Origin of the sequence: Mesotoga sp. UBA5825, from assembly GCF_002432955.1 — a bacterium.
Classification (GTDB): Bacteria; Thermotogota; Thermotogae; order Petrotogales; family Kosmotogaceae; genus Mesotoga.
Map to the genome: position 1 here is coordinate 1 of NZ_DJHG01000069.1, position 115,343 is coordinate 115,343.

The 115,343-nt window shown below is 45.6% G+C and carries 119 protein-coding genes, 2 tRNA genes, 2 pseudogenes and 1 other annotated feature (1 of these 124 running past the window's edge); of the genes and pseudogenes, 13 read left to right on the forward strand and 110 right to left on the reverse strand.

What is annotated here, in order from left to right; all coding sequences use genetic code 11:
* Nucleotides 1-236 precede the first annotated feature (236 nt).
* Entirely contained in the window at nucleotides 237-2,390 is a 2,154-nt protein-coding gene (locus B3N33_RS06275) for a ribonucleoside triphosphate reductase (RefSeq protein ID WP_214078178.1), read from the forward strand.
* Nucleotides 2,308-2,970, forward strand: coding sequence for an anaerobic ribonucleoside-triphosphate reductase activating protein (locus B3N33_RS06280; protein ID WP_292592570.1), 663 nt, complete (start codon nucleotides 2,308-2,310; stop codon nucleotides 2,968-2,970). Before B3N33_RS06275 ends, B3N33_RS06280 begins: the two co-directional genes overlap by 83 nt.
* 109 nt (nucleotides 2,971-3,079) lie before the next feature.
* Here B3N33_RS06280 and B3N33_RS06285 read toward each other — a convergent pair whose 3' ends face one another.
* The 5 genes from B3N33_RS06285 to B3N33_RS06305 form a co-directional block, all read right to left on the reverse strand.
* Nucleotides 3,080-4,267, reverse strand: a complete 1,188-nt coding sequence (locus tag B3N33_RS06285; protein ID WP_292592571.1) for a POTRA domain-containing protein — start codon at nucleotides 4,265-4,267, stop codon at nucleotides 3,080-3,082.
* Nucleotides 4,268-4,276: 9 nt separating this feature from the next.
* Nucleotides 4,277-5,521, reverse strand: coding sequence for an ABC transporter substrate-binding protein (locus B3N33_RS06290; protein ID WP_292592573.1), 1,245 nt, complete (start codon nucleotides 5,519-5,521; stop codon nucleotides 4,277-4,279).
* A 16-nt stretch (nucleotides 5,522-5,537) separates the two neighbouring features.
* Nucleotides 5,538-6,359 carry a carbohydrate ABC transporter permease gene (locus B3N33_RS06295; RefSeq protein WP_292592574.1) on the reverse strand — a complete coding sequence of 274 codons (822 nt, stop codon included), beginning with the start codon at nucleotides 6,357-6,359 and terminating at the stop codon, nucleotides 5,538-5,540.
* Nucleotides 6,352-7,284, reverse strand: coding sequence for a carbohydrate ABC transporter permease (locus B3N33_RS06300; RefSeq protein WP_292592576.1), 933 nt, complete (start codon nucleotides 7,282-7,284; stop codon nucleotides 6,352-6,354). Before B3N33_RS06300 ends, B3N33_RS06295 begins: the two co-directional genes overlap by 8 nt.
* Nucleotides 7,285-7,385: 101 nt before the next feature.
* Complete coding sequence (locus B3N33_RS06305; RefSeq protein WP_292589281.1) at nucleotides 7,386-7,982, reverse strand: class I SAM-dependent methyltransferase; 597 nt, start codon at nucleotides 7,980-7,982, stop codon at nucleotides 7,386-7,388.
* A 125-nt stretch (nucleotides 7,983-8,107) separates the two neighbouring features.
* On the opposite strand from B3N33_RS06305, the gene B3N33_RS06310 reads away from it, so the two are divergent.
* The 6 genes from B3N33_RS06310 (at nucleotide 8,108) to B3N33_RS06335 (ending at nucleotide 11,333) form a co-directional block, all read left to right on the forward strand.
* A complete protein-coding gene (locus tag B3N33_RS06310; protein ID WP_214078172.1) occupies nucleotides 8,108-8,419 on the forward strand; it encodes a DUF5320 domain-containing protein in 312 nt (103 codons plus the stop codon).
* 4 nt (nucleotides 8,420-8,423) lie between these two features.
* Nucleotides 8,424-8,645 carry a DUF5320 domain-containing protein gene (locus tag B3N33_RS06315; protein WP_214061055.1) on the forward strand — a complete coding sequence of 74 codons (222 nt, stop codon included), beginning with the start codon at nucleotides 8,424-8,426 and terminating at the stop codon, nucleotides 8,643-8,645.
* A gap of 3 nt (nucleotides 8,646-8,648) precedes the next feature.
* The gene (locus B3N33_RS06320) at nucleotides 8,649-9,500 is read left to right on the forward strand and encodes an ATP-binding protein (protein WP_292592579.1); all 852 of its coding nucleotides are present in this window, start codon (nucleotides 8,649-8,651) and stop codon (nucleotides 9,498-9,500) included.
* A complete protein-coding gene (locus B3N33_RS06325) occupies nucleotides 9,500-10,378 on the forward strand; it encodes an ATP-binding protein (protein ID WP_292592581.1) in 879 nt (292 codons plus the stop codon). Before B3N33_RS06320 ends, B3N33_RS06325 begins: the two co-directional genes overlap by 1 nt.
* Nucleotides 10,378-10,698, forward strand: a complete 321-nt coding sequence (locus B3N33_RS06330; protein ID WP_214061058.1) for a NifB/NifX family molybdenum-iron cluster-binding protein — start codon at nucleotides 10,378-10,380, stop codon at nucleotides 10,696-10,698. The genes B3N33_RS06325 and B3N33_RS06330 overlap by 1 nt, the downstream gene beginning before the upstream one ends.
* Nucleotides 10,699-10,871: 173 nt before the next feature.
* Nucleotides 10,872-11,333: a helix-hairpin-helix domain-containing protein gene (locus tag B3N33_RS06335; RefSeq protein ID WP_292589271.1), complete on the forward strand. Its 462-nt coding sequence runs from the start codon at nucleotides 10,872-10,874 to the stop codon at nucleotides 11,331-11,333.
* On the opposite strand, the gene B3N33_RS06340 is transcribed toward B3N33_RS06335, so the two are convergent.
* The 34 genes from B3N33_RS06340 to dnaN all read right to left on the reverse strand — a co-directional run bounded on the left by B3N33_RS06340 (nucleotide 11,330) and on the right by dnaN (nucleotide 56,072).
* Complete coding sequence (locus tag B3N33_RS06340) at nucleotides 11,330-12,832, reverse strand: carboxypeptidase M32 (protein WP_292589269.1); 1,503 nt, start codon at nucleotides 12,830-12,832, stop codon at nucleotides 11,330-11,332. The two genes, B3N33_RS06335 and B3N33_RS06340, sit on opposite strands and share 4 nt — an antisense overlap.
* 84 nt (nucleotides 12,833-12,916) lie before the next feature.
* Nucleotides 12,917-13,801, reverse strand: coding sequence for an ABC transporter permease (locus B3N33_RS06345; RefSeq protein ID WP_099828967.1), 885 nt, complete (start codon nucleotides 13,799-13,801; stop codon nucleotides 12,917-12,919).
* Nucleotides 13,794-14,825 (reverse strand): ABC transporter permease, encoded by a 1,032-nt coding sequence (locus B3N33_RS06350; RefSeq protein ID WP_214060512.1) that lies wholly within the window; start codon nucleotides 14,823-14,825, stop codon nucleotides 13,794-13,796. The genes B3N33_RS06345 and B3N33_RS06350 overlap by 8 nt, the downstream gene beginning before the upstream one ends.
* Entirely contained in the window at nucleotides 14,822-16,336 is a 1,515-nt protein-coding gene (locus tag B3N33_RS06355) for an ABC transporter ATP-binding protein (protein WP_292592583.1), read from the reverse strand. The genes B3N33_RS06350 and B3N33_RS06355 overlap by 4 nt, the downstream gene beginning before the upstream one ends.
* Nucleotides 16,337-16,434: 98 nt before the next feature.
* Nucleotides 16,435-21,129 (reverse strand): DNA-directed RNA polymerase subunit beta', encoded by a 4,695-nt coding sequence (locus B3N33_RS06360; protein ID WP_292592584.1) that lies wholly within the window; start codon nucleotides 21,127-21,129, stop codon nucleotides 16,435-16,437.
* Nucleotides 21,130-21,169: 40 nt separating this feature from the next.
* Nucleotides 21,170-24,694 carry a DNA-directed RNA polymerase subunit beta gene (locus tag B3N33_RS06365; protein ID WP_214061043.1) on the reverse strand — a complete coding sequence of 1,175 codons (3,525 nt, stop codon included), beginning with the start codon at nucleotides 24,692-24,694 and terminating at the stop codon, nucleotides 21,170-21,172.
* Nucleotides 24,695-24,800: 106 nt separating this feature from the next.
* Nucleotides 24,801-25,187 (reverse strand): 50S ribosomal protein L7/L12, encoded by a 387-nt coding sequence (gene rplL / locus B3N33_RS06370; RefSeq protein ID WP_292589261.1) that lies wholly within the window; start codon nucleotides 25,185-25,187, stop codon nucleotides 24,801-24,803.
* A 21-nt stretch (nucleotides 25,188-25,208) separates the two neighbouring features.
* The gene (gene rplJ / locus B3N33_RS06375) at nucleotides 25,209-25,751 is read right to left on the reverse strand and encodes a 50S ribosomal protein L10 (protein ID WP_099828961.1); all 543 of its coding nucleotides are present in this window, start codon (nucleotides 25,749-25,751) and stop codon (nucleotides 25,209-25,211) included.
* A gap of 8 nt (nucleotides 25,752-25,759) precedes the next feature.
* Nucleotides 25,760-25,878, reverse strand: a sequence feature (ribosomal protein L10 leader region).
* 14 nt (nucleotides 25,879-25,892) lie between these two features.
* Entirely contained in the window at nucleotides 25,893-26,591 is a 699-nt protein-coding gene (gene rplA, locus B3N33_RS06380) for a 50S ribosomal protein L1 (RefSeq protein ID WP_214061044.1), read from the reverse strand.
* Nucleotides 26,592-26,603: 12 nt separating this feature from the next.
* On the reverse strand, nucleotides 26,604-27,029 hold the full coding sequence (rplK, locus tag B3N33_RS06385) for a 50S ribosomal protein L11 (RefSeq protein WP_099828959.1): 426 nt from the start codon (nucleotides 27,027-27,029) through the stop codon (nucleotides 26,604-26,606).
* Between the two features lie 55 nt (nucleotides 27,030-27,084).
* Nucleotides 27,085-28,152, reverse strand: coding sequence for a transcription termination/antitermination protein NusG (gene nusG / locus B3N33_RS06390; protein WP_099828958.1), 1,068 nt, complete (start codon nucleotides 28,150-28,152; stop codon nucleotides 27,085-27,087).
* Nucleotides 28,153-28,177: 25 nt separating this feature from the next.
* On the reverse strand, nucleotides 28,178-28,384 hold the full coding sequence (gene secE, locus B3N33_RS06395) for a preprotein translocase subunit SecE (RefSeq protein ID WP_099828957.1): 207 nt from the start codon (nucleotides 28,382-28,384) through the stop codon (nucleotides 28,178-28,180).
* Nucleotides 28,385-28,419: 35 nt separating this feature from the next.
* Nucleotides 28,420-28,587, reverse strand: a complete 168-nt coding sequence (rpmG, locus tag B3N33_RS06400) for a 50S ribosomal protein L33 (protein WP_099828956.1) — start codon at nucleotides 28,585-28,587, stop codon at nucleotides 28,420-28,422.
* Nucleotides 28,588-28,616: 29 nt separating this feature from the next.
* Nucleotides 28,617-28,703: transfer RNA gene (locus B3N33_RS06405), tRNA-Tyr, on the reverse strand.
* Between the two features lie 16 nt (nucleotides 28,704-28,719).
* Nucleotides 28,720-28,795: transfer RNA gene (locus B3N33_RS06410), tRNA-Thr, on the reverse strand.
* A gap of 95 nt (nucleotides 28,796-28,890) precedes the next feature.
* Entirely contained in the window at nucleotides 28,891-29,124 is a 234-nt protein-coding gene (locus tag B3N33_RS06415; RefSeq protein WP_099828955.1) for a DNA-directed RNA polymerase subunit omega, read from the reverse strand.
* Nucleotides 29,121-29,738 carry a guanylate kinase gene (gmk, locus tag B3N33_RS06420; protein WP_214060215.1) on the reverse strand — a complete coding sequence of 206 codons (618 nt, stop codon included), beginning with the start codon at nucleotides 29,736-29,738 and terminating at the stop codon, nucleotides 29,121-29,123. Before gmk ends, B3N33_RS06415 begins: the two co-directional genes overlap by 4 nt.
* The gene (locus tag B3N33_RS06425) at nucleotides 29,735-30,034 is read right to left on the reverse strand and encodes a DUF370 domain-containing protein (RefSeq protein ID WP_099828953.1); all 300 of its coding nucleotides are present in this window, start codon (nucleotides 30,032-30,034) and stop codon (nucleotides 29,735-29,737) included. Before B3N33_RS06425 ends, gmk begins: the two co-directional genes overlap by 4 nt.
* A gap of 12 nt (nucleotides 30,035-30,046) precedes the next feature.
* Complete coding sequence (locus B3N33_RS06430) at nucleotides 30,047-30,919, reverse strand: YicC/YloC family endoribonuclease (protein ID WP_292592587.1); 873 nt, start codon at nucleotides 30,917-30,919, stop codon at nucleotides 30,047-30,049.
* A gap of 56 nt (nucleotides 30,920-30,975) precedes the next feature.
* On the reverse strand, nucleotides 30,976-32,103 hold the full coding sequence (locus B3N33_RS06435) for a cysteine desulfurase family protein (RefSeq protein ID WP_292592589.1): 1,128 nt from the start codon (nucleotides 32,101-32,103) through the stop codon (nucleotides 30,976-30,978).
* Nucleotides 32,100-34,097 carry an NAD-dependent DNA ligase LigA gene (ligA, locus tag B3N33_RS06440; RefSeq protein WP_292592591.1) on the reverse strand — a complete coding sequence of 666 codons (1,998 nt, stop codon included), beginning with the start codon at nucleotides 34,095-34,097 and terminating at the stop codon, nucleotides 32,100-32,102. Before ligA ends, B3N33_RS06435 begins: the two co-directional genes overlap by 4 nt.
* Before the next feature lies 1 nt (nucleotide 34,098).
* Nucleotides 34,099-34,440: a holo-ACP synthase gene (gene acpS / locus B3N33_RS06445; protein WP_099828950.1), complete on the reverse strand. Its 342-nt coding sequence runs from the start codon at nucleotides 34,438-34,440 to the stop codon at nucleotides 34,099-34,101.
* A 6-nt stretch (nucleotides 34,441-34,446) separates the two neighbouring features.
* Nucleotides 34,447-36,756, reverse strand: a complete 2,310-nt coding sequence (locus tag B3N33_RS06450) for an endonuclease MutS2 (protein WP_292592593.1) — start codon at nucleotides 36,754-36,756, stop codon at nucleotides 34,447-34,449.
* Nucleotides 36,737-37,171, reverse strand: a complete 435-nt coding sequence (locus B3N33_RS06455; protein WP_214060210.1) for a SoxR reducing system RseC family protein — start codon at nucleotides 37,169-37,171, stop codon at nucleotides 36,737-36,739. The genes B3N33_RS06450 and B3N33_RS06455 overlap by 20 nt, the downstream gene beginning before the upstream one ends.
* A 14-nt stretch (nucleotides 37,172-37,185) precedes the next feature.
* Complete coding sequence (locus tag B3N33_RS06460) at nucleotides 37,186-37,689, reverse strand: hypothetical protein (protein ID WP_292592595.1); 504 nt, start codon at nucleotides 37,687-37,689, stop codon at nucleotides 37,186-37,188.
* Nucleotides 37,690-37,773: 84 nt separating this feature from the next.
* Nucleotides 37,774-38,601 carry an AmmeMemoRadiSam system protein B gene (gene amrB / locus B3N33_RS06465; protein WP_292592597.1) on the reverse strand — a complete coding sequence of 276 codons (828 nt, stop codon included), beginning with the start codon at nucleotides 38,599-38,601 and terminating at the stop codon, nucleotides 37,774-37,776.
* Nucleotides 38,598-50,279: a type II secretory pathway, component HofQ gene (locus tag B3N33_RS06470; protein WP_292592599.1), complete on the reverse strand. Its 11,682-nt coding sequence runs from the start codon at nucleotides 50,277-50,279 to the stop codon at nucleotides 38,598-38,600. The genes amrB and B3N33_RS06470 overlap by 4 nt, the downstream gene beginning before the upstream one ends.
* Before the next feature lie 28 nt (nucleotides 50,280-50,307).
* On the reverse strand, nucleotides 50,308-50,748 hold the full coding sequence (locus B3N33_RS06475) for an alpha/beta hydrolase (RefSeq protein ID WP_099828944.1): 441 nt from the start codon (nucleotides 50,746-50,748) through the stop codon (nucleotides 50,308-50,310).
* Nucleotides 50,749-50,762: 14 nt separating this feature from the next.
* Nucleotides 50,763-51,359, reverse strand: a complete 597-nt coding sequence (locus tag B3N33_RS06480; RefSeq protein WP_214060206.1) for a hypothetical protein — start codon at nucleotides 51,357-51,359, stop codon at nucleotides 50,763-50,765.
* A gap of 512 nt (nucleotides 51,360-51,871) precedes the next feature.
* Nucleotides 51,872-52,909, reverse strand: a complete 1,038-nt coding sequence (locus B3N33_RS06485) for a hypothetical protein (protein ID WP_292592601.1) — start codon at nucleotides 52,907-52,909, stop codon at nucleotides 51,872-51,874.
* A 15-nt stretch (nucleotides 52,910-52,924) separates the two neighbouring features.
* Nucleotides 52,925-53,305, reverse strand: coding sequence for a hypothetical protein (locus B3N33_RS06490; protein ID WP_292592603.1), 381 nt, complete (start codon nucleotides 53,303-53,305; stop codon nucleotides 52,925-52,927).
* Nucleotides 53,302-54,501, reverse strand: coding sequence for a type II secretion system F family protein (locus B3N33_RS06495; RefSeq protein ID WP_292592605.1), 1,200 nt, complete (start codon nucleotides 54,499-54,501; stop codon nucleotides 53,302-53,304). The genes B3N33_RS06490 and B3N33_RS06495 overlap by 4 nt, the downstream gene beginning before the upstream one ends.
* A 3-nt stretch (nucleotides 54,502-54,504) precedes the next feature.
* Nucleotides 54,505-54,972: a 2-C-methyl-D-erythritol 2,4-cyclodiphosphate synthase gene (locus tag B3N33_RS06500; protein WP_292592607.1), complete on the reverse strand. Its 468-nt coding sequence runs from the start codon at nucleotides 54,970-54,972 to the stop codon at nucleotides 54,505-54,507.
* Nucleotides 54,969-56,072 (reverse strand): DNA polymerase III subunit beta, encoded by a 1,104-nt coding sequence (gene dnaN / locus B3N33_RS06505; RefSeq protein WP_214060664.1) that lies wholly within the window; start codon nucleotides 56,070-56,072, stop codon nucleotides 54,969-54,971. The genes B3N33_RS06500 and dnaN overlap by 4 nt, the downstream gene beginning before the upstream one ends.
* A 106-nt stretch (nucleotides 56,073-56,178) precedes the next feature.
* On the opposite strand from dnaN, the gene B3N33_RS06510 reads away from it, so the two are divergent.
* Nucleotides 56,179-56,856, forward strand: a complete 678-nt coding sequence (locus B3N33_RS06510; RefSeq protein WP_292592609.1) for an endonuclease V — start codon at nucleotides 56,179-56,181, stop codon at nucleotides 56,854-56,856.
* Here B3N33_RS06510 and B3N33_RS06515 read toward each other — a convergent pair.
* The 56 genes and pseudogenes from B3N33_RS06515 to B3N33_RS06795 all read right to left on the reverse strand — a co-directional run bounded on the left by B3N33_RS06515 (nucleotide 56,841) and on the right by B3N33_RS06795 (nucleotide 98,126).
* Nucleotides 56,841-57,791, reverse strand: a complete 951-nt coding sequence (locus B3N33_RS06515; RefSeq protein ID WP_214060603.1) for an ROK family protein — start codon at nucleotides 57,789-57,791, stop codon at nucleotides 56,841-56,843. The two genes, B3N33_RS06510 and B3N33_RS06515, sit on opposite strands and share 16 nt — an antisense overlap.
* A 13-nt stretch (nucleotides 57,792-57,804) precedes the next feature.
* Entirely contained in the window at nucleotides 57,805-59,136 is a 1,332-nt protein-coding gene (gene rho / locus B3N33_RS06520) for a transcription termination factor Rho (RefSeq protein WP_349680368.1), read from the reverse strand.
* Nucleotides 59,137-59,616: 480 nt separating this feature from the next.
* On the reverse strand, nucleotides 59,617-60,273 hold the full coding sequence (gene fsa / locus B3N33_RS06525) for a fructose-6-phosphate aldolase (protein ID WP_214060604.1): 657 nt from the start codon (nucleotides 60,271-60,273) through the stop codon (nucleotides 59,617-59,619).
* A 38-nt stretch (nucleotides 60,274-60,311) separates the two neighbouring features.
* Complete coding sequence (rplQ, locus tag B3N33_RS06530; protein WP_099828932.1) at nucleotides 60,312-60,794, reverse strand: 50S ribosomal protein L17; 483 nt, start codon at nucleotides 60,792-60,794, stop codon at nucleotides 60,312-60,314.
* 21 nt (nucleotides 60,795-60,815) lie between these two features.
* Nucleotides 60,816-61,835 (reverse strand): DNA-directed RNA polymerase subunit alpha, encoded by a 1,020-nt coding sequence (locus B3N33_RS06535; RefSeq protein ID WP_292589221.1) that lies wholly within the window; start codon nucleotides 61,833-61,835, stop codon nucleotides 60,816-60,818.
* 54 nt (nucleotides 61,836-61,889) lie between these two features.
* Nucleotides 61,890-62,516, reverse strand: a complete 627-nt coding sequence (rpsD, locus tag B3N33_RS06540; protein WP_099828930.1) for a 30S ribosomal protein S4 — start codon at nucleotides 62,514-62,516, stop codon at nucleotides 61,890-61,892.
* A 16-nt stretch (nucleotides 62,517-62,532) separates the two neighbouring features.
* Nucleotides 62,533-62,919 carry a 30S ribosomal protein S11 gene (gene rpsK / locus B3N33_RS06545; RefSeq protein WP_099828929.1) on the reverse strand — a complete coding sequence of 129 codons (387 nt, stop codon included), beginning with the start codon at nucleotides 62,917-62,919 and terminating at the stop codon, nucleotides 62,533-62,535.
* Between the two features lie 18 nt (nucleotides 62,920-62,937).
* Nucleotides 62,938-63,306, reverse strand: coding sequence for a 30S ribosomal protein S13 (gene rpsM / locus B3N33_RS06550; protein WP_099828928.1), 369 nt, complete (start codon nucleotides 63,304-63,306; stop codon nucleotides 62,938-62,940).
* A 12-nt stretch (nucleotides 63,307-63,318) separates the two neighbouring features.
* On the reverse strand, nucleotides 63,319-63,435 hold the full coding sequence (rpmJ, locus tag B3N33_RS06555; RefSeq protein ID WP_099828927.1) for a 50S ribosomal protein L36: 117 nt from the start codon (nucleotides 63,433-63,435) through the stop codon (nucleotides 63,319-63,321).
* The gene (infA, locus tag B3N33_RS06560) at nucleotides 63,432-63,677 is read right to left on the reverse strand and encodes a translation initiation factor IF-1 (RefSeq protein ID WP_099828926.1); all 246 of its coding nucleotides are present in this window, start codon (nucleotides 63,675-63,677) and stop codon (nucleotides 63,432-63,434) included. Before infA ends, rpmJ begins: the two co-directional genes overlap by 4 nt.
* 12 nt (nucleotides 63,678-63,689) lie before the next feature.
* Nucleotides 63,690-64,442: a type I methionyl aminopeptidase gene (map, locus tag B3N33_RS06565; RefSeq protein WP_214060607.1), complete on the reverse strand. Its 753-nt coding sequence runs from the start codon at nucleotides 64,440-64,442 to the stop codon at nucleotides 63,690-63,692.
* Nucleotides 64,435-65,094 (reverse strand): adenylate kinase, encoded by a 660-nt coding sequence (locus B3N33_RS06570; protein WP_214060608.1) that lies wholly within the window; start codon nucleotides 65,092-65,094, stop codon nucleotides 64,435-64,437. The genes map and B3N33_RS06570 overlap by 8 nt, the downstream gene beginning before the upstream one ends.
* 2 nt (nucleotides 65,095-65,096) lie before the next feature.
* Complete coding sequence (secY, locus tag B3N33_RS06575) at nucleotides 65,097-66,398, reverse strand: preprotein translocase subunit SecY (RefSeq protein ID WP_292592613.1); 1,302 nt, start codon at nucleotides 66,396-66,398, stop codon at nucleotides 65,097-65,099.
* Nucleotides 66,399-66,400: 2 nt separating this feature from the next.
* The gene (rplO, locus tag B3N33_RS06580) at nucleotides 66,401-66,847 is read right to left on the reverse strand and encodes a 50S ribosomal protein L15 (protein WP_214060610.1); all 447 of its coding nucleotides are present in this window, start codon (nucleotides 66,845-66,847) and stop codon (nucleotides 66,401-66,403) included.
* A 13-nt stretch (nucleotides 66,848-66,860) separates the two neighbouring features.
* A complete protein-coding gene (rpmD, locus tag B3N33_RS06585; protein ID WP_099828921.1) occupies nucleotides 66,861-67,049 on the reverse strand; it encodes a 50S ribosomal protein L30 in 189 nt (62 codons plus the stop codon).
* Nucleotides 67,049-67,654 carry a 30S ribosomal protein S5 gene (gene rpsE, locus B3N33_RS06590; protein ID WP_099828920.1) on the reverse strand — a complete coding sequence of 202 codons (606 nt, stop codon included), beginning with the start codon at nucleotides 67,652-67,654 and terminating at the stop codon, nucleotides 67,049-67,051. The genes rpmD and rpsE overlap by 1 nt, the downstream gene beginning before the upstream one ends.
* Before the next feature lie 13 nt (nucleotides 67,655-67,667).
* Nucleotides 67,668-68,095, reverse strand: a pseudogene (gene rplR / locus B3N33_RS06595) (50S ribosomal protein L18).
* 17 nt (nucleotides 68,096-68,112) lie between these two features.
* On the reverse strand, nucleotides 68,113-68,667 hold the full coding sequence (rplF, locus tag B3N33_RS06600) for a 50S ribosomal protein L6 (RefSeq protein WP_214060612.1): 555 nt from the start codon (nucleotides 68,665-68,667) through the stop codon (nucleotides 68,113-68,115).
* A 13-nt stretch (nucleotides 68,668-68,680) separates the two neighbouring features.
* Nucleotides 68,681-69,085 (reverse strand): 30S ribosomal protein S8, encoded by a 405-nt coding sequence (rpsH, locus tag B3N33_RS06605; protein ID WP_214060613.1) that lies wholly within the window; start codon nucleotides 69,083-69,085, stop codon nucleotides 68,681-68,683.
* Between the two features lie 13 nt (nucleotides 69,086-69,098).
* Nucleotides 69,099-69,284 (reverse strand): type Z 30S ribosomal protein S14, encoded by a 186-nt coding sequence (locus tag B3N33_RS06610; protein ID WP_214078149.1) that lies wholly within the window; start codon nucleotides 69,282-69,284, stop codon nucleotides 69,099-69,101.
* A gap of 12 nt (nucleotides 69,285-69,296) precedes the next feature.
* Nucleotides 69,297-69,857 (reverse strand): 50S ribosomal protein L5, encoded by a 561-nt coding sequence (rplE, locus tag B3N33_RS06615; protein ID WP_099828916.1) that lies wholly within the window; start codon nucleotides 69,855-69,857, stop codon nucleotides 69,297-69,299.
* Between the two features lie 16 nt (nucleotides 69,858-69,873).
* Nucleotides 69,874-70,194, reverse strand: coding sequence for a 50S ribosomal protein L24 (gene rplX, locus B3N33_RS06620; RefSeq protein ID WP_099828915.1), 321 nt, complete (start codon nucleotides 70,192-70,194; stop codon nucleotides 69,874-69,876).
* A gap of 12 nt (nucleotides 70,195-70,206) precedes the next feature.
* Nucleotides 70,207-70,575, reverse strand: a complete 369-nt coding sequence (rplN, locus tag B3N33_RS06625; RefSeq protein WP_099828914.1) for a 50S ribosomal protein L14 — start codon at nucleotides 70,573-70,575, stop codon at nucleotides 70,207-70,209.
* Entirely contained in the window at nucleotides 70,572-70,877 is a 306-nt protein-coding gene (gene rpsQ / locus B3N33_RS06630) for a 30S ribosomal protein S17 (RefSeq protein ID WP_099772029.1), read from the reverse strand. Before rpsQ ends, rplN begins: the two co-directional genes overlap by 4 nt.
* 6 nt (nucleotides 70,878-70,883) lie before the next feature.
* The gene (rpmC, locus tag B3N33_RS06635) at nucleotides 70,884-71,084 is read right to left on the reverse strand and encodes a 50S ribosomal protein L29 (protein ID WP_099772028.1); all 201 of its coding nucleotides are present in this window, start codon (nucleotides 71,082-71,084) and stop codon (nucleotides 70,884-70,886) included.
* Nucleotides 71,084-71,509 carry a 50S ribosomal protein L16 gene (gene rplP / locus B3N33_RS06640; RefSeq protein ID WP_006492352.1) on the reverse strand — a complete coding sequence of 142 codons (426 nt, stop codon included), beginning with the start codon at nucleotides 71,507-71,509 and terminating at the stop codon, nucleotides 71,084-71,086. Before rplP ends, rpmC begins: the two co-directional genes overlap by 1 nt.
* 24 nt (nucleotides 71,510-71,533) lie before the next feature.
* Nucleotides 71,534-72,163 carry a 30S ribosomal protein S3 gene (rpsC, locus tag B3N33_RS06645; protein WP_099828912.1) on the reverse strand — a complete coding sequence of 210 codons (630 nt, stop codon included), beginning with the start codon at nucleotides 72,161-72,163 and terminating at the stop codon, nucleotides 71,534-71,536.
* 10 nt (nucleotides 72,164-72,173) lie between these two features.
* Nucleotides 72,174-72,608, reverse strand: a complete 435-nt coding sequence (gene rplV / locus B3N33_RS06650; RefSeq protein WP_292589200.1) for a 50S ribosomal protein L22 — start codon at nucleotides 72,606-72,608, stop codon at nucleotides 72,174-72,176.
* 14 nt (nucleotides 72,609-72,622) lie between these two features.
* The gene (rpsS, locus tag B3N33_RS06655) at nucleotides 72,623-72,907 is read right to left on the reverse strand and encodes a 30S ribosomal protein S19 (RefSeq protein ID WP_039882973.1); all 285 of its coding nucleotides are present in this window, start codon (nucleotides 72,905-72,907) and stop codon (nucleotides 72,623-72,625) included.
* 19 nt (nucleotides 72,908-72,926) lie between these two features.
* Nucleotides 72,927-73,754, reverse strand: a complete 828-nt coding sequence (gene rplB, locus B3N33_RS06660; protein WP_214060616.1) for a 50S ribosomal protein L2 — start codon at nucleotides 73,752-73,754, stop codon at nucleotides 72,927-72,929.
* Nucleotides 73,755-73,770: 16 nt separating this feature from the next.
* Nucleotides 73,771-74,070 (reverse strand): 50S ribosomal protein L23, encoded by a 300-nt coding sequence (gene rplW, locus B3N33_RS06665; RefSeq protein WP_214060617.1) that lies wholly within the window; start codon nucleotides 74,068-74,070, stop codon nucleotides 73,771-73,773.
* Nucleotides 74,070-74,750, reverse strand: coding sequence for a 50S ribosomal protein L4 (gene rplD, locus B3N33_RS06670; RefSeq protein ID WP_292592619.1), 681 nt, complete (start codon nucleotides 74,748-74,750; stop codon nucleotides 74,070-74,072). The genes rplW and rplD overlap by 1 nt, the downstream gene beginning before the upstream one ends.
* A gap of 32 nt (nucleotides 74,751-74,782) precedes the next feature.
* Nucleotides 74,783-75,415, reverse strand: coding sequence for a 50S ribosomal protein L3 (rplC, locus tag B3N33_RS06675; protein ID WP_099828908.1), 633 nt, complete (start codon nucleotides 75,413-75,415; stop codon nucleotides 74,783-74,785).
* Between the two features lie 22 nt (nucleotides 75,416-75,437).
* On the reverse strand, nucleotides 75,438-75,746 hold the full coding sequence (gene rpsJ, locus B3N33_RS06680; protein WP_006492343.1) for a 30S ribosomal protein S10: 309 nt from the start codon (nucleotides 75,744-75,746) through the stop codon (nucleotides 75,438-75,440).
* A 70-nt stretch (nucleotides 75,747-75,816) separates the two neighbouring features.
* Nucleotides 75,817-77,013, reverse strand: coding sequence for an elongation factor Tu (tuf, locus tag B3N33_RS06685; RefSeq protein ID WP_214078148.1), 1,197 nt, complete (start codon nucleotides 77,011-77,013; stop codon nucleotides 75,817-75,819).
* Nucleotides 77,014-77,046: 33 nt separating this feature from the next.
* On the reverse strand, nucleotides 77,047-79,119 hold the full coding sequence (fusA, locus tag B3N33_RS06690; protein ID WP_292592625.1) for an elongation factor G: 2,073 nt from the start codon (nucleotides 79,117-79,119) through the stop codon (nucleotides 77,047-77,049).
* A gap of 25 nt (nucleotides 79,120-79,144) precedes the next feature.
* A complete protein-coding gene (gene rpsG / locus B3N33_RS06695) occupies nucleotides 79,145-79,612 on the reverse strand; it encodes a 30S ribosomal protein S7 (protein WP_214061067.1) in 468 nt (155 codons plus the stop codon).
* A 14-nt stretch (nucleotides 79,613-79,626) separates the two neighbouring features.
* Nucleotides 79,627-80,001 carry a 30S ribosomal protein S12 gene (gene rpsL, locus B3N33_RS06700; protein WP_006492338.1) on the reverse strand — a complete coding sequence of 125 codons (375 nt, stop codon included), beginning with the start codon at nucleotides 79,999-80,001 and terminating at the stop codon, nucleotides 79,627-79,629.
* Between the two features lie 120 nt (nucleotides 80,002-80,121).
* Nucleotides 80,122-81,051, reverse strand: a complete 930-nt coding sequence (locus tag B3N33_RS06705) for a DNA polymerase III subunit delta (RefSeq protein WP_214078145.1) — start codon at nucleotides 81,049-81,051, stop codon at nucleotides 80,122-80,124.
* A complete protein-coding gene (locus B3N33_RS06710; protein WP_292587898.1) occupies nucleotides 81,023-82,840 on the reverse strand; it encodes a penicillin-binding transpeptidase domain-containing protein in 1,818 nt (605 codons plus the stop codon). The genes B3N33_RS06705 and B3N33_RS06710 overlap by 29 nt, the downstream gene beginning before the upstream one ends.
* Nucleotides 82,841-82,893: 53 nt before the next feature.
* Nucleotides 82,894-83,181 (reverse strand): hypothetical protein, encoded by a 288-nt coding sequence (locus tag B3N33_RS06715; RefSeq protein ID WP_214078144.1) that lies wholly within the window; start codon nucleotides 83,179-83,181, stop codon nucleotides 82,894-82,896.
* Between the two features lie 15 nt (nucleotides 83,182-83,196).
* The gene (gene rsmH, locus B3N33_RS06720) at nucleotides 83,197-84,096 is read right to left on the reverse strand and encodes a 16S rRNA (cytosine(1402)-N(4))-methyltransferase RsmH (RefSeq protein WP_292592630.1); all 900 of its coding nucleotides are present in this window, start codon (nucleotides 84,094-84,096) and stop codon (nucleotides 83,197-83,199) included.
* 66 nt (nucleotides 84,097-84,162) lie between these two features.
* Complete coding sequence (prfB, locus tag B3N33_RS06725; protein ID WP_214061070.1) at nucleotides 84,163-85,275, reverse strand: peptide chain release factor 2; 1,113 nt, start codon at nucleotides 85,273-85,275, stop codon at nucleotides 84,163-84,165.
* 14 nt (nucleotides 85,276-85,289) lie between these two features.
* Nucleotides 85,290-87,749, reverse strand: coding sequence for a preprotein translocase subunit SecA (gene secA / locus B3N33_RS06730; RefSeq protein WP_292592633.1), 2,460 nt, complete (start codon nucleotides 87,747-87,749; stop codon nucleotides 85,290-85,292).
* A gap of 9 nt (nucleotides 87,750-87,758) precedes the next feature.
* Nucleotides 87,759-89,210, reverse strand: coding sequence for a hypothetical protein (locus B3N33_RS06735; protein WP_292592635.1), 1,452 nt, complete (start codon nucleotides 89,208-89,210; stop codon nucleotides 87,759-87,761).
* A 42-nt stretch (nucleotides 89,211-89,252) separates the two neighbouring features.
* Nucleotides 89,253-89,627: pseudogene (locus B3N33_RS06740) on the reverse strand (SAM-dependent methyltransferase); the annotation flags it as partial.
* A 14-nt stretch (nucleotides 89,628-89,641) separates the two neighbouring features.
* Entirely contained in the window at nucleotides 89,642-90,064 is a 423-nt protein-coding gene (locus B3N33_RS06745) for an SAM-dependent methyltransferase (RefSeq protein ID WP_292592639.1), read from the reverse strand.
* Nucleotides 90,048-90,800, reverse strand: a complete 753-nt coding sequence (gene truA, locus B3N33_RS06750) for a tRNA pseudouridine(38-40) synthase TruA (RefSeq protein WP_292592641.1) — start codon at nucleotides 90,798-90,800, stop codon at nucleotides 90,048-90,050. The genes B3N33_RS06745 and truA overlap by 17 nt, the downstream gene beginning before the upstream one ends.
* A 610-nt stretch (nucleotides 90,801-91,410) precedes the next feature.
* Nucleotides 91,411-93,060, reverse strand: coding sequence for a phospho-sugar mutase (locus B3N33_RS06760; RefSeq protein ID WP_292592645.1), 1,650 nt, complete (start codon nucleotides 93,058-93,060; stop codon nucleotides 91,411-91,413).
* 1 nt (nucleotide 93,061) lies between these two features.
* The gene (locus tag B3N33_RS06765; RefSeq protein WP_214061290.1) at nucleotides 93,062-93,400 is read right to left on the reverse strand and encodes a YraN family protein; all 339 of its coding nucleotides are present in this window, start codon (nucleotides 93,398-93,400) and stop codon (nucleotides 93,062-93,064) included.
* The gene (gatC, locus tag B3N33_RS06770; protein ID WP_214061289.1) at nucleotides 93,397-93,696 is read right to left on the reverse strand and encodes an Asp-tRNA(Asn)/Glu-tRNA(Gln) amidotransferase subunit GatC; all 300 of its coding nucleotides are present in this window, start codon (nucleotides 93,694-93,696) and stop codon (nucleotides 93,397-93,399) included. Before gatC ends, B3N33_RS06765 begins: the two co-directional genes overlap by 4 nt.
* 1 nt (nucleotide 93,697) lies before the next feature.
* Entirely contained in the window at nucleotides 93,698-94,705 is a 1,008-nt protein-coding gene (gene galT, locus B3N33_RS06775) for a galactose-1-phosphate uridylyltransferase (protein ID WP_214061288.1), read from the reverse strand.
* Nucleotides 94,698-96,104 (reverse strand): glycogen synthase, encoded by a 1,407-nt coding sequence (locus B3N33_RS06780; protein WP_292592647.1) that lies wholly within the window; start codon nucleotides 96,102-96,104, stop codon nucleotides 94,698-94,700. Before B3N33_RS06780 ends, galT begins: the two co-directional genes overlap by 8 nt.
* A 4-nt stretch (nucleotides 96,105-96,108) precedes the next feature.
* The gene (locus tag B3N33_RS06785) at nucleotides 96,109-96,729 is read right to left on the reverse strand and encodes an MBL fold metallo-hydrolase (RefSeq protein WP_292592649.1); all 621 of its coding nucleotides are present in this window, start codon (nucleotides 96,727-96,729) and stop codon (nucleotides 96,109-96,111) included.
* A gap of 1 nt (nucleotide 96,730) precedes the next feature.
* Entirely contained in the window at nucleotides 96,731-97,519 is a 789-nt protein-coding gene (locus B3N33_RS06790; protein ID WP_292592651.1) for an undecaprenyl-diphosphate phosphatase, read from the reverse strand.
* Nucleotides 97,512-98,126 carry an ACT domain-containing protein gene (locus tag B3N33_RS06795; protein WP_214061285.1) on the reverse strand — a complete coding sequence of 205 codons (615 nt, stop codon included), beginning with the start codon at nucleotides 98,124-98,126 and terminating at the stop codon, nucleotides 97,512-97,514. The genes B3N33_RS06790 and B3N33_RS06795 overlap by 8 nt, the downstream gene beginning before the upstream one ends.
* 97 nt (nucleotides 98,127-98,223) lie before the next feature.
* Here B3N33_RS06795 and B3N33_RS06800 point away from each other — a divergent pair, with 97 nt between their 5' ends.
* Nucleotides 98,224-99,354: an HD domain-containing protein gene (locus B3N33_RS06800; protein ID WP_214061284.1), complete on the forward strand. Its 1,131-nt coding sequence runs from the start codon at nucleotides 98,224-98,226 to the stop codon at nucleotides 99,352-99,354.
* Here the strand turns inward: B3N33_RS06800 and aspC are convergent, their stop codons facing one another.
* The 10 genes from aspC to B3N33_RS06850 are packed head-to-tail and all read right to left on the reverse strand — an operon-like array spanning nucleotide 99,355 to nucleotide 108,294.
* Nucleotides 99,355-100,512: an aspartate aminotransferase gene (gene aspC / locus B3N33_RS06805; protein WP_292592653.1), complete on the reverse strand. Its 1,158-nt coding sequence runs from the start codon at nucleotides 100,510-100,512 to the stop codon at nucleotides 99,355-99,357.
* Between the two features lie 35 nt (nucleotides 100,513-100,547).
* A complete protein-coding gene (locus tag B3N33_RS06810) occupies nucleotides 100,548-101,189 on the reverse strand; it encodes a hypothetical protein (protein WP_214060466.1) in 642 nt (213 codons plus the stop codon).
* Nucleotides 101,190-101,209: 20 nt separating this feature from the next.
* The gene (locus B3N33_RS06815; protein ID WP_099828883.1) at nucleotides 101,210-101,422 is read right to left on the reverse strand and encodes a hypothetical protein; all 213 of its coding nucleotides are present in this window, start codon (nucleotides 101,420-101,422) and stop codon (nucleotides 101,210-101,212) included.
* Between the two features lie 4 nt (nucleotides 101,423-101,426).
* Nucleotides 101,427-102,122 (reverse strand): 2-phosphosulfolactate phosphatase, encoded by a 696-nt coding sequence (locus B3N33_RS06820; RefSeq protein WP_214060465.1) that lies wholly within the window; start codon nucleotides 102,120-102,122, stop codon nucleotides 101,427-101,429.
* Between the two features lie 5 nt (nucleotides 102,123-102,127).
* A complete protein-coding gene (locus B3N33_RS06825; RefSeq protein WP_292587933.1) occupies nucleotides 102,128-102,739 on the reverse strand; it encodes a histidine phosphatase family protein in 612 nt (203 codons plus the stop codon).
* A 15-nt stretch (nucleotides 102,740-102,754) separates the two neighbouring features.
* Nucleotides 102,755-105,454, reverse strand: a complete 2,700-nt coding sequence (locus tag B3N33_RS06830) for a DNA polymerase III subunit alpha (RefSeq protein ID WP_292592655.1) — start codon at nucleotides 105,452-105,454, stop codon at nucleotides 102,755-102,757.
* Complete coding sequence (locus tag B3N33_RS06835) at nucleotides 105,451-106,386, reverse strand: RluA family pseudouridine synthase (protein WP_292592657.1); 936 nt, start codon at nucleotides 106,384-106,386, stop codon at nucleotides 105,451-105,453. The genes B3N33_RS06830 and B3N33_RS06835 overlap by 4 nt, the downstream gene beginning before the upstream one ends.
* On the reverse strand, nucleotides 106,355-106,831 hold the full coding sequence (lspA, locus tag B3N33_RS06840; RefSeq protein ID WP_214059754.1) for a signal peptidase II: 477 nt from the start codon (nucleotides 106,829-106,831) through the stop codon (nucleotides 106,355-106,357). Before lspA ends, B3N33_RS06835 begins: the two co-directional genes overlap by 32 nt.
* Nucleotides 106,832-106,871: 40 nt before the next feature.
* Complete coding sequence (locus B3N33_RS06845; RefSeq protein ID WP_292592660.1) at nucleotides 106,872-107,630, reverse strand: YebC/PmpR family DNA-binding transcriptional regulator; 759 nt, start codon at nucleotides 107,628-107,630, stop codon at nucleotides 106,872-106,874.
* Nucleotides 107,614-108,294, reverse strand: a complete 681-nt coding sequence (locus tag B3N33_RS06850; RefSeq protein ID WP_214078131.1) for a TIGR03936 family radical SAM-associated protein — start codon at nucleotides 108,292-108,294, stop codon at nucleotides 107,614-107,616. Before B3N33_RS06850 ends, B3N33_RS06845 begins: the two co-directional genes overlap by 17 nt.
* A gap of 121 nt (nucleotides 108,295-108,415) precedes the next feature.
* Here B3N33_RS06850 and B3N33_RS06855 point away from each other — a divergent pair, with 121 nt between their 5' ends.
* The 3 genes from B3N33_RS06855 (at nucleotide 108,416) to lgt (ending at nucleotide 111,255) form a co-directional block, all read left to right on the forward strand.
* Nucleotides 108,416-108,889: a metallophosphoesterase gene (locus B3N33_RS06855; RefSeq protein ID WP_292592662.1), complete on the forward strand. Its 474-nt coding sequence runs from the start codon at nucleotides 108,416-108,418 to the stop codon at nucleotides 108,887-108,889.
* Nucleotides 108,890-108,991: 102 nt separating this feature from the next.
* Entirely contained in the window at nucleotides 108,992-110,293 is a 1,302-nt protein-coding gene (gene tig, locus B3N33_RS06860) for a trigger factor (protein ID WP_292592665.1), read from the forward strand.
* A gap of 74 nt (nucleotides 110,294-110,367) precedes the next feature.
* Complete coding sequence (gene lgt / locus B3N33_RS06865) at nucleotides 110,368-111,255, forward strand: prolipoprotein diacylglyceryl transferase (protein ID WP_292592667.1); 888 nt, start codon at nucleotides 110,368-110,370, stop codon at nucleotides 111,253-111,255.
* Here lgt and rdgB read toward each other — a convergent pair.
* The 5 genes in view from rdgB to B3N33_RS06890 are tightly spaced (at most 3 nt apart) and all read right to left on the reverse strand, a layout consistent with a single transcriptional unit that may run on beyond the window.
* Nucleotides 111,209-111,796 carry an RdgB/HAM1 family non-canonical purine NTP pyrophosphatase gene (rdgB, locus tag B3N33_RS06870; RefSeq protein WP_214078128.1) on the reverse strand — a complete coding sequence of 196 codons (588 nt, stop codon included), beginning with the start codon at nucleotides 111,794-111,796 and terminating at the stop codon, nucleotides 111,209-111,211. The genes lgt and rdgB overlap by 47 nt on opposite strands.
* Nucleotides 111,793-112,440: a ribulose-phosphate 3-epimerase gene (gene rpe, locus B3N33_RS06875; protein ID WP_214059748.1), complete on the reverse strand. Its 648-nt coding sequence runs from the start codon at nucleotides 112,438-112,440 to the stop codon at nucleotides 111,793-111,795. The genes rdgB and rpe overlap by 4 nt, the downstream gene beginning before the upstream one ends.
* Nucleotides 112,433-113,335, reverse strand: a complete 903-nt coding sequence (gene rsgA, locus B3N33_RS06880) for a ribosome small subunit-dependent GTPase A (protein WP_292592670.1) — start codon at nucleotides 113,333-113,335, stop codon at nucleotides 112,433-112,435. The genes rpe and rsgA overlap by 8 nt, the downstream gene beginning before the upstream one ends.
* Nucleotides 113,336-113,338: 3 nt before the next feature.
* A complete protein-coding gene (rlmN, locus tag B3N33_RS06885; RefSeq protein ID WP_214078127.1) occupies nucleotides 113,339-114,355 on the reverse strand; it encodes a 23S rRNA (adenine(2503)-C(2))-methyltransferase RlmN in 1,017 nt (338 codons plus the stop codon).
* Nucleotides 114,352-115,343, reverse strand: the 3' portion of a protein-coding gene (locus B3N33_RS06890) for a transcription antitermination factor NusB (RefSeq protein WP_292592673.1). It continues 13 nt past the right edge of the window; only the last 992 of its 1,005 coding nucleotides appear in the window; its start codon lies off the right edge, out of view — the gene reads right to left on this strand; it ends in the stop codon at nucleotides 114,352-114,354. Before B3N33_RS06890 ends, rlmN begins: the two co-directional genes overlap by 4 nt.

The following is a 115,343-nucleotide window of genomic DNA, read 5'->3' on the forward strand; positions in this document are numbered from 1 at the left end:
TCACAAGTAACGATTGCAATCTTTGAATATGCGATCGCCTTTTTCCGGTAATTCTGTGGACCACTGCTGGAAAGTCTTTCACGACAAATCGCAGATTTTTCTCACTGGAAGAACCGGTTTCTTAGTCCAAATGATGCTCTTTTCTTTTTTTGAATTATCCATATATTGTGGTAAAATCATTTTTGGACACAATTTATAGAGCCCTTCATCATTAGCAGATTCATGGAGGTATTGAGATGTTGAATGTAAGAAAAAGGAATGGAGCCATAGTCGAATTCGACCTGGAGAAGATAATCAACGCCATGAAGAAAGCATTTGAGGCGACTGAAACACATTTTAACGAGGATATTCTTGAGAGGGTTGCGCTAAGGGTAGTAGCCGATTTTCAGCCGAAGGCCACCGATAATCTGGTGGACATTGAGGATATCCAAGATTCCGTTGAAAGAACTTTGGAGAGTCTAGGATTCGCTGACGTCGCCAAAGCCTATATTCTATACAGAAGGCATCGAGAAAAGCTAAGAGAACTCGATTCTTCCATGCTCGATTTCTCTAAGACAGTCAACAGTTATCTTGACATGCTCGACTGGAGAGTTCACGAGAACTCCACAGTAACCTACTCTATCGGCGGTCTGATTCTGCACAACAGTGGAACTGTGACCGCCAATTACTGGCTGAGGGAGGTATACGATCCCCAAATTGGGAATGCCCACCGCGAGGGGGACATTCACATCCATGATCTATCGATGCTCTCGGGCTACTGCGCGGGTTGGAGCCTGAGACAGCTCATAGAAGAAGGACTTGGTGGTGTACGTGGAAAGGTATCCTCCTCACCTGCAAAGCATCTATCAACGCTCGTTAACCAGATGGTCAATTTCCTCGGAATACTTCAGAATGAATGGGCAGGCGCCCAGGCGTTCTCTTCATTCGACACCTATTTGGCCCCATTTGTAAAAGTAGATAACCTCTCTTTGAAGGAAGTAAAACAGAACATTCAGTCTTTCGTTTTCGGAGTAAACACACCTTCGCGATGGGGAACACAGGCCCCCTTCACGAATGTTACTCTTGACTGGGTGGTTCCATCTAAGCTAAAGAGCGAACCTGCTATTGTCGGCGGCAAAGCTATGGACTTCACATATGGTGATTGTCAGGAAGAGATGAAGATGATTAACCGAGCCTTTCTGGAAATTCTCGACGAGGGTGATGCCAACGGACGCGGTTTCCAGTATCCGATACCCACATATAATATTACAAAGGATTTCGATTGGGACAACGAAGACGCCCAGCTTCTATTTGAGATAACCAGCAAATACGGTACTCCATACTTCCAGAACTTCATAAACTCTGATCTGGACCCGGATGATGTCAGAAGTATGTGCTGCAGGCTTCAGCTCGATAAACGAGAACTGAAGAGAAGAGGGGGAGGGCTCTTCGGCTCGGATGAGTTCACTGGGTCTATCGGCGTCGTTACGATAAACTTGCCGAGAATTGCATACCTTAGTAAGAGCGAAGAAGAGTTCTTTGCACGTCTTTCTAAAATGATGGATTTGTCGAGCAGAAGCCTTGAAATAAAGAGATCGGTAGTGGAGAAACTGAACAGTGAAGGCCTTTATCCATACACAAAGAGATATCTGAAGAACTTCGATAACCATTTTTCTACGATTGGCTTGATAGGAATGAATGAAGCAAGTATGAATGCCCGATGGATCAGAAAGACTATAGCCGAAGAAGAGGGCTATCAGTTTGCATTGAGAGTGCTGGACTTCATGAGAAACAAGATGATCGGCTATCAGGAGACAACCGACCATCTCTACAACCTCGAGGCGACACCGGCCGAATCAACGGCTTACAGGCTCGCCAAGATGGACAAAGAGAAATTCCCTCAAATACTTACTGCGGGAAAGGACAACCCGTATTACACAAACTCCTCTCACTTACCGGTAGACTACACAAGAGATATCTTCGCAGCGCTTGATCTGCAGGAGGAACTCCAACAGAAATACACAGGCGGCACCGTATTCCATGCTTTCCTTGGGGAGAGAATCTCCGACTGGCAAACCACCCGGCAGCTGGTAAAGAAGATTGCAGAGAATTATAGAATTCCCTATTTTACTATATCGCCAACCTATTCTGTCTGTCAGAACCACGGATATATAAGAGGTGAACAGTTCACATGTCCCGAATGCGGAAAGCCAACCGAAGTGTATTCAAGGATTACAGGCTACTACAGACCAGTACAGAACTGGAACACTGGAAAACAGGAAGAATTTAAGACGAGAGAGACTTACAGAATTAGGGGAGAAAGAGTAGATGAATTTCGCAGGAATGGAGAGGGTCAGTCTAGTGGACTATCCGGGCAAAGTAGCCCTGACACTGTTTACCTCAAGCTGTAATTTCGACTGTGCTTATTGCCACAATCCTGAACTGAAGAAATCGGTAGAGGAGAAAGTTGGTGAATCAGAGGTCTTCAAGTACCTTGACAGAAGAGCGGCTCTCATTGATGCGGTTGTTATTACCGGGGGGGAGCCTACACTCAGGGCAGATGATCTAATTCCATTTGTCGAAAGACTGAAGGCCCAATTTCCGACTGTGTTGGTTAAGCTCGATACCAATGGCTGGAATTCAGACATTCTCAGGGAGTTCCTGAATGTCATCGACTATGTCGCAGTTGATCTCAAGTCTCTGAACTATGAGCCTTTTTCTACTGTAAATCTGAAGCAAATCCAGAAGAGTATTGAATTGGCAAAGACTTTCTCCACTCATGAGATAAGGATCACAATGTTTCCACCTTACGTTCCTGAAAAGGATTTCGAAGAGCTCGCGAGAATGTGCAGCGGGGCGTCGTTGGTTTCAGTTCAGCAGTATAGACCGGTATCCGGGTTTTGCGAATCGCCACCTTATCCGGATTCAGTGTTAAGCGAATTCGCCGACTCGCTCTCTGAATATGTGAAAAACGTTTCCGTTAGGAAGTAAGCTGAAGGACATGGGGTGCCAGAAGAACCGGCCTTTTTTCGTGGCCGGTTCTCTCGTTTTGTGCTTGCAAAGAAAAGCAAATGATCTTCTTGTGAAGCTAGCCAAGAAGTTACCTGAGTTCGAAGTAGAATTTGAAACCGTCTCCCCCGAAGAATACTTGAGGCTCCACTCCAACTCCCAGTGGTGTTCTCCACTCGAAACCTATTCCTATCGACAGACCGAGAGTGGCGTTGTCACCCGCGGCCGCCATCAAGTAGAGCTTGGGAATGAAGACGCTCATATCATCGGAAGGAGCAATTCCGAAGCTCTCAGTAAGAGGGACTCCTGCCTGAAGTATCTCCAGCGCATAGAATCTAGGATTAAATGCATTGGGGTTCCAGCCCTTGAGATCGGTGCTTCCTCCCAGGTAGAAACTCCTGGTGACCGGCGCAACTCCGAAATAAGTCACACCTGCTCTTGTCTCACTCTCGATATAAATTCTTCCAATGATCCTGTACCAGTAATTTACAGACGCCTTCTGCTGGAGATAGCATATTCCTTCCCCAAATCCAAAGGAAAGATTTGTCTGCCCGTAGAGATTACCTCTCTTCTCCTGATAATTGTCTTCATCCCCAAAGGCAAAGGCTCCTGTTAGTATTGATACAGAGTAGTCGTTTGAATCCGTAGCCTCAAATGTTGCACTTTCAAAGGTGTAAGAGAGTCCAGCAACGTAGTCTCCAAAGGGATATGTCGCACCCAGATCTACAGAACTAAGAGAAAGAATAGTATCTGCTTGCCACGGAACATCTTTAAACAGAGTCACTTCAATGAAGGGATTGATTCCTGTTCCAAAGACGCTAAGGGTGCTTGCGCCAAATCTCAATCCCCCCCAGAAGAACTCGGGTTGGGGAAGGAACCCGAGGATTTTCTTGTCGGTCAATCTGAGAAACCGAACCCCGCCATAGAGATTAACACCGGTACCGAGGAGATTTCTCTCCCCCAAACCCATCGACATGTACTTGCCGAAATAGGGATAGATTGTCGGGCTCTCCTGAACCGTAATCACCAGCTTATAGTCGCCATTTGAGTCTCTAAGCTGAAAATATACGTCTGTAAAGAGACCGCATTCTTCCAGATTTCTCTTTGCCCTGTAGACTCTCTCGATATCCAATTCTTCACCGATCTTGAGCCCGGAAATATTGATCACCACTTGTGGAAGTGTCTTATCAACACCTGTTACTTCAATTTCAACGATTTTGTTGGCAAAAACCGTCAGAGAAAAGAAAATGAATATTACCGACAGAAGTATTCGCTTCATCTCATCACCTCACTCAAGCAACGCGTTGACTTTCGTCACAGCACTATCGAAAGCCGATTTTGGCTCTGAAACCCCTTTTCTTACCTGCTCAACAGCGTCGTAAAGAATATTCCTGATCTCAATAATATTTGTGTGAACCGGCCTGGGTCTGGCAAACTCTATCGAGTCTATTGGAGCCTTCAACTGCGGGAAGCGCTGCCAGATAAGCTGTATCTCAAGAGAACTCATTGCAGACTTCAGAACCGGCATGTATCCCGTTCCCTCATACCAGAACAATGTGTTCTTCTCTGAAACCATCCATTTGATGAAGGTCCAGGCGGCCTGAAGCTTCTCTTCTGAGAGTCCGGCCATTATGGCAAGAGAACCTCCTCCAAGCGTTGTGGTTTTCTGCTTACCTTCAGGAAGAGGGGCTACTCCCAGACTCCAGGGTATGTTCTCGAGAGCGTACCGAATTCCTCCGCTCGTCATGGGGCCCATCGAGATTCTCCCCATTGTGAAGGACTGTATTCCTTCATCGATGGTCAAGTCCACCGGAGACAAACCCTCGACGAACCAACGCCTCCACGTTTCCAGAGCCTCGACTCCCTCAGGAGAGTTGATTACACACTCGGTCATATCTTCATCGAAAATCTCTCCTCCGTTCTGCCAGACAAGAGGTTCAAACTGATAGAACATGGTGTCTACACCCCATAAGAGACCATACTGAGAGGGTCTGGAATCCAGAGATTTTCTTATTGTGAGTCTTCTGGCGTATTCCTCGAGTTCCTCCCAGTTCTGAGGAGGTCTGTCTGGATCAAGTCCCGCTGCTCTGAAATGATCCTTGTTGTAAAAAAGCATAAGCGCACTGATGTTGAAAGGAAGCGCATATGGCTTTCCGTCACGAACTATTGTCTGCCAGAAGCTCTGGACAAAGTCATCGGGGTCAAGCGTAGGATCGCCGGCCAGAAGATCTGTGAGATCCTGGAGAGAATGGTCTTTTGAAAATATCTGGATGTGCTCGATGTTAACCTGTGCTACATCCGGCCCTTTTCCAGCCAGCAAAGCCGCCTTTAGTTTCGTAACGGTCTCATCGTACGAGCCCTGAAAGATTGCCCTTACAGTGATGTCCTTGTGTGCCTTGTTGAAATCAGATACGAGTTTGTCGATAATCGGCTTCTGATAATCGGACATCGAGTGCCAGAATGTGAGCGTGACAGCTCCCATTCCCGTTAGTGCAAAGATCATCAAGATAACTACCATGGTCACTCTTTTCATCTCTTCCTCCTTATCGCTATCCTTTTAGTCCCGTAAGGGTTATTCCCTTCACGAATTGCTTCTGAGCGATGAAATAGGCTATCATGATCGGAAGCGTAGCCACTACAGTTGCGGCCATAAACTCTCCCCACTGTATTCCCCCTTCAGACTTGAACATTGCTAGTCCCAACTGAACAGTTCTCATCTCAGGTTCGCTAATAATCAAGAGGGGCCAGAAGTAGTTGTTCCATGACCACATGAAAGAAAAGACTGCGATTGTTGCTATCGCGGGTTTTGTGAGAGGCAAAAAAACATTGAACAGAGTTCTTAAAGGACCGCAACCATCGATTATCGCAGCATCCTCTAGATCCCTTGGAATCGTGAGAAAGAACTGCCTCAGAAAAAAGATCGAGATCGCAGTGGCTGCGTGAGGAATAATGAGGCCTAGGTATGAGTTGTCCAGATTGAGTCTCATTACAACGAGATACTGCGGAATCATTACGACTTGCTGAGGGATCATCATAGTTGCCAGAAAGATGTAGAATATCACTTCTCTGCCCCTAAATTTCATTCTCGCAAATGCAAAGGCCGCTAGAGAGGCCGTCACAAGTTGCAAGAAAGTGGTTCCCAGCGCTACGATAGTGCTATTGAGAAGGTATCTTGCGAATGGAACTTTCGTGAAAACACTAACATAATTCTTCAGAGTGAACTCCTTCGGGATAAGAGAAAAGGGATCCATGAGAATCTCTCGCAAATCCTTAAAGGAGGTCATGAAAGACCAGAAAAACGGGAAAATCATCACAACTGCACCGGATATCAACACGAAGTACTTCAGAATCCTTCCAATCCTCTTACTCATAATGAACAGTCCTTTCAATTGTCTTTACCTGGAATGCAGTCAAAAATATCACAAAAAGGAAGAGAACAAAGGCCATTGCGGACGCATAGCCAAACCTGTAATAGGAGAAGGCCTCTCGATAAAGCCGAAACACGACAACGGAGGTTGTATTAAGCGGTCCGCCGTCTGGAGTCATAACCATAATCGGTCCAAAGACCTGGAAGGAGCTTATGCTGAACATTATGAGAAGGAAGAACGTTGTCGGTGAAAGAAGCGGAACGGTGATCTTTCTCAACATCTGGAACCTGTTAGCTCCACTCAACGCCGCCGCTTCATAGTATGTGGTCGGGATATTCTGAAGACCGGCCAGATAGACAACCATGGCATATCCGATATTCTGCCATATTCCCATTAGAATTATCACGAAAAGCGCTACGCTCGGCCCCTGCAGAATTCTGGGAAGCTGAATGCCTGTCCAGTTGAAAAGAATTTGAATTACGCCCTGAGGATTAGTTAACCAGTTGATGTAATCCCCGCCAAACAAGGAGATGATATGATTCACATAACCGAGTTCCGTACTGAACAGAAAGCTGAAGCCCATACCGGCAGCTATAGGCGATGTTACTACCGGAAGGAAGTAAATCATTCGAAAGAACCCTATCCCCTTCATCGTCGAATCGTTCAGAAGATTGGCAAAGAGAAAACCGATAAGGAGCGAAAAAGGGAGAACGCCGAGAATGTAATAAGCGGTGTATAACATTGAGTCCCAGAATTCGCTCGATGAGAGAATCTGTGAGTAGTTACTCAAACCCACGAAAGTCATTGTCGGAGACAGGTCCCACTCAAAAAAGCTAATGGCAAATGAGTAAATCAATGGATATAACAGAAAGAAACCAATAATTGCACCTGCAGGTGCAATAAATATGTAAGGAGTAGCTTTCTTCACCTGTAGACCCCCATGATGCTATTGGTCAAATACTGAAACACCAGCCCTTCCTTGAACGCCCACAAATTTCAAAATCCTGAAGACTCAACTAACTTGAGAGTCTAGTCGCACCGACATAAATACCACCCTGTCGTAGATGAAAGCCTAACGTCTTTTACAATGGGAAAATTCTCTTTGAGCTCTTCGAAGGCTTTCGGAACGAAGTTTCTGTAATCGCTTCTTTCGAAGAACTCGACAACATAGACCAAGAGATTTCTATTCGGAAAGAACTCATGAACCAGAACCTCTTTCCTGCATATTCTGCGACTCTCTCTATAAAACTTCTCCCTGCCGTCAATCTTATGACCGTGTACAACATAAGATGCAACGAGAAGATCAAAACTATTGTCTTCAAAGGGAAGCTTCTCAAAAAAGTCGCCTTGAACGACTTTGACTCCGCTTTCCTTAAGATTATGCTTCGCTATCGCTACCATGGGAGTCGAAGCATCAACAGCCGTTACTCGGTATCCCAGTTCGTCGAATGCTTTGGCAAGAGCACCTGTTCCGCAACCGATATCGAGAACGCTCTTGATGTCGTCGCCAAGTAGAGAACGATGTTCTTTCAAAAGGCTTCGATAATTCTTAAGCTGCGACTTGAAAGCAACGTTATAAAATGGGGCAATTAGTGAAAACAGCAAGACATGAGCTTTGTTTCCCATCTATCCTCCTCACTTAGATAATATCAGAAATTCTCCAGAATTCGGCAAAGCTAGATTTGTTGTTGACATTGTTAGCTGCAACCAGTATAATATATATGATTACTGCATATATAGGAGGTGACAATATGCCATTTGGATCTGGTCCTATGAGGTTTAGAGACGGTTCCTGCAGATACTACGGCTTCGGCCCTGGATATGGAGCGGGATACGGAAGAGGAATGGGATACGGTAGGGGATTTGGACCCGGAAGAGGTTTCGGTTATTATGGACCATACGCCTATGATCAGGAGATTTCACCTGAGATGGAGAGTCAGGAACTGAAGGAGTATCAAGCGATGCTTAAGAGAGAGCTTGAGATGATCGGCGAAGAACTCAAGGAAATAGAGAAGAGATTGGAAACGCTTGAAAACACAAACAGTACTGAAGAGGAGGAGTGAGAATATGCCGTGGAGAGATGGAACTGGACCCGAAGGTTATGGGCCGATGACCGGCTGGGGCATGGGAAACTGTGCTCCCGATGATCAAGTGTCGAGGCCGACACCCGCAAGGAACTACTACCGACCATTTCCGAGGAGAAGACTTTTTCTCGGAAGAAGGATGGGTTTTGGGGGAGGATTTGGAGCCGGAAGAGGCATGGGCTATCGCTTCAGGAGATGGTGGTAGGCCTTGGTTATTGCCGTACTAAGTGGCAAGGGAGGCACAGGAAAGACAACCCTTGCCACAAACCTCGCATACGCAATATCTGAAGAGTTTGATGTTCAACTTCTGGACGCAGACGCAGAAGAACCCGATGTACATCTGTTTTTTAACCCAAAGATTGACCATGAAGAGGAAATTGAGCTGATGCTTCCCGTAATAGACAAGGAAAAGTGCACTCGTTGCCGCAAATGCGCTGAAGCCTGCCAGTTTGGAGCACTTTCTGTTTTTGACACGGGTGTCATGGTCTTTGAATCTTTGTGTCATGGCTGCGGTTTGTGCACTTTTGTCTGTCCCGAGAAGGCAATCAGCGAGAGGCCAAAAACCATTGGAAAAGTCATGACGGGTAAGATCAACAACAGAATCGATTTTGGAATGGGAATACTGGAAATTGGAGAACCATCTCCTGTAAGGGTTATCAGAAAGCTTAAAGAGAATATCGATCGAAATAAGGTCGTCATCATTGATTCTCCCCCGGGAACGTCCTGTTCCGTGGTAGAGACACTAAGAAAAGTAGATTTCGCGATACTGGTAACCGAACCCACTCCATTTGGTCTTCATGATTTGAAACTTGCAGTTCAAATTGTAAGAGAGATGGGAATTCCTTTCGGTGTCGTAATCAACAGAGATACGAATTCTTACACAATGATAGATGAGTATGCTGGTGAAGAAAACCTCGTTCTCCTCGAAAGAATACCCTTTGACCGCAGCATAGCGGAAGCCTATTCAGAAGGCAAGCTATTTACTGAGACTTCGCCATCATGGAAGATACGGTTCAAAAAACTGGCGGAAAAGATCATCTCTTCATCGGGGGTGTCATGATGTTCCAACTTGCCATAGTAAGTGGAAAGGGCGGAACTGGAAAGACAACACTTGCAGGATCGCTTTCCTCTCTTTTTGACTCAATAGTGATGGCCGATTGTGACGTAGACGCACCAAACCTTCACCTCATTCTCGAGAATAAGCAGATCGAGAGATTTGAATACTATGGTGGCAAAAAGGCCGAAATTTCTGATCAATGCATATCATGCGGACTCTGCGAGAAATTCTGCAGGTTCGATGCGATTATCAGGGGAGGTCCTTACTCAATCGATCCCTACGCATGTGAGGGATGCGGCATGTGTGTGGCTGTCTGCCCGGCAGATGCGATTTCACTCAAAGACAATAAATCGGGCGATTACTTCTTGTCTCAATCGAATGAAATCCCTCTTGTCCACGCTTTATTGACTCCAGGGGAAGAGACTTCTGGAGGGTTGGTGGCCGAGGTCAGAAAGCTGGCAATTAATGTCGCAGAGAGAGAAAAAAGAGAAGTAATTGTGATCGATGGTGCCCCGGGAATAGGGTGCCCCGCAACTTCATCGATTACCGGGGCAACTTACGTTCTTGCAGTTGCCGAACCGACTGTTTCTGGAAACCACGATCTTGCAAGGATAGTGGAGACAATAAAACATTTCAAGAGAGACTTTGGAATAGTTATAAACAAATGGGATTTGAATACATCCAAGAGCGCTTTCATAGAGTCCTGGTGTGGAGCCAACGGTATAGAACTGCTCGGCAAGATTCCCTTTGACGAGCAGGTAGAGAAAGCGACGATTATGGGGAAACCGGTTGTTGCAATGGAAGACTCTACGGCAGCGCAAGCAATAAAGCGAATTGCCTTGAGGTTGAAACGGAAAATTTCCGGAGGTGTAGAAGAATAATGAAAATAGCTATCCCAGTGAAAGAAAAGAGTATCAACAGCATCCCAGACGATAGATTTGCCAGAGCTAAGTTCTTTCTGCTGTATGACCCGGAAACGGGAAGCGAAGAATATGTAGAACCAGACAACAGTGTGGCGCACGGTGCCGGACCTATGGCAGTAAATATGCTCACAAAGCAAGGGATAGACACAATAATAGCTTTCCATCTTGGAGGCAACGCCATTCAAGCTATAGAAGCAGCAGGCATGGCCTTCTATGAAGCCTTTGTCGGCACGGCAAAGGAGAACATTGAAGCTGTTCTTAGCAGAAGGAAAAAATAAATCCACGGGCCTATCCTCTGATATCCCGATCCCTATGTCACTCATTGAGGCTTTTGTATGCCTGGATTTTGTCTAAGCAAATAGATTCACTTCAAATAGAGCGCAAGAGAATTCCGAGCATCTTACTCTCTGCCGGTTGTAAGCGGTGTAAAATACACTGAGAGGTGATACCGGTGAGAAAAGAGGAACTTGCAATGCAATTTGACTTGCTCTCGAGACTTCTCAAGGTCATAAGAGACAACCCGTTCAAAGTGAGAACCTACGAATTCGCCGCAAGAATAATCAGATCAAATTTGCCGGAAGGCCGTCTCTCAGATGGTGACATAACAAAGCTTTTAGAAATAAGAGGCATTGGAAAGGCCGTAGTGGACAAATCTCTCGAGTACCTACAGAAGGGTGAGATCAGCAAGGTATGTGAGATAAGTGATGAAATGCCCTCGCCAATATACCTTCTCACCTCTCATAACCTTGTAGACGCTGAAGTAATTTCCTTCATGTGGAAAGATATGGCGATCGTTGAGCCACAGGAAATAATCTCCTTTCTTACTAGTAGAAAGGAGAGTCTGAAGCTTTCATCCGACAGACTCTCCGAAATTGAGGCCTTACTTGAAGGTCCAAAGGCCTCTGAGAACTAAATGAAGTAGATTTCGGAATACTTATCGATGACATACTTCAAGAAATAAGAAGAATCTAGCTCCTTTCCCGTCGCTACTTTGAGAAGCCTCTCCGGTTCATGCTTTCTGCCTACAGCATGAATATTCTTTCGCAACCAGTCTACAAGAGCCAGAACGTCTCCCTTCTCAATCCTCTTTTCGAGATTTGGGATATCCTGTCTTGCTTTCGCGTACATTTGAGCGGCGTAAAGGTTTCCAAGCATATACGAGGGGAAGTATCCGATCATTCCCGATGGCCAATGAATGTCCTGCAGCACACCGTCCCGGTTGCTCTCAGGTTCAATTCCCAGGTATTCTCTCATCTTTGCATTCCAGGCAGCCGGAAGCTCAGACACTTTCAAATCGCCTTTCATCAACGCTTCTTCAAGCTCAAACCTTACCATGATATGAAAGTTGTATGTCACTTCGTCGGCTTCTATTCTTATCAACGAAGGTTTGACATTGTTTACAGCTCTATAGAAGTCACCAAGCGAAACACTCCTGAAGTTTGACGGGAAAGCCTTCTGAATCTGAGGATAGAAAAACGATAGAAACTCCTTGCTTCTTCCCACTATGTTTTCCATCATTCTTGACTGCGATTCGTGGATTCCTAATGAACATGCACCATATATAGGTGTATCTTTCAGAGAAATCGGCAGCCCCTGCTCATAAATTGCGTGACCCCCCTCATGGATAGATCCAAACAATGAGGGCGTGAACTCTTCGATCACGTACTTGGTAGTCACTCTAACGTCATTCACTCCAATGCCAATCGTGAATGGATGGACAGTCTCATCCAGCCTACCTGCATCGAAGTCATAGCCAATGAATTTCAAAGCCCTTCTGCTGAGCTTCTCCTGAGCCCTCTTGCTGAACATCCCTTGAAGGATTGACGTGTCAGGATGTGTGCCTTTATCCAATATCTTTTTTACGAAGGGTATTAGTTCTGATTTCAGTGGTTCGATGACCTTCCGTAGCTTTCTTGCCGTCATCCCTTCTTCGTAACCTTCGAGTAGCGCATCATAGGGGTTTTCTTCATAACCATACAGTTCTGCCATTTCTCTAGAAAGATCGACAATCTCTTCCAGATATGGCTCCAAGCTGCTAAAGCTGTTTTCTTTTCGCGCTCTCTCCCATACCCTTTCACTCTTAGACGTTAGGACGGAAAACCTATGATGAAGCTCAGGTGGAATTGACCTGGCCCTTTTGTATGCTTTCGTAGCAACCCTGACCATTGCTTTTTCATCATCTGTTAATCCTTCTTGGGTTGCTCTTTCGTTCAACTGGCTTAACAATGCTCCAAATTCATCTGAGACTGCCTTCTTGAATGCAAGAGTTGATACATAACCTAGAGCCTCCGCCCTATTCTCGGCCCCTTTAGGGGGAATGTAAGTCCTCAAATCCCAGACCATCAGGGCCGCTGCATTCTGAAGATATGAGATCTCGGAGTATTCTGATTTAAGCTGATCTATTAATTCCAAAACTGCACCTCCAATTCGATGAATTATATCATGGTCCGACTCGGCTATTCTAAGAGCCTCTTAAGTATCCTCAACCATTAGGAATCACGAAAGCTGCTTCGCCTTTCTTCCGCCGTATGAGATAGCAAGGATAGCAAGAGAAGCGAAGTAAGGTAAAGACAATAGTAACTTAGGAGATATTTCTGTGGAAACTTGCAGGAAGATGGAGAGTTCTGTAACAAAGCCCAACATGACAGCCGAAACAACTACAAGAAGCGGGTTCTTTCTCCCCATTATTACGGCAACAAGAGCCAGCCATCCGCGCCCCCCAGACATATTGGATACAAAGGCTCCTAACGGTATGGAAAGTGCTGAACCGGCCAAACCCGTGAACACTCCACTGCCAATGTATGCTATGAATCTCATTTGATCTACTCTAACACCGCTGTAAAAGGCGCTTTCATCGTCATACCCACAGGCCCGCAATTTCACCCCAACCACCGTCTTCTTGAAAAGATAGAAGAGAGCAAATGGAGTGGCAAAGGCGATTAGATCAAAAAAACCGAGTCCATTCAACCAACCAAATACAGTACCGCCTAAGACATCAATAGAAAGAGCGGCAGGCCTGGGGGAACCTCCGAAGACAATTGTGCCTTTACTACTGAACCAAACGTCCGTCAACACTACAGTCAATCCGACGGATAGAAGGTTGACCGCAATTCCGACAACAAAGAGATTCGCCTTCAGAAATCTCACTGCAAAGTAGATAAGCGATGAAAGAATGATCGACACAATAATAGAAGCAAGAGTTCCGAGAAGGATGCTTCCCGTGGTCGATGATATTACTACTGCAAAAAACGCACCTGAGAGAATTGTACCCTCAAGTCCAATATTGAGCCATCCCGAAACCTCTGTCAGCAATCCTCCGCTTGCTGCAAGAACGATAGGCGTCGAATTCCTTATTGTGTCACGTACTATGGCTTCAAACATATCTTCTTCTCCTGAAGCTCACGGGAGCAAGTGCCTCTGCAGTGACTAGAAAGAAGACCACTGCCTGGACTATCTTAGCCAGTTCAGGCGTGACACTCGCTTCAATAGATGATATCTGTGCTCCGCTTTCCAGGTATGCAAAGAACAGAGCTGCAGGAATAACAAACAACGGGTGATTTCTTGCGATAAGGGCAACCGCTATTCCATTCCATCCGTATCCGGCCGAGAAACCCCTCATAACTCTACCGTGTGCGCCTATTACATCGATTATCCCTGCGGTGGAAGCAAGTCCCCCACTCAGAAAGAGAGACCAAAAAATGACTTTGCTGGTATTCACACCTGAATAACGAGCGAACATCCTGTTCTTGCCCGAAATTCTTAATTTGAAGCCTTCTCTAGTCCTGAACATGAGAAACCAAAGAACAAAAGCGACTATCAGTGAGAAAAAGATCCCAGTATGCAGACTTGAAGGTTGCATGAGTCTTGAAAACCTGAGATTCGCGGGCAAACTTAAGGATGCCGCAAGTCCCGACTGTCTGTCGTTGAAAGGTCCCTCAACGAAATAGTCTACGACAAGAATTAGCCCATTGCTGAGCAATAGAGAAGAGATTAGCTCACTGACACCCATACGAATTTTGAGGACGGCTGACAAACTTGCCGCCCCAGCCCCAAACAAGAAACTCACCAGGATCATTGCCGTAATCCCTAGAGTACCAGACAAATTACCCGATAGAAGTATACCTGTCGCAGTCCCGACAAATGCCCCGAGATATACCTGCCCTTCAATGCCAAGATTGAAGGAAGACGAACTGAAGGCTATTGAGGCTGCAAGCCCGGTGAGGATAAGTGGAATTGCATTTGAAATAAGATTGCCAAAGTAAAACCTGTCTGAAAAGACGGAAAGGAAGAATGATCGGGCCGAATTGATGGGCTCTTCACTCATCAAAACTACGAGTAATAGCCCGGCAATCAGTGCAATACCTATAACAAGGAGTGATCTTCTCAAATCTTGAAAGCTTGTCATCTTCGATCTTCCCTCAACGTTCCAGCAAAATGCTCTCCTATTGCCTTCTTGCTGAGTGCTGGTCCGTTCGCTCCGGAAAAGACTATCCTTCCCTCTGACATCACAACAACTCTATCCGCCACAATTAGTGCTTCGTCAAGATCAGAAGTGAATATCACAATGGCCATCTTCTCTTTAATACTCTCTAGAGTGCTGCGCAGCTTCTCCAGATGTCTGACATCGAGCCCTCTAAAAGGCTCTCCCAGGAGAAGAAGCTTTGGCTCCGAGCTGATCTCTCTAGCTAGCAGCAACTTTTGCAGGTTTCCACCAGACAAAGTGAAAACCGGATCGCCGATACTGCCAAACACAACACCATACTTAGAAAGCAGTTCCCTCGCATAGTTATCCATTTCTCTGCCCGAAACAACCCAGCCTCCACTGAGGACTCTCTGAATAACTAGATTGTCCCGTATCGATGAACCTCTACAACTCGCCAACTTATCTCTGTCTGAAGGTAGCGAAGCCACTCCGAGTCTTCTGAGTCTATGCGGCGGTAGATTGGTAACGTCAATTCCGCCGAGCAGGATTCTTCCAGAAATCACCTTTCTAACTCCGAATAGTCCTTCTTGAAGCTCCTCCTGGCCATTGCCGGCCACTCCCGTTATAGCGATAAGCTCACCCTTTCTAGCCTCGAAAGATACATCCCTGACTGCATCTGACCCTTCTACAGAAGACTCTACACAGATCTTCTCAACTTTTAGAACGACCTCTTCCGACAAGGAACTCCGGACAGAAGACCCGGGAGATTCTTCTCCGGCCATCAAATCGTACAGTCCTTCGACCGAGATCTCATCTTTCCTGAAACTGCCTACTATAACCCCGGATCGAATCAGGTAAATCCTGTCGGACACAGAATAAGCTTCCCGCAGCTTATGAGTAATGAACACAATGCTCTTACCTTCACCCTTAAGTTTGTTGAAGGTTTCGAACAACTCTGCCTTCTCGTTTTCGGAGATCAGAGCGGTCGGTTCGTCGAATATTAAGATATCTGGCGAGTTCTGAAGCAGCCTCAGGATTTCCACTCTCTGTCTCTCTGCCAAGGAAAGAGTTCCAACTTCTCTATCCAGAGGCAGCTGTAACTGATATCGTCCTATCAACGTCTCAATGTATTCTCTGTAGCTTTTCGCCGTTCTTTTCAACCTATTCGCTTTACGTGCGATCAGAAGATTTTCAAGAACAGTAAGCCTGTCGATTACTCTCAGATTTTGCGGAACCATCCCAATGCCCATTTTTAAAGCCTGTGAAGGGTTCGACGGAGAGTACGGCTCTCCTTTGAGAAGCATTGAGCCACTGTCTGGTTTTTCTATTCCGACAATTGCCTTCATGAGTGTTGTCTTTCCCGCAGCATTCTCTCCCAGAAGCGAGATTAACTCGCCCGGGAAAAAGGAAAGCGTCACTCCGTTTAAAGCTTTTGTTTCGCTCGTCTCATAAGTTTTCTTAAGATCCGATACTTCCAAAATCGGCTTAGACAACTCAGCCCCCAAGTAGTGATTTTCCCTCTACAATGTTACCATCACAAAAGAAAAGCGGAAAGCTATTTAAGCTTTCCGCTTCTATTAGAAGTACCTACTCAAGCCAACTCCTCTTCCTGTAAACGAGAAGGGATTGAAGCTTCTTCCACCTGCAGATTTGCATACATGTCAAGACCTGTTCCGGCAGGTATAAGCTGACCAACAATTACATTTTCCTTCAGCCCCTGAAGGAAGTCTGACTTACCCGCAACAGACGCCTCGGTGAGAATTTGAGGCGTTTGCTGGAACGATGCGGCCGACAACCACCCTTCACTCTCAAGAGATGCCTTTGTGATCCTTAGAAGCTTTCGCTTGAACTTAATGGGATCTTTCGGCATTATCTGGATCTTCTTCTCGGGAATTACCGTATCGGGGTTGAAGTCATCGACCAGCTTCTGATACTGATCCTCATCCACATCATAGATCAATATCTGCTTGATTCCGCCCTTCAATATCTGATTCAGGAGCTCTTCCGTAATCGGCTCGGCCTCGGCTGCAATCTTCTGTATCTTTCCATCTTCATCTTCGCCTAGGACTCTCCTCGCCAATCTCTTATCGATTACATACTCTCTGTTCTCTCCGACTCTGCTGTTGGCTTCATCTATTGTTTTGTTTATCTTTCTGATTTCGACAATGTCTAGGAGATCTCCAGGCAGGAAGTCTGTGTCTCCGGGGTCCGTGACTTCAACTTTAGAAAGCATTTGTCTGATGATAAGTTCAAAGTGCTTGTCGTGAATTTCGACTCCCTGTTCGGCATAAACCCTCTTGATCTCTGTCAGGAGGTATAGCGCCGTCTGAACGAGGCCTAGCTTTTCCATAAGTTTCCTTGGCCTCACCGTTCCAGTTGTTATGGCCTCTCCTTCTGTGACTTTGTCACCAATCTCGATTTTTGGCTTTATGCTCGAGGAGAGATCGTATTCGCTGATGCCTCCGGTCTTCGTTTCGATGTAGACCTTTCTCCTACCCTTGTCGTCAGGGACGAGATCCTTCACGAACCCGCTATCGCCCTTTTCTATAAAGAGCGCCTCAGGATCCTTGAGCTTCTTTCGGGCCTCAAACAATTCCTCTGCCCTGGGAAGACCTCTGGTGATATCCTGTCCAGTCGCTATACCGCCAGTGTGGAATGTTCTCATCGTGAGCTGTGTACCCGGCTCTCCAATTGACTGGGCAGCAACTACACCTACGGATTCTCCAACATTCACTATTTCATGGTTTGAAAGATCCATTCCATAGCACATAGCACAAACACCACTGTCGGATTCACAAGTAAGAACAGACCTGACCTTTATCGTCGGTCGGACTAAGACCTTGTCGATCTCGTTCTTTTGCAGCTTCTTGGCAGTGAGCTCGTCTATCTTCTCCTGATACTTGACAAGCATTTCCTTGTTACTGTTCTTTATTGGATCACCTGCAAATACCTGACCGACGCAGGGGAAGATAACAACTTTCACTTCTTCGATATCCGAGTTCTTTAGCTGGTGCAAAATATCGCTGCCGATATGGGTTCCCGCTTTGTATTCCTTATCGTTTATTGTGATGGTTTCTGCCAGCTCTGTATAGTTGATCAACCGGGTCACTTTCGGAATACTAAGCACTTCTTCTCGCGCAACTTCGACTTCGGCCCTGTAGTTCGAAAGGAAAGCCGCATCTTCATCTCTGATCATTGTATCGCGCAAGTATTCCTTTCCCGTCTTCCCATTCTTAAGAGCTCTTCCAGTCAGCGGGTTGATGATATCTGACGTAAGAACTCTTCCAAAGAGAAATTCTTCGAGCTTCTCTATCGTTACTCCGTCTGCCATGAGCTCTATGGCTTCAATGCCCTCGTGAGTTCCACAGTTCGGAGTCGTTACGGTTATAGTCTGGGAAACGTCTACAAGTCTTCTGGTGAGATAACCTGCAAACGACGTTCTTAGTGCCGTATCGGCAGAACCCTTTCTGGCTCCATGGGTAGATGTGAAGAATTCGAGCTCCGTAAGTCCATCTCTAAAGTTTGACTTTATCGGTACTTCGATCGTCTTTCCCGATGGATCTGCCATCAGACCTCGCATACCTGCAAGTTGCTTAAGCTGGTCGATATTTCCTCTGGCTCCGGAGTCAACCATCATATAGATTGGATTGAAGGGATACTTCTCGAACTCTGCGTATGTCTTCTCCATTATCTCCTGAGTGGTATCTGACCAGATTCTGATTATCTCCTGTGTTCTGCCCTCTTCTGTAAGAAAGCCTGACTTGTACAGATTCTCGATCTGATCTACCCTCTCCTGCGCGGCCTCTATAACCTTGTCCTTTTGCGGATACACAACAATGTCGTTTATGGATATTGTGAGCCCGGAAGCAGTCGCGTAATGGAATCCAAGAGACATCATGTCATCCAGAAGGTCTGCGGTTCTGTCTATTCCATATTCGTGGAAGCAGTCGTAGATTAGCTTCTTTATCGCTTTCTTGTTGAACTTCTTCATGTAGTCCCTAAGCTTTTCAGGAACTATGGTGTTGAAGATTATCCTTCCTACCGTTGTTAGCGTGAGCTCTCCGGATGAGGGATCTAGCTGAACAAGAATAGGATCGTGAAGTGATATATATTCCATGTCGTAAGCAAGAAGCGCTTCTCCCGGAGAAGAGAACTTCCAGTCAACCCATTCAAGGGCCTTCTGCCTAACCATCCTCCTCGCTTCAACATCGGAAATCTTTTCATCTTTGAGGAGGGCTGAGTAGTAATCCATTACCTCTTTCTCTTTCTTCTCATGATCGTGGTCAACGGTCGTGAGATAGTAAACACCGACGATTATGTCCTTGCCTGGCATTGAAATAGGCTTGCCGCTGGCAGGGGAAATCACGTTGTATCTGCTCAGCATAAGGAACTTCGCCTCTGCCTGCGCAGCTGCGGATAAAGGCACGTGAACAGCCATCTGATCGCCGTCAAAGTCTGCGTTGAAAGGTGCGCAGACAAGCGGATGAAGCTGAATCGCGTTTCCTTCGACCAATTTGGGTATGAAAGCCTGTATGGATATCCTGTGAAGCGTCGGTGCCCTGTTGAGAAGAACGGGGTGTCCCTTGATCACATCTTCGAGGACTTCCCACGCTTCGGGCATTTCCTTTTCTATGATTGTTTTCTTAAGTTTTCTCGCCGTCTTGCTCGATTCACTTCCGTGAAGCAGCTTTGATAGAACGAACGGTTTGAACAACTCCATTGCAACCCTCTTGGGGATTCCACATTCATGAATCTTCAGGTCCGGCCCAACGACGATGACCGCTCGACCGGAGTAATCTACCCGCTTTCCAAGCAGATTCCTTCTGAATCTCCCCTTCTTGCCCTTCACCAGGTCGGTGAGAGACTTCAAAGGCCTTCCCGATTTGTCGGATACTGCTTTTCCTACCCTACCGTTGTAGATTAGGGAGTCAACTGCCTCCTGAAGCATCCTCTTCTCGTTTCTGATTATTATGTCGGGAGCCCCGATCTGCAAGAGTTTTGCAAGCCGGTTGTTTCTGTTTATGACCCTTCTGTAGAGGTCGTTGAGATCGGTTGTAGCAAACCTTCCACCTTCGATTTGAATCATAGGTCGAAGGTCTGGCGGGATTACCGGAACAACATCCATTACCATCCATTCCGGCCTATTGCTAGACGCTATGAAGTCCTTGACATACTTGAGTCTTCTGAGAAGCTTGAGAGCCCTGGCACTGCTTTTGGGAATAGTCTTCAATTCATGTTCTATCGCTACCTGTAGCTCTTCGAGATCCGTGCCCTGCAATAGTTTCTTAATTGCAGCAGCACCGTAATCACAGGTTACTTTGCCCGGGTAAAGCTCTTTGTATGCCTCATATTCGTTCTCTATCAGGACTTCACCGATCGTTCTTCCTGTCTCCTCCGAGACTGCAGGGTCGATCTCGGTGATTATGACTATAGGTCTATCGCTCTCGGTATCTGTTTCAACTTCGAACTTGCCGGGATAGTACTCGTCGAAGATCTTATACTCAGTCGCCGAAAGAACTTCATCTTCAAAAAGGAATCTGTCGGCAAGGGTATCTCCCTTATGAACTTCATCCTCATTCTGGACATATATAAGGGCGCCTTCAAAGACCGGGTACTTCTTCTCTATCCCAGTTTCATCCTTGACGATTATCCAGTTCAGTTCTCTCTCGGTACTGCTGTCGATCCTCTCGATCGTCACTTTTCCGTCAATGTCCGTTGTAACCGGTCCGTGAGGGTTTTTTACCTTGTAACCTTGCTCTACTTCGAAGCTGAGTTTCTTCGTGTATATTTCGTATTCGGTCTGGTACATCGTCATTCCAGGGAAGAAGTCCGTCTCCTTAGGGTCTGTCACGACATAAAGTCTCTCTATAACCCTCTTAGATCCGTAATAGATGATGTTCTCGAGATCCTTCGCAGGAATGTTCAAAAGTGAAGAAAGAACACTAGGCGCACTCTTCAAGTACCAAACATGAGTAACAGGAGCGGCGAGCTCAATGTGACCCATTCTTCTCCTGCGAGCCTCTTTAGATTCGACTCTCACACCACAACGTTCACATACTGTACCCTCGTACTTTTTACCCTTGTACTTTCCGCATGTACATTCGTAGTCTTTTGTCGGACCAAAGATCTTCTCACAGAAGAGTCCGTCTCTCTCCGGTTTGAATGTGCGATAGTTTATCGTCTCGGGCTTCTTGACTTCCCCGCTTGACCAGCCCTTGATTCTGTCCGGCGACGCGATATCAATTTCCAGCTTATTGACTTTTCTCTTATATGCGCTTACTGGCATCTGCTTCCCTCCTTGAGGGGTAGCTCCCTTCTATTGATCCTCATAGTTTATCCACATCCAGCTCGACATTGTTCTGGTCAAAAACTTTGACGTCGAGTGAAAGCCCCTGAAGTTCCTTTATAAGAACCTTGAAACTCTCAGGTATTCCTGGCTCGGGGATGTTGACTCCCTTAAGTATTGCCTTATAGACATCATTTCTTCCTTTGATGTCGTCAGATTTAATTGTGAGCATTTCGTTCAGAGTGTGGGCCGCTCCATATGCCTCAAGCGCCCAGACTTCCATCTCACCAAATCTCTGACCTCCAAAGTGAGCCTTTCCACCTAGAGGCTGCTGATGTATGAGTGAATAGGGACCTGTAGATCTTGCGTGAATCTTGTCCTTCGCTATATGAACTAGCTTGAGCATGTACATTATTCCTACCACTACCGGGTAGTCAAAAGGCACGCCAGTCCTACCATCTCTTAGGGTAACTTTACCTGTCTTCAGCTCTTCGCTGTCACCGGCTTCAAGTCCAAACTCTTTTCTAGCCTCGTAAAGCTCATTCATGATCTCTTCTTCTGTAGCCCCATCAAAGATTGGTGTCGCAAAGTAACGATTCGTAAGTTTCCCAAGCCAACCGAGATGTGTCTCGAGCACCTGCCCGACATTCATCCTCGACGGAACGCCAAGAGGTGAAAGAACAAGCTGTATAGGAGTTCCGTCAGGAAGGAAGGGCATATCCTCTTTTGGGATTATATTCGAAACGACACCCTTGTTGCCGTGTCTACCCGCAAGCTTGTCTCCTACATCCAGCGGCTTTCTGATACCAACGAAGACTTTAACAAGCTTGTTTATGCCCGAACCGAGTTCAGAAACCTCTTCCTTCTCGAAAACCTTGACGTCGATGACTCTACCTTCAACACCATGAGGGAGTTTTAACGATGAATCCTTGACATCCCGTCCCCTGTCTCCAAAAACCGACCTGATAATCTTCTCTTCGGGGGTGGTCTCGGATTCGCCCTTTGGAGTCACCTTTCCAACAAGAATATCCTGAGACGTGACATATGCTCCTACTCTCACTATACCGCTCTCATCTAGATTCTTCAGAGACTCTTTCGAGACATTTGGAATATCAGCAGTTATCTCTTCGGGACCAAGTTGAGTATCCCTGGCGATTGTTTCATACATCTCAACATGAATAGTTGTGAAAATGTCGTCTTCGAGAAGCTCCTGGTTGACGAGAATGGCGTCTTCGAAGTTGTACCCCTCCCAGGGCATAAAAGCTACAAGAACGTTCTTACCCAGTGCAAGCTCTCCCATCTCGGTCGATGGACCGTCGGCGATAGGAGCGCCCTTTTCCACGACTTCACCAACCGAGACAATTGGACGCTGGTTTACCGCGGTATCCTGATTGGTTCGAACAAACTTATACAACGTATAGACATCTTCAATTGCTCTTCCTTTGTCGTCAAGTTCCGACTTTCCCTTTTCGTCTATTCTTTGCACAATGATTCTTCTTCCATCGACGTTAACAACTTTACCCCGATGCTTCGCTAGAACTACATATCCGGAGTCTCTTGCAGCTACTCCTTCGACACCGGTGCCGACTATAGGAGCTTCAGACTTGACAACAGGAACCGCCTGTCTCTGCATGTTAGATCCCATCAGTGCTCTGTTTGCGTCATCATTTTCGAGGAACGGGATCAAAGAAGTCGAGATTGAGACAATCTGCTTGGGGGAGACTGACATGAAGTCTACTTCCTCCCTCATAACATATCTCACTTCACCGGCGTAACGAATCTCTACGTTTTCATCGGCAATACACCCGTTGTCGTCCATTTTAACTGTGGAGTGAGCGATATTGTAACTTTCCTCTTCATCTGCTGCGAGATAAACGATATCTTCAGTAACGAACCCCTTCTGCACCTTCCTGTAAGGCGTGAGAATGAAACCATACTTGTCTATCTTCGCAAAAGTTGCCATTGAGGTCATAAGACCAATATTTGCGCCTTCAGGCGTCTCTATAGGACACATCCTCCCATAATGAGAGTGATGGACGTCACGCACCTCAAACCTCGCGTGTTCCCTCTTCAAACCTCCCGGTCCTATTGCAGACAATCTTCTCTTGTTCGTCAATTCAGCCAGAGGATTTACCTGGTCCATGAACTGCGAAAGCTGACTTGTTGCAAAGAATTGATGCAGCGTGGTCATGAGAGTTCTTACGTTAACCAGGCTCTGCACCGAAATCTTGTCGAAGGAAGTGTATATCGTAAGCTTCTCTTCGAGAAGCTTATGGATCTTCATAAAAGCCTTCTCAAACTCAGTTTCCATAAGCTCGCCCACTGTTCTTACTCGCTTGTTTCCCAAATGGTCTTTGGTATCGAGAAGTTCGGGACGGCTTTCTATCTCTGTCAAGTGCCTTGCAGCAAGTACAACATCTAAAACAGTGAGAACGCTCGACTCTTCGGCATAGTCGGTGTCTTTCGAAACCTTCTTTCCTTCGATCTCCTTGAGATAGTCTTGATAGACTTTCTTAAGTCTGCTGTTGACCTTGTACCTTCCAACGTTTGAGAAGTCAAAGCGGTCCGGACTGAAATAAAGGTTAGTAATATAACTCTTTGCAGCATTTATCCTCGGAATTTCGCCCGGCCTAAGCTTCCTGAAAAGCTCTATGTAAGCGTCGTCCTCAGTCATACCTTCACCGTATGTCTTCTGCAAAGCGCTGAAGGTCTTCATAGCTATAGGAAGCGGCATCTTGATGGTCTTCACATCGGCTTCAATTGCCCTTGCAATAATATCCTCTGTAAGAAGTGTTCCTTTCTGAGCTATCAAATCTCCTCCGGGAGTCTTGACATCTTCAAGAATCATGCTTCCGACACTTGCGAGCAATTCGTCCTCATCCGACCCGTCATATTCATGTTCGAAAAGTCTCAGTAGATCAAGATCATTCTCGTAACCCAATGCCTTCAAGAAGACGAAGAAGTTCAGTTTCCTTCTCCGGTCGATCCTCGCCTGCATTATCTGCTTGTTAGGGTTAAGAAGTATCTCAAACCAGGCTCCCTTTACAGGCAGAAAATGGGCAACATAAATCGGCAGAGAACCAGACACTGCCTTTGTCGGTTCGTCAACAAAGTAGACACCCGGCGACCTTACAAGCTGATTGACTATTACTCTCTCCGCTCCGTTAATTATGAAAGAGGCGTTATCAGTCATGTAAGGCAAGTATCCGAAGAAAGCCTCTTCCTCCTTGATCTCTCCTGTATAGAGGTCGGTGATTCTTACGGTCACATAAAGCGAAACGGAATAAGTTAGCCCCTTGTCTTTGCACTCCTGGATGGAATGCTTTGCCTCGCCGATTCTAGTTGAAACAAAATCCAGAGAGAAGCCTTTCTCGCCCTTCTTAAGATCCGAACGCTGAATTTGCGATTTAATTGGAGAATACTTCTTCAGAACACTCAGAAGACCTTCATCGATGAACCATTCAAAGGAACGAGTCTGGATCTCAATGAGATTCGGAATTTCAAGAGGTTCATACACTCTTCCAAAGACCCACCGCTCTCGTTTGCCAAAATTGGCCTTTCTCATCAGATCACCTCTCGTATGTTTGAGCACACCAAACCCACATCAGAGCATCATCCCTGATGTGGGTGTATTTATTATACAGACAATATGTAACCAGACAATTGCCCAATTACTTCAGTTCGACTTCGGCGCCAGCCTCTTCGAGCTGCTTCTTCAGTTCTTCGGCCTCCGCTTTCGGAAGGTTCTCCTTCACAACACCCTCTGGACTGCCGGCCTTTTCAACAAGATCCTTTGCTTCCTTGAGTCCGAGTCCGGTAATTGTTCTAACGACTTTAATGACATCGATTTTCTTAGCCCCAAAAGACTTCAAAACAACCTTGAATTCAGACTGCTCCTCTTCTTCCTCGACCGCTACTCCGCCCGCTACAGGCCCTGCTGCAACTGCCATAGGTGCTGCTGCACTGACTCCAAATTCATTTTCAAGTGCTTTCACCAGTTCCGAAAGTTCTGAAACTGTCATTTCTTTTATTGCGCTTATAAGTTCTTCCTTAGTCATCTTACCACACCTCCACCTGAATCATTCAGCTTTTTTATCCTTAATTGCATTTAGAGCATACAGGAACTTTGTCAATATTCCGTTCAGAGTATATACAAGACCGGTTATCGGGGCGGCGAATCCTCCAACGACCATTGCGATCAACTGATCTCTAGACGGAAGCTTCGCCAACTCAGAAGCCTGGCTGCCGGCAAAGTATCTGCCTTCAAGATACCCTGATTTTATCAACGGAAGGGTCTTGTTATTCTTGTTGAACTCAGTGATTATCTTTAGCGCTGAGACCGGGTCTTCGTCCTCGACAGTCAGTACCGCCGTAGTTCCGATGATTGACTCTTTCCATTCACTCTCGTCGAACCCGGCCTTGTTCAGAGCAAGCCTGACCAATGTATTCTTCTTTATTGTGAACTGAGCTCTATCGTCGTACTTTTCGTAGAGCTTGTCCCTGAAAGCAGTGATACCGTCAACCTTCATACCCTTGTAGTCGGCGAACAGAATCAATGAAGACTTTTTGTAGGCTTCTGTTAGGCTCTCAACGATTTCTTCCTTTCTTTCTCTGGTTAGCACTTCTTGCACCTCCTTTCAAAAAAGCGGCCCCAAATCGAGGCCGCAGAAGGCATTCACTTCTACTTACCTCGGTAGGTGGCTTACGCTCTTAATAACCTACTGTCTTTGGCAGTGAGTACATATATGCTTGGGTATCTTAAGCTATTTCTCGGTTTCTTTAACAAAGTAGACCTTTATTCCTGCACCCATGGTTGTAGTGAGGAATACCTTTTGAACAAACCTTCCTTTTGAACCGGATGGCTTCATCTTCATTATTTGATCGAGAGCTGAAACGAAGTTTTCGCGCAGCTTCTCCTTGTCAAACGACTTCTTTCCGACGGGCAGATGTAGATTACCGGTCTTGTCGTTCTTGACTTCGATCCTCCCCGCCTTAAAACCCTTCACGGCATCTTCAACGTCTGTTGTCACAGTTCCTGCTTTCGGAGACGGCATCAGACCACGGGGTCCCAGAACTTTCCCCAATCTACCTATGTCTCTCATCATGTCTGGTGTAGCTATCGCGACATCGAAATCGGTCCAGCCACCCTGAATCTGCTGAACCAAATCGTCGGATCCAACAAAATCCGCGCCAGCCTGCTTGGCAACTTCTGCCTGCTCCCCCTTCGCAAACACTAGAACCCTAACATTCTTTCCAGTTCCGTTAGGAAGAGAGATAGTACCTCTGACCTGTTGATCTGATTTGGCTGGATCTATCCCGAGCTTTATGTGCATCTCAACCGTTTCGTCAAACTTTGTCGACGGAAAACTCTTCAAAAGCTCGATTGAATCCTCCACAGAGTAAACCTTATTTCTGTCAACGGATTTCCTCGCCTGAATATATCTCTTTGATCTAACCGACATTTAAACCCCTCCTCAACCTACGATTTCGATGCCCATATTGCGAGCTGTTCCAGCGATGATTTTCGCAGCGGCATCTACTGTTCTGGCGTTGAGATCAGGCATCTTGATCTTCGCAATCTCCTCAAGCTGTGCTCTGGTAACCTTCCCAACTTTGTCTCTATTGGGCACTCCTGAACCCTTTTGTATTCCGGCTGCTCTAAGCAGCAAGAAACTAGCGGGTGGAGTCTTGAGGATGAAGCTGAAGGATCTGTCGGCATATACCGAAATAACAACCGGTAACACCATACCGGCTCTGTCAGAAGTCTCTGCATTGAACTGCTTGCAGAACCCCATAATATTCACTCCATGTTGACCGAGAGCCGGTCCAACTGGAGGTGCTGGCGTTGCCTTCCCCGCTTCAAGCTGAAGCTTGATTTGGGCAATGACCTTCTTAGACATATTTACTTACCTCCTTGTGGTTAACGGGCTATTCCCTCCCACTCTTTCTTGTAGATTAGACGATTCTTTCAACCTCAGATAGGCTGAGGATAACCGGTGTTTCTCTTCCGAAAATGCTCACAACGACTTTCAGTTCCTGTCTTTCAGGATCGAGACCCGTCACTTTTCCAACAAAGTCCTCAAACGGACCTGTATTAATTCTGACGACCTCTCCGATATCAAACTCAACTTCAATCTTGACAGGACCACCTGAGTGCTCTTCATACTCTTCAATACCGACTAATCTGAGCAGAGCCTTTATTTCCTTTTCCTTAAGCTGCACAGGCTGTCCACCTACAGAGACGAAGTTCACGACGTTCGGAGTATTCTTAACGAGGTTCCACGTCTCTTCGTTCATTATCATCTCAATAAAAACATATCCAGGATACAATCTTGTCCGGATGATTTTGAAGATCTTTATCTCTTTCCGTCCAGGGAGATCGGAAATCTCGATCCTTCCCTCAGTCTTGGAAAAGATCTTCCTTGTATCTCCAAACAACTGTCCGCGCTTCACAAGATTACCCTTCTTAGCTACCTTGGCGTCATAACAATCGGGGTGAACAAGATAGACATCTTCTTCGCCGTTCTCTTTTTCAACAACGATGCGCTTCATCTTCTGTGTATATACTATCTTTCCATCCAGCTCACAGAAGTACTCACCTTGCTTTGCAAGAGGCATTCCCTGCCTTATCCTCGCACCCATTTTTATTCCGGTCTCAATTTTCGCGCTTTCGGGAATGTAGTAAGTCTTCGTATATCGCCTATCGGCAGTTTCAATAAAGATAACTCGGTAGTTCTTTACTTCCGCCACCGTACCGTCGTTTTTCACCTTTATTTCTACTTCTTCAGCGACAGGGTCTCCTTTTGCCACATCCTGATTGTCCTTTACAAGAAGCCTGGCGTTGGCGGGGACAATATACTTCTCGGCAGCGACATTGGTTCTATCAAGTTTCGTCTCTTCCGGCACAAGAATCTTGCCAAACATGTGCGAAACACCGAAAGACTCTATCTTAATCTGAATTGCCTCTCTGATAGAGTTTTCGAGACCAGAGTAAGTCTGAATTATGAACCATCTCTTTCGCACAGTCAATCACCAACGTAGAACAGCATTAAACGGCGCCTGTCAAGAAATTGAGAAGCGACCCGATTACATTAGTAAAGAGAATATCTAGAAGAGCAAGAAAAGCTCCCGCCACTACCAGAATGACGAGCACGGCACCTGTAGACGAAATCATCTGCTCCCTGTTAGGCCATGTCACCTTCTTAACTTCGCTCTTTACTTCGGAAAGGAACTTCCAAAACTTTGCCTTGGCCATGGGATTCCTCCTGACTCAGTTGAAACGACTCAACCTTACTTCGATTCCTTGTGCTCGGTATGCTTTCTGCACTTTGGACAGTACTTACTCGTGTCCAGCTTATACTTCTTCTGGCGGTTCTTGAACCTGTAATAGTTTCTAGTACCGCACTCAGAACATTTCAACGTTACAAGAACCTTATTTCCCTTAGTTTTCTTTGCCATTGCTTGCACCTCAACAGTAGCAAAATTAATGGTGGTAAGGGGTGGGTTTGAACCACCGAAGGCGTTCCGCCAGCGGATTTACAGTCCGCCCCCTTTGACCACTCGGGCACCTTACCACCGATAGTTAACCTATGGAGCCAACGAAGGGACTTGAACCCCCAACCTGCTGATTACAAATCAGCCGCTCTTCCGATTGAGCTACGTTGGCCCGACGCACGATACTTATTATATCTAATGACCTTATCCCTGTCAACAAGGCAAATAAAGTATTTTCTGCGTTTGCCCGAACATGAAGTGATCCGGTTACTTAACTTTCGGTACAAGGATCATCAGCATTTCCTCATTTCTTATCCTGATGTATCCTTCTTCTAGCTCCTTCAACGCTACGGTGATCTTATCACCTGCAGCCCTTACCGTTGCTGCATCAAGCTTTGGGCGGCCAAAGTCCTCAAGGTCTTCCGCTCTCTTAGCAGCAGCCACAGGAATTGCATACTTGTGCCTTATTCTCTTCAAAAGCAAATCATAATTGATTATCATGTAGTTTTCTCCTCAAACAGGAATCTTTCTCCCTTTTCTTTCACGATTCTATCAACGCGGAGCCTTGCTGCGGTGATGATAGCCTCAAGTTGATTTACCGAGTGGTTTAAGTTATCGTTAACAACAAGATACTGAAAGTGTTTTACCTGTTCTAGTTCCCACTTCGCATCTTCCAGCCTAACCTTGAGCGATTCGGTGTTCTCGGTTCCCCTCGCTTCGAGACGCTTGACCAGCTCACCATAAGAGGGTGGAGCCACAAATATATAGACTGCGTCTGTAAGCTCCCTCATTACTGACATCGCTCCCTGAATATCTACATCCAGCAAAATATCTCTACCCGAATCAACACTCTTTCTAACTTGTGTTCTGGATGTTCCATAGTGATTCCCATGAACCTTGGCCCACTCCAGAAACTCCTCTTCTTCTCTAAGTCTTCTGAATTCATCTTGCGTCACGAATATGTAGTCTTTCCCATCGACTTCTGTCGGGCGTCTCTTTCTTGTAGTATAAGAAACCGAAAAATCAAGATCGCTGTTGGCCTCAAGCACTACCTTCAGTATTGAGGTCTTTCCCGCCCCTGAAGGGCCGCTAATCACAAAAACTATGCCTTTCATTCTTCAAAGCTCTGTCCAGAAACCCTTATGTCTTCCAGAAGCTTCTCAATATCGCTGAAAGTCTGCATGAATCTGGAAGCGATCGTCTCGGGTTGAATAGCTGAAAGAATTATGTGGTTACTATCGGTGATGACGATTGCCCTGGTCTTTCTTCCATAAGTGGCATCAATAAGCTTTCCTTCGTCTTTTGCAACTTCCTTAAGCCTTTTCAGCGGCGCGGATTCGGGATTGACTATCGCGATAACTCTGTCACCTATAATTACGTTTCCGAACCCAACGTTAATGAGTCCGTACAAGTGAAACACCTCCTACTCTATGTTCTGAACTTGTTCCCTAAGCTTATTGACCAGTGTTCTACCTTCGATGGAAAGATTGGTTATCGCAAGCTTCTTCGATTTCGATGCAATGGTTGAAAGCTCTCGATGCATCTCCTGGCAAATGAAGTCCATCTGCACTCCACTCTCTTTGTCAGTTCGCATAACTCCCCTGAACGACTTCAGATGAGAGTGCAACCTTACGATTTCCTCCGATATATCGGCCCTTTCAGCTAGAAGCGCTACCTCCTGCTCCAATCTATTCTCGTCAAACTGACCTTCAATAATCGTCTCGATTCTCTTCTTCAGGAAGTCGCGATAGTACAGAACCATGTCCTCAGAACTAGTAAGAAGCTCATTAGCAATAACTTCAAGTCTATTAAGATACTCGCTCATCGCTAGAGCAAGGTTCTGTCCCTCCCTTTCTCTGTCTGCGTTGAGCTGATCCAAAGCTTCAATAAGCAGTTCTTCAATAACACTCCAAATTTTGTCTGCGAGGTCTTCAGAAGGTCTGCTCCTGAAAATCTCCTTGAACCTGGCCATCGAATCGACAGAAACCTCACCGGCTAGTTCAAAACGGTCCTTAATCGTTTTCAGAGAGTTGAAAATCGAGGAGGCTATACCATAGTCAGGCTGGAGAAGATCATCGCTGTCCGCAAGAGATATGTCGATCTTTGCTCTTACCGTCCCTCTCTTGAGGTTTTCCTTTATAAACCTACTTGCTCTCATTTCTAGCTCAGAGAAAGCATCTCCTATGTTTATATCAACATTCAAATACTTCGAATTGACTGTTTTCAGTTCCACGAATGCGTTTACGCCGCGAACAGCCTTTTCGACCCTCGCATATCCGGTCATGCTCCTGAGCAACTATATCACCTCAAAGGCAATTAAATCTAACTACAGTCAATTATAACCGTTTGTGGCTAGAATTTCAAAAGAGGAATCGTTTTCTTCAGTTTTTCTATCAAATCCTCCACATCTTCCTCTGTTGTGAATCTTGACATACTTATTCTTATTGATCCCGAGGCAATCGATGGACTTATTCCCATCGCATCTAGAACATATTGACCTCCATCATTTCTTGAAGAACAAGCCGAAGAGGTACCAACAAAAACGCCTTCTTCTGATAAAGCATTAACCAAAACTTCTGATCTTATTCCGCAGAAAGATGCATTTACTGTGTTGCAGATGGAGCACTCAGGAGTATTGATATATCCTCCTAGCTCAACAACAGCTCTAGATATTCGATTCTGAAAGTCTTTCGTTATTCCGGATGCTTTCTCCATACAATCCAGAGCTCTTTGCATCGCTATCGAAGTCACTAAGACGCCGGGCACGTTTTGTGTACCGGAGCGCAAACCTCTTTCCTGATTTCCTCCTGTGAGCATAGGTTTGATTGGAGATCCCCGTTTGACGAAGGCGATTCCAACACCTTTCGGTCCGTGAAATTTGTGAGAAGAGAACGAAGCGTAATCGCAAAACGAGGATTCCGGAGTGAAGGGAATCTTCCCGATTGTCTGTACAGCATCGACGTGATAGAGAAGATCTAGACCAACTAACTCTCTGCCTATCTCCTCGAAAGGCTGGATCGCGCCTGTTACGTTATTCACAGCCATTACAGAAACGAGAAAGGTCTCGTCATCTACTTCTCTCAGGAGCTTCTCGGCCTCAACTATTCCGTTGCTTTCGGGCGGAATCTCGACATAGTCGATATCGAGAATTGCCTTAAGATCTTTGAGTGTATTGAGAACGGCCTTATGCTCGATTGAAGTCGTCACGATCTTCTTCTTCTTCCCCCTGAAGAAGACCGTGGACCTCAAGATCCAGTTTATCGTCTCGGTCGCACAAGAAGTAAAGAAGATTTCGCTGGAATTGCAAGAGAGACATGAGGCCACCCTTGCACGCGCCTCCTCCAGCATTCTTGACTGCTTCACACCAAAGGTATGCATAGAATTCGGATTAGCGTACTCTTCAGTACAAAGACTTGCCATCAGTTCGGCAAGATCAGACTCCATTTGAGTAGTAGCATTGTTGTCAAAGTAACGAATCAAGATCCTACCATCTCCTCAAATTCCTTCTCATCGATTATCTGCGTTCCGAGAGAACGAGCCTTCTCCGCTTTCGACCCCGGGTTATCCCCGACAAGAACGTAATCGGTATTCTTCGAAACCGAAGACATAACCTCTCCTCCCAGTTCAACAATCCTCTCCTGAATTTCCTTTCTAGAATAGCTGGGAAGAGTTCCCGTTACCACGAATTTCATACCCTTCAGCGGCTTTGGACCATCACGACTTTCATCTTGTGTATTGACGAATCTCATCAATTCTTCGATCTCTTCTCTCACGGATTGAGCAGATAGATGCTTTCTTATTTCTGAGGCCAACTGATCGCCTATTCCCGAAACTGCTTTCAGATCCTTTTCACTTGCAGACATGAGTGCTCTTAAACTTCCGAAGCTGTTAGCAAGATCCTTCGCAAGTTTGGATCCTACTCCTGGAATACCAAGCCCAGTTATAACCTTGAATAGCGGGTTATTCGTGCTCTTATTAATTGCCTTGATGAGATTGTCCGCCATCTTCTCCCCTATCCTTTCTCCAAGAGCCAAAAGATCTTCTTTTGTCAGTTTGTAGAGATCGGACGGGCTCTTCACAAGGCCCGATTCAACAATACGCTCGACTAGCTTTTCACCAAGGCCCTCGATGTCCATGGCCTCTCTGGAACAGAAGAACTGTATTCTCCTACCCACCTTAGCGGGGCAAGAGGGATTAAGACACTTCAAAGCAACGTCCTCTTCTCTCTCTTTGCCTACCGGTCCTTTGCAAATTGGGCACTCGGAAGGAGGTTCTATTGGCTTCTCTACACCTGATCTCTTATCAGGAATACTCTTAACGATCTGTGGAATAATCTCCCCAGCCTTCTCTACAACAACTGTATCCAAGATTCTGATGTCCCTCTCCCTGACAAAGTCGAAATTGTGCATGCTTGCCCGTCTAACGGTTGTTCCGGCCAGTTGAACGGGTTCGAGTTCAGCAACAGGCGTTATAGTGCCTAGCCGACCGACACTGAGGTTAAGACTTATAAGTCTTGTCGTTGCTTGTTCCGCCGGAAATTTGAAGGCTATGGCCCACCTGGGCGCTTTCGTAGTGTATCCCAGTTCCTCCTGATAATGTAGATCGTCCACCTTGACAACCACCCCGTCAACAGCATAGTTCAGTGTAGATTTCAGCCCAGACCACGTCTTCCAGAATTCGATTACGCCCTCCGTGCCGTCTACAGTCTTGAAATTCGGCTCAATTTTCATTCCAATAGTCTTCAACAGCTCCAGCTGCTGGCTCTGCTTTTCAAGCCGAAACCTTTCTGGCTCCACTATCTGGTAGAAGAAGGCACTCAGTCTCCTCCCTGACACTTCTCTGGGATCAAGTTGTCTGAGAGTTCCAGCTGCCGCATTGCGAGGATTTGCAAAGGGCTGAAGACCGTCTTCTATTCGGGCTCTGTTAAGGTCATTGAAGACGTCTTTCGGGAGATATACTTCTCCTCTCAGTTCAATCGAAAGACTCTTTCTGAGTCTGAGAGGTATCGATTTGATCGCCTTTATGTTTTCGGTGACGTCCTCACCGACAAAACCATTCCCCCTTGTTGCTCCTCTCACAAGCAACCCGTCTTGATACTTAAGCGATATTGACAGGCCATCGATCTTTAGCTCACACATGTATTGAACTCTTTCAATGCCAAGTGATTCTCTCACCCTCTTATCGAACTGCAATACCTCGGCCTCTGAGTAAGTATTGTCCAGGGAAAACAACCTGTGCTCATGAATCACTTCCTTGAAGGAGTCGATCGGCTTCAGGCCAACACGAACAGTTGGTGAATCAGGTGTCTTCAGTTCTGGATAACGTTCTTCAAGTTCGGTTAACTCATCCATCAGCCTGTCGTATTCAGAGTCAGATATCTCTGGATCATCCATAACGTAGTACCTGTGAGCATGATAATCGATCTCTTTTCTCAGTTCGTCGACTCTCTTCTTAGCCTCATCGAATGGAATCACGTTAGCCCCTCCCAAAGAGTATTACAACTGCCACCGCATACTCCCGCTCATGAGAAATGCTTACCGTCAGATCTTCGCCACCCAGCAGCTTCTTCAGTTCCTCGGATGGAATCGGGCATCCCTTTTCATCAACGAGAAACTGGATTTTCGAGAACTCAAGGTCTCTACGCCCGGATGCCTTGACGAAGGCCTCCTTTGCGGCGAAACGCCCAGCTGCAAACTCCATCTTTCTCCGTTCATTTCCAAGAGAATCAAAGACATCTTTCTCTTGCCTTCCGAGTACCCTGTTTGCCACAGCTTCAGACATTCGTGAGATCTTGACTATGTCGATTCCAGCTTTCATTCTTGCTTATACCTCCACAACCGTGACTCCGCTACCGCCTTCTGAAGGTGCACCAATCCTGAAGCTCTTAACTTTCTTTGAGCGTCTCAAGTAACTCCATACTCCTTCGGCCAGTTTTCCAGTGCCTTTTCCATGAATTATGCAACCCTGCTTTGTTCCATTTATCTTGAGAGTCTGGAGAAAATTGTCAATGATAATAGGAACGTCTTCAGTGACACTTCCCCTTATATCGATCTCCTGAGTCATACTCTCACTGACATACTCGAGAGAAGAGGCATCTGATTCCGACTTCAATCTTCCGATGATTTTCACTCTTGAAAACGGGACCTTCAGCGTAATCTTACCTGAGTCAATTACAACTCTATCTCCATCGACTGCACTGACGATTCCTTCTGCTCCACTATCTATAAGCGTAACGGTATCGCCGATTTCGGGTATCTCAAAATCGCCGTCATCACATGAAGAACTTCCGAAACGCTTTAATTCACTTCTAAGCTCATTAAGTCTCTTGACCGCGGTAACCTTGTCTCTTTCATTTGAAGATCTTGACATGCTAATAGCCCGTTCAATTTCCTTTATTACAGATCCTAGTCTTTCCTCAAGCTCGGCGATCTCTCTGCTGATCTCTCCATACCGCTTTTCCTTAATCATTGAAAGCTTGTCTTCAAATTCGCTGCTCTTGGATTCAAGATTCTTCTTCGTCCTCTGAAGTTCTCTTCGTTCCTCTTCTAGAGTCGACCTCTCTATATGAAGCTTCCCTATTACTGCTTCGAGATTTCTTGCATCACTATCAATATATGATCGAGCTCTTTCGATAATATCCGGTGCAAGTCCAAGTCTCTTTGAAACCTCTATCGCATTTGAGGAACCGGGAATTCCCATCAAGAGCCTATACGTTGGTCTAAGACTGGCAACATCAAATTCTACGCTCGCATTAAGAATGTCGGAACGCTCCATAGCATAGAGCTTAATTGGTGTCAGATGTGTTGTGAGGATCAATTTCGACTTTTCCAAAAGCCTCTCAACTATCGCAATCGAAAGTGCCGATCCCTCTACCGGATCAGTTCCCGCCCCCAATTCATCAAGCAAAACTAAAGAGTCACCGTCGGCATTCTCAATAATTCGGATTATCCTGGATACATGAGATGAGAACGTGCTTAGACTCTGCTCTATCGATTGCTCATCTCCAATGTCTGCAAAAAGCTTCTTGAAAAGCGGGATCTCTGATGTCTGATCAGCAAGAACGGGAAGACCACAGAGCATAAGTATTACAGAGAGACCTATTGTCTTCATCGCTACTGTTTTCCCGCCGGTGTTGGGTCCGGTAATGAAAACTCCATTGATTCCCTCTTCCATAGTAAATGTTATTGGAACTACCTTCTCGTCATCGATCATAGGATGTCTGACGTCCTTCAGGAAGAAGCGACCCGATGACGAAGGCTCAATGAAAACTCCATTCCTCTTCTTGGCATATCTGCACGCTGCGAAAAGAGCATCAAGGATTCCAAGCGCTTCCAGTGAAGGTTCAAGCCTTTCAAAGGTATTGAAGAAGTAAGTAGTCAGTTCTCTAAGTATCCTTCTTATCTCCTCTTCTTCTCTCGATTGCAGAATCCTCATCGAATCATTAAGAGCAATCAGCTCTTGTGGCTCGAAATAGACGGTCGCCCCACTTCCAGAAGAGCCATGAATCACTCCCTGATACTCATTCTTCTTGCTCGCAGACAACGGCAAGACATAACGACCTTCTCTACTCAGCACTAGACTGTCTGTGAGCCCGTCTTTATACCTGTTCATTATAGAATCAAGCTTTCCTCTCAGGTTTCTGGTAAGTGACTTGAGTTCGTTTCTGATTTCCTTCAAGGCTGGAGAGGCACTGTCCTTTATCTGCCCGTCTTCCGAGATCTTCTTCTTGACTTCGTTTATAAACCCACGTTCACACCCAAGAAGAGCAACAACTTCGCCTACAGCAGTAAACTCCGAAGAGACTCGTTCAAAGAATTCCTTGAGCCGACAGATGTTCTCCATGGTAACGGCACTTCTGTAAAGCTCTTCACAGCCAAGGCTGAAACCTCGTTTCACCCTGTTGATATAATCACTTAGATCGTGAAAGACTGAAAAAGGTGGCTCCCCCTCATTTTGAAGAATAATACTGAACTCGCTCGCTCTTCTGTAGAGTAAGTCTGTGTCATCTACTAATGGCCTAAGAGATTTGATTCTCTCTCTACCGTACCTTGAAATCGCCTTCTTAGAAATATCTTCCAGAACGCAGTCAAACTCCAGAAGTCGCAGCGCATCTTCATCGAACAAGGAATCCATCCGGTAACTCCACCCTTCTAATAATCTTTGGCATAAGCTTCTCCCTGTTTCTTCTGTCGTAAACTGCAATCAGCGCGTACACGACCACAATTGAAGCAAAAGCTGCCCCTAGGGCCAATCCTTCAGAATTGAGAATGATGTTCGTCACAATCAAAGTAACCAGGAAGACGGCTAAGGGTATTCCATAAACAATCATCGAGACCCTAGTTGCGTTTAGCTTCCCTGTCTCTATTTCCACAGTATCCCCTGGATCGACTTCTACACCATTCCTTAAGGCCTTTATGGTAACTTTCTTATCGCCCAAAGAAACGCCGCAGTTACTCTTAGAACCGCATGTAGAACATGCTTCGGTTCGCGCCTTTTCCAGGAGCACCGTATCTCCTTTTAGCTCCTTAACAACGGCCAACTCTCTCATATCGACAACCTCCGCTAGAAACGGTAAGTAATCTCACCGCCTGCATGAACAACTGGAAGTGTTTTCATTCCGAAGAACTGCTCTAACTCAAGGCCCGCCGCAACTCCAAAGGAAAGAAAGCCAACTCTAACGTAAACGACGGGAGTGATCGAGAAGAAGACTCCGAACTTTTCAAAGTTTGCAGCCATAAGGCCAACCCGAGAGACAACTCTTAACCCGGCGGCCGATTCCTCTGTAAGATCGTATGCATGGCCAACAAAGGCTTTAAGAACCGTGTTGAAATGACCGCTCTTATAGAATAGCTCCGAGGAAGCGGAGGAAATGAAGGAGAAGTTTCCTCCAATTTCAAATGAGTTCTTCCCTATCTGGCTAATGACATATGCTGCGTTTATTCCGTCATAGATCAGCATATCACTTTCCGACTCTATACCAGAGTAGTGAATTCCATCTATAATTAACGAAGAAAAACCCATGGAACCCAATACGATTACCATCAGGAACAACATTATCGCTTTCACACGACACCTCCAGTTCATCGAGATTATAGCATGTGTTTTTATGACGTACCGAAGGCCAAACATGGATCTATTTGATTTTGTAACTCACTTAAGCAAGGCAGCAAGATAACCGACAGTTCTGTACCTGTCTCCGATGACTTCACCGCTCGTCGTGTTGCAAAGTATATCCATCGATTCAAAGGTTTCTCTAACCGCCACCATAGGTCCTAGACCACAGGCGGTGATTCGCTCGCTTCTGGATATCTCGTATGACTCTGCGTACTTCCTCTCCTTGACAAGATTCACGAGTCTCCTGTCTTTCTCCATAGTTGTTTCGTGAGACTCGTAGTGATTCAGATCTGAGGAAGCGATTATCAGTAGGTTACTCTTCTCGCTCAGGATCTTCCTTAGCAGCCCGGAAACCATTAATGCCACTTCCAGTCTCTGATCACTCATAATTATCGGCACGATTTTGAAGTCACTGTACAGAAACTGCAGGAACGGCAGCTGGACTTCTATAGAGTGTTCGTACAGGTGGGCCGCCGTGTCAGATACCACAAGTCCGCTAGACATAGTCATGATTGACTTCCCAAGCTCTTTATCTATCTCTACTTCACCCAGAGGTGTGTCCCAAGAATCTTCATTCCACAGAGATAGCCTCGTCCCAAGGCCGGTATGATTGGGACCGATAATTATTACCGTTGAAGGGGTAATTAGAGAATACGACTTCCAATAGCTCCAGGCAGCAACCGGACCGCTTGCCATGTACCCCGCATGCGGCACTACCAAACCAACTGAGCTTTCAGATTTTCCAGGATTCTTAGGAAGACTCCCTGGTCCTATCGGATGAAAGAAGCAATTCTTGATCTGGCTCTTGAGGTCCTCACTGTCATCTGCGTAGAACTTGCCGCTGACAACGGGGCTCCTTTTCACGGCTCTACCACCTCCGCTGTGATGAAGATAACCAGTTCTCTCTTATCAGACGTTCTGTTTTCGGTAGTAAATAACTTACCGATAAACGGCAAATCGCTCAAGAAAGGCATCTTATTAACGGTTACAGTATCCTTGTTTGCAACAAGTCCACCGATCGTCAATGTATTGCCGTTCGAAATAATCAGTCTGCTGTTTGCTTCCCTCGTCTTCTCACCATATAGCGTTCGCGTTCCGTCCTGATACTTCTCGGGCTCGCTGACTTTTATAAAGAGATCGAGAAGTATCTTGCCGTCATCATTGACAGTTGGAGTAATTCTTAATTCGACTCCTGTGTTCAGATACTCGATAGTCTCGATCTCTACGGGATTACCATCTACGTACTCGATTGTTCGAACCAAGTAGGGAATGGTGTCCCCGATATGAATCTTCGCTTCCTGACCACTCATTGAGACTATCGAAGGACTGGAGATAAGGTCGGAATCGGTGTCCCTATTGCTCAGGTCTGCCCCGATCTTCACGACTGCCGTATTTACGATATCGTCTATCAGTTTCGTAAAATCAAGATAGTCGATGATTTTGAAGTCGAGATCTATCGAACCGCTTTCAATGAGAATCTCAGGAGTGTTAATCCCTATTGCCGTCTTGAACTCCCTCTGAATATCATCAACAAGCGATTTATCCACGAGCCTTGTTTCGATTCGTACCTGCTTTTTAGGACGCGAGAGATCGGATCCAATTTCGTCAAAGATATTATCAACTCTTGATTTGGCCAGGCCTCTGACTACTATATATCCGTTCACCGGATCTGAGAGAACTTCACCTCCATAGAACTCTATAAGCCTTGTTACTTCTTCAACATTGTGGTAAACACGATAGACTAGTTCAACATCGGTCGGTTCTTCACCGGCCTTCTGCTCCTTCTTTGTCACCGCATAGATATCATCGATTCTGCTTATCTCAACCGGCTTCGTGGCATTTATTACTCTGGTAAGAGCTTCCCATGTGAGATCCTTGACAGACATGGTGATCCTCTCATTTATGTCGTCAATGAAAAGGAGCGAGATTTGAAGCTTGTCGGCCACTAGTCTCAACAACTCTTCCAGATCCTGATTGGCGACATTTATCTGGACAAGCTTTCCCTCAACCACTACTCCCCTTTCCAGCGGATCTACTGCCTTTCTCGACTCCTGGACCTCTTTGATCATCTTTTCGGCCATATCAAGGAGAGCTGAACTCTTCGATTTTATCAGCAGCATCTGAAGTTCGGTGAATGTCTGAACCGTGATACCCTCGATCGATTCTCTTAAGAGAGAGGCCAGTTCCTCAGGATTCACCGTGAGATCGGTTATGTATCTCGAAATCTCCCTATCGGCAGCTGCCTCCTCGACTGTCCTGGTTATGATCATTAGTGACTCGGGTTCACCGATTAGCAACCACTGCCGATCTAGGTCGACAAATTCGATTTCGAGACCCAGTTTGAAGATCAGTTCCGCTAACTGGGCCTGTGTGACGAGGTTCTTCTCGATCCTCACCGACTCTCTTTTAGAATCAACAGCGAGTATGTTCAGCGCTGCCCTAGCGTTCTCAAGTCCGACCTGAGTCCCAATTCCAATGAGCCTTCCTGAGTATTCAATGATTGATTTCAGCTGAATTTCCGCGGCTTCCAGGAACTGTGTGACTTGTTCTGTGCTCCAGCCGCTAACAGGAGGAAGGTCTTCGATGTTAATTTGCTCTGATGCTTCCTTGCTGCCCGCATTCCGATTCAGCTCTGAAATAAGCTCTCTCGCGAAGTCAACGTGGTCACTCTCTCCTACCAAGAGGAGGCGAGTATCGAACCTACCGATGAAGACAGATACACCAATGTTCTCAAGAGCCTCCTCAAGGCTAGCCATTCCTGATCTTTGGCTCCCCTGAGCAAAATAGACGCTCTCTAGATCCTCTAAGAAGGCTTGCCCTACTGTGATAAGGGAATAGGACAGGAATTTAGCCTCTACAGTTACTGCTTTGACAAGTACCTCTTTCAGTGCTGCTACATCATCAAAGTTACCGACTATCATGTACCTAGATGGTGTGATTTGAACAACGGATACCTCCAGGAGAAGATCGCTAACCATAGCTTGAAGAATCTCAGGAGTTATACTGGCAGGTAAATCAATATAAGCGAAGTGGACCTGCTGGTTGTTAACCAGGTAGTCTATCACGGCCTGTGCTTCGTCGACTGATTCGCGGGTTCCAATTAGCAAATAACCACCGCTCACATCGAAGACTCCAGGAAGAGAAATCGCTTTTGCCTCAAGATACGCATTAAGAGTTTCTGCATCGATTCCGGAGAGTCTCTTTGCGAACCTTGATTCATTTACAATCCCTGCTTTCTCGCTTGTAAGACCGCCTATAACCTCCTCGAATTCAGCAATATCCTCGCCCGTACCTATCATGAAGACCATGTCTCCGACCGGTTCAAATTTGAGCTTCAGTTCCATCAACCCCGCAATCGTCTCGAATTGATCGACTTGCGTTCCATCCGGCTGCACAAAGGTCTTATAAGAGATAGATCCATCGGCAGAAGTTCCCATCGAATCTATCCCTATCCGTAGAGAGGAAATCAACTCTTGAGCTCTCGCAAGGGAGGGCTTGGTTCCGACGATAATCGCATAGTCACCTGCTTCAATAATACCAACCGGTATCTGAATCGACTCGAAGGCAATCTCAAGCTGCCCGGGCGTCAGATTCCTTGGAAGGATGGTAATTGTGTAAGACAGCGGACCTTCGTCTGCCTCGACAGTTTTTCCAAGTGAGTTGTAGACATCGACGGCTATCTCCAGATCCGTTCTAGTTCCGACAAACACAAGCGCAGTATCGCTTTCAAGAATCTCCACTTTGACGCCGATCAACCTGAAGAGCTGATTAAGCAAGTTCGATGAGACTTCGTCTTCAAGATCAAGAATTTCAAATTCACTCTTCTCTCCCGAATCGCCGGTAGACACCTGAACGAGCCTTTCCACAAGTGCCAGAGCGTTCTCTATCGATTCTCTGGTTCCGATAAGAAGCAGAACGTTGCCTACTGAATCCAGATCCACACTGAACCTTAGCTTATCTAACACAGCCTCCAGTGAACTGAGATCGAAACCCTCCGGCAAGGAGATCGTAGCGAATTCGATCTCGTCAGTTTCAGGTTCTTGATCCTCTTTTTCAAACTTTGAGAAGAGCTCAACTGCTCTTGCGTTGTTTTCTCCTGAACCAATGAACACAATGTAATCCGCTACTTCTACGATCTTTACAGGTATATTGAGAGAGGAAAGAAGCTCTCTGAACTGCCCCAAAGAAATCTCTTCTACTAGCTCAACGATTTCGTATTCGGGGCTCTCGAATTTCCCTATTCCCAATGTTGCAGAGACCGAACTCACCAATTCTCTGAAGCGGTCAACATTACTCTGGGTACCAACCGAAACCACGTCTCCACCGACTGGAAGAATCTGGACATTGAGCGATAGACTCTCAACAAGGGCCGCCATTTCGGCTAGCGAAAGCCCATCACCCAACGGGACTATTGAGTACACTCTCTTCTCATCGACCGCAGGATCCTCTGGAGTTAGGTATTCAACTATCTCTTTTGCCGTTCTTAAGTCACTATCGGGGCCAATTAACATCACTTCCCCGTCAACTTGAACAGCCGAAATACTGAGAGCCATGTCGCTCAGAATCCTCTCAAACTTTTCGAGAGTCAGTTCGGCAGGAAGTTTCGCAAGTCTATAAGAGACTCCTTTTCCTAGCCCGCTTCGAATAACTTCATCAAGTAGAGCAACAGCCATATTAACATCCTCTTCGAGACCCGATACGGACATGCTTTGCCCCAGCTTTGTATAGGAGAGGTTGAAACCGGCGGAAACTAGTATCTCCCGTAACTCCTCAAACGTCATCCCGGATGGAATAGTATATAGGGTAGTCAGCTTCTTCGTCTTCAACTCGAGACCGTCCATCAAAGCCGGTATTTCCGCAAGCTGATCTTCGGGACCTATTAGCAGGTAGCCTTGACTACTTTCGTGGAATACCTTCACGGCAAAGCTCATCGCCATGAAGAAATCAGAGAGAGTCTCGCCACTCCAGCCTTCGAGTTTCGGGAAGAACTGTGCCGTAAGGCTCTCCGCCGTCGGCGCCGACCCCATCTCCTTGAGAAGACTCTCAAAGACAACAATATCCTCTTCGTTTCCAACGACCACTATTCTGTCTCCCTCTCCGAAAACGATTAGAGAGGAGTTCATACTTGACAGAAGCTGATTCAGGAAATCAGTACTATGGCCTATCCCACTGAAGATGCGCATTTCTTGCGACTTCTCGGACGGTTTATCGGAAGTTAGGCGGTTAAGAATGTCCCTTACCTGTTCAATCTCTCCTTCCTTTCCATAAACGACGAAGCTGCCCCGAATCTCGAGAACGGAGATTTCCAGGCCAAGTGTGTTAATTATCCCATCGAGTTCTTCGATGGTAACTTCACGAGGAACTATAACTGTGACTTTGTGTTCGCTGATAATATCGTTCCTTATCTGTACGAATCTTTCAATCTCCTTCTCTGCTCCGATCACTACAAGTCTCCCGGCCACAGAAAGAGGATAGACGTTTATGTTGAACGCCGATTTGACTGATTGGGCAGCTGCAAGATCAAATCCGTCACGAACCTCGACTACTAGATAACTCTGTTCGCCGTCAACAACCTGAACCTCTCTTCGCGAGAGGATCGAGCTAATAGTCTCTTCGGCCTTCTTGACGTTTTCCTTTTGGCCGACCGCTATTACTCCGGTTGGCGTATTCAGAAGATCAATACGAATACCCAGCCTAGAGAAGATCGCTCTGAAACTGTCGGTCTCCTCAGTTGGGATTTCCACAAATGCAAAGATGTCAGGTTCATCGCCCTTGGGAAGCACTATTCCTTCAGCAAGTTCGCCGAAGACTCTTACGGTAGAACGAACATCGCTTTCCGGACCTATCACCATCGACCTTCCATCAACGGTAACAACTGTAACTGCAAGCCCCATCTTCTCCAGCATACTCTGCAGATTCTGAATAGAAGGAACGGACTCAACTATCTCGTAGTGAGGTCTCTCAAGACCTGAAAGCCTGGTTGTTTCGGTGCTTATTCGGTCAAGAATTGCCGTGGGACCCACAATGAGATAACCTGATTGGACCGGTGTTACGCTTATCTTTGCCCATTCTTTTTCTCCCAAATAACCCCGCAAGTATGAAACTAGCTTGCCATCTTCCCAGCCGGCAGGGTTGTTGAAGAATCTAGATTCGACCGTCTCATCTTCTTCCGCCCTTGAAAGCACCGAATGGACAACTTCTATCGCCTTTGTCGACTCCTCTTCGGTTCCAACCAGAACAACGCCGGAAGGAGATGAGAGAAGCTCAACATCTAGTCTTAGACTCTCAAGTATGGCAGTGAACTCGCCGATCCTGTCATTTGGAATATCAGTGAAAGCGTACTTGAGTTCCTTGTCGGTCTCAAGTATGACGGTTCGATCATTTATCGATTTTACGACGCTCGCTGCATTTTCAAGGTCCTCACCGTATCCGACAATTATCACGTTGCTTCCAAAGCTCAAAGCAGTAGCGTCTATCTTCAGTTCCGAAAGTACTTGTCTGATCGTCTCGAATGTGCCTTCGCTTGCAGGCATTATTATGTAGTCGTATTTTCTCGAGGTCAGTGGAGCCTCAAGACCGTTTCTCAGCATCTTGATCAATTCGACTGTCTTCTCTACACTCTCCTTCATGCCAACGACAAGGTGTTTGTCTCCGACCGGTAGTATCGTCACCTTAAGTCCCAGCCGTTCAAGAAGAGTGTCCAGCTGGTCTATTGCAGGAAGTGAGGTTTCTATGACAAAGAACGGATCTTCGATCCCTGCCAGACGATCGGCTTCCGCAACCAATCTCGAGATAACTTCCAGCGGACCGACAACGATATAGCCACTGGACGAAGGGGTGATTGAGATCCTAGAGAAATCGTCCTCGCCAAGGAAGTCCATGAAGTAGCTGGCATATTTTGCATCGTTCCAGCCCGGCACAACTGCAGCTACGTTTGAAACTCGCCCCTTCTCTCCTTCGGTTTCAGCAACCAGGGCTTCTCTTTCGAGAATCGCGTTGACGGTCTTGATTGCTGTCTCGACCTTTTCTCTGTCACCGATCATTAAAACCCCGGTGGCAGAAGGAAGAAGCTCTACTCCGGCACCAAGCTTATCAAGAATTGCCTGATAACTATCTATCTCGCTGCTCTGTATGCCCGTGAAGGCGTACGTGGGTTCATAAACCTGTGCTGTAGTTCTTCTACTAAGTATGTCATCTACTACCATGATCGTTCTCTCAACTGCCTCTTGAGAACCGATTACGATAACTCCGGATGGGGATGTAATTAAGGATACTTCAATTGCGAGTCTCTCAAGAATCGCATTGAAGCTGCCGATGTCTTCCCCGGAAATATCAACGACTCTGTATTCTACAGCTTCAGGCACAGTCACATCTTGTGAGACTGATTTCAAGAGCTGCTCCATTATCTGGCTTGTGCGTCGTACATCTTCACCTGAACCGATTACAATGGTGGAACTACCCATTTTTGCGAGATCAACCATAACCCCCAATCTAGCCAGAAGCCCTTCAAGATCGTCGACGGGAGGTATCCTGTCAAACACTGCGAAAGCCGGATCCTCAAATTCCCTGAGTCTCGAGATCTCTGCCTTGACTACTTCTGCCAGGACAATTGGAGTTAGGGCAATAAACCCGCTGGAGGACGTCATAATTGAGATTCTCTCAAAGTCGTCGACTCCAAGGAATAGTCTAAGGTATTCGCTTACCCTCGCAAGATCCCAACCCGGTATGGCCTTGATGTCAAGAGACACTCTTTCTTCCCTTTCGATTTCCTGAGCATGAAGCTGTTTATATAGAGATCTGAACTTTAAGAGATCCTCTTCTTCACCTATCGCGACAATCTTGTCAGCCACCCCGACTGCAAATACTCTGTAGTTAAGAAGTTCAAGGGCAGGTTCCAGTGACTGAACGGTAATTCCTGACGATAACGGAAGAAGAAGGAAACTCTCATACTTATCCTGAAGTGGAACATCTTGCGATTCTCTTGAGTTGATCGCCTCAATCAACTCCTCCGCACGTTCAAGCTCAGACTCTGCTCCAATGGCGACAACACCTGTAGGGGTGTTGAGCAGTTCGACATCAATACCCAGCCGTTCGATGATCGGGAGAAGTTGTGCTATCGAATCCGATCTAACATCTACAAATCTGAATCTCAAACTGAGATCTGCTGAAACACTTTCGGAGTGAGCCATTACCGACTCAACTATGTCAAGTGCCTTTAGAAGCTCTTCCCCAGAACCCACAGCAACTACTCCTGTAGAGATCTGGATGAACTCCGATACGACCCCAAGCTTTTCCATTACTATCTCCAGAGGAGCAATATCTTCAGGTCTTACAGGCAAGAAAATGAACGTTTTTGACTCTAGCGCCTGCTCCTCGGGTTCACCTTCCGGATAGATCGCATCTATAAGCTGATCGATGAGCTTTCCGGTTCTGTCAACACTGTCACGGTTTCCAACTATTAAGTACTTGTCTTCAACAGGAATGATTCCGACCTTTATTCCGAGAGCATCTATTAAAAGCTCCAGCTGGTCAAGAGGAGGTAAAGCTCGCTGTACCATGAAGTGCGGGTCCTGAATCTCTTCAAGTCTGGCGATCTCTTCCTCTATCGTCTTTAGAAGTTCAACCGGGCCAACGATTATGTATCCACTCACTGAAGGAGCAATCGAGACTCGAGAATAGAGGTCTTCGCCTAGATAGTCTCTTAAGTAGCTGGAAAGCATTTCGTTGCTCCAACCAGCTACCTTCTTAACGAAGGTCGATACGTTCCTTGTATCTTCAGAGGGACCTATCTCCTTCTTTTGATCAACAATCGTTTGCACTACAGTTTTGGCCCTTGAAACCTCTTCCGACGAACCAATCAAGAGGGCCCCTGAGGGAGAAGATAGTAGTTCAGCGTTGATTCCCATTTTCTCCAGAACCAAAGAGTAATCGCCAATCTCGTCAGAAGAAACTGAAACAAACTCGAACACCGATTCCGTCACAATAGTCGACGGCCGCTTCTCAAGGATTGATTCTGAAGTCTCCATTGCTTTTGCGACTTCTTTGCGTTCACCGATAATCAAGACACCAGACGGGGAGTCGAGAAGCTCCACTTCTATACCGATGCTCGAGAATATTCCTCTAAATGCTGCAGAATCTTCGCCCGATATTTGAGAGAGTTCAAATACCATTTCACCGACTTCGGGCTCGTCACCGATTATCTCCAGAAGCTTGGCAACTATCTCTATAGTTTGTTTGACATTGGGTTCAGTACCGATGATAACGAAGTAATCATCAACCTTCAGAATATCGACTATTACTCCGAGTCTCACTAGAAGAGAATTCAGTTCGTTTAATGAGGGCATCCTTCGCTCTATAGAGTAGAAGGGGCTTTCTATTTTCCTGAGCCTATCGAGTTCCCTTTCAACACTTTCCAAGATTGACTCGGGACAGTTGATGATGTATCCCTTGGCGGTCTGAACGAGAGAAATGCTGGCAGTCTTGTCAACTCCCAGGACTACTCCCAGATACGACAATAGTCGTTCAGAGTCCCAACCGGGCACCCCCAAAATCTCTTTGCTTGCAAAAGCCCCCTCCGCACTCTCTGAGGTGAGAATCTCTCCGTACAACCCTCTGAACAACTGAAGGTCGAAGCTGTTTCCGACAACAACGATCTTGTCGTAGATCTCTGTGATTACGAGATCGAAACCGAAGACATTTATCACTGAGTTTAGAGATTCTATTGCAATCTCAGGTTTAGAAGAGATTATCAGGTACGAACTATCGGCATCTACTTCTTGAGGAAGTGTAGTTGGTTCTTTCTTTAGAATCTCATCGACAATCTTCTTCGCTTTAGCCAGTTGTGTTTCGACACCGATTCCGATTATCCCAACTGGTGTTTCCACAAGATCAATCTCGTAACCAAGAAGGGTTAGAATCTCTTCCAGGCTACCGACCAAGGACAACTCAACATCTATTAAGCTATAGCTTTTTGGACCGGTCTCAATCGTCTCAATTCTCGACAAAATCGAACTAATAACTGCCATTGCATCTTCAAGGCGGTCCTCAGTTGCCACAACAGCCACGCCGGTTGGTGTGTTTACAAACTCCACTGACAAGCTAAGTTTATTCAGAAGCTCGCTGATCCCTTGAATCTCGGAATAGGGCAGATTTATGAATTCATACTTGTACTCTAATTTAGCCTCAGAAACGTCCCCCTGCACAGGAAGTCCGCTACTCAGCTGCCTTACAAGCCTTGATGCTTCCTCAACGTTCTCCCTGGAGCCAATAATCATGAACTGGTTCTCGACTGGAACTATGGTCGCAGCAATACCCAGTCTTTGCAATAGGACTTCAAACTGGGAAAGAGAGGGGATAGATGTCTCCAGTCTGTACGATGGGTTCTCAAATCCTCTCAGTTTTTCCGCTTCAGCGGAAACCGCTTCAAGAACAGATTCTGTTGCAATAACTATGTATCCATTGCCTGAAGTTGTGAGAGTGATATCAGAGAAGAGTCTAGGTCCAAGAAAGTCGCTGAGGTAGGCTCTGAACTTCTCGATATCCCAGCCGGGAATAGCCCTTATCTGGAGGGAGAGGCGAGTCTCCTGACTTGCCATCCTGCTTTCAACCATCTCAGTGATTCTGGGAATTCTCTCTTCAATGATCCCTTCTATCTCAGAAAGCCTTTCCGGATACGCTCTGATTACCAGAAGACCCGCAGAAGTGATGAAATCAGCCGTCTCATTTTCTACGAGAATCGTTTCGAGCAGATCCCCCAGACCGGAAGAGTAGATTTCGGGAGAGATCTCGAGAATCGATTCCCTTGTCACCCTGTATATCTGTCTTTCATGTTGTTCAAGTTCGTTGATGGCCCTCCCCATGATTCCTGAAGGACCATACATGAAGACCAGTCTGTCCGCAATCTGCTGAATTGTGTACTCACTCTCAACGAGACCTTGGGCAGCAAAGAACGTACCAAGAAAACTGGATACTTCTTCATATGAATCGTTGGTCTTCAGTTCCAGGTAAGTGCTATCATAGTCATCAAATGTAATCCCGGTAAATAACGACAGCAGATATTCGGCAGTCTCTATAGAGCTCTTAGCACCCTTCACGATGTAACCCTTTCTCTCGCCTAAGGGCTCAATTATTGAACCTGTAATTCGTTCGACCTGAGCTACTATCGACTCTTCTATTGTAAGGTGATAGTTCACCATGAGGTATGAAACGTCTTCAGAAATTGTGGAGAAAGAGTCTGCGATTCTCTCCAGAACAGGAACTAGATAATTTGGCAGCTCGAAAGTGACTTTTCCGATAGGCTCAAAAGTTCTGTCAACGGAAAGTTCTTCATAAACTGCATAGCTTTGAAGAATCCCGAAGATCGCTCCCACGAGGGTCCCGTCATCAGGAAGCCCCGACCCTGAAGCACTTACTAGTTTCAGAACGTCCTCAATCAAGAAGAAATTGTCGGGGAGAGTCAATGTAACCCTTGTCCTGCTCGAATCAAGATCTTCTGAGGTCAAATACAACCTGTAGAGATCGAGATACTCATAAAGGGCCGTAACTTGAGAATCGTTTCCAGAGAATATCAGCTTGTTGAACTCAGGAATACTTACTATGGTAAGGCTTTCTGAGAAGAGCAGCGAATTAAGACTCCTTGCCAATTCGTAGTATGCTGTAAGCGGTTCAACATCGACGTTAGTTATCTCCCACGGGACAGAGTATTCTTTGGTGACCGTGTTTTTCGTAAGAGCTGCAGAAAGACTCATGTGGGTCTGGAGATCGCCAAACACCATCAAAGAAGCCTCGTTCGGCAGATACTCTATGTAGCTATTTACTGGAAGAGTCTTTCTCAGCCTTTCAATCTGTTCTGAAACGGTCTCCCCCTCAATATTGAAATCAACACCGATATACGTCTTCCAGAAGGCATTAACAAGATCTTGAACTTCTTCAGGCGAACCCAGATAGAAGGTTCCGTCAGTCAAATAGGAATAAGCGACCCTATCTCCAAGAGACGTAAGGATATTTCTCAGAATATCTTCGGGCATGGCCAGTGAGAAACCAACCACAACCTGCTCATTTCTAACACTTGGAGAGATGATATACGATAGATCTAGCATTTCTTCCGAAAAAAGATATGTCATCGCAGTAGATAGCGTCATACCATATGTAGTGAATTTCTCGATATTCACATTAATATTCGATCTAAAGAATCTAAGCGTAACAACATTCTCCATAATCGTAACTTCTGGATCATCGATTGCTGGAATCAACAAAGCGACGTTCACCGACAGTCTCTTCGGATCTTGCCTGGTCCACAAACCTTCAACCGGACCCATTCGAAGCGGTAAATTCATATCTCTGCCGCTTACACCGTTTATTGCCAGAGAATATATGGTCCTTGAAGGATTCGATTGTATATTGTAATCTGTGACATTGTCCTTAAAGATCAGAGTCACTGTTACCGATTCTGCATCCATAGTGGGAATGACTGAATTCAGCTGATTAGAGAAACCAATACAGAAGAAGCCCAGAACTAGAAATAAGACCGCTATTCTTCTCACACGAATCACCCCATATTCACCCTCGAGTTTATGACCTGAAATACTTCACAACAAAGAAGCTGTTCGTACTAGTATCATTTAGCAGAACAGCAAATTCCGTAATTCCATATACTATATAGGAGGGAGCAACTTGCTCGCCCACTCTTACTGTTATCTCCGTCTCACCCGTCTGTAGAACTGCGTAATCAACCTTGTTCAACCTGTAATAGGCAACATACCTGACATTCTCTGCCTCTTCGCCGACTTCTAGCATTGAACTTATGACCTCCGAAGGACTCGCATAGAGTGGGAGGAAATGATTCTCCATACTGAAGACGCTCACCACCCTAGAAGTATCAACGGGATCAATTCTTATTCTGCTTGCCGCAACATCAGCAATCTCTACCGGTTCGAAGAGCAATACCAAGAGTACACCACCCGTGACTAACAGAGTAATTGAGACCACTATTATCAAAACGATCTTCTCCATAAAATCAGCTCCGTCTAGAAGGTCCCTGTTACAGCAATGTCCGTCCTCAACTCAAGCAAAAGATTGGACGGAATATTAGACTCCGGCAGAATCGGAAATCCAAGGTTTGATCTCAGATCAAGCTTTCTGACAAGAATTCTCGGTTCACTGACAATCATCTCAACAAGATCAAGAATATCTCTCGAACTACCTGAGACAGTGATTCCTTTGTACTCTCCTTGAGAAGACCTTATCGGAATCCTCTCCTCTATCTCCTTAAGATAACTCCTTGTACTCATTGCGCCTATCGCTTCGTTTCGGACTCTTGAGAGCAACTGAACCTCAAGGTATGCACTTTCAAGACCGTTCACCTCTTCGACCAGCAGAGATGTATTCTCGAAAGTGTTGTAGGAGTAAAGTACCACCAGGAACAAAAAACCTACGATCGTCAAAGCGATCAACGACCAGAAGGCAATCTTTGAGTTTATTCCCTTTCTGTCAAGAATACTGAGTCTTCTCTTCAGCTTATTAGCATAGTCTCTGTGAATGAAAAAGCCATCGTTGCTCTCAAAAGATCCCGAGTCGACAAAGGCATTAATTTCTTCGATGTTAAACTCGTCTCTCTCATTCATCGAGGCCACCCACCTTGAGGTCGACAAGTTGAAGAGAGTAAAGCTCCGCGAAGTCCAAATTACCCCTCACGCTTGGCCTGGCAAGAAGGGTTGGTGTGGTAAGCGGTGACGGGAAATAGGTATTATCACCTTCAAATATTAGATAGTAGAAGGAGTTACCAACACCACTTTCAAACGAAATTCTCGAAGCAATCGTCTTCAGAGCGTTCTCGNNGAGATAAGCTTCCATTGTTCTGAAGACATCCATCTCTAGCGACTTCGAGCTTACATGAGCGCGAAGATCGCTAACCTGTCTACTAAGTCTATTCCGGATTGCAATGTACTCCTGCTTCTTGTCGAACATCATGTCAATGTCTGCTATCAGATTCCCTGTAAGGTATGTTCCAGTATTATCAAACAGATAGCCTTTCATTCTAGAAACCTGTCTAAATCTTACATCAAAGGCTTGGGTCACAAAAAAACGAGACCCGATAATCAGAACGACAATTATCAGCAGGACTATTAAAGAATACTTAAGCCTTGATACCCGTTTCTTCCTTGAATGTAAGTTTACGTCGACCAAGTATCTCACCACCTCTCATGAGTAGTCCCACCGAAGTATATGTTATCCCAGTCGTTTCCTTAATCCTAAGAGGCATGCTGACCACCTCTGTCTCGTCTCCAAGAATTCTCTGAAATGCTCTTGAGTAAACGGCTGTAGAAAGACTCGAGGGCCCCACTACAAAGAACCTTGTGAAGAGAGACTCGTCGGCCGCAGAAGTATTCGGAGAGTTCGACAGAGTGTTCGTAAGATACATCCTAAGCTGATAGGAGATTAGCCCTTCAAGTCTCTCGGAAGCCTCTTCTATCAATGAATCGTAATATGCCTTGGAGCCGACAAGGAACTCCCTCTGGATATCTGTTTTAGGAGAAAGAGAGTTGTCCTCACTGAAACCACTTGCCAGCTCGTCAAAACCATCGCTTATGTAGTTCAGCCCAACAATCTCTTCTCCTCTCAGTGTAAGGAGAATCGAATAATTCTTATCCACCACAAAGACGATGTTGTTTCCCTCGAAGACACTGGTATGAGCGGTCTTGAAGATGGAGAAAGGCTTAACATCTACTATATTCGGCTCGGGGAAGTTCTCGCCTGTGAGTCTTCCAACGAATTCAAAAACAGCCTTCCTCTTGGTGATAATAAAGGCAGGAACCAACCCCGTCTTCAAAGAAGCAATTGAGTTGAGACAGGCAACGTTTACTTCGTCTGGCGGCAAAGAAAACTGAGAGGCGGCCTTGAAACTGGCAACGCTAAGCAGGTTCTTCATCGACTTGACCCTCGGAACCTCTAGATGCTGAAACACAACATCCTTTGGGTGGAAGGTCGTCACAAATATCTCATCTACGGGAAGAGTATTATTCTCGCCAAACACCCTGGCCGCTTCGCCAAGCGAGTTCTCACCGATCCTAAGGACAGAAAAGACCGGTATTACGCTCCTACCCTCGACCACTGCTCTTACGATCTCAGTGTAACCCTCATCGGAATTAACGGCAGTAATCATACTTTGAAACATATTTACCCCCAAGTCTCAATAAGTGACCTTCCCCGTAACCGGCTGGATAGTCAATACACTGCCATCAGCAAAATTCAGCGTTGTCGAACCGTTAAGAATTACTATAGACCCATCGCCGTTGAATCTTATTCTGAAACCTTCGGGATTCTCCCACAAGCAATCCTCAAAAATATCACCCGTTGTCGAAGACACCCTTCTAGTTCTGAAATCATAGAAGAGCTCGACTGGTCTTGAACGAACAATTGCCTCAAGTCGTTGGCTTTCAATGAAAGAATCGAAAGCTGTTTTGCTGAGGCTAATCTTTAGCTTAACTATGATTTCAGACGAAACCAGTACGACGCCGCTGATACACAGAGAGACCAGGACCAGACAGCACAACAACTCGGTCAAGCTCATCCAATACTTTGCTCCATAGCAAAGACTGCACCGTATATCGTTATTGCCAGGAAACCAATGAACCCACCAATAAATAATATCATTATTGGTTCCACAAGCGAAACAAGTTTCTTGAGTGCGTTCTGAACTTGCATATGATAGAAATCCGCAACTTTTAACATCACTTCATCCAGCTTGCCGGTCTCTTCACCAACAGCAACCATACTAACAACAATGGGCGGAAAGACCTTCTGGCGCTCCAAAGCAGCATTGATGCTTTCCCCACCCTTTATTCCTATTATTGCATTGCCCACTGCTTTCATAACTCTTGGACTCTGAGAGACTTCTCCGGCCAGTTCCAAAACGGTCGGCAGATCGACTCCACTGGCAACTAGGACCGCAGTCGTCCGAGTGAACCTCTCCATTGCCGTCATGTTTCTCAAATTCCTTATCGGAGGGATCAACTTACCAATGTTTTCCTTGACAACGTTTCCATATCTGCTCTTGAAGAAAAAGTAGCCTCCAATCAACAATCCGACAAGCATAACAAGCAACAGAGGCCAGTGATTCTCAAGAATGCTGTTCATACTCAGGAGAATTGCCATCGCTCCTTCTGGTTGAAAGTTTCCACCAAAAGCGCCGATCAGGTTCGGCAAAATGAAGAAGGAGATCATCCCAACTATTCCAACTGCAAAGACCATCATGAAGAGAGGGTATGACATAGCTGACTTCACTTGATTCTGCAGCTCGACCATCCCTTCGTAGAAGTCGGCAACCCGTTCTAGTGACTCGTCTAGCACTCCACCCGCTTCTCCGGCCTTAACCAGATTGGTGAAGAGGGGCTCGAATACACCCGTCTTTTCAAGTGACTCGCTGAAGCTCATTCCACCTTCTATATCCAGGACCACCCGAGTCACGATCTTTCTGAATCTTCTTGAAAAGAAAATCTGAGTTGAAAGAACCTGAAGAGCGTCTCTTATTCTCACACCTGAGGAAACCATGGTTGCCAATTGCCTTGAGAAGATGCTGACTTCCTTTTGCGAGGCAGGGAACATTGAAGCTTTCGTGGAAACATGTGAAGCGGACTGCTTGATTGAACTGACGACATACCCTCTGCTTGAAAGTATCTGAAGCGCCTCTAGTTTGGAGTTCGCAGCAAGCTTGCCTTTTTCTGATTTTCCCTTGGTGTTGATGACTTCATAGCGGAAATCGGGCATCTTTCACTCCACCCTCCTTAAGAGACAGACTGCGTAGGCCTTAGCAAAACCGGGACTGCTGCCGTTCCCCGATTTCGGTTTGATGTTCACTAGCTCGCTCTCTATCCCAAGAGCACTGGCAACGTTGTCTATCATTGACTGAACAAAACCAGCCAGCCTTATTTCTTCGATAACGACCACAGAATCAACGTTGTTCACTTCCCAGTTTCCTTTGATCAAGTCTGCCGTTTCCTTGAGAAACTCAATACTCCTGCGATCTTTGTTAGAGCTGTTTTCCGGATACCTGAGGCCGATGTTTCCAAGAGAGCAAGCCCCAAGAATCGCATCTACTATCGCATGACTCAGAACGTCACCGTCTGAGTGACCGGAAAGGTACAGTGAATTAGATACTTTCAAGCCACCCAGAAACAAACCCTTGCTTCCTGCGACAATAGGATGAACGTCATAACCTATTCCAAACCTTGTGTTCATATCAGCCTAATAGGCATAATAATATAGGTATACCCCTGAATATCCACAGGATTCATCTGAAGGGGACTATTCGAATCTACGAAATTCAGTTCTACCATTTCGGAATCAACCTTCTTCACTGCCTCTGACAGAAATCTAGGGTTGAAAGCGATAATTATGTTGTCACCCTCTTTGCTCGTCTTAATAACCTCGATCGATTCTCCGTGATCTGGACTACGAGCAATTATCTTGAACTCCTCATCGTTTATCTCAAACTTAACAGAATCAGATCCCAGTCTTGCAGCGATTGAAGCTCTTCTAACCGCATCGGAAAAAGTAACTGCGGGAAGAACAACCCTAGCTTTAAATGACTTTGGGAGAACTTTCTTGTAGTCTGGAAACTCCGCATCGACGACTTTGGTTACTATTTCGGTACCGTCAAAGAAAAACTGGACACGAGAACCGTCGTAAACTACTCTCATGACGTCGGACATCGCAGCCTTCAGACTATTCTGAAGATCTCTCATGCTCTTCAACGTCAGCAAAAAATGGTCTTCGATACTTAGGTCTATCCTCTCTTCAGAGAGGGCCATCCTGAATCCATCTGCGGCAACTAGGCGAACATAACCATCGTCGAATTCCCAGTATACACTGTTCAGATTTCTCATGAACTCATCTCTGGCAGCGCAAAATATCACCCTGTCTATCATCAACTCAACCGATGAGACCGATACAGTGAAGTCAAGCCCCCCGGCTGCAGCCTCTATATCAGGAAAATCCCCTGGATCCATAGTAGGAAGAGTGAATTGGGCACTTCCCAAACGAATAACCACATTAGTTTCTTCGGTCTCAAATATTACTTCTCCTTCCGGGAGATTCCTTACTATCTCTAGAACCAGACGGGCATCGATAACGAAATCACAACTTCCATCAATGTGCTTGGGCTTCAGCTCGGTGGTAATAGCTGTCTCGAGATCAGTTGCCACAAGCTTGATGGTCGACTCATCCTTCATCGAGAAATATATGCCTGAAAGAATCGGTTTTACGCTCTTTGACGCTACTGCACCGGAAACCGACTCCAATCTAGTGAGGATTTCGGAACGAGCTACGACGAATTTCATCATACACCTCCACTTGATGAGCTTTTCATAGATTATAACATCTATGTGGCATAATCATTATGATAAGCAGCAATGGCAGATTGTTATCCACTGGAGAGCGAGAGCGATGAACATAAGATATATTCATTCGTGGAGCATGGAACCAAATCAAGCGATAGCTTTGCAAAACAAGCTCGCCAATCAGCTCGTCTTGCACACTCGTATCGCGAACCCACGCTTGATAGCCGGAGTAGATGTCTCTTTTCCATCAAGAGCTACTGCCCTTGCAGTTGTAGTAGTACTGGAATTCAGCACTTTACAAGTTGTCGATTGCTTCCATGCAATCGGAAAGGTTGATACACCTTACATTCCCGGACTTCTTTCCTTCAGAGAAGGCCCCACAATTCTCAACGCTCTATCGAAATCTTCTGAAGTCGATTTGCTTTTCTTCGACGGCCACGGAATCGCCCACCCAAGGGGGATTGGTATAGCCTCCCATATTGGTCTCTTTCTAGAAACACCAACCATAGGAGTAGCCAAGAAACTTCTATTCGGGCGGCTACATAGCACCCCTGTGGACAAGGGAAAGAAAAGCCCAATAACCGCCCCAGATGGTAGGCTGCTAGGGTACGCGTTATGTACTAGACAAGGAGTGAAACCGGTATATGTCTCTCCAGGCAATCGGATAACTCCGGAACTCTCTGTTGAAATGGTTTTGAAGACTACCGACAAGTACAGAATTCCCGAACCAACCAGACAGGCTCACATAATGACGCAGAAGCTTAAGGATCAACTTAGCCTGTAGAAAACTATCGATGCCGCGCCGGTTATACCTGCGTTTTCTACCAGCCTGCTGAGTGTAATACTATAAGTTCCAATGAATGAAGGCATGACAAAAGCAGGCATCTTTCTCAGAATACCGTCAATAAGCAGATCTCCCGCTTTACTTATCCCGCCTCCGATGATGATATGCTCAGGATTGAAGACATGGATGAAATTGCCAATTGCGATTGCCATAGCCTTTGTCACTCTCTCCACTATCATTGTGGCTGCTAGGTCTCCCCCTCGCGCTGAATCGAAAACGACCTTGGCAGTTATTTCGGGTGCGGAAAACATTGAGGATTTGGGAAACCGCTTTGAATACTCTCTGGCCATTTTGACAATGGCGGTGGCAGATGCAAGAGACTCCAAACATCCATGAGAACCACATCCACATAGAGGACCCTCGGGTTCCACAATTGTATGTCCGAGCTCTCCACCATAACCGCTGCTACCCGTCATCAGTATTCCATGGGTAATCACGCCTCCTCCGACCCCCGTGCCAAGGGTGAGTCCTATCATGTGCTGACTTCCTTTGAACTCCCCAAAGGCCCATTCTCCAAGAATAAATGAGTTTGCATCATTCTCCACGAACGTCTGGACTCCGGTTATCTTTTCCAGCATCGATGCAAGTCCGAATCCTGACCAATCGGGGAGATTCGGCGAGAATAGCACAGTACCTGTGTCATGATCTATCGAGCCGGGCGAACCGACCCCAATACCAAGTATTTCGGAGGAACTAACAGCTGATTCGAGAAGAAGCTCCTTTATCGCTTCCCCAATTCTTGTAACAACGGTTATCCTACCATCGAAGACTCTAGTGGGAATCATCTTTTTCTCAATAATCCGGCCGTCTTCTTCAACTATTGCAATCTTTGTTTCTGTACCGCCAAGATCAATACCTATAACGTACTTAGCCATTTGCATCTCCAGTCTAGTACGACTTTTTCTCCATCTCTATCAAGTCCAAGAACTCCTCATTCGTGGCGGTTCCACGTAGTTTTTCCATGATTAGTCTCAGGCCCTCTTCCTCTGACATTGATGAAAGCATTCTCCTAAGAACCCAAACCTTCCTAAGAATATCGGAAGGAAGAAGAAGCTCTTCTCTCCTTGTTCCTGAGAGGGTTAGGTTGATCGAAGGAAACATTCTCTTATTGGCAAGCTGTCTCGACAGGATCAATTCCATGTTTCCAGTACCTTTGAATTCCTCAAATATGACCTCATCCATCTTGCTCCCGGTTTCGACAAGAGCAGTAGCGATTATCGTAAGGCTTCCACCCTCTTCAATGTTACGGGCTGCTCCGAAGAAGTACTTGGGTTTGTACAAGGCAGAAGGATCCACGCCACCAGAAAGAAGTTTTCCGCTAGGCGGAACATACAAATTGTAAGCCCTTGCAAGCCTGGTTATACTGTCAAGGAGGATAACAACGTCGTAATTGAATTCCACTAATCTCTTGGCCATCTCGATTGTCATCTCAGCGACTCGTATCTGCTTCTCTGGATGCATGTCAAACGGAGCCGCAATCACGTGTGCATTTGTGCTTCTTCTGAGATCGGTGACTTCTTCAGGTCTCTCATCAATAAGTAAGATAATCCTAACCGTATCGGGATGATTTTCAGCAATGCCATTTGCCAGTTCCTTCAGAAGTATCGTCTTACCCGCCTTAGGAGGCGAGACAATTAGCCCTCTCTGTCCCTTTCCTATCGGAGAAAAGAGGTCGACCATTCTCGTACTCATAATGTGCGATTCTGTTTCCGTAATAAGCATGTCTTCGGGATGGATAGGAGTGAGATTCTGAAAGGTTATTCGTTCAGCAGCGAAGTTGATTGCTTTGTGGTTAATGGCTTCAATTCTCAGGAGCGCGAAATACTTCTCTCCTTCTTTCGGTGGTCTCACCTGCCCCGCGACTGTATCGCCGCTAGTGAGATTAAATCTTCTGATCTGTGACTGGCTAACGTAAATATCATTTGAGCTTGGGAGAAGATTGTTATCGAGCGTTCTTAGAAAACCATATCCCCCATCTGTAATCTCCAGAACTCCTTGATCAAAGAAGTAGCCGTAGGATTCGGTTTGAGCCTTTAGAACAGCGAAGATCAAATCCTTCTTTGCCATCTGCGTATAGCCCTGTACGTCATACTTTCTGGCAAGTTTATACACCTCCCTGATAGGCATAGCCTGAAGCTGGGAGATGTCAATTTCGACTTCCCTGATATTGTCCTTGTCTTTGTCCTTATCCTTCTTGGGAATCTCCTTGGCATCATCCATAACGCCTTCTCTAAAGGTTTCCTGAGCTACCGGGCCATCTGCATTAGGTTCTTCGTAGTTCTTCTTGGAAATGGTCATAACTTCTTCTTTTTCCTTTCCAGATTCATTAGAAGGAGTTATATTTGCCTTCTGATTCTCCACATCTCTTTTCGTTTCAGTCTTCTTCGATTCCGTCTTTTTTGATTCGGTCTTTTTTGATTCGGCCTTTCTCTTGGTAGTTCTCTTGTTGGCGGCTTTCTCGATTAGAACCTTTTCTACTTGTTCGTTTGGAGTTTCTTCTGTCTTCTTTTTTCTTGGGCTCAAATTCAACGGTACATTCTATCCACCACTGGAAGAATGTACCTACCCTCCTTCCGTGTTCTTGAAATTAATAAGATTATGAAGCTAATCGTATTTGTAAGAAAGCATGGGAGACCTGTCTCCGGCGAGGTACCGATTCTTTCAGGAATAATATACCACTTACGAAGCAAAATTCAAAGCTTATTGACCTTGTTGTTTCTCATAGCGCTTCCAGTCTTTGGTGAACCTCTCTATCCCAATATCTGTAAGCGGATGATTGAATAGTCTGAGAAGCACATCAAAGGGTATTGTCACAATATCCGCACCCATCAAAGCGGCCTCTAGTACATGCATAGGATGCCTCACGCTTGCAACGATGATCTCAGTACAATAGCCATAGTTCGCAAAAATGTCAACAATCTCCTCAACTATTCCCATCCCTTTACTAGCAATATCGTCTAGCCTTCCAACAAATGGGCTTACGTATGTAGCACCTGCCTTCGCAGCTAGAGTAGCCTGAAGCGAATTGAATATAAGTGTTACATTTGTCCTTATCCCTTCACCACTAAGGGTTTTCACAGCCCGCATCCCATCTTTTGTCATTGGGATTTTAACAACAACATACTCGCTAAGAGAAGCCAATTCTCGCGCTTGTGATACCATATTCTCAAAATCCGTTGCCGTAACCTCGGCTGACACAGGACCCCTAACGGTTTCGCAGATTTCCACAACACGTTGTTCGAACTTCACGCTTTCTCTGGAGACAAGCGTTGGATTAGTCGTGACTCCATCAACCAGTCCAAGCTTCATACCCTCTCGAATCTCGTCAATGTTAGCTGTATCAAGGAATATCTTCACTTTCGTACCTCCGAAGAATGGCTACCTTTCGGTAGCCATCATTTTTTGTCCTGTTTCTTTTCAGTCTTCTTCTCGGGCTTCTTTTCCTGTCTTTCTTCGTTGTCAATGAGTTGGAGGACGGCCATCTCACTAGCGTCTCCTCTTCGCATGCCAAGTTTCACAATCCTTGTGTATCCGCCGTTCCTTTCGAGATACTTGACAGCTATCTCATCACATATCTTCTTAACTAGCTTCCTGTCATTGAAATTTCTGTTGATTTCGCGGCGCAAAGCAAGATTTCTTGACTTGAGCTCCTGCGATTCGCTACTCTCGGAATCCTTAGCGGCGATTTCCGCCGACAGTATTGTAGCCTTCTTTGCTTTCGTAATTATGCTTTCTACGAACGGCCTTACCTCTTTAGCCCTAGTTACCGTCGTTACTATTGTCCCGTGTTCAAACAGCTCCCTAGCCAGGTTTCGCATCAGAGCAACTCTCTGGCTATGGGGCATATTCAATTTGCTTCCACTAACTCTATGACGCATCTCTTATAGGCCTCCTCACAATCATTCTTTCTTGAGCACGATGTTGAACTTGTCTCTCAGTTTCTTCACGACTTCAAGCATTGACTTCTCACCGAAATTTCTGATCTTCAGAAGATCGGCCTCACTCTTGTCAAGAAGATCGCCAATTCTGTTTATCTTATCTCGTTTAAGGCAGTTAAGAGATCTCACTGAAAGATCAAGTTCTTCGATCTTCTTCGCAGCGACGGAGTTTGAGTCTTGTTCATCCGCCTGAGAAACTTCTGCACTCATCTCACTCTCTTCGGTGATTGTCTCTTCTTCCTCTGGCTCGATGGTTGATCCGGTTAGTCCTTGGGTCGGTTGACCAAGTCCGCTTGAAACAACCTCAAAATGCCTCATAAGGATATCAGTTGCTCTCATCAAAGCATCAGAAGGAGTTATTGATTTCTTCGTCCAGACGTCGAGAACGAGTTTATCATAGTCGGTCCTCTTTCCTACACGAACGTTCTCTGTCTGGAAGTTGACTTTCAATACCGGACTAAAGATTCCATCAATGTATATCATTTCTACGTCGTGCTCGATCTCCATCTCTGAAACAGGGACAAATCCTCTCCCTATCTCTGCGAAAAGCTCGATATAGACAACCGAATCCGTGTTGAGAGTAGCCACATATTGCGATGGGTTTACCACTTCAACACCGGTGGGAGTCTTTATATCCCCTGCAGTGATAACCCCAGGTCCTACCTTTTCAAGAGTTAGTTTCACTGCGTCAGAGAACTCTAGAGCAGGTTTCAGCTGGACTTTCTTGAAATTGAGGATGATTTCAAGGATGTCCTCTTTAACTCCGTCGATAACATCGTATTCGTGATACTTCCCAGGTATCTTAAGCTTTGTGATCGCCATACTAGGTATCGATGAGAGTAGAACCCTCCTTAGCGAGTTCCCAATAGTAGTGGCGTATCCTCTTTCCATTGGAGAAAGGATGAACCTTGTGAAATAGCTGTTCTGATCCTCTCGTTCTTCTTCAATTCGCAAGTTCTTGGGCATTATTGATGTCAACATTATTTCGCCCAGAATTCGGGCACACACCTCCTTCCAAGAAGGTAAGAATCGGATTTACTTGGAGTAGAGCTCGATAATCGACTGCAGATCAACTGGAATCTCTACTTCTTCGGTTACAGGGTATCTCAGGTAGGTCCCTCTGAATGTCTCGTAATCTACCTCAACCCACGGATAGGCTGTTCTTTCTTTCGATGCTTCTACCGCTTCTTTGATCGGTACGACCGCTCTGCTCTTCTCTCTGATCTCCACGATATCACCGACTCTAAGGTTAAAGGAGGGTTTATTGACCCTTCTACCATTGACTAGGACATGTCCATGGTTAACCAGCTGTCTTGCCTGTCTCCTGCTGGATGCAAATCCCATCCTGAAGACCATGTTATCAAGTCTTGATTCAAGGATCTTAACCAGAGCGCTTCCTGTCTCTTCACTCTTTCTCAGAGCCGCTTCGAAATATCTTCTGAACTGTCTCTCAAGGACTCCATAAATCCTCTTGACTACCTGTTTCGATCTTAATTGCATTCCGTATTGAGTAAGCTTTCTTGTCGAGGCTCCGTGCTGTCCAGGTGCTACAGGTCTCTTGACTTGAGCACATCTTGGTGAAAAACACCTTTCACCTTTTAGATAAAGCTTGAACCCTTCGCGACGACAAAGCTTACACACTGGTCCTGTATATCTGGCCATTCAACTCCCTCCTAAATCAGACTCTTCTTCTTCTTCTTGGTCTGCAACCGTTATGAGGCAGTGGCGTGATATCCTTAAGCGTCTCAACAGTGAGACCTGCCGCTTGAATAGTTCTGATTGCAGCTTCTCGTCCCGAACCTGGGCCTTTAACTTCTATTCCTACTCTTGTGATTCCCAACTTAATAGCTTCTTTGGCTATCCTGTCTGCGCCAAGTTGGGCAGCATATGGTGTGGATTTTTTCGAACCGGAGTATCCGGCAGTTCCGCCTGAAGTCCACATAAGGGTATTACCCTCGGGATCCGTCAGGGTGATTATTGTGTTGTTGAAAGAGGACTTTATATGTATTACCCCTCTATCAGTAGTTAGCTTTTTTCTCTTCTTGGCTGCTGGTCTCTTTGCCATTCGCTTTTACCTCCCGTCTTAGCTCTTCTTCCGAATCTTACTGGCTCTAGAACCCTTCCTTGTTCTTCCGTTGGAATGTGTCTTTTGACCGCGAACAGGAAGTCCGTTTCTGTGCCTGTAACCTCTATAACTTCCAATCTCGATTAGTCGCTTGATTGACCTGTCAACTTCGGTCCTTAGCTCACCCTCAACTTTGTAGTGCTCGTTGATGAATTTTGCAATTCTACTTACTTCCTCGTCTGTCAGGTCCTTTGCTCTTTTGTCACCGTTGATCTCAGTTCCGGTAAGAATCTCGTTTGCTCTTGTGTACCCTATACCATAGATATAGGTCAGGGCAACGAACGTCTTCTTATTATTCGGAAGCTCAACACCAAGGATACGTGCCATCTATATCCCTCCTCAACCCTGACGCTGGTTGTGCTTTGGATTTTTCTCGCATACAACTCTTATTCTTCCATTACGTCTAATAACCTTGCAGTGTTCACATCTCTTCTTTACCGAAGCGCGGACTTTCAATTCGTTTCTCCTCCTTTGTCTATCCTTTTTCGATAAACAATTCTTCCTTTGGTCAGGTCATATATTGAAACCTCTACTACGACCTTATCGCCGGGGATCAACCTGATGAAGTTCTTGCGCATTTTCCCAGAGATGTGAGCAAGAACAGAGTGGCCGTTTTCCAGTTCGACCTTGAAGGTCGCGTTGGGCATCGATTCCACAACTATTCCATCCATCTTTATAATATCGCTCTTGTCCGACACCAGTGATCCTCCTCACAGTCTGGAAAGGATTTTTGGACCGTCTTTCATAATCGCTATGTCATGCTCAAAATGAGCTGCACGCGACCTGTCCTCAGTAACTACGGTCCATCCGTCTTCCAGGGTCTCTAAACTGTAGTGTCCGCTCGCAACCATGGGTTCGATCGCAAGGGTCATACCTGTTCTCAATAGCATTCCGCTTCCCTGTCTTCCATAATTGGGCACCTGAGGATCCTCATGAAGATTTACGCCCACTCCGTGGCCAACATAGTCTCTTATCACAGAAAAACCTGCGCTTTCCACGCAGCTCTGAATAGCGAAGCCTATGTCACCGAGCCTATTGCCGGCAACGGCCACTTCAATACCCTTGCAGAGCGCCTCTTCCGTCCGCTCCATGAGTAACCTGTCTTTCTCGCATAAATAACTTCCTACAACAAAAGACCTTGCAGCGTCTCCGATGAAGCCATCTTTGACTACTCCACAATCGACAGAGACGATATCGCCCTCAGAGAAGACTTTCGCTTTCAAGGGAAACCCGTGAATAACTTCTTCATTCACTGATACACAGAGAGTATAAGGGTATCCATTATAGCCCTTGAATGCGGGGATGCCACCTCTTCTATTGATCACATCTTCTGCTGCTCTTTCCATATCGTTCGCAGAAGCTCCTTCAACTGCGTAAGCTTCTACGACTGCCAACACTTCCGCAACGATCTTCGCAGCAAATTCGATTTTACATATTTCTTCTGGAGATTTCAACCTAACCATGTTTTGCCTTCTCCAGATGATCAACGATTTGGGCTGTGACACTATTGATTTCTCCTGAACCATCAACCTCTATTAGGTTTCCCTTTTCTTCTGAATAGTAGTTGACAACCGGCTCAGTCTTTTCCAAATAAACTCTATACCTTGCCCGCACAGTTTCAGGTTTGTCGTCATCACGCTGAACCAGGTTACTGCCGTCAATGTCACATCGACCTTCATTTCTTGGCTTCAGCGTCAGGAGATTGTAAACCTTACCACATTCGGGACAAACTCTCCTGCTTGAAATCCGGTTCACAACTTCCTCTTCAGTCGCATTTACTAAGAGTGAAACATCGATCTTCTTCTCGAGCACCGTAAGCATTTCGTCAAGAGCTATTGCCTGTTCGACAGTTCTTGGAAAGCCATCAAGTATGAATCCGTACTTTGCGTCCTCTCTTGACAACCTCTCCCTAACCAGGTCGATCATCAGGTTATCGGGGACGAGAAGCCCTTTGTCCATTATCTCTTTGACCTTCAGCCCAAGGTCAGTGCCAGCAGCCACGGCTTCCCTCAACATATCGCCAGTGGATATGTGCGGAATATCGAATTTTTGGGCTAATCTCTTTGCCTGCGTCCCCTTTCCTGCGCCAGGAGGACCCATGAGAATCACATTCATACTTATCTCCTTCCACGCAACTTGCCTTTCTTCACAAATCCCTCATAGTGTCTGACCATGAGATGCGTTTCCATCTGCTGAAGGATATCAATCGCAACACCCACAGCAATCAGCATTGAAGTTCCTCCAATAGCGAGGCCGCCAATGCTGAAAACCCCGCCTATAACTAACGGAAGCAACGCAATTACAACCAAAAAGACGGCTCCCATGAAGACAACTCTGTTCAGAACTCTCTGAATGTATTGTTGAGTAGAAAATCCGGGCCTGATTCCTGGGATGTATCCTCCGTAGTTACGTATATTATCTGAAACCTCCCTCACATCGAAAACCAATGAACTGTAGAAGAACGTGAAGAAGAAAACCATTCCACCATATAGGAGAATGTATACGGGAGAAGTCTGCGCAAAAAGTGTCTGAATTACATTCCTACCGCCACTTCCCTCAGGAAAAGCAGTAGCAATAAACTGAGGTAGCATCATTATTGCAGAACTGAATATTATCGGAATGACTCCACCTTGATTAACCTTAATGGGAATGTGGGTAGAAACTCCCCCATAGACCCTTCTGCCCGTAACTCTTCTGGCATACTGCACTTCAATCCTTCTCTCCCCCATCTGTACGTAAATAATGGAAACAACTGTGAAGAGAGCTATCGCTAGTAAAATCGCCCACTGAACTGGCGACAACGCGACTACTACCTGCATTATAGAAGCAGGGTATCTGGCAACTATTCCTCCGAAGATAAGAACCGATATTCCGTTCCCGATTCCCTTCTCGGTAATTCTCTCACCGAGCCACAAAAGGAACATTGTACCACCTATAAGAGTGGAGGTGGACAGAAGAACAAACAGAATTCTATTCGGAATTGCCATTATTGCAGTGTTAGAAGAGAGGCCAAATGATATAAGGAATCCTTGAAGACTCGCAAGTCCGACCGTCAACATCCTCGTGTAGCGAGCGTATTTCTTCTTTCCCTCTTCACCTTCCTTGAGCATTTCCTTCAGACTTGGAACTACAGCAGTGAGAAGTTGAAGCATAATCTGCGCGTTTATGTATGGAGTAACACTCATCAGAAATATTGAAAACTGCTCGACTGCCCCACCTGTGAAAACATCAAAGAAGCCTATGAATCCTCCGGCCCCGCCTTCAGATAGAGCCCCAAAGTAAGTTGACCAGGCCTGGATATTAATACCGGGGATTGGTATATAAACCCCTAGTCTGAAGACAGCCAGTGCAAGGAATGTGAAGAGGATTCTGTCTCTGAGCTCTGGAATCTTGAACGCGTTCTTCAGGGCATTCCACATTGTCAGATCACCTCTGCCTTTCCACCAGCAGCTTCAATCTTCTCCTTGGCAGTAGCGCTAAATGCATTTGCCTTGACGACGAAAGACTTAGTCAATTCACCTCTCGCCAATATTTTCACTCCGTCTTTGAGATCTTTCAGTATCTTGTTCTTGACAAGCATCTCGGGCGAAATCTCGCTGCCACTTTCAAATCTCTCTTCGAGAGTCGAGATATTTACAGTTGCATACACTATAGAACCTCGGTTTTTGAACCCTTTTTTTGGTGTTCTTCTGAATAGGGGTGTCTGTCCGCCCTCGAAGCGTGCAGCCACCTTGCCTGTCGCTCTTCCCTGGCCTTTGTGGCCTCTGGTGGCGGTCTTTCCCATTCCCGAACCGGTACCGCGTCCTATTCTTTTCTCTCTTGTTCTCGAACCGGGCGTCGGACTTAGATCCTCAACTTTAAAAGCCATCTTCCTACCCCCTTCAGTCATCAAGTTCTTCAACAGCAAGAAGATGTCGCACTGCATTCACCATGCCTCTAATCTGCGGAGAATCAGGCTGAACCACTTCACTGTCCAGCTTTCCAAGACCAAGTGCCTTAACCGTCTTCAGCTGTCTTCTGTTATAACCAATCGGACTCTTTATTAATCGAATTCTCAAACTCTTTGCCATTACTGACCTTCCTCCTCGTTGACTCCGTGGAAAACCGCCTTCAGAGGTACGTCCCTTAGCTTCGCAAAATCCTGGGGAGATCTCAGGCTAACCAAACCATTCAGAGCAGCTCTAGCCATATTGAGCGTGTTCGATGATCCAAGGGACTTCGTTAGGATATTCTTGACCCCTGCCAGCTCAACGACCGCCCTAACAGGCGAGTTAGCGATAATTCCCGTTCCTGGACCGGCAGGCTTAAGCATTATCTTTGCAGAATCCTGTCTTCCAATTGTCTCATGTGGTACGGTTTCGTTTCTTACCGCAACTTCAGTAACATTCTTCTTGGCTTCCAGCACTGCCTTCCTGATTGCAGTGGGGACCTCCCTGGCGCTACCAATTCCAAGACCGACCTTTCCATCTCGATTGCCCACAACTGCAACAACTCTAAAAGACAAGTTCTTGCCGCCGGCGACCACCTTCGTCACTCTACGTATTTCAATGATTCTTTCTTCAAATTCGTTGTCTTCAACCTGCTTTTCCACAGGGGCGTTTCTGGAAGCTCTGGGGCTTCTTCTTCCATCGCGTGAAGATTTCGAATTGCGATCATTCTTCATCTCTTCAGCCATCTTCTTCACCTCCTCAGAACTGTAGTCCACCTGCTCGAGCGCCCTCGGCAAGTGACTTGACTCTTCCATGGAACTTGAATCCTCCACGGTCGAAGACCACGCTGGTGATTCCCTTGTCTTTCGCCTTCTTCGCGAGGAGCTCCCCAACCTTTTTCGCAGCATCGACATTCCATGTCTTCTCAACAGAACCTCTAATCTCCTTGTCTACCGTCNNGCAGCATCGACATTCCATGTCTTCTCAACAGAACCTCTTATTTCCTTGTCTACCGTCGAGGCCGCAACAAGGGTTACTCCCTTGGAATCGTCTATTAGTTGAGCATATATGTGCTTCTCGCTTCTGAAGACTGCTAGTCTCGGTCTTTCCGATGTTCCGGAAACTGCAGACCTGACGCGAAGATGTCTCTTTCGCCTTTGTTCCTTTTTATCTTTATGTTTGAACACTCCAGCCGCCTCCTTGATTAGACCTTCTTACCGACTTTAGTTCTGATTGCTTCTCCCTTGTAACGTATTCCCTTTCCGGAATAAACGATCGGTATTCTCCATCGCTTGATGTTCGCAGCAACCTGGCCAACCAAGTACTTGTCAATTCCTTTGACAACTATAGCCTGCGGCGCTGGCACTTCAAACTCTATTCCAGCAGGAGGATCGACCTCAACCGGATGAGCGTAACCGAGATTCATTACAAGTTTCTTTCCCTGAAGCTGAGCTCTGTAACCTACTCCAACGATTTCGAGTTCCTTAACAAACCCTTGTGTAACACCCACGACCATGTTGTTTATTAGCGACCAAAAGGTCCCGGCATACTTGGCCAATCTCTTGTAATCGCTCTTTCTTATCACAACATCCTCATTTGACTTCACCCAGAGCTCTTTTTCGCCGGCTTCGATCTTCACAAGAGGAAGGAGTTCCTGTTTCAGCTCGCCTTTCGGTCCCTTCACAGTGATCAAGTTTCCTTCGATTTTGTATGATACACCAGCAGGGATTTTTATGGAATGCTTAAGTAGTCTAGACATCAGAACTCCCCCCCTACCACACGTAGCAGATGACTTCGCCGCCGACGCCTTGCGAACGGGCCTGCTTGTCTGTCATCACTCCGCTGGAAGTACTTACAATTGCTATTCCCATACCTGACTTTACCTTCGGAAGTTTGTCCTTGTTCACGTACATCCTTCTGCCAGGTTTGGAAATTCTCACGATTCCAGAGATGACGTTGATCTTATGCCTTCTGTCTCCCTTGTACTTCAAGAAGACTTTCAAGACACCCTGTTTGCCATCCTCTATGTATTTATAATCGTCTATATAGCCTTCCGCCTTCAAAATATCCAGAAGCTTCTTCTTCAGGTTAGAAGCCGGTATATCCACGCTCTCCTTGAAGGCAGCGTTGGCATTTCTTATTCTAGTGAGCATGTCGGCTATGGGATCACTCCACATTACATTTCCCTCCTCACCAGCTTGCTTTCTTCACACCGGGGAGTTTTCCCTCGGAAGCCAGCTGTCTAAAGCACACTCTGCAAAGACCGAACTCTCTATACACTGCTCTAGGTCTGCCACAAAGATTGCATCTGTTATATTTCCTTACTTTGAACTTGGGTTCTCGTTTCCACTTTTCGACTAATGATTTCTTCGCCATGCACCTACCTCCTTAGACCATGACTCTCTTGAAAGGAAGTCCTAGAAGTGCAAGCAACCTTCTGGCCTCCTCGTCAGTCTTGGCCGTGGTAACAACTATTATGTCCATTCCCTGAACTCGTTTTATCTGATCTGGCACAATTTCGGGAAAGACTAGCTGTTCGGGAAGTCCCATTGCATAATTGCCTCTGCCGTCAAACGAGTCCGGATCAACGCCTCTGAAGTCCCTCAGCTTCGGAAGAACAATATTTATCAGCTTGTAAAGGAAGTTGTACATCCTTGGACCTCTGAGGGTAACCTTCAATCCCACCGGCATTCCATCACGAAGTTTGAAGTTGGCTATACTCTTCTTGGCTTTCGTCACCACTGGCTTCTGTCCCGCTATCGTCATCAATTCCTTACCATGGAGATCGAGAAGATCCGCATTTCTAGATCCCTCTCCAATACCCATGTTTACTACTATTTTGGAGACTCTTGGCACTTCCAGCCTGTTCTTATAACCAAATTCCTTAGTCATGGTAGGGACTACTTCATTTTCAAATCTATCTTTCAAAGGGACGTATTCGTATGCCATCAACAATTCCTCCCCATTAGACCTTATCGATTATCTCGCCGCACTTCTTGCAGGCTCTAACCTTTTCGCCATTCTCAAGGATTTTGTGCGCGACTCTCGTAGGCTTATTACAGTTGGGGCAGACAACCATCACTTTCGAAACATATATTGGAGATTCCCTTTCAATTATTCCACCTTCACGGTATTGATTGGTTGGTCTCTGATGCTTTTTCGTGAAGTTGACACCCTCAACTATTATCTTCTTCTCCGAGGGAATTGTCTTAAGAACTTTGCCCTTCTTGCCCCTGTCTTTACCAGATATCACCATTACAATGTCTTCTCTCTTCACTCTACTCATTTGCGTCACTCCTCACCAGACTTCCTGAGCTAGAGAAGCGATTTTCGAAAATCCCTTATCTCTGATCTCCCTAGCTACAGGTCCAAAGACACGTGTCCCTCTGGGCTGGTTCTGCTTATCAATAATCACCGCAGCATTATCATCGAAGCGTATGTAAGTGCCGTCAGGTCTTCGAATCTCTTTAGCAGTTCTCACAAGCACGGCCCTCACTATATCGCCTTTCTTGAAATCTGTGTTCGGCGCAACATCCCTTACTGCAGCAACTACTATGTCACCAATGGTTCCCGATCTCTTTCTGTAACCACCGGTAACCTGAATGACCTTAATCATTCTCGCACCGGAATTGTCGGCGACCTTCAGGTAAGATTCAGACTGAATCATTTCTGGTCACCTCCGGAACCTTCAACGGTCTCGGGAGTTTCGGGAATTTCTCCCGTGTAGATATCCTTCTTGAGAACCTTAACGAGTTTGAACTTCTTCATCTTGCTAAGGGGTCTGCACTCTTCAATTTCAACTGTATCGCCCATTCCAGCAAGACCTTCTGGATCATCTGCGTGATACTTCTTAGTAGTTTTCATCGTCTTCCCATAGAAGGGATGTATATGCGTTCTTGTTACACTTACTACAATCGTTTTATCCATCTTGTCACTTACTACCGTTCCTACTAGTGTCTTTCTTGGCATGGCGGACTACCTCCTTATCCCCAGCTCACGACCGCGAAGGATAGTCTTTATCCTGGCTATGTCGCGCTTTACTACAGTTATCTGGGAATGGTTCTTCAACCTGTTCATTTCCAGCTGGAACCTGAGGTCCATCAGCTTTCTTTTTGAATCTTCGAGCATCTGAGTGAGTTCTTCATCTGTGAACTTTTGAAGTTCGACTGCTTTCATCAGAGCTCACCTCCTATCTGATACCTCGGTACTATCTTTGTTCTGATAGGTAACTTCGAAGCAGCTTTTTCGAGAGCCTCTTTCGCAAGCTGGTCAGGCACTCCTCCTATTTCGAACATGATCTTCCCTGGCTTGACGACAGCTACCCAGCCTTCGACATCTCCCTTTCCCTTCCCCATTCTCACGCCAATACCTTTTGATGTAATAGGTTTGTCAGGAAAGATTCGAATCCAGAGATTACCATTCCTCTTAAGTGTTCTCGTAATCGCAATTCGGCAGGACTCGATCTGCTGAGCAGTTATCCAGTGTGGTTCGAGAGCCTTTATTCCCCATTCACCAAAGTGAACGATAGTCCCGCCTTTTGCCTTGCCGTTCATCTTACCTCTTTGTTGCTTCCTGTATTTTACCCTTTTGGGCATTAACATTATGAACTACCTCCCCTCTTGCAATTACACCTGTACGTCGCCTTTGTAGATCCATACCTTCACTCCGATTATTCCCATCTTAGTAAAGGCTGTGGTGTAACCGTAGTCCAGATCAGCTCTGAGGGTCTGGAGAGGAAGTCTTCCTTCCAGGTACCACTCTGTCCTGGCAATATCAGCTCCGTTCAGTCTTCCGGAAACCATTATCTTGATACCTTTAGCTCCCTTTCTCATTGCAGTGAATATCGCTCTCTTCATGGCTCTCTTATAAGAAGCTCTCTTCTCAATTCTTGACGCAATATCCTCAGCAACAAGAATCGCATCGGTCTCGGGTGTTTTCACTTCTTCGATATTCAGCTGGAACTGCCTGGTTATAAGCTTCTCCAGCCGCTGCCTTAGCAGCTTCACTTCACTGCCTTTCTTTCCAATCATCACACCAGGTCTGGCGCACTTGATGGTAATAACCACCTTACCTGGCTCCGGCCTTTCGATGTAAATGTCGGAAACTCCGGCAGCCATGTAATTCTTCTTAAGAAAGTCCCTTATCTTAAGATCTTCGAGTAGATATTCTTTGTAGTTCCTCTCGTTAATCCATCGGGCTTTCCAATCTTTACTTACACCAAGCCTGAATCCATAAGGATGTACCTTCTGACCCACTTATGTCACCTCACTCCTGAGGATTGCTAGTTTCTTCGCGGTTTGCTACAACAACGGTTATGTGGCTAAATCTTTTCTGCTGAATATCTGCTCTTCCTCTACCTCGCGGCCACAATCGCTTCATTCTCGGACCGTCATCAACTACAGCTTTTTCAACATAGAGACTATCAATATTCAGTCCGAAATTGTTCTCTGCATTTGCTACTGCAGAGCGCAGAACTTTGTAAACCAAACGGGAGGCCTTTTTTGGTGAGAACTCTAGAATCTGAAAAGCCTCGCCCACTTCCTTATTTCTTATTGCGTTGACAACTGATCTCGCCTTTCTAGGGGAGATTCTGACAAACTTCGCAACTGCCTTTGCCTGAGTGACAGGAGTTGCTGCTGCTGCTTCTTTGCGCTTCCTATGGAAAACGGAACGCTTATCTCTCTGCGTAGCCTGCGCCATCTCAGCACCCTCCCTCATCTTACTTCACCCTTCTTGCTTTTCTTATCGGCATGCCCACCGAACCTCCTGGTGGGAGAGAACTCACCCAGTCTGTGACCAATCATATTCTCTGAAATGTAAACAGGTATATGCTTCATCCCGTTGTAGACAGCTATTGTGTGTCCGATCATTTCAGGAAGAATCATGGACGCCCTGCTCCAAGTCTTTATGGGTTTCTTTTCTCCCTTTTCATTCAGCTCTCTAATCTTTTTCAAGAGACTCGGGTGTACGTATGGGCCTTTCTTCTTAGATCTCGACATCTTCAACTACACCCCCTGATCAATTCTGGTTCCTGCGCTTCACTATGAGGTTATCTGAAGGCTTCTTGTTCTTCCTCGTTTTGTAACCTCTGGCTGGCTGTCCCCAGGGGCTCTGGGGAAGGTGTCCCTTAGAACGCCCTTCTCCTCCACCCATCGGGTGATCGACCGGGTTCATCGTCATGCCTCTGACCGACGGTCTAACTCCAAGCCATCTCTTTCTACCTGCTTTCCCATGGACCTCATTCGAGTGTTCTTCATTTCCGACCATGCCGATAGTTGCCATGCATTTCACAACTACTCTTCTCAACTCACCAGACGGCATCCTAAGAAGAGCGTATCTTCCCTCTTTTGCCATTAGCTGTGCGTAGGTACCCGCAGCTCTCGCAATCTGGCCGCCCTTGCCTGGTACAAACTCAACGTTATGCACGATTGTGCCGACCGGTATTCGCTCCAGTGGCATTGAATTTCCAACTGAAATCTCAGCCTGGTCGCCGTTCTGAATACCATCTCCGACCTTCAAACCCTTCGGTGCCAGCATGTATCTCTTCTCACCGTCGATGTATTGGAGAAGAGCAATCCTCGCCGTTCTGTTCGGGTCATACTCTATCGATACGACTTTCGCAGGAATACCTATCTTGTCTCTCTTGAAATCGATAACCCTGTAACGTTTTTTGGTTCCGCCACCCTGATGTCTAACAGTTATCCTTCCATGATGGTTTCTACCCGCGTTCTTGTTGATTGGCTCCAGAAGAGACTTTTCCGGTTCAGTCTTTGTAACTTCCTTGAAGTCTGGAAGAAGCATAGACCTTCTGCTTTTGGTGACGGGATTAAACTTTCTCAATGCCATGTCATATCACCTCGCCTTAGTGTTGGCCTTCGAGTTCTTTAATCCTGTATCCAGTCACAAGCGTAACGATTGCTTTCTTCCAGGACCTCGACTTGCCAACAAAGACACCGCGCTTCTTTGGTTTTCCCTTAATGTTCATGATATTTACCTGTTTAACCTTCACATTGAAAAGCTTCTCAACGGCGTCTTTGACTGTCTGCTTATTGGCATCTCTATGTACCTCAAAAATGTACTTGTTCAATTCACCAGAAGCAACTGTCTTTTCGGTGATCAACGGTCTGAGGAGAACGTCTCCGTAATACTTCATTTCAGTCATTACCCGAGCACCTCCTCGATCTTACGAACAAGATCAGTAGTGATCACAAGCTTTTCATGATTTACTATGTCGTAGACGTTAAGCCCGTCGATATTCGCCTTACTGGTGACGGCTGTATTTCCGGGATTGTCTGCGATTATTACCTTCACGCCATAGATGTTTTTCCCGGAGAGTCTAACGTTCTGATACTCATCCTTCTGCCACGGCAGAACGAAGAGCGTCTTCTGCGACTTATCGAGTCCAAGGTTACTCAAGACCTCCCTGAGCTGCTTCGTCTTTGGTTTGTCGAATTTGAGATCATCCAACACAATTAAATTGCCTTCATTGAGTCTGATACTTAGAACTGATCGTAGCGCAACCTTCTTCATTTTCTTGGTCATATTGAACGACCAGTCTTTTGGCTTCGGTCCATGAATCACTCCACCGTGCCTCCAGAGTGGACTTCTGGTTGAACCGACTCTTGCTCTTCCTGTGTGTTTCTGGGCCCAGGGTTTTCTTCCCCCGCCCCTAACCTCTGATCTTGTCTTCGCCGAAGCCAGTCCGGCACGTCTGCCTGAAAGCTGCATATTAACGTATCTGTACATCAGATCCTTGTTAGGTTCAACGTTAAAAACGCTTTCACTCAGTTCTACTGTGCCAACTTTCTGGCCGGCCACATTCACAACGTCGGCTTGAGCCATTGTTGCGTCCTCCTTCCAACACATTTTCGGGGCTATCTGTTTGCGCTCTTGATTATTAAGAGGCCGCCCCTCGCTCCTGGAACTGCGCCATAAATGGCTAAGAGTCCATTCTCTGCATCGACTTTTACTACGGTTAGATTCTTTACTGTCTTCTTTTCGTTACCGTACTGACCGGGCATCTTCTTGCCCTTCCAGATCTTCGCCGGATCAGTGTGGTTACCTACTGAACCTAGCTCTCTGTGGAATTTCGAACCATGAGAAGCCTCTCCGCCTCTGAAGTTCCATCTCTTCATCGCGCCGGAAAAACCTCTCCCCTTCGAAAATCCAGTCACATCTACCTTCTCGCCTTCAGAAAAGACGCCGACTTCTATGATATCACCAACATTGAAGTCATTGACGTTACCAAACTTGAACTCTTTGAGAACTCTATGTGGTTTGACCTTTGCTGCTTCAAACTTTTTCACCAGCGGCTTTGTCAGTATTTTCTTTGCTCTTTCCGGTGTAAGCTCCTCGAATCCAACTTGAACGGCGTCGTATTCGCCACCTTCACTCGTCTTTTTCTGTACTACTGTACATGGACCGGCTTTCACTACGGTAACTCCGAAGGCTTTTCCATCTTTGTATATAGTTGTCATACCGAGTTTTCTACCCAATATACCTTTCATCTATCACACCTCCGAAGTCTCTTTACAGTTTAATCTCCACGTCTACACCCGCGGGGAGGTCGACTTTCATAAGAGAATCTATCGTCTTTGGTGTAGGATCTAGTATCTCAATCAACCTCTTATGAACTAGCTTCTCAAACTGCTCTCTTGCATCCTTAAACTTGTGTGGCGAAGTTAGAACAGTGTAGAGCGTCCTCTCCGTTGGCAATGGCACCGGACCCGATACCTTGGCATTGGTGAGCTTTACAGCTTCGACAATTTTCTTGGCCGACAAGTCAAGCAGTTTATGATCGTAAGCCTTCAAGCGAATCCTGATTTTTTGCTTGGCCATGCCTAAATGTTCCCTCCTTCTGTTAACAGGGAAGGGAGATTACTCCCCCTTCTCCTGAAAAGACCGTTAATCACTCAATTATTGAGCTGACGACTCCGGCGCCAACTGTCCTGCCACCCTCACGGATTGCAAATCTCAAACCCTTTTCAATCGCAACGGGGTAGATAAGCTGGATAGTCATTTCAACGTTATCGCCAGGAATAACCATTTCGACACCCTCGGGAAGATCCGCGATTTCTCCAGTAACGTCTGCTGTCTTAATGAAGAACTGAGGCCTGTAACCCTTTGTGAACGGAGAATGGCGTCCGCCTTCTTCCTTCTTCAGAACATAGACGTTTGCCGTGAATTTCTTGTGAGGTGTTATTGATCCTGGTTTTGCAAGTACCTGCCCTCTCTTGACTTCTTCCTTTGCCACACCTCTCAGAAGTGCCCCGATATTGTCGCCGGCCTGCCCTTCGTCAAGGAGTTTTCTGAACATTTCCACACCGGTACATACTGTCTTCTTCGTCTCATAAGAGAGTCCAATTATCTCAACTTCATCGCCGACATGAACAGCTCCGCGCTCAATTCTTCCAGTAACTACCGTTCCTCTTCCTGTAATGGTAAAGATATCCTCCACCGGCATAAGGAAGGGCTTGTCAGTTTCTCTGACAGGGTCCGGGAAGTAATCGTCGCAGGCATTCATCAGCTCGTATATGCTCTCTGTCCATTCATTTGGACTTTCTGCTTCAAGTGCCTTCAGCGCAGAGCCCTTGATCACGGGAAGCTCGTCGCCAGGGAACTCGTAGGAAGATAGAAGCTCTCTTACTTCTTCCTCAACCAATTCGACCAATTCTTCGTCGTCGACCGCGTCAACCTTGTTTATGTACACCACCATTGCGGGAACGTTGACCTGTCTCGCAAGGAGAACGTGTTCTCTTGTCTGAGGCATGACACCGTCAGTAGCAGCGACAACAAGAATAGCCCCATCCATCTGAGCGGCTCCGGTGATCATGTTCTTGATATAGTCAGCGTGACCTGGACAGTCGATGTGGGCGTAATGCCTTTTGTCAGTCTGGTACTCGATATGAGCAACGTTGATTGTGATTCCTCTTGCTTTTTCCTCCGGCGCCTTGTCAATTGAGTCAAACGGGGAGAAGTCAGCAAGACCCTTAAATGCCAGACTCTTTGTAATTGCCGCAGTAAGAGTAGTCTTACCGTGGTCAATGTGTCCAATCGTACCGATGTTAAGATGTGGTTTTGAACGTTCAAATTTTTCCTTAGCCATGGTTTCCCTCCTCCAAAAACTTATTTGGGATCTCTATCTTCCAAGAATCTTATCTGCAATTTTCACTGGAACTTCCGAATAGTGGGAGAACTGAATAATGTGGATTGCTCTTCCCTGCGAGAGGGATCTGCAAACCGTCGCATAACCGAAAAGCTCGGAAAGAGGAACGTGAGCCTTAATAATCTTGAGACCAGCCCTGGTCTCGAAACCCTCAATCTTGGCTCGCCTGGAATTCAGATCAGCAATCAAGTCTCCCATATATTCTTCAGGCGTATTAATCTCTACAGCCATTATCGGTTCAAGCAAAGAAGGACTCGCTTTGCGTACAGCTTCTTTGAAGGCCATCGATCCAGCAATACTAAAAGCAATCTCCGAAGAATCCACTTCGTGGTAAGAACCGTCCAGCAAACAAACTTTCACGTTGACCATAGGGTAACCAGCAAGAAATCCCGAATTCATCGCTTCTCTGACTCCACGCTCAACAGGCTTTATGAACTCCCTCGGAATTGTTCCGCCGACCGTACTGTCTTCAAAAACGAAGTTGGAATTCTTGTCAGTGATGGGCTCAACACTTAAGATCACATGCCCGTATTGACCCTTGCCACCGGTCTGTCTTATATACTTCGCTTCACCAATGGCTTTCGCTCTTATTGTCTCTCGATAAGCGACCTGTGGGTTTCCAACCCTTAGGCCAACGTTAAACTCTCTCTTGATTCTCTCAACAATTACCTCAAGATGAAGTTCCCCCATTCCCGACAAGATCGTCTCTCCCGTCTCCGTGTCAACATAACTCCTAAGGGAAGGATCCTCCTCTACGAGAGCAAAAAGCGCTTTACTCAGCTTAGAAGCATCATCTTTAGTCTGTGGTTCTATCGCAATCGAGATTACAGGTTCCGGAAACTCGATCTTCTCCAGGATAATCTTTTCATTAGCATGACCCACTGTTTCTCCGGTCATGGTATTCTTTAAACCAACGACTGCAACTATATCCCCGGCACGTATATAGTCAACCTCTTCTCTCTTATCTGCATGCATGAATAGTAGTCTGGAAATCCTCTCCTTGACGTTCTTGTTTGCGTTAATTACGTATGATCCCTTCTCTAGAGAACCTGAATACACCCTTAAAAAGGTCAATTTTCCAACAAATGGATCAACCATTATCTTGAAAGCCAATGCAACAAAGGGTCCGTTCTCGTCCGGGTGAACCTCAATTTCATTTCCACTGTCAATTAACTCTCCTATTACGGGGGGTAGATCCTTCGGCGATGGCAGGTAATCGACAACAGCATCGAGCAGCAGCTGAATCCCCTTGTTCTTAAAGGCAGATCCACAGAGAACCGGAGTCAATAGTCCCGCAAGAGTAGCTTTCCTTATTGCCGCTTTCATTCTATCTGACGGAAGATCCTTACCCTCTATATATAACTCCATGAGTTCTTCGTCAAACTCAGCGACGTGAGTAACCAGATCTTCGCGAGCCTCTTCCACCTCGTTCAGCATACTCTCTGGTATTACTGAGACTTCGTATTCCGTCCCGTCTTGGTTAGTCCATCGAAACGCTTTCATCTCGACAAGGTCAATAACGCCTTCGAAGTTTGACTCAGAACCAATTGGGAGCTGAATTGCCACGGGGTTGGCCTTCAATTTAGCAATCATGGAATCAACTGCTGCCTTAAAATCAGCTCCGATTTTATCCATCTTGTTCATGAAGGCAATTCTAGGAACATGATATTTGTCTGCCTGTCTCCAAACTGTCTCGGACTGCGGCTCAACTCCAGCCTGAGCGTCAAACACGGCAACGGCGCCGTCAAGAACCCTCAACGATCTTTCAACCTCAACCGTAAAGTCAACGTGCCCGGGTGTATCAATAATATTAATCCGATAATCCTTCCAAAATGCTGTAGTTGCTGCAGAAGTGATAGTGATGCCTCTTTCCTTCTCCTGGTCCATCCAATCCATTGTTGCGGTACCTTCGTCAACACTACCGAGTTTGTAATTTTTCCCAGTATAGAAGAGAATACGCTCGGTGGTAGTTGTCTTACCCGCGTCTATATGGGCCATTATTCCTATGTTTCGGGTCTTTTCTAGGGTCGTGACTCTCTCTTTCACTATCCTTCCTCCTGCCGAACTGCCTCTACCATCTGAAATGAGCGTAAGCCTTTCCAGCCTCCGCCATTCTGTGCACGTCTTCTCTCTTCTTAACGGCGTTTCCCTGTCCATTGTATGCGTCAACAAGTTCCAAAGCGAGCTTCTCTTTGAGTGGTTTGCCCGACTTCGACCTAGCGGATGTTACTATCCATCTTATCGCAAGCGCAACTGCACGTCTTTCAGGAACTTCGAAAGGTATCTGATATGTAGACCCCCCAACTCTTCTTGGCCTTACTTCCAAAAGAGGTTTCACGTTGTTGAGAGCTTTCTTAAATGCCTCCATCGGGGGCTGCTTAGTTCTCTCGGAGAGAGCTTCGAGTGCTCCATATACCGCTGCTTCTGCCTTGCTCTTCTTTCCACCAATCATTATCTTGTTGATTAATCTTGTTACTACTGCGTCATTGTAGATTGGATCAAGTACTACTTCTCTCTTCTCAGACTGACGTCTTCTCATCTAGAACTGCCTCCTTATTTCTTCGGCCTCTTGGCGCCATATCGACTTCTCGACTGCTTCCTGTTCGCTACACCTTCAGCGTCTAAAGTACCTCTCACTATCTTGTATCTTACGCCAGGAAGGTCCTTCACTCTTCCACCTCTTACAAGAACTACGGAATGCTCCTGCAGGTTGTGACCTTCACCAGGAATGTAGGCCGTTACTTCTGTCCCATTTGAGAGACGTACTCTCGCGATTTTCCTCAGAGCTGAGTTCGGCTTCTTAGGTGTCATTGTAGAGACCCTTACACAGACTCCTCGCTTCTGAGGATTGTTTTCAAGAGCCGGAGAAGCAGACTTCTGCTTCAACTGTTTCCTTCCGTGTCTTATCAATTGATTTATAGTGGGCATCTGGTTGCGATTCGCCTCCTTATAAGCATTTTGCCGAAAGCAATTGTACAATGCGCTGGTGGTACTGTCAATTGAAGCTAGCTGAACGGGATGTTTCAGGTAGAAAATGTTACCTAAGAGTTACTTCAAGTTTGAAGATTCTCCGACTAACTGAAAAAACGAAAGTTGCTGATTTGATTGCCCATTCTTTATTGATTCATCGAGCTCTTGAAGAAAGACGATTAGATTCTTCAGAAACAACTTAGAATGCAAAAGGCTGAGATTTACTCTCTTCTCTCTCATGTTTGAAAAACTGTACCCCAGAAGTTTTGCAACTCTTGCACTAGCTATACCAGTCGAACTAGAGATATCTTTTATCTCCGTCCAAGTCACACCTGTTCGTCCTTTTCTCTTCTCCAGTATCGTGCCCAAATCAATAGCAAGCTTAGCCAGTACCGAGGAGAAGTAAGTAAATGGAACCGATGATTCCTTGGCGAAGCTAAGAAAACTCTCATCATTACTCAGGAAGCAAACCGCAAGGAATTCAACCTCTGTAGCGATATCGAAATCGATAAACTTCTCAACAGTTTTCTCATCTATTTCGGGAGAGAGTACGGATAATTTTTCGAGTTCACGGAGGATTCTGAATTCTTTCTTTCCCACTCTGCTTAAAATGGCCTCAGCCGCAGCCCTAGAGATCGTTTTTCCGGTAAGTTTGGCAATTTTCATAGTGTGCAACTGCCACTTGTCGTCTTCCCACGGCTTAGGAAGAACGAAGATGTGCTTTTCTGACTCAACATCTATGTCCAAACGTCCCTCGATGAAAACATCGATCTCCTCGCCTAAGGAAGAAATCAACGCCTCAACGGCCTTCCTCTCCTCTTTCTTCCAAACATCGAATTTGGAGAGCTTCACAGGTTTCGGTCCGAACATCCCCACGGTTGAAACCGCCGTCCTGAACTTAACGTTCTTGTCAGGCATATCTTCGCTTATGTGGAAAAAACCCGTTGCTCTCTCTCGAATGAAGAAGTCTTTCAGAACCTCACTGTCCCCCGTTATCTCGTATATCATAGCTTAATTCTCCTAACCAAACTTCAAATCTATCTTCAACAGGCTGGCCTATCTCCGGGTACTGGCTTATGACACAACCCGAGCCGTGAATTACTATCTTGTCGACCCCATAGATCTCCGCAATTTCTCTTACATCTAGTAGTGAGTATCCTCCTAGATCGGGCATCTTCCAGCTGTAAACACCTTCGTAGATCTCTTTTTCAACACCTATCCCGTATAGATTTCTCACAATTGAAGCAAACATCGGAGCCGCTACGAATCCTCCGTAGTAAGCGCCTGCCTTTGGTGTATCTATCATTATATATAAAGTGTATGTCGGATTTTCAACAGGAAAGAAACCGTAGAAAAGCGAATAATAAGTCTCTTCGTTATACCCTCCCGGTCCAGCCTTTTGAGCAGTTCCGGTCTTCCCGGCTATTCTGATTCCATCAACTCTGGCCATTGTGCCGGTTCCCTCGATCACTACGCTCTCAAGTATTGGAAGCATGGTTGAAACTAGTTCTGGGGAAAACAGAGTCCCATCAACTTTCTTAGGAATGTTTGTCAGCCCCTCGCCGCTCCTTATGGCTCTGACAAACGTTGGAGTAATGAATTGCCCCCCTGAAGGAAAGACATTGAGAGCTTTTACCATCTGGAATATGTTAACCCCGAGACCCTGACCTATTGGGAACTGGTAGGGAGAAATCAGCGACCAATCCTTTGCCCTGGGTAGAATTCCGGGAGTCTCGCCAGGAAGATCTACTCCTGAGAGCCTACCAAACCCAATATTTCTTAACTGATTGTACATTTCCTCCTTACCAAGAGTATTAAGTATCTTCCCACCCACCTGAACCGTAGCAACGTTGCATGAATTGATGATTGCCTCCCTGAAAGTCTGAACACCGTGTCGTTCGCCCTCTACATCTCTGATAACTATGTCGAGTCCAGGAACAGGCTGGATCCTTCCAGTGCATTGAAAAGTCATGGTTTCTGTAATGGATCCGCTTTGCAACGCCAATGAGTAGATCAACGGTTTTATTGTTGAACCTGGTTCAAAGATTCCCATCAATCCAACGTCCCAGTCGTAGGCACCTGCATAAGCCAGTATCTTTCCCGTCTTGCTCTCTATGAGGAGCGCAACTCCACCGTCTGCCATGTTCTTCTCGACGGTTGTCATTAGTTCTTCGTATACCATTTTCTGAATGTCTATGTCAATCGAGAGATATATGTCATCGCCATTTGTTGGTTCTTCTCTCCAAGCACTTGTGAGCGTCCTCCTTATCAAACCGTCCTCTTTGCCTGAAAGATGCTCGTTGTAGCTTAGCTCTATACCATTAAGCGGAACCCCGCCCTTGTCAAGCTTACCGATTATCCTATCTAAACCATATTCTCCAAAACTCAATCTCTCCCTCTGCATTTCCAGGGAGATATACCGTCTTGTTATTGGTGTAATTCTTCGTTGCATCTCATCGTTAGTCGGCGCAGTGCCAAGAAGGAGAAAACTCTTTGTGCTCTGAAGATTTTCCTGAAGTTTCTCATAAGAAATGCCGAAAGAAAGCTCAACATTCTTGAGAACACGATCCACTTGATCGGACGAAGTCGCAAGTCGTAGATACCCAAGATCAAGCCATGCTTCATAGATCAGTGAATCACTAGCTAGAAGTCTGCCTCTTGAATCGTAGATAGAGCCTCTCAGAGCAGGAATCTTGTTTACTCCGAGCACCACCGGCAAATCCGGTTCAGTAAACAGGGAGATATACCCCGCTCTTACCGCGAAGACTCCCACACAAAGTATAAGAAGAACATACAACAGTGTAACTCTGCTAGCCAGTCTCTTGATTTAAGATCCACCTCGACAAAGTTCTACTTTTCTGCTCTCACCCCAACAACCGTCTGTAAATATGAAATTTCCCTAGAGACATCTCCTAGTCGAGACTTCATGACTGTGATGCTCTGCTCTCTATTCGTCGCCACCTCTGTAATTTTATCAACTTCATTGCCAAAATAGAACGGGAGAGCAATTGAAACTGCCAGTGAAAGAAAAATCACAAGAACTTGCAGAAAACCAAACAAACCCCATACTTCACTGTTCGCTAAGGCTTTGCCGCCTTCACGCGCCAGCGATTTCCGCTTCGCTGTTATGGATTGCACGAGATGTTCCTCCCTTCAAATCCGCTCCGCTGCCCTCAACCTTGCACTTCTTGCTCTTAGATTGAGTTCTACTTCTTCTTGTGACGGCTGTATGGGTTTCTTCGTAAGGATCTTCAACTCTGAGTCCGATTTCTCCCTGAATACCCTTTTTGCTATGCCGTCTTCCAAAGAATGAAATGAAATAAAAACGATCCTACCGCCTTGCTTAAGAAAACCGGGAATGCTTCTCAGGACACCTTCGATGTTCTCTAATTCCTTGTTAACTACAATTCTTATCGCTTGAAACGTCTTTGTCGCGAAATGTCTTTTCCTCTTGTACCTTTCGGCCGGTGGCATTGCTGCTTTCACTGCATCGTGCAACTCTCTAGTAGTAGATAAAGGTCTTCTGTTAACTATGCATTTCGCTATTCTTCTGGCGAATCTCTTCTCGTCACCATACTCAAAGATGATCCTCGACAGTTCACTTTCGCTGTAGCTGTTCACAACATCTGCTGCTGTAATCTTAGTTGAGAGATCCATACGCATATCGAGCGGTTCGTCCAGTTCGTACGAAAACCCTCTTCCTTTAGACTTCAGCTGAAAAGTGGAAGTACCAACATCCAACAAAACTCCGTCTACCCTTTCAACGCCTGCCTGCCTTAATACTGCTTCGAAATCAACGTAAGAAGAATTGAATAGTCTGAACTTGCCCCGGTATTCTTCGAGATTCTGCTCCGCTAAATCCAGAACCTCACGGTCTACATCCAGTCCAATGACTCTTGCCTGACCGTTGGTGGCCTTCAGTATTGCCTTTATGTGACCACCCTCTCCAGCGGTACAATCAAGATAGGTACCCTCAATACGTCCACCAAGCAAATAATGGAGCGCTTCGTGAACCATAACGCTCCTGTGGTGTTCATCATATTGCCTGGACACTGAATTCACTCCGCTCAAAAGAATAATAACATTTTTCTATAGCCAAAGTCAAACTCATAGCGATATTCATTCGAGAGATTTTTCAATTGATGAGAAGAAAAGCAGTTCCTTCTCAATGAATTCGTCTATCTCACCATTCATGACAGATTGAATGTCGCCGGTCTCCGCATCTGTTCTGTGGTCTTTAACCATTGTGTAAGGCTGGAATACGTATGATCTTATCTGATTTCCCCATGAAATATCTTTTTGATCACCCATTAGCTTGAGTTTCTCGTTACGCTTTTTCTCTATCTCGATTTCAAATAACTTTGCGTAGAGCATCTTCATTGCATTTGCCTTGTTTTGGTGCTGAGACCTTTCCGTCTGACATGCAACAACTATTCCTGTTGGAAGATGAGTAATTCTAACGGCAGAGTCTGTTTTGTTCACATGTTGGCCACCGGCACCACCGGATCTGTATGTATCGACCTTGAGGTCTTCAGGCTTTATCTCGATTTCCGGTACTTCATCCATCTCGGGAAAGACACTAACAGAAGCAAAAGAAGTGTGTCTTCTATGATTTGCATCAAATGGAGAAATCCTTACTAGCCTGTGGACACCCGCCTCAAACTTGAGTTTTCCATAGGCATATGGACCAGCTAAATTCAGGGTTACACTCTTGATTCCTGCCTCATCTCCAGGCAGTTCATCGACTATAGTTATTCTGTATCCATTTCCTTCGGCCCATCTCATGTACATTCTCATTAGCATTGACGCCCAGTCCTGAGACTCGGTTCCTCCGGCACCTGGGTGAATTGACATAAAACAGTTGTTATTATCGTACTTTCCGCTTAGGAGGATCGTTAGCTCAAACTCCCTGACCTTCTTTTCTGCCGATCTTACGAGCTCTTCAACGTTCTTGACGAAGCTTTCGTCTTCTCCCGATAGCTCAATAGCAATGTCAATGCTTTCAAACTCCTCTTCCACATCCCTTAGAAGACCAAGGATTCCGCGGAACGACTGCGCATCTATTCCCAGCTTGGAAGCCTCTTTTTGGTCGTTCCATATTGAGGGATCACTCATCCTTTTTTCGATATCCTTCAGTTTCTCATCTATCTTCTCGAGATCAAGAGTCTCTCTTATTGAATCGAATTTCTCCCTCAGCTCTTGAATTCTCAAGTTTGTTTCATAGCTAATCAAGTTACACCTCCGGACTAACGTTTAACCTTGAACCTTTTTGTACCCTTCTTCTTGCCGCCAGTGTCTGCCTTTTTTTCTCCTCCAACTCCACTGAAATCGGAGTGCATAGCTTGAAGACTTCTGAATTCCTTGTCGGCGTTTTGCTTGGCCTTATCACTATCGACTCTAACTATTCTGACTATGGCACTGGCAATGTCATCATAAAGAGAATCGGTCAACTGCTGAAAAAGAATGAAAGACTCTTTCTTGAATTCTATCACAGGATCTTTCTGACCGTAAGCTCTTAAACCCACCGAGTCTTTGAGGTGCTCAATAGATTCTAGGTGTCTTCTCCATCTCTCATCGATCATCCTTAGCATAATGTACTTCATCACCTGAGGGAACTCATCTCCAAATGAAGCCTTCTTTTCGGCATAAATCTCCTGCAGTAGCGACAAGGTTACGTTTCTAAGCTCCTCGACGTTCTTAATACCCTTGAGCCGCTCAATGTCCCCCGCAGGCAGGAAACTGAAGGAGACTTTAATATCTTCAAAAGAAGGAAGCTGCTCAAGTCCCGACAGTCTTCTATCAACTACATCTTCAATAATCTCAAAGACATTCGAATCGATCTCTTCACCCTTCAATACCCAGTTGCGGTGAGCATATATGGCGCTCCTCTGCTGATCAATAACCGAATCTAGCTCGTAAAGGCGTCTCCTGATCTCGAAATGCATTCCCTCAATCTTTTTTTGAGCAGACGAAATAATCCTGCTTAGAAGCGAATGCTCTATTGGTTGACCTTTTTCGATCTTGAGGGTATTCATAATCGATTGCATTCGTTCACCACCGAACAGTCGAAGAAGATCATCTTCAGTAGAGAGGAAGAATCTTGACTCTCCTGGGTCGCCCTGTCTACCTGATCTGCCAACTAGCTGATTGTCAATTCTTCTGCTCTCGTGCCGCTCCGTTCCAAGAACGTACAGTCCTCCAAGTTCCACAACCCCATCACCAAGTTTTATGTCAGTTCCTCTCCCGGCCATATTAGTGGCTATAGTAACGGTTTTTCGCTCACCTGCATTAGCCACGATTTCTGCTTCTCTCTCATGGTATTTTGCATTTAAGACTTCATGAGGAACTCCCTTTTTCTGCAGCATTTTGCTCAGGAGCTCACTCTTTTCTATTGAAGTAGTACCAACAAGCACTGGCTGTCCCTTCTCATATCGTTGAGCGATCTCATCAATGATCGCTTCGTTTTTCTCTTCCCTTGTCTTATAGATTGCATCTTCTTTATCCAGCCTAATTACTCTCTTGTTCGTCGGAATAACGGCGACCGGAGTATTATACATAGAAATGAACTCGGATTCTTCAGTCGCGGCCGTACCGGTCATTCCCGATACCTTTTCATAGAGCTTGAAGTAATTCTGAAAGGTAATAGTTGCGAAAGTGACTGATTCCTGTCTTATCTGCACGTTTTCTTTGGCTTCTATGGCCTGATGAAGACCCTCAGAGTACCTTCTTCCAGGGAGTAACCTGCCGGTGAACTCGTCAACAATGACAACTTCACCTTCATTAGTAACAAGATAATCAACTTCTCGTCTGTAGAAAATCATAGCCTTCAAAGCATTCAAAAGATGGAAGATGTAGTCATAATTACTGGGGTCGTAAAGATTTTCTATTTGAAGAAGCTTCTCAGCCTTTTCTATTCCTTCATCTGTAAGGGTCACCGTTCTGTCCTTTTCGTCAACAACAAAATCTTTTTCGGCCTGAAATCGCTTTGCAAAGAAGGCGAACTGTCTATACAGACTTGACGAGTCCTGAGCGGGACCAGAGATGATCAGTGGCGTTCTCGCCTCATCTATGAGGATTGAATCGGCCTCATCTACAATCACGTAGTTGTGGCCTCTCTGAACTTTGTTCTCGAGAGAGTAGACAAGATTGTCTCTCAAGTAGTCAAAACCAAACTCATTTGCAGTTCCATAAGTTATATCGCAATCATAGGCTTTTTTTCTCTCCATAGGCTCCATTGCTGCTTGGATGAACCCGGCTTGCAACCCAAGATACTCATAAACCGGCCCCATCCATCCCGCATCCCTTTTTGCAAGGTAATCGTTCACAGTTGCGAGATGACAACCCTTACCTGACAGAGCATTTAGATACAGGGGCATCGTTGCCACAAGAGTTTTTCCTTCACCGGTTTTCATTTCTGCGATCTTGCCTTCGTTTAGAGAAAGAGCACCCATAAGCTGCACGTCAAAGGGTCTCATCTTCACTGTCCTCTTGGCAGCTTCTCTTGCAAGCGCAAAGGCCTCCGGCAGAACAGACTCAAGCGACTGGCCCTCGTCAATCCTGGCTTTGAATTCCTCAGTTTTCTTCATGAAATCTAGTCGATCGTACTTACTGACCTCTCGCTCTAATTCATTTATCTTTTCAACTGTTTTTGAATACTTCTTGAGAAGCATTTTGTTTTTGTCGAATATCTTCGAGAAAATCCCCATCAAATCACCTCAATAGAAACGTAGCGCGTGAATCATATTACCGTTTTCAACGAAGGTTTGCTGGTAGAGGAGAGCGCTATCTACTGAAATCCCCATGAGAGACCTAAAAACCTTCTTCATGTCAATAAATGCATGCACGAGATCGTTGCCCATGCCCAATCTTCTGACAAATTCGTAACTTGTGTTACTACTCAAAATCTCTGCATTAGAAAGCAATCTGTAGTATTCGTCGGGTGTAAGCGAAGTGAGCACGGTTGTCTCGGCTGAGAAAATGAAATATATAGTATCGAAATCATTCTCAAGTTCGTAGATACGGTTGCCCCTGTACGAGGACTGAACCGCACCCCACTCTTTGAGCGGTCCTTCGAGTCTTTCGGTATCCGAGCTTCTGTTAGTAAACACTGCTGTTACTCTCGGAGTCTCAGAGACCAAATCACCATATATCCTTGTATTTCCTGTGCTTTCTCTCGAGAGAAGGACGACAAAATCCGCAAGTTCTCTGTAAGGTTCGAGATCAAGCTCAAACCAGTGAGCGAGCTCCTTCCTCAAGGTCTCTACAGATGAGCAAGGAAAGAAAACCGTGTAGTCACCAAGAGTTGCCTTTGATGCCTCTACCTCCTTGGCATCAGACAAGGAAATCATCTTCTGAAGCTCTTCACTGTCCACAAACATCGTATCCTGAACGATCGTAGCTGTAAGTGTATGTCCTTCCGGACGAGCAAAAACCACTGTATTCTCGATTGAAAAGGTAGACTCAAGTCCCAGATCAAGCTGGAATCGGTCTCCATCAATATAACCGGCAAGAGTGAAGTCATAACTCTTCTCCGCAACCTCTCTGCCTTTACCGTTTGACTCCAGTAACCTACCACCTTCTCCAGCATAAGTCTTCAAAGCCAGAGTAACAGCCTCTTTATTACCGCCGATTATTAGGTAGTCATCTGCGGCATTGTAGAAGAGAGTTCCTGTACTGCTCCTCAACTCGTTAACTGTCTCTCCAGGTTGAACGAATATTGCCATATCCAGAAGGGCCGCCGTAGCTTTCAATAACTGAAAGGAATTAGAGGTTCGCCAAGCTATGAAAACTCTGTTCCTGGTGAGCTTCAGTTTCTCAAGGAGATAAAACGGATCAAACATCAGCAGATCATCAAGAGAGAGATCGATACCTTCGCCAACGAGAAGAATGTCATTATTCAAAGCGTTCTTAAGAAAACTCGTATCGACCTCCGCATTGTATCCGGCAGCATCGATTATCCCATAAAAGGCTCGTTCAGCACCGAACCCATCATCCCCGAGATAGGCACCGAAAAAATTGGTGCTGTCCCTGAGAACTTCCATAGTTGATCTCAACCCACGAAGAATGAGAAAATAGCCGACATCTTCAGGAACGAAATCGAAAATATCTTGTGCCATTAATGCGGAAAAAGAAACAAGCACCAGCATAAAAACGAGTAAGGATTTCAAGCTCTCCCGGATCACTCATGTGAACCGGGGTTTTCCCTCCCTTCAAACCAATTGGTTGCTATCCCGATCGAAAAACGCGAAAGCCTTCTCAATCAAATAGTCATAGTCTAACTCAACAAATGTCTCCCCAGCAACCGAATAGAGAAGATACTCGATGTTACCTCTCTTGCCTTTGATTGGAGAAAACGTTATTCCTACGGGAAACATGCCGCTACTAACAAAAGCCTTTACAAATACTTCTATAACTTCGCGATGAGCCGTACGTGAGCGCACCAATCCCTTCTTAACAACACCCGGACCAACTTCAAATTGTGGCTTTATTAGGACCACCGCTTCTCCGTTGTCTTTCAGAAACATCCTAAAGAGCTCTGCCAAACCTGCTGTAGAGATAAATGATAAGTCCGCGGTCAATAGATCAACTTCGCCCCCAACTACACAATAGAGAAATCTCTTTTGTCAGTTGACTCAACTGACAAGATTCTGCTGTCCTCTCTAAGTTTGTTACTGATCTGGTCTTTCCCAACATCTACACAAATCACACTGGCTGCACCCTTATCCAGCAGAAGTTGTGCAAAGCCACCGGTTGATGCACCAACATCAATTACTCTCTTACCTTCGGGTTTTATTCTGAACTCATCGATAGCTTTCTTCAGTTTGTAATACCCTCGCCCTACCGGCATGAAGGAATTCGAGGCAACTATTTCTCTGTCAGAATCCACCTTGTAACCCGGCTTAAGAACAATCATACCATCTACAGTAACTTTTCCGCTCCTGATCAGTTCTGCTGCTTTCGTTCTACTCTCAGACAGCCCAAGCCCAAACAATAGTTCATCAAGTCTACGTTTCAAACTCATCAAACACCGCTTTGTAGAATACAAGTCCCTGAGGAGGGGCAGTTCCTGGAAGCATTGATCTATCCTGTGAAGAAAGGAATTCAGAAACGGCTTCTTCAGAAGTGCTCCCGGTGCCAACTTTCACAAGCGTACCGACGATATTCCTTACCATTCTCTTGAGAAAGGAGACTCCCTCGACCCTAATGAGTATAAGACGAGGGCTCGTCCTGACAATTCTAATGGCTGAAACGGTCCTTATTGGATTTCTGTCATCTCTGCCAGTCCTGAAAGCAGTAAAGTTGTGTTCTCCAAGAAGTCGACTCCCTGCTCTCCGCATCGATTCAATATCCAGAGTATACGGGAACCACCAGACAAACCTTCTTCTGAAGATGTCCGGTTCGCTTGAATTGAGAATGTAATAGTGATAGATCCTCTTCTTCGCAGCAAACCTTGGGCTGAAATTCTCCGCTACTTCATACACTTTTCTAACATACACGTCCGCCGGAAGATTCGCGTTGAGCGCAGCTTTCATTGTTGGAGCATCCAATCTATCAAGGTTAGAATCAAAAGCGATTACCTGACCATAGCCGTGAACTCCCGTGTCTGTTCGACCGGCTCCCTGACTCGAGACTCTGAACTTGTGAATTCTTTCCAGAGCTTCTTCGAAGATACCCTGTACAGTTCGCATATCCGGCTGATTCTGAAAACCGAAGAAATCGGTCCCGTCATACGACACTACTGCAGCGAATCTCTTCACAGTTATTTTGAACCCGTGAGATCTAGCATCTCGGTGTAGAGATAAACCATTGAAGAGAGGTCCTTTCCCATTCTCTGTAAATCTCCATTATAAACAGTCCANNACAAAACCCTTCCAACTATGGTTTCGACATACTTTATCAGGGAGTTTTCAAGCTCCTTCTTCTCGCCATCACTTAGCAGAAGGCCTCCAACTTTTCCTGCAAGCCATGAGGAAAAGCCCTGATCATTGAATCTCAGAGTTCCCTCTTCATAATCCTTAAGCATTTTGTAGACTTCCTCAGTTGTCTCCCTTACGGAAAGATTATTAGAAAGCACTTCGAGTATCGTTGGATCGAAGTAACCTTCAAGCGCTTCAGGAACTTCCAGCTCGTACTTGAAATAAAGAAGGTTCGCATCACTGTGCTTTCTTTCGAAAGAGATCTTGCGTCTAGTAGCACTTTCAAGGCCATAAGCGCTAAGACAACTCCAGTATTTGTGTTTGAGTAAATCGCTTGAATGCTCAGTCGACCACGTGGTCATAAAGCCTGTCTTAGTTCTGTGATCAAATGTTGCTCTCTTTGGAGAGAGAAAATCATCCCCACGGTACAAAATGTGAGCGTACCTGTAATTCATAGGCCTACAATCCCTTCGATCAGTTCTTTTAGTTCATCGATTTTTCTTCTTGCTTCATCATTGGTTTCTCCCTTTGCCATGAGATAGAATTTGACCTTTGGTTCTGTCCCCGAAGGTCTTACAATAATCTTAGAACCATCCTCCATCTCCATTGAAATCACATCGGCCATGGGGAGATCACCCGAGTCTTCCATATAGTCTTTGAATTTTCTTACCCTAAAACCCCCAATTGCAGATGGCCTGCTTTCCCTAAGCCCTTTCATGATTGCTTCTATTCTATCCTTTCCCTCTATGCCTTCGTAATCCTTGTTAACGAGTGCCTCGAGATAATAACCGAACTCCTTATAGATCTCTTCAAGATACTCAATCAATGAAAGTCCTGACCGCTTCAAGAAGCCCGCGATTGTACAGGCAAGAGCAGCAGCGCTAACAGCATCTTTGTCTCTCGCATGCCTTCCGTAGAGAGAGCCGTAGCTCTCCTCGAAACCGAAAAGATACTTTCCTCTTCCTTCAATTTCTGATTTCTCAATGATCTCTCCAATGTACTTGAACCCGGTTAGGGTCTCTCTTACTTTTACACCGCTTCGGGCAGCGATACTCTTCACCAGATCCGTCGAAACTATCGTCTTCACAATAAACGCATCGTCAGGAAGGGACCCTTTCAATCTCTCAAGAATGAAATGGGTCATTATCACGCCTGTTTGATTTCCATTGATCGCGATGTACTTTCCATCTTGCCTTACCATTATGCCCAACCTATCGCAATCCGGATCCGTCGCAATCAGAAGATCGGCATCGGTTTCACCTGCGACATCAAGAGCCATAGAAAATGCTTTCGGATCTTCCGGGTTTGGACTCTTGACGGTTGGGAAGCTACCATCAGGTATAGCCTGCTCCTCGACACGTTTCACTCTGTGGCCAAGATCGGAAAGTGTCTTGTAGACAGGGTAGTTGCCGGTTCCATGGAGAGGGGAATAAACAACGCTAATTGATTCAAAATCGTTACAAAGGTGGAGAACGTTTTCCTTCACAGTCTCCAAAAATCCATCAAGAACAGAGTTTGGTATGTTATAAATTATCTCTCTCTTCGGCGAGTAGTTTTCGAAAAAGTCTGATCCATTAACGCTTTGAATTATCTCTTCAGCGTAACGGGGAACCGCTTGAGTTCCATCTGAAGTGTAGACCTTGAAGCCATTGTACTGAGGTGGATTGTGACTGGCAGTAATTACAATTCCTCCGCTTGCCTTAAGCTCCCTAACCGCAAAACTTAGGACTGGAACAGGCATTGGCTCAACAAAAAGGTGAACCTTGATACCTATTGACGAGAGGACCTCGGCCGACACTTCAGCAAAACAAGAAGATTTGTGCCTTGTATCAAAGGCTATTACTACTGACGGATCTATGTACTTATCAGAAATCCAGCGACCGAAGCCAAGAGAAGCTCTTCTTATTGTGAAAATGTTCATACGATTTGTTCCGGCACCAAGAACTCCTCGCATTCCACCGGTACCGAACTCGAGATCCAGAGCAAACCTATCCCTAACTTCTTCCGGCGAAAGCATCTTGAGCTCTTCCTTCATCTCTTCCGTAGAATTCTTAAGCCATCTTTCGTACTCTTCAAAGATTCTCTGGCTATTTCTAAGCACGCTACCACCTTCCAACTGCTTTTAAATGATTTACTTCCCCATCATTCAAAACCTCAATAACGTCAAGCCTTGTTTCACTAAAGGTTGGCTTTTCAGTCGATATGTATCTCTGGGCAGCCAACTCGAGTCGCCTTAGCTTTCTTTCGTCAACTCTGTATCTCGGCAATCTGAAAGAACTCCCTCCTTTGACTTCAACAAAGACCATCGTCCTTCCTTCAAATGCAACAATATCTATCTCACCAAATCTATACGAGATATTTCTCGCAATTATCTTGTATCCCGACTTCTTAAGATACCTGCAAGCAATATCTTCATATCTTTTACCAGAAGCGTTGCTCATTTCTCCCCTTTGTATATCCTTGGAACTTTGAGATAGTCTCCTTCCCGCTCAGGAAAAAGATCACGAATTAGCTTTGCACCTTCAAATTCCATCGGAGCGTCTTCTCTTGGCTCAAGACTCTTCTCGACTGGAGATATCATTTCATCGGCACTGGGATCAACTTGATCTAGAAGCGTCATGTACTGCAGAATCTCTTCGATATCCTTCTTAAGACTCACGCGCTCCTGTTCTCTCAGTTCGAATTTTGCAAGTTCTTCAAGATGCTTCAGCAGTTCATCACTTATTCTGGTTTCCATTCTACTCCTCCTCAATCCTGACCTCTCGAAGATACATCGCAGCATGCTCGGGAGGCATAGGGTTTATGTAGAAGCCTGAACCCCACTCAAAACCAGCGACCCTTGTGAGTCTTGGAACTATCTCCAGATGCCAGTGATAGTGAGCTGATTGCTCCATACCCTTGATTCCCGTATGCAACATGAAATTGTAGGGCGGATTATCGAGAGCCTTGTGAATCCTCAGCAACATATTCTTAAGTATCACAGAAAAACTATCGATCTGAGAAGCAGAGATCTCTCCGAAATTGTCTTTATGAACCTTCGGAACGATCCAGGTCTCAAAAGGAAACCTTGCAGCAAATGGTTCGAAAGCAACAAAATCATTATTCTCCTCAACCACTCTCGTCCCTTCCAGTCCTTCCTGGTTAACCATATCGCAGTAAACGCATCTTTCTCTGAAACGGTAGTAGTCTGCAGCACCAGTGATCTCTTCATCAACTCTCTTAGGCACAATTGGAGTAGCTATCAACTGACTGTGGGAGTGCACCAGGGATGCCCCGGCTTCTCTTCCATGGTTCTTGAATATCAACACGTATTTGATCCTATTATCCTTTTCAAGCACCTGATGACGTTCTTTGTATGCCCAGATCACTTCCCTAACCTGCTCATACGATAGAGTAGCCATAGATGCGTTATGATCAGGTGTCTCGATAATCACTTCATGCGTTCCAAAACCCTTTATAACATCGTACATTCCATGGCCAAAGCGATCCGGTTCTGTACTTGAATCAAGAGCTGGAAACTTGTTCTGAACTACCCTAACCCACCATCCCGGGCTGTCTTTTGTAGTATCTGCAGGTCTGAAAGCCATGACTTCAGGTGGTGTGGTGTGCTCATTTCCGTAATCAAACGGACAGAAAGCCGATTCCACTTTCTCTTTGGCATTTATGAAATCATGAGGCCTTCTAGCTCTTTCAGTAGCTATTATTACCCATCTCTTTATTATCGGATCCTTTCTTAATTCAGGCATTACCTTTGACCTCCAGCATCTCGCTGTATAGAGATATGTAGTTCTTCGCCGAAGCGTTCCAAGAAAAGTCCTCACTCATGGCATTGTACACTACTTTCCTCCAGCAGTCCGGCCGACTGTATACTTCGAGAGCTCTATCAATTGCTTCAAGAAGTCCACTAGCTTTGTAATCAGAAAAACCAAAACCATTTCCGGAATCCAAACCGTCAAATTCCTTCACTGTATCTGCCAATCCACCGGTGAATCTAACTACAGGGATCGTCCCATACCGCATGGCAAACATCTGACCCAAGCCGCAAGGTTCATATCTGGAAGGCATCAAGAACATATCTGCGCCCCCGTAAATCTTCTGGGCAAGATCCAAATCGAAGGTTAGCTTTGCAGCTACCCTATCTGGATAAGCTTCTTCAAGCTCCTTAAACATGAGTTCGTATCTCCTCTCACCAGTCCCCAGAACTATTAGTTGGACGGGAAGCTTCATCAGATCATCCTTAATCTCCTCTATTAGGTCGAGCCCTTTCTGATCAACAAGTCTTGAGATCAATCCAATAACTGCCGTATTGTTTCCGGGAAGACCTACCAATTTCTGCAGATTGCATTTGTTTATCTTCTTGTTCTTAAGGTTATCAAGACCGAAGTTAGCCCACAAACGCCTGTCGTTTTCGGGATCGTATTCGGAATAATCGATTCCATTCAATATTCCAACCAGATCATTGTTCCTTCTGGAAAGGATTGCCTCCAGCCCCGCACCGTACTCAGGAGTCTGGATTTCCTTTGCGTAGGTAGGGGAGACCGTACTAAGCTTATCGGAGAATTCAATGCCCGCCTTAAGGAAATTGAGGCCTTCTTGCACTGAAATATCTTTTTGATAAGCTTTCTTAATCCCCGAGAGTTCAAAATACCTGTCTTCATAGACACCTTGATAAGCTAAGTTATGAATTGAGAGGACTGTCTTGATTCCGGCTTCGGCTTGCTTAAGATAGACTGCCATGAGACCGGTATGCCAGTCGTTGAGATGAACGATATCATAACCTTGCTCAATCGCAAAGGACGTGGCTGCATCGGAAAAGCTCATTGCTTGAAGAGCTAAATCGGATGAGCCATAGACCTCCTTGGAGTCCATAAGATCTTCATTTCTCAGCAGAAAGACACTCACTTCACTTTGAGGCAATTTAGTCTTATAGATATCAAAGAAGCGAGGTCTTCTTAAGAATCTTGTCTTCTGGACCCTTCCCGTCTTTGATAAAACGCTTCTATCTATCGATCCATGAAGAGGCATTAATATATCAACATCCACTCCCAGTTGTTTCAAGTACTTCGGAAGGGATCCAGCTACATCAGCAAGACCTCCTACTTTTGCTAACGGATACACTTCGTAAGAAACAAACAGCACTCTCATGTAATCACCTCTTGAATATCGGCAGGTCATGAGAAAAGATCACAGTATCTGCCCTGTCGAAGTACTTCATTACGAAAGCAGCGGCCTCGTCTGTCCGCATACCTTTTCGCATTTCGTGATACTGTATTTGCCTTGTGCATATATCTCCACAAATAAAGACATTGCCACAATTACTTGTTTCAAGAAAAAATGAAACATGATCTCTCGAGTGAAAAGGAGACTCCAGAACTTCTACTGAATCTAGAAGCCTGTCTCCATTCCTGAACGGCTCGACTCTATTCCAGGAGAGAACTATCTTCTGGTACATGGCTCCAACTATTGGACCAAACGAACCGTAGTCTCTGCTACTGTAACTCTCATGCAGATGAACTTTTGCGTTCGGGAAAAACATGCTGTTGAAGGCGTGGTCTAGATGAAAGTGAGTCAGAAATATGTCAGTAATTTCATCTGGGGAAAGATCCAGAGAAGTCAGTTTATCTTCAAGAATCTCTAGAGAAGGGAACCCGCCCGGATCGACGAGAATCCTTTTTTCATCTTCCACAAGAAGAACGCAGCTACTCGTTGGAGAATCCAGCATTCCCGGCACATATACCAAACTGCCGGGAAAGAGGAGATTCAAGTCCAAGTTACATCACTCCTCGAAAAATCAAACCTACTGTCCCTATAATTATACAGTAAACGGCAAACAAACTCAGACGTCGCTTCAGAACAAGTTTCTTGAGAAGCCACAGTCCCATTACTCCGGTCAGGAAAGCAAGAATGGAAGACAATAGAACCGTACTGACAGGAAGATTAACTCTTGAAAGCTCCAGAAGACCTGCTCCTAGAGTAACCGGGAGGCTCAAGAGGAACGAGAATCTAACGGCGTCTCTTCTAACCATACCGACAAGTAAGGCTCCGAAGATGGTGAAACCACTCCTGGATATCCCCGGAACTATAGCCACCGCCTGAAAGATACCGATTGAAAGAGCCCCTGCAATAGAGAGATCCAGTATCTTGCGATCACCCTTAAGCCTATCCGATATGAACAACATAGTCGCGGTCACAAATAACATGGTAGATGCAAAGGCTACATCTGAAAACAGTAGCTTTATCTCGTCCTCCAGCAGAAAACCAGCTATAACTGCCGGAATGGTCGCAATTAGAAGCAACAATATATACCTGATTGAAGAGTCCCTCTTTTCTGGCTTACCCAATCCAGAGAATATGGTCCATACATCCTTAAATGTGAACAACAAAACGGCAAAAAATGTTGCAAGATGCAATACAGCAAAAAACGCCGCCTTAGATTCAACATCGAGCGGAACATTAAGAAAACTTGAAAAAATAGTCAGATGTCCAGAAGACGAAACTGGAAGAAATTCAGTTGCTCCCTGAACCGCACCTAGAATGAGGTAACTTGCAAAATCAGACACCAAAACCCTCCTCTTCACTTATACTCTCAAAAGAAACTCCCTTTTCTTGAAGTATTTCAGCGATCATTCCTATGTCCGACTCATCTGTTCTGATAACGACCCGTCTTTCATCCTCTGATTCTGCCGCTGACGTGATTATCGAAAGAATATTTACCTCTCTTTCGGCAAGGTAATCTACAACATCTCGCAACGCTCCTGGCTTGTCCTCCAGAATCACGGAGACTCTTGTTCCTGGCTTGTCCATTGCAGTGAACTCCATCAGGCCTTCAAGAATCTCAAAGACTCCGATAGCTCCCACCACCAAAAAATCGTCGTCAACTACAGGAAGAACATAGTCATGACTCTCGATAAGCATAAGTGCGGCATCTTCAATGAAATCAGAGTCTCGACAGTAGAAGACCGGTTCTGTAATAACCTCTGAAACGGGCGTTGCAGGATCAACATCTTTGATATCATCCACTCTTGCAACGCCTGCCAGTCGCCCGTCACTATCCACCGAGATTACATACGTGAGCCCAGCCGACTTTCTGTCGCTCAAGATCTCACCTACAGTACAGTCATCACTAAACAGTGGATAAGTCCTGTTTGTCCATTTGCAAATGTTCATAAAACCGCCTCTTTCCCTGCTAAAGACTTTATTTTACTCAACACAACAATTATAATTGTATCAGTGTGATCTTTGACCCTGCTGGGGAGGTGTCTCCGTGTTTCAAGGATACGTGAAGCTACTAGAACTCGCAACAAATCTCTTCACAATGTATAGGTGGAACAACACACCCACTCTTCTAAGGACTAACGAAGCAGAGAATGCCTTCATCTCAGCCCAATACAGTTTACTGATGTCAGAGATGGCCAGGCTGAGTGGTCTCGATATCAACCAGAAGGAACTCTTTCAGAGACTGGTTTTGAAGGAACTGCCAAAATGCCTTCTTTCCGACATCTCTGTTGACACCAAGGTTCTGATAAAATCTCTTTCACCAGATAAATGGAACGATGTTTTTTCGAGAACCGTTGAGGAAATCGTTCAATACTTGCCCGAAGAACGGCACAACCCATTCTATCTGTCTATGGTCAATTCAAAAGATGATTCTGTCGAGGGCAAAATAATCCAGACGGGAGATCTCTTGTCTGCCAGACTAGAGGCGGGCCTACATGCAAGGAGTTTCCCGGACTTCTTCAGCCGACCATTGAAAGGTCTCGAGAAACGAATCGAAATCTTCAGAGACTTCGAACCTTACCGCCTTATCATGGATACCCCATGGCTTGAACGCTACACTAACGCTTTGATCGTTCTGTTAAGAGCTGTCCGCTGGAATCGGCTGAATAGAAACGTTCCAACCACTGTAGCAGCCCATTCATCCTATGTTACAATAACTGCATACATTCTTTCCTGTATTGAGGAGGAGAAAGGCACTGCAATAAACCCCGTTGAATCTGTAAAACGCGCCCTTCTGCACGACATTCCAGAAAGCATGACCGGTGACATAATCACACCAACAAAGAAGAAAGTCCCTGGATTTGATGAGGTGATCGCTCAAGTTGAAGAGCAGATGGTTACCGAGAACCTGCTGGTCGGAATGCCCGATGAACTTATCAAAGAGCTTAAACTCAGAATGCTGGATCCATTTGAATCATTGGAAGGCAGAATCGTGTGGGCAGCCGATCAGTTCGCAGCTACTGTAGAATGTCTCATGGAGATCCGTTCAGGAAACACACAATACGCCTTTAGAGATGCTATGAACAGAATGCTGGACGACCTTTCAAAATCCGATCTAGAAAGTGTCCAGCTTCTAACTCAATCGTTTAAATGGAGCCTGGACTGGACTGGCCGCTAGTCAAATCGCCTTGAGAAATCTCCCAAATCTGTCAATTCCCTTCTTCAGTTCTTCAACCGAACTGGAGTAAGACATTCTTATGAAGCCTTCGCAACTGAACGCACTTCCCGGAACCATTCCCACTTTCTGCTCCTCGAGAAGCCCAAGAGCAAATTCGTTGGAATTCACATACCTTCGGCCAAGGTATGGTCTGATATCTATGAATACATAAAAAGCCCCCGCAGGCTTGCTGAATTTGAGTCCAATCTCAGATAGCCTTGATACAACCAAATCTCTTCTCTTCCGAAACTCCTCAACCATGGAAGAGGTATCGACCTCAAACGCCTTCAAGGCTGCATACTGAGCCATAGTATTAACATTTGATGCAAGGTGGCTCTGGATTTTAGATATCTCTTTTGCCAGCTTAGTGGATGTGGCGGAATAGCCTACTCTCCAGCCCGTCATTGCGTATGTCTTGGAGAAAGCGTTTATGACCGCTGAACGTTCCTTCATTCCATCCATCGAGGCTATTGATAAGTGAGAAGCATCGAATACAAGCTTTTCATACACTTCATCAGAGATGACAAAGAGATCTTCCTTTATGCAAAGGTCTGCCAGTTCCTCTAGGAAACTCTCTGGATAGATTGCCCCGGTCGGGTTGTTCGGAGAATTTATCATAATCGCTTTCGTTTTGTCGGTAATAGAACTCTCGATTTCGTTGATCTCAGGAATGAAGTCTCTCTCAACATCAGCCTGCACAATGACCGGTACACCACCGCAGAGAAGAATCTGCGCCTCATAGCTTACCCATGCAGGCGAAATGATTATCACCTCATCGCCAACGTTGAGCAAAGCCTTCAGAACGTTGTAGATAGCTTGTTTTCCACCGTTCGCAACAACAATCTCTTCGGGTGAGTAAGTCATGTTGTTTTCCTTCTGAAGTTTCAGAGCTATCGCCTTTCTCAACTCATCTATTCCAGCGGCGTTCGTATACTTCGTTTTTCCCTCATTGAGAGCTCTTATTGCTGCATCGACAATTGGGCGGGGAGTAGGAAAATCCGGTTCACCTGCAGTGAACTTTACAACATCCTCTCCTGATCGAGCGAGTTCCAACGCCTTCTTGTTGAATTCCAAGGTCGCCGAAGGCGTTACAGAAGAGACAAAGTGCGACAAATCCATTGGAGCACCTCCAAAGTTATAGTCAGTATCCTCATTTAGATCCTATTGATTATCTCGAGAACCACTAGCGCGAAATCGCTAAGACTGTCCTTCTTGCACAGTCTAGCGCCGGCTTCTCTCTTTCTCTTTCCATTTACCAATGCAGAACCTACCGCCATTACAATCTCAGTCATCCCGTACTCCAGTTTTTCGATGAACTCTATTCTGAAACTTGGAATGACATCCCTTATTGCTGCAACCGTTGATTCCACGATTGCCATGTACTTCTCGTCGTCACCAATGTCTACAATTGACGAACCCTCAAGTTCTCTTCCCTCATAATCTAGCATTACCGTTATGTCTAGTTTTCGCATCGTTGCGCGCGTCTCGAGGCTTTTAAGTTGGAAGTTGTAACCTTGGACTTCTTCCTTCTGGTAAGGTCTTACAACCGAAGCTTCCTCTTCATCGTCTGAATCCAGGGATATCTGTGCAATAGAGACGATCTTCCTATCGATCTTGACACCCGTTGAAGCGTATATTGCCGTTTCAATATCTCTTACCAACTGCTTTGCCGGTTTGGAAATGTCCGCCAAAACGTGAATCTCGACCATTTCGCCGTTTTCGTCATAAACTATTCTGGCGCTGTGCACCCCCGGCAGTTTCGAGATGATGCTGTCAACTGCTAGCTTGCTAGGCATTCAATCAACCCCCTCGACCTTCAGAAAATCAATGCAAACAACAAAGATAGACCTAGAAACCCTCCTGCTGCCAACAGAGAATACCAGCCTTTCCTATCGTAAGGTTTGTAATCTTCAGGCTTCACTTCGCTCTTCGGCCTACGCACCTTCTTAGTTCCAATTTCGAAGAAAATCAGTGACAGAAAGAGCGCTCCCATCGCGATAACAAAAAAGAAATTTGAAACAAACTCCATTAAACTACCCCCGTACGAACCCACCGTCCCGCCACAACGGGAGAAGATTGTACATGTTGATTCTAGCACAAAAGCTTATATCATCACCAAACCCTAGAGAGAGAAGTCTTCTCGCGTGAAAGCCATTCTTAATGAAAAAGCTCTCCAAATCACTCTTGGCCGATTCATACAGGAGCGAAGCTAACGAGCAACCATCATCGGTACAACCCATTCCCAATCCGGATACAATTGCACCCGCAAGCAAGACATCCTCAAGTGAAACTCTTCCACTAGAGCCGGCGCACTGGAGCTCAATCCTGCCGCCTTCACTCTCAAGAAACCCGTTTATACTTTCAAGATTCAAAAAGGAGGCAGCAACAAGCCTTCCCGCACGTTTCGACAAAAGTGCAGCGTTTGTCCCATTCGTTGTCGTCATAACCAACTCTTTTCCAAAGATCATCTTCTTGCAGAGAGCAACTGGGGAGTTTGCCAGATCGAATCCCTCTATCTGCATCGATCCTCTCTCTCCTCCAAGAAGCACCTCGCGATTCCGCTTTCTGCACTCCAAAGCCTCCTCGACCGATTCCACAGGAATCACCTTTTTTGCGCCAAGATGAAGCGCCGTCGTGATAGTACTGGTCGCCCGCAAGACATCAATTACAACTGCGATATCGGTTTGTTCGTCAAGGACACGGGGAACGAAGTTCACTCTCAAATTCATAATACCTACTCTTCTTCCAGATGACGCCAGAGATTCAGTTCATGAACCCTTGTTTCCCCACTCTCAACAATGATCGAAGACACTGAACAGTTGTGCATTGAGAGTCTATAATGGTTCTCCAGAGGCAGGCCCATTGAGTAGCAGATGACAGTCCTTATAAGCAAAGCATGAGAGACGGCAACTACCTGTTTTCCCGCGAAAGCGGTTGATGCGAACTTAAGAAAGCTCACCGCTCTTCTCTGTACTTCGCCAAGGGACTCTGTTTTTGCAATGTTAGCCCACGGATCCTTTCGCCAATGTTCAATTAGATTGCCGTGACTTCTGAAAGCCTCGCTAATTTCCAGGCCATTCCACAAACCAACATCGGCTTCGCGGAGGACCGGATTGACGATTGGCTTGATCCTGAGAATTTGACCAATAATCTCTGCCGTCTCTCTTGCTCTCTTCAAGTCACTGGCATAGAGCGCCGCTGGTCTTAGACCGATCTTCCTGAGAAACTCTCCAGTCTGTATAGCCTGGTTCCTGCCCCTTTCTGAAAGTGGAATATCCGATCTTCCCTGCCAGCGATTGCTGTTATTCCACTCAGTTTCTCCGTGCCTGACGAAATAGATCTCCATTATCTCCTCCATGTACTACTTCCAGATTATCTCATCTGAGTCAATTTCCGAAGGCTTTGCATTGCGGACCACTGTCTGAGAATCTTTAGATTTGATTATGACTTTTTCGCAATCGGAGCCTGCAGCAAGAAACCTCCTATCAATTTGACCGTGGAAAACTCTGTTCACCTCTGTAACGCGCTCTTTCATTTCCATTGGTCTCCCGCTCTTGAACAGCGCATAACCCTGAAGAGGGGCTTGCCCGGCTATCTCCACAAAGGACCTCCCATCAGTTACAAAGCTTCTGCCGAGGTAGTCTATCCTTTTGAACGCAGCGATTCCCGTTCTCAAACGTGCAAGAGCCGTTGTTAGTTCGAAATCAGTCGGTCTTCGGGAAATGTCCGGCGGCTGTATCTCCGTCAAATTGAAACCAAGAACTTCAACTTCCATCATCGCTCTATCAATATCTGTATCGCTCTCCCTTGCTTCTTGTTCATCTTCCTTGTACCCGAACACCGAACGAATCGATTTCAGTTCTGGATTAACTCCGGCCAGTGCATCATTCATTCTCTTCAACAACTCGTTTCTTGGACCAAAGCGATCGAGGTAGCCACTCTTTATCAGTTTTTCCAGGTCCCTCGCCTGACAACGAGACCTATTGTTTCTGACAAAAGTGAAAAAGGAATTCTCGTCTGGAACCGGTTTTAAGTAGTCGATATTTAGCAGTCTGGGAATCGAAACTGTCACATAATCTCGACTTTGCACTGATCTATCTTCTGTACGTAATGAAAATCCCCTGTCTCTTATCTCAGCAGCAATGCGTGTGAGGGAGTTTCTGGGTAATTCAACTAAGATAAGCGGATAGAAGACTTCGGGGTGATTCGCTTTGAAGTATGCCAACCAATAAGAGATCATTGCATAACTTAGACTGTGAGACTTGTTGAATGCATATCCAGCGAAGTCCATAAGGAAGGACAGCAGTTTCTCTCTTCTTTCAGGAGTGAGTTTGCTGTACCCTGGTGAAGCCCTGAACAAGCTATTCACAACCTCTTTGTCTTTCTTGGAAAGAGCTCTTCTCAAAAGCTCTCCATCGTCTGCTTCAAGAGAAAGCAAACTGGAAGCGATTTTGAGAACCTGTTCCTGATAAACTAGAAGACCACCGGTCTCCGCAAGCACTGGAACCTTTCTTTTAATTCTTTCCAGATCAGAGGGATTTCTGGATAGTCTGAGGAAGCGTTCCGTGACTCCCGATTTGATTGGCCCAGGTCTATTGAGGGCGATCGATATCGACAAGTCTTTCAACGAGATAGGTTTGACTGATCTAACAACCTTCGTGGCGTACGGGGCCTCGAGCTGAAACACGCCGGCAGTGTAGCCTTTTTCCAGTATTTCGTACGTTCTAGCATCGTTCGTAGGAGAATGCCAGGGCTCCTTGCCCTTCGCCATCTTCTTAAGAAGCGAAAGGTTCCTGAGTCCCAGAAGATCGATCTTCTGCAAACCCATGATGCTGAGAGAATTCATATCCCATAGAGAGACAGGAAGATCACCGCTTGAATCGAGTGGAATCAATCCGGAAATAGGGTAATCAGACAGAATTAGGCCCGCTGCATGAATTGAAAAACCTGAGTACAGACCTACAATGCTTCTTGACATATCAAAGAGCTGTTTCATGTCAACATCCCCTTCAAACGCGTAGGGAAATCTTTGCCCTTCTTTGCTCCACTCGATTAGCCTCGATATTCTTTGACCATCAATACCGAGCTTTCTGCCAATTTCCCGAGCCGCCCCCTTGAATCCGTAAGTAGATGCCGTCCTAATGAGGCATAGATGATCGCTTCCAAAGTGGTCTTTCAAACTCCTTAGAAGTGCTTGCCTCGATTCATCATCAACGTCAAGATCAATATCTGGTGGATCTTCGCGCTTCAAACTCAAGAACCTTTCAAAAAAGAGTTCTTCTTCAACGGGATCAATACGTGTTATCCCAAGCAGATAACTTACAAGTGAACCAACGGCCGATCCCCTTCCAGGGCCAATCCAACAACCACCGGTCTTTGCTATCTCAACGATCTTTGAGACAGTCATGAAATAATCTTGAATTCCCTTTGCCAGAATCACCGAAAGTTCCCTTTCAAGTCTTATAGCGTAACTAGCACCAAGTTTCTTTGATCCGATTATTTTCTCGAGCAACGCGGAGAAATCCTCAGGCTTTGATCTAACCGGAAAAACGTGATTCAGCTTCCGTATAGCAAACTCCTGAGGTAATTCAGAAAGGAGTTTGCCAAGGTCTTTCTCCATATCCAGATAGCGTCTTTCATCCGGCAAAGAGTAGTCGGACGTTTCGAGGACATCCCCCAAGGATGTGTATGTTCTGAACCTTTCGCTATTTTGATCAAGATAACGGCACTCCCAGATTGGGTTCTTTGACGAGGGATCCAGATTGCGAGGTTTTCCCAAAACATGCACCAAGTCATCGGATTCGATAATCTCGCTTTTCATAAGTTCTCTGAACCCTGTTTCGCTTCTGGCAATCCAATAATCATTTCCTTTGTGTAAACCCGGTACAGTTACTATACCTGCTCGGGAAAGCGCTGTATGCCATTTCACAAAAGACGACAATGAAGAGTCGACTATGACACATCTTTCATATCCGTTTTTTTTCAACTCAGCAATCGTCTCGCCCAGCTCGAGGATAGAACCGAATAACTCGTACTTTGTGACTAGAAAAGCAGTCTTCATGCCTTCTTCTCCACCAATTCGCTTAGATTAACTATTGCTTCCTTCATGTCTTCAGGAAGTGTTGCCAAGAAAGTCATTCTTCTCCCGGAACGAGGGTGTAAGACGGTTAGTCTTAGTGCATGGAGCATCTGCCTTCTCACTCCAAATATCTCGTCATCTCTTGCCTTTCCGTAGACTGCATCACCCAGAAGAGGGAAGCCCTTTTCTTTCATATGAACTCTTATTTGATGAGTTCTGCCAGTTTTTGGACTCACAAGAACTAAAGAGGCAAGTTCAGAAAAGTTCCTTAGTGTCCGAAAATTCGTAAGAGATTCCTTACCGTTGCAATTTATTGACATCTTAAGTCTGTTTACGGGATGACGTGCAATGGAGTAATCTATCTTGCCAGATGCGGGTGTCTTACCCTTAACGAGAGCAAGATAATCTTTTGAGGTCAGCCTGTTCTTGAACTGTGAGGAGAGGGAGACATGAGCAAGATCATTCTTTGCAACGATTATTACGCCGCTAGTGTCTTTGTCAAGCCTGTGAACTATCCCGGGTCTTGTTACACCACCAATACCTTGAAGATCTCCGCAATGATAAAGCAAAGCGTTTACAAGTGTGCCGGTTTGCTTTCTTGGAAGAGGGTGAACAATAATACCTGGCTTTTTATTGACAACGATTATGTCTCTATCTTCGAATATTATGTCTAGAGGGATATCTTCTGGTTCTACTGATAGTATTTGGGGCTTGTCCGGCAGTTCGAAAGTTATTATTTCTCCGGACTTCACCTTGTACGCCGGCTTTCTAGCTCTTCCGTCAACAAAAACTTTAGACTCTATAATCTGCCGCTGCACAAAAGTACGTGAAATCCACGGAGGGGCTTTCTCAACTACTATCTTGTCAAGCCTCCAGCCGTCTTCACGCCTGGAGACTGTTATCTCTTGAAGCACTTTTCTCCCTTCGGTATACTGAAAGAGTTAGCAATGCTGCACCGAACACTATACACATGTCTGCGAAGTTGAAGATCGCGGGGAACCCTCTCAGCTCGAAGAAGTCAACTACATGGCCGAGTCTCAGTCTGTCCATCAGGTTATTTCCGAGCGCACCTCCAGCAATCAGACCAATGAAGAAGGACTCCCATTTTGACAACTTCGATGAGTTTGCATTAGAAAGGATCACAATCGTTACGACAATTGCAACAGCAATAAGAGCCAGAAGCCAAGGTTCTTGGTTCTTGAATAGACCGAACGCAACACCCGTATTTCTGACATATCTCAAGCCGAAGAAGTCGCCGACCAAATCTATTCGCTGAAAATACGTCATTTCATTCTCAACAAAGTACTTACTTACCTGATCAAGAATCAGAGCTAGCGTAATTCCTAGAAGAGAAAGCAATTGTTATCACTCCAAGTGTCTCCTAAACGGGCAGTTCATATCAGCCCATCTGATCGGCAAGCGCCTCCATTTCGGCTTCATCAATATCCGAGTTGTCATAAACCTCCTGAACATCATCGTTGTCCTCAAGAATGTCAAGGAGCTTAAAAAGCTTACTCGCTTCTGAACCCTCAACCTTCAGACTATTGCTTGGTATATAGCTCATCTCGTAAGAAAGAGAATACCCGTTTTCTTCGAGCGCCGTTTTGACATCAGATACCGAATCAGGAAAGGTTATAATCTCTATTGGATCGGTGTCGTCTTTTATGTCCTCGGCTCCTGCCTCGATTGCAAGAAGCTGGAACTCATCAAGGTCGGAAATCTGCTCTTTAGAGACAGTAATGATTCCCTTTCTTTCAAACATCCAACTAACCGCGCCACTCTCTGCCATAGAGCCACCGTACTTCGAAAGGGTATGCCTGATCTCTTGAGCGGTCCTATTCTTGTTATCAGTAAGACATCTTATAAGAAGTGCTACCCCTCCAGGAGCATACCCTTCATAAAGAGCTTCGGAGAACGTTTGCCCCTCAAGTTCTCCGGCGCCTTTCTTGATTGCCTTCTCCATTGTGTCTTTAGGCATATTCGCGCCTCTAGCCCTTTCTATAGCAGCCCTCAGAGAAGTGTTCGTATTAGGATCTGATCCTCCTTCCCTTGCCGCAACCATTAGTTCTCTGATGATTTTCGTGAAAACCTTGGATCTCTTGGCATCCTGAGCGCCTTTCCTGTGCTTGATATTCGCCCACTTATTGTGACCAGACATTTCGAATCCCTCCTATTTCATCCAGAATATCTGAAGTTCGCTTCCCTTTTACGAGAGCTTCCTCCACAAAAACAAACACCCCTTCGTAAGAAGCGGTACCATCTTTCGAAAAAATCTTGAGTATTTCCTCCGCTGAAACCATTGAGTCTATTGGCTGGGAATATTTTACCATATAGACGGTTCTCAAGGGAGTCACTGTGAGGTCCTTAAATACATCTCCTGCTCTGAATTCTTTGTAACCTCCCTTAGTCTTCTTAGAAACTTTGAGCTCGCTGTCATATGAATCTGGAATATAGCGCTCTTTCGGAAGTGTAAGCGATAATCTGTAGGAATCAATCAGATTATCTATTCTTGTGTAATTCGAAGGAATATACCATGCTTTCTGAGCCTTTAAAGTGAAACAAGAGGAAAAGTTTAGGGCTTTCACTGGGTCAGAGACTTCTGTCTCTGTCTCGAGGAAAACATAATGCGCAAAACTTGCCACACCTGTTGGAACTGCCTGAGAGTAACCTATTTTGACCCGAGGGTGGAATCCCTGAGTGTAAGTAACGGGCAATTTCGATCTTCTGATTGTCCTTTCTATTGCCGTAACCGTCTCCTGATGCGAAAGAAATCTTAGAAGACCTCCACAGCAGAAGCGAATTACCAATCTCTTCTTAATCAATCAAACCTCCGAAGGCACATGATGCATATCAGACCCTTTGTCCCATGGGCCCTGTGCAGTTATAATTGTATTCGATTAACCTTAAGTTTTCAACGATACAAGATGCCAAGAGGTGTGGGGAATGGCATGGATGATAATGTCGGATTCTCATGACAACATTACAAGAATTTCCGAGGCTGTACGCGTGGCAATAGACCGCGAGGTAGATGTTCTTATTCACTGCGGAGATCTTATTTCGCCGTTTGCTGCAGAAGAGCTGTTGAGGTTCAGCGGGGAGCTTCACGTAGTAGTTGGAAATAACGACGGAGAGTTGATTGGCTTAAAAAGGGTGCTTGGTGATTCATTAGTGAAGGGCCCCAATGAAACCGAGATCCAGGGTTATCGCGTGGTTGTGATGCATGAACCTTTTGGGCTTAAAGATACTGTTAGAGCAGATTTCTTGCTTTACGGGCATACTCATAATCTTGACATAAGACTTGATTCCAAACCAGTTATAATCAATCCTGGGGAATGCTGCGGCTACCTCACAGGAAGACCAACAGTGGTAATAATCGAACCGGAAAGCCTGAAGTATGAGCTAATAGAACTCCAGTAATCACAGCCTTTAATATAACATCACTTTAACCCCGAACAGCAGGCAGATACGTATAATTGGACAGCAAAAACACAGGTTGCGACTGAATGGAGGTAATTACCGGTGGAAAAGAATTTCGTTAAGAAGGAAAAGAATGTTGAGACATTTCTCTTTTCCTTTGATTCAGAAGAAGTAAGGCAGGCAGAGAAGGATGTAGCCAAATATGTGAACCAACAATATTCAATACCAGGATTCAGAAAGGGAAAGGTACCGCTGAACATAGTGAGGAACTTTTTGGCAGAGAGCTTTGAAGAAATGGTCCTCGAAGTCCTTTCAGACAAGATTGAAGATGCGATCAAGGATGAGAATCTTCTTATACCTGCAGTGATAAACGATCAAAAGATGGAGGGAGAGGGAGCAACCATCGAAGTCATGCTTCACAGAGATCCGGAGATCAAGATTCTCGATTATGCAAACCTCGAGCTGAAAATACCAAAGAAAGACGAAGTTGTTCTAAATTATGTGAACAACAGACTGGAAGAACTTAGGAATGAGCACGCAATTGTAGAACCTAAGGAAGGCCCAGTCGAGAATGGAGACATAATCAAAATCGAGTATACTATTGAAAAAGACGGAAAGAAGATAGCTGACAAGAAGGTCCAGGAGCTGAATATCACCCCAGAAGACGATAGACCTATAGTGAAAAATGTGATCGGAAAGAAAAAGGAAGAATCGGTGGAGTTTACGAGAACATTTGAAGACTCTGATAACGAGTACTTCTATTCTGTAAGAATTTTGGAAGTGCTTAAGAAGAACCCTCTGGATCTAGATGACGAATTTGCGAAGACAGTGAATGCTGAAGCAAACTCTCTTGAGGAACTCAGAGAAATCGTTGAAAAGGAGGGAATGGAGTCTTTCATCAATTGGCAGAAAGACTTCCTCAGGCAACAGGCAATGGATAAGATCAACGACCTCGTAGAGATAGAGATCTCAGATTCGACACTTGATTATTTCGTTCAGAGAACAATAGAGAATTCGAAAAAGGATAAGAGTTATGAGAACTACTTGAATCAAGCCGGAAGCGAAGATAAGCTTGTCGAAAACTTCAGAAAGGGTGTATTCGATGAGATAAAGAAGACGAGGTTCATTCATGAGATAGCATCCAAAGAAGGGTTTGAGGCAGAAGAAGAGGAAATTGAAGCCATTGCTGAAGAGATGGCTCCTTATTGGGGGATTTCTGCCGACAGAGCAAGAGAAATGGTGAGCACTCGTGAAGACGTTAGAAGTGATATCGTTTCCACGATCATCAGAAACAAGGTTCTGGATGCTGTTGTAGAAAAGGCTTCTATTAGTGAAATGGAACCCCAATCTGAAGAAGAGCAACAGGAGGCCGTTGATTTGCACGAGGACTCCTCTCAAGATTAGCATGCTCAAGTTTTTCTTAAGTGAAATACGTCCTGAAGTCAAAGCCTTTCGAAAACTGGAAACAGGGGGTTTACATGAAGAAGAAAGTAGTTCTGATATCGGTAGCTGTTGTTTCCGTAGTTGCGTTGTTTTTTCTTTTGAAAGCGGTATTCAGCGGGGAGTTAATACTTAATCCAGTAATAGTCGAGAATCTCGGCCCCTTTTCAATCAGATGGTACGGAGTGATGATCGCGGCAGGGATCATCGTTGCTTACCTTATAGGAAGACACCAGGGTCTCAAAGAAGGAATAGAGGAAGACTACATGATAGAAGCAGTCTTTATCGGGATTATTTTCGGAGTTTTGGGCGCAAGAGTCTACTACGTGGCGTTCAATTTCGATCTCTACAGGGGCGACTTCTGGAGTATCTTGAGAACATGGGATGGTGGTCTTGCCATCCACGGAGCTTTCTTTGCAGCTCTGATTGTGGTTTTTTTGTATGTCACTTTAAGAAAAAAGGCTAAGCTATCCTTTCTGCAGGCGACGGATATCTTCACTGCCGTTTTGCCACTGGCTCAGGCTATCGGACGTTGGGGAAACTTCTTCAATTATGAAGCTTACGGCGCACCTACCGAGCTCCCATGGAAGATGTTTGTTCCGTTAAGATACCGGATGCCAGGGTATTCTGGAGATGAGTTTTTCCATCCGACTTTTCTTTACGAGAGCCTCGCAAATGTCGCCATCTTTTCCTTTCTTTATTGGTATCTTGGTAAGAGGAAGAACTACGGTGAAGTCACTGCGCTGTACATGATCTTTTATTCTATCGTTAGATTCTTTATTGAAGGACTGAGACTCGACAGCCTTTACATAGGTCAAACAGACATAAGAACGGCCAAGGTAGTTTCAGTTGCTTTGCTGTTTGCTGGAGTCATTCTGCTCATTGTCTCTCGTTATAAAGGGAGACCAGTGAAAACAGCTTCCTAAATGCATCGGATCTGTGTGAAAGTTCATTTTTGACTGAATCGCCTAGGATACCAAATGTTTCGGAGAAACCAGAAGGGATAAATATCGGATCGTAGCCAAAACCATCTTCTCCCGAAATCTCTAGGGCAATGGAACCTTCAACCTTGCCTTCTACACCAAGCAACATCTCTCTTGAAGGATCATAGAAGAGGGCTGCACAGATGAATCTGGCAGTCCTTTCTTCTTTGCCTTTCATTCGGTTCAGAATTGCCTCCATCTTTCGTGGATAATCTCTACCCTCCATGAATCTGGCTGAGCTAATCCCGGGAAAGCCTCCCAAAGAATCAATTACTAGGCCCGAATCATCTGCAAGCAAAGGGACACCCAATTCCTTGTATGCTTCGATCTTCTTAAGAGAATTACCCATGAAGGTCTCCGCATTCTCTATAACCTCTCTAACCGTTACAATAGTTGCAATAGAATCAATCACGATATTCTCCGGCGAAAGTAACCGCACCTCCCTAAGCTTGTTCTCATTTGAAGTCACAAGATACAGCTTCACCGTCTAATCTCCCTAATCCTTTCTACAACAATCGATGGATCTTTCGCTCTAAATACGGCTGCCCCCATAACAAGAATGTCCGCTCCCAGATCAACCAAATCCTTCGCGTTTCCCAGACTCACGCCCCCATCTACTGCAATAACGAATGAGAAACCTTTTTCAGAACGAATTCGGTCGAGAGCTCCGATCTTTGCGGCAGCTTCGGGAATGAATTTCTGGCCTGTATAGCCCGGGTTGACTGTCATAACCAGAATACCATCCACAAAGGGAAACACTTCTTCGAGCGAAGAAACAGGCGTTGAAGGGTTCAGCACAACGAATGCGTTAGCCCCATTCTCCCTTATCTCTCCAAGCAGTCTGTGAAGATGATAGTTTCCCTCGACATGTACGTGGAGGTTTTTGGCACCGAGTAATGCGTAATCCTTAACATACTTTGAGGGCTCCTCTATCATCAAATGTACATCCAATGGAGGATGATCAAGTCTTCCAAGTGCCTCCATAATAGGCACTCCGAAAGTAATATTGGGGACAAACATTCCATCCATAACATCTATGTGAAGAAAATCTGCTTCGCGTACTTTTTTTACTTCGCAGGCCAGATTTGTAAGATCTGCAGCTAGAATAGAGGGAGATATCTTAGCCATGTTTTCTTCCTCCCTTCTCTCTTTCTCTTTCCTTCAGTTCATTATACATATTCAGGTAACTGTTGTAGCGACTCTTATGAATACTCCCAGCTTCGACCAGCTCCTTGACATAACAACCGGGCTCATCAATATGATTGCAATCGGAAAATGCGCACATTTCATTTTCCTGAGTAATCTCCAAGAAATAGCTCTTTAGGTTTTCCGGAGTTATCTCGGGCATTTCAAGATTAGCAAAACCCGGAGTGTCAGCAATCAGTCCTCCAAATTCGAATTGAAGCAGTTCAACATACGATGTTGTGTGTCTCCCTCTCTCAAGACCTCGAGATATTTCTGACACCCTCAACTTTAGACCGGGATTCAACGTGTTAAGCAAACTGCTCTTACCAACGCCAGACATTCCCGCCATAACGCTTACCTTACCCTTCAGAATCTCTCGTAACCTATCAATGTTGATCTGCTCTTTTGAAGAGACGTGGCAGATATCGTAGTATTCTCCATAGATTTCACAGAAACTCTCTATTTCGTCTCCGTGCAGCAGATCGACTTTGTTTACAACTATTACTACCGGAAGTTTTGCGAACTCTGCCAGAACTAGAAAACGGTCAGTAACTGTATTCTGAACAGCCGGTTCCTTCAACGATAGTACAAGAAGTATCTGCTCAATATTGGAGATTCGCGGTCTTAATAGTTCAGTCTCTCTGGGAAGAATGTTCTCTATTCGACCCTGACCGTTGCCGCTCAATGTATACTCAACCCTATCTCCTACAATAGGTCTTATCCCCTGCATTCTAAAACGCCCAGGCATGGTGCAAACAAGTCTTCCTCCTGTTTCGCTATCGACTACTTCCATATTTCTGCTTCCGAATCTAACGACTACTCCTTTTCTTCTATCCAAGCCCTACCTCCTTCTTTGCCTGAGCTGACCGCAAGCTGCATCGATATCATTTCCCTTTTCATGCCTCAGGGCACTTTCAAACCCTGCTTTTCTTAGAGTTTCAACAAAAGAAACTACTACATTTTCTGAAGGTTTGTCGTAGATCTTATTGACGGGATTCACCGGAATTATGTTTATGAATGACTTCAACCCTCGTAGATATTCCACAAGGCGCTGCGCCTCTTCTTTGGAATCATTCACTCCCTTTATCATTGCATATTCAACGGTTATCCTGTTACCGGTGATGTGCTGATAGTATTCTAGAGCCTCTCTAAGAGTTGATAACGGGTACTTCCTGTTAACAGGCATCAACTTGCTCCTTAGTTCGTCTCTTGCACTATGAAGCGATACTGACAGTCTAACATCCATTTTCGAATCGGCCAACTTCCTTATCGATTCTGGAATACCGGATGTTGATATAGTGAATCGCCGCGTTCCAAGGTCTCTCCCTACGGGGTCGTGGAGAATGCTTATCGCTTTAAATACATTGTCCTCATTCAGAAAAGGCTCTCCCATACCCATGAAAACTATGTTGTCAACAGGTTTATCACTGATCTTTTCCATGAATACAACCTGGCCGACAATTTCGCCTGCGGACAGGTCTCGAGCGAAACCTCCGGCTCCCGTAGCACAGAAGGAGCAGTTCAGCGCACAACCAACCTGTGAAGAGATGCAGAACGTAGTATGAGTTGGATGCCTCAGAAGCACTGATTCGATGTGATTGCGATCTTCCAGCTTCCACAAGAACTTCTCAGTGCCATCACCGGCCACCTGTCTTTCCTCCATTTCCATAACCGGAAAGGGAAGAAGCCCGAAGAGTCTTTCCCGAAGACTAATGGGAAGATTTGTCATCTCCGAATAGTCCACCGCCTTCTTCCTGTAAATCCAGTCAAAGATCTGCTTTGCTCGAAATGTTGCTTCTTCTAAGGAAAGCATTTCCTCTCTTAGTTCGTCCAAACTAAAAGAAAGTACGTCCTTCACTTCTTCCTCCTAAGTCTTGCCACATAACACACAAGGGGAGCTTTCCATGGCTGCAACCAGTACCCTCTTCCATCGAATCTGGCAACTATATTCCTTTCCGAGAAGAAGTGGCCCATTTTGCTTGATTCGAATTCACCGAGAACCCCAATAGCCATATCATTTTCTTCTCTGGTGATCGCCTGACTATAGTAGATGAAATCGTTATGTTCTTTTGAGAAGCTCTTCAGAAGAGTCTTGGCCTTATGGGACGCAATATCAAGCGAGTCCCGAGTCAACGTATGAAGAAGCCACGGCATTGCGTTGATTCTGCCGGTTAGGCTGCCACTGTGCTTGACCACAGGAACTCCCACTTCTGTAAGTATATACTCGACCTCATCCAGAGTCTCTAGGTTCTCAATTGAGCTTCCCTTCTGAAAGACAGTGCAAAGCTCAGAATACTCACTCTTGTCAAAGATGAAACCCTTCTCTATCAGCTCATCCTCTTTGCCTGAAGCCAGGACTGTTTGAGTCGGAGGTGTCTGATTGTACTCGAGAAGCTCATCGACATCGTCTATCCATTCTACTTCTCTCCAGTATTCTACTAGCCACTCAGGATGGGAGTAAAAAACATTCAGCGGCTGATTATTCGAATAGCCGGTATCGGAAATCTTTCTCAAAACTGCGTTGACAAGGTCCCTGAACTCCCTTACTCCCACCAAATTCACAGAAGAATTTACAGCAGCATATTCAGGTACGGTATCCAGAAACATGATTTGAAATATACCAATCCTCAAGGCGTTCCTTACTGCCACAGGAAGTTTGCTGGGTTTTCTCAGAAACCGCGAGAGCTCGTAGTCTATTCGAATCCTCTTTCTAAGAACTCCGTAGATCAGGTTCACACAAAAGGACCTATCACTCGAAGAAAGGGTGGAGAGTGCCATCTCCACCTTCTTAAAAGAAATATACCCGTTAGTATCAAAAAAGGATAGTGTCTGGAGGGCTATGGAAC

Bases quoted from the DNA above. Each gene is read 5' to 3' on its own strand.
- B3N33_RS06275 (WP_214078178.1), top strand. From the start codon at position 237: ATGTTGAATGTAAGAAAAAGGAATGGAGCCATAGTCGAATTCGACCTG.
- B3N33_RS06280 (WP_292592570.1), top strand. From the start codon at position 2,308: ATGAATTTCGCAGGAATGGAGAGGGTCAGTCTAGTGGACTATCCGGGC.
- B3N33_RS06285 (WP_292592571.1), bottom strand. From the start codon at position 4,267: ATGAAGCGAATACTTCTGTCGGTAATATTCATTTTCTTTTCTCTGACG.
- B3N33_RS06290 (WP_292592573.1), bottom strand. From the start codon at position 5,521: ATGAAAAGAGTGACCATGGTAGTTATCTTGATGATCTTTGCACTAACG.
- B3N33_RS06295 (WP_292592574.1), bottom strand. From the start codon at position 6,359: ATGAGTAAGAGGATTGGAAGGATTCTGAAGTACTTCGTGTTGATATCC.
- B3N33_RS06305 (WP_292589281.1), bottom strand. From the start codon at position 7,982: ATGGGAAACAAAGCTCATGTCTTGCTGTTTTCACTAATTGCCCCATTT.
- B3N33_RS06310 (WP_214078172.1), top strand. From the start codon at position 8,108: ATGCCATTTGGATCTGGTCCTATGAGGTTTAGAGACGGTTCCTGCAGA.
- B3N33_RS06315 (WP_214061055.1), top strand. From the start codon at position 8,424: ATGCCGTGGAGAGATGGAACTGGACCCGAAGGTTATGGGCCGATGACC.
- B3N33_RS06325 (WP_292592581.1), top strand. From the start codon at position 9,500: ATGTTCCAACTTGCCATAGTAAGTGGAAAGGGCGGAACTGGAAAGACA.
- B3N33_RS06330 (WP_214061058.1), top strand. From the start codon at position 10,378: ATGAAAATAGCTATCCCAGTGAAAGAAAAGAGTATCAACAGCATCCCA.
- B3N33_RS06345 (WP_099828967.1), bottom strand. From the start codon at position 13,801: ATGTTTGAAGCCATAGTACGTGACACAATAAGGAATTCGACGCCTATC.
- B3N33_RS06350 (WP_214060512.1), bottom strand. From the start codon at position 14,825: ATGACAAGCTTTCAAGATTTGAGAAGATCACTCCTTGTTATAGGTATT.
- B3N33_RS06360 (WP_292592584.1), bottom strand. From the start codon at position 21,129: ATGCCAGTAAGCGCATATAAGAGAAAAGTCAATAAGCTGGAAATTGAT.
- B3N33_RS06365 (WP_214061043.1), bottom strand. From the start codon at position 24,694: ATGAGAAAGGCCAATTTTGGCAAACGAGAGCGGTGGGTCTTTGGAAGA.
- rplL (WP_292589261.1), bottom strand. From the start codon at position 25,187: ATGACTAAGGAAGAACTTATAAGCGCAATAAAAGAAATGACAGTTTCA.
- rplA (WP_214061044.1), bottom strand. From the start codon at position 26,591: ATGTCGGTTAGATCAAAGAGATATATTCAGGCGAGGAAATCCGTTGAC.
- rplK (WP_099828959.1), bottom strand. From the start codon at position 27,029: ATGTCTAAGAAGGTCATTGCCCAAATCAAGCTTCAGCTTGAAGCGGGG.
- secE (WP_099828957.1), bottom strand. From the start codon at position 28,384: ATGGCCAAGGCAAAGTTTTGGAAGTTCCTTTCCGAAGTAAAGAGCGAA.
- rpmG (WP_099828956.1), bottom strand. From the start codon at position 28,587: ATGGCAAAGAAAACTAAGGGAAATAAGGTTCTTGTAACGTTGAAATGT.
- B3N33_RS06415 (WP_099828955.1), bottom strand. From the start codon at position 29,124: ATGATAATCAATTATGATTTGCTTTTGAAGAGAATAAGGCACAAGTAT.
- gmk (WP_214060215.1), bottom strand. From the start codon at position 29,738: ATGAAAGGCATAGTTTTTGTGATTAGCGGCCCTTCAGGGGCGGGAAAG.
- acpS (WP_099828950.1), bottom strand. From the start codon at position 34,440: ATGAAAGCTGGAATCGACATAGTCAAGATCTCACGAATGTCTGAAGCT.
- B3N33_RS06450 (WP_292592593.1), bottom strand. From the start codon at position 36,756: ATGGATTCCTTGTTCGATGAAGATGCGCTGCGACTTCTGGAGTTTGAC.
- B3N33_RS06455 (WP_214060210.1), bottom strand. From the start codon at position 37,171: ATGAGAGAGTTGGCCGTTGTTAAGGAGCTAAAAGGAGATACGGTGCTC.
- B3N33_RS06475 (WP_099828944.1), bottom strand. From the start codon at position 50,748: ATGGAGAAGATCGTTTTGATAATAGTGGTCTCAATTACTCTGTTAGTC.
- B3N33_RS06480 (WP_214060206.1), bottom strand. From the start codon at position 51,359: ATGAATGAGAGAGACGAGTTTAACATCGAAGAAATTAATGCCTTTGTC.
- B3N33_RS06485 (WP_292592601.1), bottom strand. From the start codon at position 52,909: ATGTTTCAAAGTATGATTACTGCCGTTAATTCCGATGAGGGTTACACT.
- B3N33_RS06490 (WP_292592603.1), bottom strand. From the start codon at position 53,305: ATGAGCTTGACCGAGTTGTTGTGCTGTCTGGTCCTGGTCTCTCTGTGT.
- B3N33_RS06495 (WP_292592605.1), bottom strand. From the start codon at position 54,501: ATGCCCGATTTCCGCTATGAAGTCATCAACACCAAGGGAAAATCAGAA.
- B3N33_RS06500 (WP_292592607.1), bottom strand. From the start codon at position 54,972: ATGAACACAAGGTTTGGAATAGGTTATGACGTTCATCCTATTGTCGCA.
- dnaN (WP_214060664.1), bottom strand. From the start codon at position 56,072: ATGAAATTCGTCGTAGCTCGTTCCGAAATCCTCACTAGATTGGAGTCG.
- B3N33_RS06510 (WP_292592609.1), top strand. From the start codon at position 56,179: ATGAACATAAGATATATTCATTCGTGGAGCATGGAACCAAATCAAGCG.
- B3N33_RS06515 (WP_214060603.1), bottom strand. From the start codon at position 57,791: ATGGCTAAGTACGTTATAGGTATTGATCTTGGCGGTACAGAAACAAAG.
- rho (WP_349680368.1), bottom strand. From the start codon at position 59,136: ATGGATGATGCCAAGGAGATTCCCAAGAAGGATAAGGACAAAGACAAG.
- rplQ (WP_099828932.1), bottom strand. From the start codon at position 60,794: ATGCGTCATAGAGTTAGTGGAAGCAAATTGAATATGCCCCATAGCCAG.
- B3N33_RS06535 (WP_292589221.1), bottom strand. From the start codon at position 61,835: ATGTTGACATCAATAATGCCCAAGAACTTGCGAATTGAAGAAGAACGA.
- rpsD (WP_099828930.1), bottom strand. From the start codon at position 62,516: ATGGCCAGATATACAGGACCAGTGTGTAAGCTTTGTCGTCGCGAAGGG.
- rpsK (WP_099828929.1), bottom strand. From the start codon at position 62,919: ATGGCAAAGAGACCAGCAGCCAAGAAGAGAAAAAAGCTAACTACTGAT.
- rpsM (WP_099828928.1), bottom strand. From the start codon at position 63,306: ATGGCACGTATCCTTGGTGTTGAGCTTCCGAATAATAAGAAGACGTTC.
- map (WP_214060607.1), bottom strand. From the start codon at position 64,442: ATGGTTAGGTTGAAATCTCCAGAAGAAATATGTAAAATCGAATTTGCT.
- B3N33_RS06570 (WP_214060608.1), bottom strand. From the start codon at position 65,094: ATGAATGTGATTCTCATGGGTCCTCCTGGCGCAGGAAAGGGGACGCAG.
- secY (WP_292592613.1), bottom strand. From the start codon at position 66,398: ATGTGGAATGCCCTGAAGAACGCGTTCAAGATTCCAGAGCTCAGAGAC.
- rplO (WP_214060610.1), bottom strand. From the start codon at position 66,847: ATGGCTTTTAAAGTTGAGGATCTAAGTCCGACGCCCGGTTCGAGAACA.
- rpmD (WP_099828921.1), bottom strand. From the start codon at position 67,049: ATGGCAAAGAGTTTGAGAATTCGATTAATAAAGAGTCCGATTGGTTAT.
- rpsE (WP_099828920.1), bottom strand. From the start codon at position 67,654: ATGGCTGAAGAGATGAAGAATGATCGCAATTCGAAATCTTCACGCGAT.
- rplF (WP_214060612.1), bottom strand. From the start codon at position 68,667: ATGTCTAGACTACTTAAGCATTCCATAAAAATCCCTGCTGGTGTATCA.
- rpsH (WP_214060613.1), bottom strand. From the start codon at position 69,085: ATGTGGAGTGATCCCATAGCCGACATGCTCACTAGAATAAGAAATGCC.
- B3N33_RS06610 (WP_214078149.1), bottom strand. From the start codon at position 69,284: ATGGCGAAGAAATCATTAGTCGAAAAGTGGAAACGAGAACCCAAGTTC.
- rplE (WP_099828916.1), bottom strand. From the start codon at position 69,857: ATGGCATACGAATACGTCCCTTTGAAAGATAGATTTGAAAATGAAGTA.
- rplX (WP_099828915.1), bottom strand. From the start codon at position 70,194: ATGAGTAGAGTGAAGAGAGAAGACATTGTAATGGTGATATCTGGTAAA.
- rplN (WP_099828914.1), bottom strand. From the start codon at position 70,575: ATGATTCAGTCTGAATCTTACCTGAAGGTCGCCGACAATTCCGGTGCG.
- rpsQ (WP_099772029.1), bottom strand. From the start codon at position 70,877: ATGCCAAGAAAGACACTAGTAGGAACGGTAGTAAGTGACAAGATGGAT.
- rpmC (WP_099772028.1), bottom strand. From the start codon at position 71,084: ATGAAAGCAGTCGAACTTCAAAAGTTCACAGATGAAGAACTCACTCAG.
- rplP (WP_006492352.1), bottom strand. From the start codon at position 71,509: ATGTTAATGCCCAAAAGGGTAAAATACAGGAAGCAACAAAGAGGTAAG.
- rplV (WP_292589200.1), bottom strand. From the start codon at position 72,608: ATGGCGCAGGCTACGCAGAGAGATAAGCGTTCCGTTTTCCATAGGAAG.
- rpsS (WP_039882973.1), bottom strand. From the start codon at position 72,907: ATGTCGAGATCTAAGAAGAAAGGCCCATACGTACACCCGAGTCTCTTG.
- rplB (WP_214060616.1), bottom strand. From the start codon at position 73,754: ATGGCATTGAGAAAGTTTAATCCCGTCACCAAAAGCAGAAGGTCTATG.
- rplW (WP_214060617.1), bottom strand. From the start codon at position 74,070: ATGACTGAAATGAAGTATTACGGAGACGTTCTCCTCAGACCGTTGATC.
- rplD (WP_292592619.1), bottom strand. From the start codon at position 74,750: ATGGCTCAAGCCGACGTTGTGAATGTGGCCGGCCAGAAAGTTGGCACA.
- rplC (WP_099828908.1), bottom strand. From the start codon at position 75,415: ATGAAAGGTATATTGGGTAGAAAACTCGGTATGACAACTATATACAAA.
- rpsJ (WP_006492343.1), bottom strand. From the start codon at position 75,746: ATGGCCAAGCAAAAAATCAGGATTCGCTTGAAGGCTTACGATCATAAA.
- tuf (WP_214078148.1), bottom strand. From the start codon at position 77,013: ATGGCTAAGGAAAAATTTGAACGTTCAAAACCACATCTTAACATCGGT.
- rpsG (WP_214061067.1), bottom strand. From the start codon at position 79,612: ATGAGAAGACGTCAGTCTGAGAAGAGAGAAGTAGTACTTGATCCAATC.
- rpsL (WP_006492338.1), bottom strand. From the start codon at position 80,001: ATGCCCACTATAAATCAATTGATAAGACACGGAAGGAAACAGTTGAAG.
- B3N33_RS06705 (WP_214078145.1), bottom strand. From the start codon at position 81,051: ATGATATACGAGATAACGGGGGACAGTGAGGTTCTGAAAGACTTCTTC.
- secA (WP_292592633.1), bottom strand. From the start codon at position 87,749: ATGGGGATTTTCTCGAAGATATTCGACAAAAACAAAATGCTTCTCAAG.
- B3N33_RS06745 (WP_292592639.1), bottom strand. From the start codon at position 90,064: ATGAGTTTGAAACGTAGACTTGATGAACTATTGTTTGGGCTTGGGCTG.
- B3N33_RS06765 (WP_214061290.1), bottom strand. From the start codon at position 93,400: ATGAGCAACGCTTCTGGTAAAAGATATGAAGATATTGCTTGCAGGTAT.
- gatC (WP_214061289.1), bottom strand. From the start codon at position 93,696: ATGGAAACCAGAATAAGTGATGAACTGCTGAAGCATCTTGAAGAACTT.
- galT (WP_214061288.1), bottom strand. From the start codon at position 94,705: ATGCCTGAATTAAGAAAGGATCCGATAATAAAGAGATGGGTAATAATA.
- B3N33_RS06780 (WP_292592647.1), bottom strand. From the start codon at position 96,104: ATGAGAGTGCTGTTTGTTTCTTACGAAGTGTATCCGTTAGCAAAAGTA.
- B3N33_RS06795 (WP_214061285.1), bottom strand. From the start codon at position 98,126: ATGAACATTTGCAAATGGACAAACAGGACTTATCCACTGTTTAGTGAT.
- aspC (WP_292592653.1), bottom strand. From the start codon at position 100,512: ATGGATTTGTCGCACTTTGTCTCTTCTGTAACGCCTTCGGCGACCTTG.
- B3N33_RS06810 (WP_214060466.1), bottom strand. From the start codon at position 101,189: ATGCCTAGCAAGCTAGCAGTTGACAGCATCATCTCGAAACTGCCGGGG.
- B3N33_RS06815 (WP_099828883.1), bottom strand. From the start codon at position 101,422: ATGGAGTTTGTTTCAAATTTCTTTTTTGTTATCGCGATGGGAGCGCTC.
- B3N33_RS06820 (WP_214060465.1), bottom strand. From the start codon at position 102,122: ATGAATTTGAGAGTGAACTTCGTTCCCCGTGTCCTTGACGAACAAACC.
- B3N33_RS06825 (WP_292587933.1), bottom strand. From the start codon at position 102,739: ATGGAGATCTATTTCGTCAGGCACGGAGAAACTGAGTGGAATAACAGC.
- B3N33_RS06830 (WP_292592655.1), bottom strand. From the start codon at position 105,454: ATGAAGACTGCTTTTCTAGTCACAAAGTACGAGTTATTCGGTTCTATC.
- B3N33_RS06845 (WP_292592660.1), bottom strand. From the start codon at position 107,630: ATGTCTGGTCACAATAAGTGGGCGAATATCAAGCACAGGAAAGGCGCT.
- B3N33_RS06855 (WP_292592662.1), top strand. From the start codon at position 108,416: ATGGCATGGATGATAATGTCGGATTCTCATGACAACATTACAAGAATT.
- lgt (WP_292592667.1), top strand. From the start codon at position 110,368: ATGAAGAAGAAAGTAGTTCTGATATCGGTAGCTGTTGTTTCCGTAGTT.
- rpe (WP_214059748.1), bottom strand. From the start codon at position 112,440: ATGGCTAAGATATCTCCCTCTATTCTAGCTGCAGATCTTACAAATCTG.